Source organism: Streptomyces sp. NPDC002403, assembly GCF_053593015.1.
The window spans coordinates 326,668-439,994 of sequence record NZ_JBSFBQ010000002.1; the positions used below are offsets into that span (position 1 = coordinate 326,668).

The 113,327-nt window shown below is 71.2% G+C and carries 105 protein-coding genes and 1 riboswitch (1 of these 106 running past the window's edge); of the genes, 50 read left to right on the forward strand and 55 right to left on the reverse strand.

What is annotated here, in order from left to right:
* Positions 1-824 precede the first annotated feature (824 nt).
* Both ACWCPY_RS03945 and ACWCPY_RS03950 read right to left on the reverse strand, forming a co-directional pair.
* Positions 825-3,932: an alpha-N-acetylglucosaminidase gene (locus ACWCPY_RS03945; protein WP_451262725.1), complete on the reverse strand. Its 3,108-nt coding sequence runs from the start codon at positions 3,930-3,932 to the stop codon at positions 825-827.
* Between the two features lie 161 nt (positions 3,933-4,093).
* Positions 4,094-4,639, reverse strand: a complete 546-nt coding sequence (locus ACWCPY_RS03950) for a carboxymuconolactone decarboxylase family protein (protein WP_451262726.1) — start codon at positions 4,637-4,639, stop codon at positions 4,094-4,096.
* A gap of 82 nt (positions 4,640-4,721) precedes the next feature.
* Here ACWCPY_RS03950 and ACWCPY_RS03955 point away from each other — a divergent pair, with 82 nt between their 5' ends.
* Together ACWCPY_RS03955 and ACWCPY_RS03960 are read left to right on the forward strand one after the other, a co-directional pair.
* A complete protein-coding gene (locus tag ACWCPY_RS03955) occupies positions 4,722-5,213 on the forward strand; it encodes a MarR family winged helix-turn-helix transcriptional regulator (protein WP_451262727.1) in 492 nt (163 codons plus the stop codon).
* A 158-nt stretch (positions 5,214-5,371) separates the two neighbouring features.
* Positions 5,372-7,036 carry an alpha-L-fucosidase gene (locus ACWCPY_RS03960; RefSeq protein WP_451262728.1) on the forward strand — a complete coding sequence of 555 codons (1,665 nt, stop codon included), beginning with the start codon at positions 5,372-5,374 and terminating at the stop codon, positions 7,034-7,036.
* A gap of 50 nt (positions 7,037-7,086) precedes the next feature.
* On the opposite strand, the gene ACWCPY_RS03965 is transcribed toward ACWCPY_RS03960, so the two are convergent.
* Positions 7,087-7,734: a LuxR C-terminal-related transcriptional regulator gene (locus ACWCPY_RS03965; RefSeq protein ID WP_266736928.1), complete on the reverse strand. Its 648-nt coding sequence runs from the start codon at positions 7,732-7,734 to the stop codon at positions 7,087-7,089.
* Positions 7,719-8,987 (reverse strand): sensor histidine kinase, encoded by a 1,269-nt coding sequence (locus tag ACWCPY_RS03970; RefSeq protein WP_451262729.1) that lies wholly within the window; start codon positions 8,985-8,987, stop codon positions 7,719-7,721. Before ACWCPY_RS03970 ends, ACWCPY_RS03965 begins: the two co-directional genes overlap by 16 nt.
* A 269-nt stretch (positions 8,988-9,256) precedes the next feature.
* On the opposite strand from ACWCPY_RS03970, the gene ACWCPY_RS03975 reads away from it, so the two are divergent.
* The gene (locus tag ACWCPY_RS03975) at positions 9,257-11,377 is read left to right on the forward strand and encodes an MMPL family transporter (RefSeq protein WP_451262730.1); all 2,121 of its coding nucleotides are present in this window, start codon (positions 9,257-9,259) and stop codon (positions 11,375-11,377) included.
* 87 nt (positions 11,378-11,464) lie between these two features.
* On the opposite strand, the gene ACWCPY_RS03980 is transcribed toward ACWCPY_RS03975, so the two are convergent.
* The 5 genes from ACWCPY_RS03980 to ACWCPY_RS04000 form a co-directional block, all read right to left on the reverse strand.
* On the reverse strand, positions 11,465-12,085 hold the full coding sequence (locus ACWCPY_RS03980) for a winged helix-turn-helix domain-containing protein (RefSeq protein WP_451262731.1): 621 nt from the start codon (positions 12,083-12,085) through the stop codon (positions 11,465-11,467).
* 346 nt (positions 12,086-12,431) lie between these two features.
* A complete protein-coding gene (locus ACWCPY_RS03985) occupies positions 12,432-13,343 on the reverse strand; it encodes a DUF6891 domain-containing protein (protein ID WP_451262732.1) in 912 nt (303 codons plus the stop codon).
* Between the two features lie 132 nt (positions 13,344-13,475).
* The gene (glnII, locus tag ACWCPY_RS03990; protein WP_451262733.1) at positions 13,476-14,510 is read right to left on the reverse strand and encodes a glutamine synthetase; all 1,035 of its coding nucleotides are present in this window, start codon (positions 14,508-14,510) and stop codon (positions 13,476-13,478) included.
* 121 nt (positions 14,511-14,631) lie between these two features.
* Positions 14,632-15,774 (reverse strand): ARPP-2 domain-containing protein, encoded by a 1,143-nt coding sequence (locus tag ACWCPY_RS03995; protein ID WP_451262734.1) that lies wholly within the window; start codon positions 15,772-15,774, stop codon positions 14,632-14,634.
* Positions 15,771-17,246 carry a hypothetical protein gene (locus ACWCPY_RS04000; protein WP_451262736.1) on the reverse strand — a complete coding sequence of 492 codons (1,476 nt, stop codon included), beginning with the start codon at positions 17,244-17,246 and terminating at the stop codon, positions 15,771-15,773. Before ACWCPY_RS04000 ends, ACWCPY_RS03995 begins: the two co-directional genes overlap by 4 nt.
* Positions 17,247-17,454: 208 nt before the next feature.
* Between ACWCPY_RS04000 and ACWCPY_RS04005 the strand changes: the two genes are divergently transcribed.
* The gene (locus ACWCPY_RS04005; protein WP_451262737.1) at positions 17,455-18,366 is read left to right on the forward strand and encodes a Gfo/Idh/MocA family protein; all 912 of its coding nucleotides are present in this window, start codon (positions 17,455-17,457) and stop codon (positions 18,364-18,366) included.
* Between the two features lie 107 nt (positions 18,367-18,473).
* On the opposite strand, the gene ACWCPY_RS04010 is transcribed toward ACWCPY_RS04005, so the two are convergent.
* Positions 18,474-18,935, reverse strand: a complete 462-nt coding sequence (locus ACWCPY_RS04010; RefSeq protein WP_451262738.1) for a MarR family transcriptional regulator — start codon at positions 18,933-18,935, stop codon at positions 18,474-18,476.
* 99 nt (positions 18,936-19,034) lie between these two features.
* Between ACWCPY_RS04010 and ACWCPY_RS04015 the strand changes: the two genes are divergently transcribed.
* Complete coding sequence (locus ACWCPY_RS04015; RefSeq protein WP_451262739.1) at positions 19,035-19,892, forward strand: alpha/beta fold hydrolase; 858 nt, start codon at positions 19,035-19,037, stop codon at positions 19,890-19,892.
* 42 nt (positions 19,893-19,934) lie between these two features.
* Here ACWCPY_RS04015 and ACWCPY_RS04020 read toward each other — a convergent pair whose 3' ends face one another.
* Entirely contained in the window at positions 19,935-20,294 is a 360-nt protein-coding gene (locus ACWCPY_RS04020; protein WP_451262740.1) for an arsenate reductase family protein, read from the reverse strand.
* A gap of 120 nt (positions 20,295-20,414) precedes the next feature.
* On the opposite strand from ACWCPY_RS04020, the gene ACWCPY_RS04025 reads away from it, so the two are divergent.
* The gene (locus ACWCPY_RS04025; RefSeq protein ID WP_451262741.1) at positions 20,415-20,684 is read left to right on the forward strand and encodes a hypothetical protein; all 270 of its coding nucleotides are present in this window, start codon (positions 20,415-20,417) and stop codon (positions 20,682-20,684) included.
* 99 nt (positions 20,685-20,783) lie between these two features.
* Here ACWCPY_RS04025 and ACWCPY_RS04030 read toward each other — a convergent pair whose 3' ends face one another.
* Complete coding sequence (locus ACWCPY_RS04030; RefSeq protein ID WP_451262742.1) at positions 20,784-21,218, reverse strand: hypothetical protein; 435 nt, start codon at positions 21,216-21,218, stop codon at positions 20,784-20,786.
* 148 nt (positions 21,219-21,366) lie between these two features.
* Here ACWCPY_RS04030 and ACWCPY_RS04035 point away from each other — a divergent pair, with 148 nt between their 5' ends.
* The gene (locus tag ACWCPY_RS04035; RefSeq protein ID WP_451262743.1) at positions 21,367-21,852 is read left to right on the forward strand and encodes an FxLYD domain-containing protein; all 486 of its coding nucleotides are present in this window, start codon (positions 21,367-21,369) and stop codon (positions 21,850-21,852) included.
* 24 nt (positions 21,853-21,876) lie between these two features.
* Here the strand turns inward: ACWCPY_RS04035 and ACWCPY_RS04040 are convergent, their stop codons facing one another.
* The 3 genes from ACWCPY_RS04040 to glnA all read right to left on the reverse strand — a co-directional run bounded on the left by ACWCPY_RS04040 (position 21,877) and on the right by glnA (position 25,347).
* The gene (locus tag ACWCPY_RS04040) at positions 21,877-22,212 is read right to left on the reverse strand and encodes a hypothetical protein (RefSeq protein ID WP_451262744.1); all 336 of its coding nucleotides are present in this window, start codon (positions 22,210-22,212) and stop codon (positions 21,877-21,879) included.
* 4 nt (positions 22,213-22,216) lie between these two features.
* Positions 22,217-22,402, reverse strand: coding sequence for a hypothetical protein (locus ACWCPY_RS04045; RefSeq protein ID WP_451262745.1), 186 nt, complete (start codon positions 22,400-22,402; stop codon positions 22,217-22,219).
* A 1,535-nt stretch (positions 22,403-23,937) separates the two neighbouring features.
* Complete coding sequence (glnA, locus tag ACWCPY_RS04050) at positions 23,938-25,347, reverse strand: type I glutamate--ammonia ligase (RefSeq protein ID WP_326765192.1); 1,410 nt, start codon at positions 25,345-25,347, stop codon at positions 23,938-23,940.
* A gap of 254 nt (positions 25,348-25,601) precedes the next feature.
* On the opposite strand from glnA, the gene ACWCPY_RS04055 reads away from it, so the two are divergent.
* Complete coding sequence (locus ACWCPY_RS04055; RefSeq protein WP_451262746.1) at positions 25,602-26,069, forward strand: RDD family protein; 468 nt, start codon at positions 25,602-25,604, stop codon at positions 26,067-26,069.
* A gap of 110 nt (positions 26,070-26,179) precedes the next feature.
* Here ACWCPY_RS04055 and ACWCPY_RS04060 read toward each other — a convergent pair whose 3' ends face one another.
* The 4 genes from ACWCPY_RS04060 to lipB all read right to left on the reverse strand — a co-directional run bounded on the left by ACWCPY_RS04060 (position 26,180) and on the right by lipB (position 29,359).
* Positions 26,180-26,887, reverse strand: a complete 708-nt coding sequence (locus ACWCPY_RS04060; protein ID WP_451262747.1) for a DUF4191 domain-containing protein — start codon at positions 26,885-26,887, stop codon at positions 26,180-26,182.
* Positions 26,888-26,906: 19 nt separating this feature from the next.
* Positions 26,907-27,107 (reverse strand): SCO2195 family GlnR-regulated protein, encoded by a 201-nt coding sequence (locus ACWCPY_RS04065; protein ID WP_451089145.1) that lies wholly within the window; start codon positions 27,105-27,107, stop codon positions 26,907-26,909.
* Positions 27,108-27,448: 341 nt separating this feature from the next.
* Positions 27,449-28,414 carry a lipoyl synthase gene (gene lipA, locus ACWCPY_RS04070; RefSeq protein WP_451262748.1) on the reverse strand — a complete coding sequence of 322 codons (966 nt, stop codon included), beginning with the start codon at positions 28,412-28,414 and terminating at the stop codon, positions 27,449-27,451.
* A 132-nt stretch (positions 28,415-28,546) separates the two neighbouring features.
* Positions 28,547-29,359, reverse strand: a complete 813-nt coding sequence (gene lipB / locus ACWCPY_RS04075; protein WP_451262749.1) for a lipoyl(octanoyl) transferase LipB — start codon at positions 29,357-29,359, stop codon at positions 28,547-28,549.
* 263 nt (positions 29,360-29,622) lie between these two features.
* On the opposite strand from lipB, the gene ACWCPY_RS04080 reads away from it, so the two are divergent.
* Entirely contained in the window at positions 29,623-31,371 is a 1,749-nt protein-coding gene (locus ACWCPY_RS04080) for a regulator (RefSeq protein ID WP_451262750.1), read from the forward strand.
* Between the two features lie 35 nt (positions 31,372-31,406).
* On the opposite strand, the gene ACWCPY_RS04085 is transcribed toward ACWCPY_RS04080, so the two are convergent.
* Both ACWCPY_RS04085 and ACWCPY_RS04090 read right to left on the reverse strand, forming a co-directional pair.
* Positions 31,407-32,714, reverse strand: a complete 1,308-nt coding sequence (locus ACWCPY_RS04085; RefSeq protein ID WP_451262751.1) for an NAD(P)/FAD-dependent oxidoreductase — start codon at positions 32,712-32,714, stop codon at positions 31,407-31,409.
* A 204-nt stretch (positions 32,715-32,918) separates the two neighbouring features.
* Positions 32,919-33,818 carry a TIGR01777 family oxidoreductase gene (locus tag ACWCPY_RS04090; RefSeq protein ID WP_451262752.1) on the reverse strand — a complete coding sequence of 300 codons (900 nt, stop codon included), beginning with the start codon at positions 33,816-33,818 and terminating at the stop codon, positions 32,919-32,921.
* Positions 33,819-33,924: 106 nt separating this feature from the next.
* On the opposite strand from ACWCPY_RS04090, the gene ACWCPY_RS04095 reads away from it, so the two are divergent.
* Positions 33,925-34,452 (forward strand): N-acetyltransferase family protein, encoded by a 528-nt coding sequence (locus ACWCPY_RS04095; protein ID WP_451262754.1) that lies wholly within the window; start codon positions 33,925-33,927, stop codon positions 34,450-34,452.
* A gap of 8 nt (positions 34,453-34,460) precedes the next feature.
* Here the strand turns inward: ACWCPY_RS04095 and ACWCPY_RS04100 are convergent, their stop codons facing one another.
* Complete coding sequence (locus tag ACWCPY_RS04100) at positions 34,461-35,096, reverse strand: TetR family transcriptional regulator (RefSeq protein ID WP_451262755.1); 636 nt, start codon at positions 35,094-35,096, stop codon at positions 34,461-34,463.
* A gap of 168 nt (positions 35,097-35,264) precedes the next feature.
* Here ACWCPY_RS04100 and ACWCPY_RS04105 point away from each other — a divergent pair, with 168 nt between their 5' ends.
* Entirely contained in the window at positions 35,265-36,035 is a 771-nt protein-coding gene (locus tag ACWCPY_RS04105; protein ID WP_451262756.1) for an SDR family NAD(P)-dependent oxidoreductase, read from the forward strand.
* Between the two features lie 22 nt (positions 36,036-36,057).
* Here the strand turns inward: ACWCPY_RS04105 and ACWCPY_RS04110 are convergent, their stop codons facing one another.
* The 7 genes from ACWCPY_RS04110 to ACWCPY_RS04140 form a co-directional block, all read right to left on the reverse strand.
* Positions 36,058-36,579: a DUF4240 domain-containing protein gene (locus ACWCPY_RS04110; protein WP_451262823.1), complete on the reverse strand. Its 522-nt coding sequence runs from the start codon at positions 36,577-36,579 to the stop codon at positions 36,058-36,060.
* Between the two features lie 61 nt (positions 36,580-36,640).
* Complete coding sequence (locus ACWCPY_RS04115; protein WP_451262757.1) at positions 36,641-37,612, reverse strand: helix-turn-helix transcriptional regulator; 972 nt, start codon at positions 37,610-37,612, stop codon at positions 36,641-36,643.
* A 60-nt stretch (positions 37,613-37,672) separates the two neighbouring features.
* Positions 37,673-40,342, reverse strand: a complete 2,670-nt coding sequence (gene aceE / locus ACWCPY_RS04120) for a pyruvate dehydrogenase (acetyl-transferring), homodimeric type (protein ID WP_451262758.1) — start codon at positions 40,340-40,342, stop codon at positions 37,673-37,675.
* Between the two features lie 256 nt (positions 40,343-40,598).
* Positions 40,599-41,222, reverse strand: a complete 624-nt coding sequence (locus ACWCPY_RS04125) for a GntR family transcriptional regulator (protein ID WP_329813855.1) — start codon at positions 41,220-41,222, stop codon at positions 40,599-40,601.
* A gap of 147 nt (positions 41,223-41,369) precedes the next feature.
* The gene (gene sucB, locus ACWCPY_RS04130; RefSeq protein WP_451262759.1) at positions 41,370-43,169 is read right to left on the reverse strand and encodes a 2-oxoglutarate dehydrogenase, E2 component, dihydrolipoamide succinyltransferase; all 1,800 of its coding nucleotides are present in this window, start codon (positions 43,167-43,169) and stop codon (positions 41,370-41,372) included.
* Positions 43,170-43,231: 62 nt separating this feature from the next.
* The gene (lpdA, locus tag ACWCPY_RS04135) at positions 43,232-44,620 is read right to left on the reverse strand and encodes a dihydrolipoyl dehydrogenase (protein WP_451262760.1); all 1,389 of its coding nucleotides are present in this window, start codon (positions 44,618-44,620) and stop codon (positions 43,232-43,234) included.
* Positions 44,621-44,948: 328 nt separating this feature from the next.
* Positions 44,949-46,493 (reverse strand): leucyl aminopeptidase, encoded by a 1,545-nt coding sequence (locus ACWCPY_RS04140; RefSeq protein ID WP_451262761.1) that lies wholly within the window; start codon positions 46,491-46,493, stop codon positions 44,949-44,951.
* 259 nt (positions 46,494-46,752) lie between these two features.
* Between ACWCPY_RS04140 and ACWCPY_RS04145 the strand changes: the two genes are divergently transcribed.
* Positions 46,753-47,583, forward strand: coding sequence for an endo alpha-1,4 polygalactosaminidase (locus ACWCPY_RS04145; RefSeq protein ID WP_451262762.1), 831 nt, complete (start codon positions 46,753-46,755; stop codon positions 47,581-47,583).
* Between the two features lie 16 nt (positions 47,584-47,599).
* Here ACWCPY_RS04145 and ACWCPY_RS04150 read toward each other — a convergent pair whose 3' ends face one another.
* The gene (locus tag ACWCPY_RS04150; RefSeq protein ID WP_451262763.1) at positions 47,600-48,379 is read right to left on the reverse strand and encodes an adenosylcobinamide-GDP ribazoletransferase; all 780 of its coding nucleotides are present in this window, start codon (positions 48,377-48,379) and stop codon (positions 47,600-47,602) included.
* 88 nt (positions 48,380-48,467) lie between these two features.
* Here ACWCPY_RS04150 and ACWCPY_RS04155 point away from each other — a divergent pair, with 88 nt between their 5' ends.
* The gene (locus ACWCPY_RS04155; protein WP_451262764.1) at positions 48,468-49,229 is read left to right on the forward strand and encodes a hypothetical protein; all 762 of its coding nucleotides are present in this window, start codon (positions 48,468-48,470) and stop codon (positions 49,227-49,229) included.
* Here the strand turns inward: ACWCPY_RS04155 and ACWCPY_RS04160 are convergent.
* From ACWCPY_RS04160 to ACWCPY_RS04180, 5 genes are all read right to left on the reverse strand, one after another.
* Positions 49,136-49,891, reverse strand: coding sequence for a hypothetical protein (locus ACWCPY_RS04160; RefSeq protein WP_451262765.1), 756 nt, complete (start codon positions 49,889-49,891; stop codon positions 49,136-49,138). The genes ACWCPY_RS04155 and ACWCPY_RS04160 overlap by 94 nt on opposite strands.
* Entirely contained in the window at positions 49,888-51,693 is a 1,806-nt protein-coding gene (locus ACWCPY_RS04165; RefSeq protein WP_451262766.1) for a phosphatidylglycerol lysyltransferase domain-containing protein, read from the reverse strand. The genes ACWCPY_RS04160 and ACWCPY_RS04165 overlap by 4 nt, the downstream gene beginning before the upstream one ends.
* An 88-nt stretch (positions 51,694-51,781) precedes the next feature.
* Positions 51,782-52,888 carry a nicotinate-nucleotide--dimethylbenzimidazole phosphoribosyltransferase gene (gene cobT, locus ACWCPY_RS04170; RefSeq protein WP_451262767.1) on the reverse strand — a complete coding sequence of 369 codons (1,107 nt, stop codon included), beginning with the start codon at positions 52,886-52,888 and terminating at the stop codon, positions 51,782-51,784.
* A gap of 95 nt (positions 52,889-52,983) precedes the next feature.
* Positions 52,984-53,823 carry a class I SAM-dependent methyltransferase gene (locus ACWCPY_RS04175; protein WP_451262768.1) on the reverse strand — a complete coding sequence of 280 codons (840 nt, stop codon included), beginning with the start codon at positions 53,821-53,823 and terminating at the stop codon, positions 52,984-52,986.
* Between the two features lie 40 nt (positions 53,824-53,863).
* On the reverse strand, positions 53,864-55,066 hold the full coding sequence (locus ACWCPY_RS04180; protein ID WP_451262769.1) for a bifunctional adenosylcobinamide kinase/adenosylcobinamide-phosphate guanylyltransferase: 1,203 nt from the start codon (positions 55,064-55,066) through the stop codon (positions 53,864-53,866).
* Positions 55,067-55,183: 117 nt separating this feature from the next.
* Between ACWCPY_RS04180 and ACWCPY_RS04185 the strand changes: the two genes are divergently transcribed.
* Positions 55,184-55,393, forward strand: a complete 210-nt coding sequence (locus tag ACWCPY_RS04185) for a hypothetical protein (RefSeq protein WP_072483289.1) — start codon at positions 55,184-55,186, stop codon at positions 55,391-55,393.
* 137 nt (positions 55,394-55,530) lie between these two features.
* On the opposite strand, the gene ACWCPY_RS04190 is transcribed toward ACWCPY_RS04185, so the two are convergent.
* The 3 genes from ACWCPY_RS04190 to ACWCPY_RS04200 all read right to left on the reverse strand — a co-directional run bounded on the left by ACWCPY_RS04190 (position 55,531) and on the right by ACWCPY_RS04200 (position 58,152).
* The gene (locus ACWCPY_RS04190; protein ID WP_451262770.1) at positions 55,531-56,607 is read right to left on the reverse strand and encodes a S1C family serine protease; all 1,077 of its coding nucleotides are present in this window, start codon (positions 56,605-56,607) and stop codon (positions 55,531-55,533) included.
* A gap of 97 nt (positions 56,608-56,704) precedes the next feature.
* The gene (locus ACWCPY_RS04195) at positions 56,705-57,439 is read right to left on the reverse strand and encodes a class I SAM-dependent methyltransferase (protein ID WP_451262824.1); all 735 of its coding nucleotides are present in this window, start codon (positions 57,437-57,439) and stop codon (positions 56,705-56,707) included.
* Positions 57,440-57,552: 113 nt separating this feature from the next.
* Entirely contained in the window at positions 57,553-58,152 is a 600-nt protein-coding gene (locus ACWCPY_RS04200; RefSeq protein WP_451262771.1) for a DUF3043 domain-containing protein, read from the reverse strand.
* A 297-nt stretch (positions 58,153-58,449) separates the two neighbouring features.
* Here ACWCPY_RS04200 and ACWCPY_RS04205 point away from each other — a divergent pair, with 297 nt between their 5' ends.
* The 5 genes from ACWCPY_RS04205 (at position 58,450) to ACWCPY_RS04225 (ending at position 64,988) form a co-directional block, all read left to right on the forward strand.
* Complete coding sequence (locus ACWCPY_RS04205; protein ID WP_329813870.1) at positions 58,450-59,232, forward strand: PspA/IM30 family protein; 783 nt, start codon at positions 58,450-58,452, stop codon at positions 59,230-59,232.
* A 9-nt stretch (positions 59,233-59,241) separates the two neighbouring features.
* Positions 59,242-59,520, forward strand: a complete 279-nt coding sequence (gene pspAA, locus ACWCPY_RS04210) for a PspA-associated protein PspAA (protein ID WP_329813871.1) — start codon at positions 59,242-59,244, stop codon at positions 59,518-59,520.
* 137 nt (positions 59,521-59,657) lie between these two features.
* A complete protein-coding gene (locus ACWCPY_RS04215) occupies positions 59,658-60,878 on the forward strand; it encodes a sensor histidine kinase (protein ID WP_451262772.1) in 1,221 nt (406 codons plus the stop codon).
* Between the two features lie 93 nt (positions 60,879-60,971).
* Positions 60,972-61,667: a response regulator gene (locus tag ACWCPY_RS04220; protein WP_451262773.1), complete on the forward strand. Its 696-nt coding sequence runs from the start codon at positions 60,972-60,974 to the stop codon at positions 61,665-61,667.
* Between the two features lie 165 nt (positions 61,668-61,832).
* Positions 61,833-64,988, forward strand: a complete 3,156-nt coding sequence (locus tag ACWCPY_RS04225; protein WP_451262774.1) for an efflux RND transporter permease subunit — start codon at positions 61,833-61,835, stop codon at positions 64,986-64,988.
* Positions 64,989-65,066: 78 nt separating this feature from the next.
* Here the strand turns inward: ACWCPY_RS04225 and nadA are convergent, their stop codons facing one another.
* Entirely contained in the window at positions 65,067-66,263 is a 1,197-nt protein-coding gene (gene nadA, locus ACWCPY_RS04230; protein WP_451262775.1) for a quinolinate synthase NadA, read from the reverse strand.
* A 246-nt stretch (positions 66,264-66,509) separates the two neighbouring features.
* On the opposite strand from nadA, the gene ACWCPY_RS04235 reads away from it, so the two are divergent.
* Positions 66,510-66,866 carry a HesB/IscA family protein gene (locus ACWCPY_RS04235; protein ID WP_030933606.1) on the forward strand — a complete coding sequence of 119 codons (357 nt, stop codon included), beginning with the start codon at positions 66,510-66,512 and terminating at the stop codon, positions 66,864-66,866.
* A gap of 131 nt (positions 66,867-66,997) precedes the next feature.
* Here the strand turns inward: ACWCPY_RS04235 and ACWCPY_RS04240 are convergent, their stop codons facing one another.
* Both ACWCPY_RS04240 and ACWCPY_RS04245 read right to left on the reverse strand, forming a co-directional pair.
* Positions 66,998-68,485 carry a hypothetical protein gene (locus ACWCPY_RS04240; protein ID WP_451262776.1) on the reverse strand — a complete coding sequence of 496 codons (1,488 nt, stop codon included), beginning with the start codon at positions 68,483-68,485 and terminating at the stop codon, positions 66,998-67,000.
* Positions 68,486-68,645: 160 nt separating this feature from the next.
* Positions 68,646-68,843, reverse strand: coding sequence for a hypothetical protein (locus ACWCPY_RS04245; protein ID WP_451262777.1), 198 nt, complete (start codon positions 68,841-68,843; stop codon positions 68,646-68,648).
* 160 nt (positions 68,844-69,003) lie between these two features.
* Here ACWCPY_RS04245 and ACWCPY_RS04250 point away from each other — a divergent pair, with 160 nt between their 5' ends.
* Positions 69,004-69,978, forward strand: coding sequence for a carbohydrate kinase family protein (locus tag ACWCPY_RS04250; protein ID WP_451262778.1), 975 nt, complete (start codon positions 69,004-69,006; stop codon positions 69,976-69,978).
* Here the strand turns inward: ACWCPY_RS04250 and ACWCPY_RS04255 are convergent, their stop codons facing one another.
* Positions 69,979-71,361 (reverse strand): aminotransferase class V-fold PLP-dependent enzyme, encoded by a 1,383-nt coding sequence (locus ACWCPY_RS04255; protein ID WP_451262779.1) that lies wholly within the window; start codon positions 71,359-71,361, stop codon positions 69,979-69,981. It lies immediately after the preceding gene.
* A gap of 270 nt (positions 71,362-71,631) precedes the next feature.
* Between ACWCPY_RS04255 and ctaC the strand changes: the two genes are divergently transcribed.
* The 4 genes from ctaC (at position 71,632) to ACWCPY_RS04275 (ending at position 76,105) form a co-directional block, all read left to right on the forward strand.
* On the forward strand, positions 71,632-72,594 hold the full coding sequence (ctaC, locus tag ACWCPY_RS04260; protein WP_451262780.1) for an aa3-type cytochrome oxidase subunit II: 963 nt from the start codon (positions 71,632-71,634) through the stop codon (positions 72,592-72,594).
* The gene (gene ctaD, locus ACWCPY_RS04265) at positions 72,591-74,327 is read left to right on the forward strand and encodes an aa3-type cytochrome oxidase subunit I (RefSeq protein ID WP_451262781.1); all 1,737 of its coding nucleotides are present in this window, start codon (positions 72,591-72,593) and stop codon (positions 74,325-74,327) included. Before ctaC ends, ctaD begins: the two co-directional genes overlap by 4 nt.
* Positions 74,324-74,722: a cytochrome c oxidase subunit 4 gene (locus ACWCPY_RS04270; protein WP_451262782.1), complete on the forward strand. Its 399-nt coding sequence runs from the start codon at positions 74,324-74,326 to the stop codon at positions 74,720-74,722. Before ctaD ends, ACWCPY_RS04270 begins: the two co-directional genes overlap by 4 nt.
* A gap of 126 nt (positions 74,723-74,848) precedes the next feature.
* Positions 74,849-76,105: an Ig-like domain-containing protein gene (locus tag ACWCPY_RS04275; RefSeq protein ID WP_451262783.1), complete on the forward strand. Its 1,257-nt coding sequence runs from the start codon at positions 74,849-74,851 to the stop codon at positions 76,103-76,105.
* 58 nt (positions 76,106-76,163) lie between these two features.
* On the opposite strand, the gene ACWCPY_RS04280 is transcribed toward ACWCPY_RS04275, so the two are convergent.
* Entirely contained in the window at positions 76,164-76,565 is a 402-nt protein-coding gene (locus ACWCPY_RS04280) for a response regulator transcription factor (RefSeq protein ID WP_329815435.1), read from the reverse strand.
* 187 nt (positions 76,566-76,752) lie between these two features.
* On the opposite strand from ACWCPY_RS04280, the gene ctaE reads away from it, so the two are divergent.
* The 6 genes from ctaE (at position 76,753) to ACWCPY_RS04310 (ending at position 83,860) form a co-directional block, all read left to right on the forward strand.
* On the forward strand, positions 76,753-77,373 hold the full coding sequence (ctaE, locus tag ACWCPY_RS04285; RefSeq protein ID WP_114244128.1) for an aa3-type cytochrome oxidase subunit III: 621 nt from the start codon (positions 76,753-76,755) through the stop codon (positions 77,371-77,373).
* A 62-nt stretch (positions 77,374-77,435) separates the two neighbouring features.
* Positions 77,436-78,245, forward strand: a complete 810-nt coding sequence (qcrC, locus tag ACWCPY_RS04290; protein ID WP_329815434.1) for a cytochrome bc1 complex diheme cytochrome c subunit — start codon at positions 77,436-77,438, stop codon at positions 78,243-78,245.
* The gene (gene qcrA / locus ACWCPY_RS04295; RefSeq protein WP_451262784.1) at positions 78,242-79,294 is read left to right on the forward strand and encodes a cytochrome bc1 complex Rieske iron-sulfur subunit; all 1,053 of its coding nucleotides are present in this window, start codon (positions 78,242-78,244) and stop codon (positions 79,292-79,294) included. The genes qcrC and qcrA overlap by 4 nt, the downstream gene beginning before the upstream one ends.
* Positions 79,291-80,916 (forward strand): cytochrome bc1 complex cytochrome b subunit, encoded by a 1,626-nt coding sequence (gene qcrB / locus ACWCPY_RS04300; RefSeq protein WP_451262785.1) that lies wholly within the window; start codon positions 79,291-79,293, stop codon positions 80,914-80,916. Before qcrA ends, qcrB begins: the two co-directional genes overlap by 4 nt.
* A gap of 124 nt (positions 80,917-81,040) precedes the next feature.
* Positions 81,041-82,105, forward strand: a complete 1,065-nt coding sequence (gene trpD, locus ACWCPY_RS04305) for an anthranilate phosphoribosyltransferase (protein ID WP_451262786.1) — start codon at positions 81,041-81,043, stop codon at positions 82,103-82,105.
* An 85-nt stretch (positions 82,106-82,190) separates the two neighbouring features.
* Positions 82,191-82,308: riboswitch (SAM riboswitch) on the forward strand.
* A gap of 175 nt (positions 82,309-82,483) precedes the next feature.
* Positions 82,484-83,860, forward strand: coding sequence for an aminotransferase class V-fold PLP-dependent enzyme (locus ACWCPY_RS04310; RefSeq protein WP_451262787.1), 1,377 nt, complete (start codon positions 82,484-82,486; stop codon positions 83,858-83,860).
* Between the two features lie 78 nt (positions 83,861-83,938).
* Here ACWCPY_RS04310 and ACWCPY_RS04315 read toward each other — a convergent pair whose 3' ends face one another.
* A complete protein-coding gene (locus tag ACWCPY_RS04315) occupies positions 83,939-84,220 on the reverse strand; it encodes an Lrp/AsnC family transcriptional regulator (protein WP_072483264.1) in 282 nt (93 codons plus the stop codon).
* A complete protein-coding gene (locus tag ACWCPY_RS04320) occupies positions 84,217-84,969 on the reverse strand; it encodes a rhomboid family intramembrane serine protease (protein ID WP_451262788.1) in 753 nt (250 codons plus the stop codon). The genes ACWCPY_RS04315 and ACWCPY_RS04320 overlap by 4 nt, the downstream gene beginning before the upstream one ends.
* 164 nt (positions 84,970-85,133) lie before the next feature.
* Between ACWCPY_RS04320 and ACWCPY_RS04325 the strand changes: the two genes are divergently transcribed.
* The 5 genes from ACWCPY_RS04325 (at position 85,134) to ACWCPY_RS04345 (ending at position 90,610) form a co-directional block, all read left to right on the forward strand.
* Positions 85,134-85,376 (forward strand): hypothetical protein, encoded by a 243-nt coding sequence (locus tag ACWCPY_RS04325; RefSeq protein WP_014156692.1) that lies wholly within the window; start codon positions 85,134-85,136, stop codon positions 85,374-85,376.
* Positions 85,377-85,412: 36 nt separating this feature from the next.
* Positions 85,413-86,774 carry an NYN domain-containing protein gene (locus ACWCPY_RS04330; protein ID WP_451262825.1) on the forward strand — a complete coding sequence of 454 codons (1,362 nt, stop codon included), beginning with the start codon at positions 85,413-85,415 and terminating at the stop codon, positions 86,772-86,774.
* 284 nt (positions 86,775-87,058) lie between these two features.
* On the forward strand, positions 87,059-88,087 hold the full coding sequence (locus ACWCPY_RS04335) for an NlpC/P60 family protein (RefSeq protein WP_451262789.1): 1,029 nt from the start codon (positions 87,059-87,061) through the stop codon (positions 88,085-88,087).
* Between the two features lie 236 nt (positions 88,088-88,323).
* Positions 88,324-89,355 (forward strand): NlpC/P60 family protein, encoded by a 1,032-nt coding sequence (locus tag ACWCPY_RS04340; protein WP_451262790.1) that lies wholly within the window; start codon positions 88,324-88,326, stop codon positions 89,353-89,355.
* 16 nt (positions 89,356-89,371) lie between these two features.
* Positions 89,372-90,610 (forward strand): hypothetical protein, encoded by a 1,239-nt coding sequence (locus ACWCPY_RS04345; RefSeq protein WP_451262791.1) that lies wholly within the window; start codon positions 89,372-89,374, stop codon positions 90,608-90,610.
* 70 nt (positions 90,611-90,680) lie between these two features.
* Here the strand turns inward: ACWCPY_RS04345 and ACWCPY_RS04350 are convergent, their stop codons facing one another.
* Entirely contained in the window at positions 90,681-91,931 is a 1,251-nt protein-coding gene (locus ACWCPY_RS04350; RefSeq protein ID WP_451262792.1) for a glycosyltransferase 87 family protein, read from the reverse strand.
* A 119-nt stretch (positions 91,932-92,050) separates the two neighbouring features.
* Here ACWCPY_RS04350 and ACWCPY_RS04355 point away from each other — a divergent pair, with 119 nt between their 5' ends.
* Positions 92,051-93,193, forward strand: coding sequence for a glycosyltransferase family 4 protein (locus ACWCPY_RS04355; RefSeq protein WP_451262793.1), 1,143 nt, complete (start codon positions 92,051-92,053; stop codon positions 93,191-93,193).
* 60 nt (positions 93,194-93,253) lie between these two features.
* On the opposite strand, the gene ACWCPY_RS04360 is transcribed toward ACWCPY_RS04355, so the two are convergent.
* On the reverse strand, positions 93,254-95,050 hold the full coding sequence (locus ACWCPY_RS04360) for an AMP-dependent synthetase/ligase (RefSeq protein WP_451262794.1): 1,797 nt from the start codon (positions 95,048-95,050) through the stop codon (positions 93,254-93,256).
* Between the two features lie 280 nt (positions 95,051-95,330).
* Between ACWCPY_RS04360 and ACWCPY_RS04365 the strand changes: the two genes are divergently transcribed.
* The 6 genes from ACWCPY_RS04365 (at position 95,331) to ACWCPY_RS04390 (ending at position 100,403) form a co-directional block, all read left to right on the forward strand.
* Positions 95,331-96,125 (forward strand): metallophosphoesterase family protein, encoded by a 795-nt coding sequence (locus ACWCPY_RS04365; protein ID WP_451262795.1) that lies wholly within the window; start codon positions 95,331-95,333, stop codon positions 96,123-96,125.
* A 112-nt stretch (positions 96,126-96,237) separates the two neighbouring features.
* On the forward strand, positions 96,238-96,687 hold the full coding sequence (locus ACWCPY_RS04370; RefSeq protein WP_072483258.1) for an SRPBCC family protein: 450 nt from the start codon (positions 96,238-96,240) through the stop codon (positions 96,685-96,687).
* A gap of 4 nt (positions 96,688-96,691) precedes the next feature.
* A complete protein-coding gene (locus ACWCPY_RS04375; protein ID WP_451262796.1) occupies positions 96,692-98,008 on the forward strand; it encodes an ArsA family ATPase in 1,317 nt (438 codons plus the stop codon).
* Between the two features lie 83 nt (positions 98,009-98,091).
* Positions 98,092-98,550, forward strand: a complete 459-nt coding sequence (locus ACWCPY_RS04380) for a DUF5304 domain-containing protein (RefSeq protein WP_451262797.1) — start codon at positions 98,092-98,094, stop codon at positions 98,548-98,550.
* Positions 98,551-98,624: 74 nt separating this feature from the next.
* The gene (locus tag ACWCPY_RS04385) at positions 98,625-99,566 is read left to right on the forward strand and encodes an ROK family glucokinase (protein ID WP_451262798.1); all 942 of its coding nucleotides are present in this window, start codon (positions 98,625-98,627) and stop codon (positions 99,564-99,566) included.
* A 78-nt stretch (positions 99,567-99,644) separates the two neighbouring features.
* Entirely contained in the window at positions 99,645-100,403 is a 759-nt protein-coding gene (locus ACWCPY_RS04390) for an endonuclease/exonuclease/phosphatase family protein (RefSeq protein ID WP_451262799.1), read from the forward strand.
* 33 nt (positions 100,404-100,436) lie between these two features.
* Here ACWCPY_RS04390 and ACWCPY_RS04395 read toward each other — a convergent pair whose 3' ends face one another.
* Positions 100,437-101,117, reverse strand: coding sequence for a hypothetical protein (locus tag ACWCPY_RS04395; protein ID WP_451262800.1), 681 nt, complete (start codon positions 101,115-101,117; stop codon positions 100,437-100,439).
* Positions 101,110-101,889: an alpha/beta hydrolase gene (locus ACWCPY_RS04400; RefSeq protein WP_451262801.1), complete on the reverse strand. Its 780-nt coding sequence runs from the start codon at positions 101,887-101,889 to the stop codon at positions 101,110-101,112. Before ACWCPY_RS04400 ends, ACWCPY_RS04395 begins: the two co-directional genes overlap by 8 nt.
* 195 nt (positions 101,890-102,084) lie before the next feature.
* Here ACWCPY_RS04400 and ACWCPY_RS04405 point away from each other — a divergent pair, with 195 nt between their 5' ends.
* The 4 genes from ACWCPY_RS04405 (at position 102,085) to ACWCPY_RS04420 (ending at position 105,922) form a co-directional block, all read left to right on the forward strand.
* Positions 102,085-102,828 (forward strand): lysophospholipid acyltransferase family protein, encoded by a 744-nt coding sequence (locus tag ACWCPY_RS04405; protein WP_451262802.1) that lies wholly within the window; start codon positions 102,085-102,087, stop codon positions 102,826-102,828.
* A 51-nt stretch (positions 102,829-102,879) separates the two neighbouring features.
* The gene (gene macS / locus ACWCPY_RS04410) at positions 102,880-104,103 is read left to right on the forward strand and encodes a MacS family sensor histidine kinase (RefSeq protein ID WP_451262803.1); all 1,224 of its coding nucleotides are present in this window, start codon (positions 102,880-102,882) and stop codon (positions 104,101-104,103) included.
* Complete coding sequence (locus tag ACWCPY_RS04415; protein WP_451262804.1) at positions 104,100-104,792, forward strand: response regulator; 693 nt, start codon at positions 104,100-104,102, stop codon at positions 104,790-104,792. Before macS ends, ACWCPY_RS04415 begins: the two co-directional genes overlap by 4 nt.
* A 125-nt stretch (positions 104,793-104,917) precedes the next feature.
* Positions 104,918-105,922, forward strand: coding sequence for a 2-hydroxyacid dehydrogenase (locus tag ACWCPY_RS04420; RefSeq protein WP_451262805.1), 1,005 nt, complete (start codon positions 104,918-104,920; stop codon positions 105,920-105,922).
* Positions 105,923-105,956: 34 nt separating this feature from the next.
* Here the strand turns inward: ACWCPY_RS04420 and ACWCPY_RS04425 are convergent, their stop codons facing one another.
* Both ACWCPY_RS04425 and ACWCPY_RS04430 read right to left on the reverse strand, forming a co-directional pair.
* A complete protein-coding gene (locus ACWCPY_RS04425; RefSeq protein WP_451262806.1) occupies positions 105,957-107,843 on the reverse strand; it encodes an anthranilate synthase family protein in 1,887 nt (628 codons plus the stop codon).
* 93 nt (positions 107,844-107,936) lie between these two features.
* The gene (locus ACWCPY_RS04430; protein WP_107408160.1) at positions 107,937-107,993 is read right to left on the reverse strand and encodes a trp operon leader peptide; all 57 of its coding nucleotides are present in this window, start codon (positions 107,991-107,993) and stop codon (positions 107,937-107,939) included.
* Between the two features lie 103 nt (positions 107,994-108,096).
* Between ACWCPY_RS04430 and ACWCPY_RS04435 the strand changes: the two genes are divergently transcribed.
* Positions 108,097-109,443 carry a class II 3-deoxy-7-phosphoheptulonate synthase gene (locus ACWCPY_RS04435; protein ID WP_403771024.1) on the forward strand — a complete coding sequence of 449 codons (1,347 nt, stop codon included), beginning with the start codon at positions 108,097-108,099 and terminating at the stop codon, positions 109,441-109,443.
* 170 nt (positions 109,444-109,613) lie between these two features.
* On the forward strand, positions 109,614-109,922 hold the full coding sequence (locus ACWCPY_RS04440) for a (2Fe-2S)-binding protein (protein ID WP_451262807.1): 309 nt from the start codon (positions 109,614-109,616) through the stop codon (positions 109,920-109,922).
* Between the two features lie 33 nt (positions 109,923-109,955).
* Here ACWCPY_RS04440 and bfr read toward each other — a convergent pair whose 3' ends face one another.
* Positions 109,956-110,435 (reverse strand): bacterioferritin, encoded by a 480-nt coding sequence (gene bfr / locus ACWCPY_RS04445; RefSeq protein WP_329920115.1) that lies wholly within the window; start codon positions 110,433-110,435, stop codon positions 109,956-109,958.
* 155 nt (positions 110,436-110,590) lie between these two features.
* Here bfr and ACWCPY_RS04450 point away from each other — a divergent pair, with 155 nt between their 5' ends.
* Positions 110,591-111,223, forward strand: coding sequence for a sulfite oxidase-like oxidoreductase (locus tag ACWCPY_RS04450; RefSeq protein WP_329815408.1), 633 nt, complete (start codon positions 110,591-110,593; stop codon positions 111,221-111,223).
* A gap of 33 nt (positions 111,224-111,256) precedes the next feature.
* Here the strand turns inward: ACWCPY_RS04450 and ACWCPY_RS04455 are convergent, their stop codons facing one another.
* The 3 genes from ACWCPY_RS04455 to ACWCPY_RS04465 all read right to left on the reverse strand — a co-directional run.
* Positions 111,257-111,841 carry a DUF4396 domain-containing protein gene (locus ACWCPY_RS04455; RefSeq protein WP_451262808.1) on the reverse strand — a complete coding sequence of 195 codons (585 nt, stop codon included), beginning with the start codon at positions 111,839-111,841 and terminating at the stop codon, positions 111,257-111,259.
* Between the two features lie 80 nt (positions 111,842-111,921).
* Positions 111,922-112,776, reverse strand: a complete 855-nt coding sequence (locus ACWCPY_RS04460; protein WP_451262809.1) for a deoxyribonuclease IV — start codon at positions 112,774-112,776, stop codon at positions 111,922-111,924.
* Positions 112,777-112,782: 6 nt separating this feature from the next.
* The coding region annotated (locus ACWCPY_RS04465) for a PASTA domain-containing protein (protein ID WP_451262810.1) crosses the window boundary (this coding region is incomplete at its 5' end): on the reverse strand, positions 112,783-113,327 show 545 of its 925 nt. Its footprint extends 380 nt past the window's final position.

Sequence of the window (113,327 nt, forward strand, 5' to 3'; positions counted from 1 at the left end):
GTTGCCGCGTCCGGTCTGCGCACCCTGCTGGAGGACGTTGCCGTTGCCGCGTCCGGTCTGCGCACCCTGTTGCAGGACGTTGCCGTTGCCGCGTCCGGTCTGTGCGCCTTGCTGGAGCACGTTGCCGTTGCAGAACTGGGGTGTGGCCCGAGTGCAGATGTTTGCGGTCGGGGCCTTTGGCGGGGCTTGGGGCGCTGCTACGGCACTTGTTGCGCCAACCCCGCCAGCGAGCGCCGCGACCAAGCTCGACACGCCGATCAGGCGGGGAATTCCTTGCCGAATGCTTCTCATCATGGTGGATTCCTTGCGTGTGGAAGCGGGTTTGCGCTTGCCTGCACCAGCCATCCTCGGGTGCTGGGCATCACCGAGGCGTGACGTCGGCGTGACCGGCCTCCGCTGACGGCAGCCAGTGGGCGCTCTCCGCAGGCGGCCACTTGCCCCCAGCCATGGCCGAGGACTGCCCTGCGGACGCCATGTTTCCCGGGACCTGAACCGATACCGGCCGGTGATACCGGCCGGTGCGAAGAACAGCGGGAAGGTCCAGGAAATCCTGGAGTCATGCGACCTCACCGAGGGTTGTCGAACGGCGGCCGAGCTGGTTGCGGCCACCCCGCGGTGGCCCGATGTACGCAGCTGAGGGCAGGTGTCCGACCGAGCGGTGTGCTCGGACGGTTGCGTACGGTAACAGGCGTCAGGAAGGCGTACGCGTAGTCGACGCGCCGCGCCGACCGGGTGCGCCCGGACAGCACGCGCGTTCACCGGAACGCGCGAATCGCGCGACGGTCACCCCGGGCCGTCCGTGTGCGGTGCAACGGGCCGTCGCGTCAGCCCAGTTGCCACCCGCTGAAGCCGGCCGTGCCGCGCTGCCCGCTCCCGCCGTTCGTCGCGCTCATGAAGATCCCGACATCCTGGGCCGCCGCCGTCCCCGGCACGGCGACCGTGCCCACCGTCCGCCAGCTCGCCCCGCCGTCGGTGGAGCAGGAGCCCGTGCACCCGTCCCCGGCCCGGGTCAGCCGGAGCAGCACCGGGGCCTTGACCCCGGTGATCCGGCGGTAGGTGTCCAGGGTGCCGTCGCCGTTCGTGTCGTACGAGAGCACCACACCGTTGGACGGTGTCACCGCCAGATTCAGGAACCCGGCGGAGCCCGGCACCGCGAGCGCGTTGCGCACCACGATCCCTGCGCGTGCCCAGCCCCCGGTGTTCTCCTGCGCGTCGACCCGCACGGTCACCCCCGCCCCGTCGGCCCACACCCCCTCCCGGTACGCGGTGCCGAACTGGCTGGTGCCCTTCCACAGGTCCTGGCCCGCCCCGTTGATCGCGAACCGCCCGTCCAGCTGGCCGAAGACCGCCGCGTTCGCCGTGTACGTGCGCCAGCCCGGCTCCAGCGGCGCCGCCAGGTACACCGCGCCGCGCCGCAGATCGGTCACCCGGTCCTCGCCGCGCGGCCCGTACGCGGTGCTCAGCTCGTACGGCATCGGCACCAGCGGCGTGGTCAGCGGCTCGGACGGGGCCGTGACCCGCCAGCCCACCGCGCCGGAACCGCCGGCCGCGACCTCGTCGAGGGAGGTGCCGCCCGTGGCGGTGGCGTCCAGGCCGGTGAGCACGAAGTCGACCCGGCCGGTGGACCGCAGGCCGTTCAGATTGCGGAAGGCGGCCGTCACCGTGCCGGTGCTGCCCGGTGTGAACGCCACCGGATCGGCCGAGACCGTGACGGTGCCCTGGTACGGGGCGGTGGACAGGGTCTCGAAGACCCGTCGCGCCGTGCGGTGGGCGTCGCCCGTCGGCCGCAGCGGATAGCTGTCGGTGCGGCGGGTCCACTCCTCCTCGCCCGGGTACCAGTCGAACGGCTTCGCCGCCCTGCCCTCCGCGAGCGCGTCGGCCAGCTCGTCCAGGTACACCTGCCACTGCGGGAGATGGACCTCGGCCATCAGCCCCTGCCAGTCGCGATTGGCGTAGTTGCTGAGGTCGTCGGCGGCGGTCCGGTCCGCCCAGGTGGTGATCAGGGTGCGTGCCGTCCACTCCAGCCGCACCGCCTCCGCCGGGCTCGTCGCCAGCCGTTTGGCGTCCTCCAGCCACGGCCCCAGCAGAAAGGCCCGGTGGCAGCCCGACATCGCGTCCGTCAGCCGCATCAGCTTCAGCCAGAGCGCGGCGAGCACGCGGAACCGGGCCACGTCCTTGTCGGCCTGGGCGGCCCGCAGCTGCGGCAGCAGGGTCCGGGAGCGGTCGGCGAGCGCCTGCCGGGCCAGATCGGTGAGGTCGTGGCGGTAGGTGTCCGAGTCGCGCAGCGACGGATGTACGTCGAGGAGCGCCGCGAACGCCCGGTCGAAACCGGCCGGGTCGAAGGCGGTGCCGACGGAGGAGGTGATGTTGGGCCGACGGGAGAAGAGCGAGTCGACGGGGCGGCCGTCGGTGCTCGTCAGCCGGTACGCCGTGGCGGCCAGCGCGGTGAAGGCCGCCTCCGCCGAGCGGTCGCGGCCGCCGTAACGGAACTTCGGGTACGCCCGGAACCACGACTCCCGGTCCACCTTCCCGGTCCGCCAGGCCAGCTCGCTGAACAGCTCGAACGCCGCCGGGTCGCGCTCGGTCGCCTCCGGCATGTACGCCGTGCCGACCAGGGCGCTGCCCGGCTTGTCGCGCCAGGCCGTGAACTTCTCCGTCCAGCGGTCGGTGTTGGCGCCGATCGTCGTGCGGCCGCCGAAGTTCGGGATGGTGCCGAAGGCGTACGGTGCCCCGCCCCAGTCCTTCTCCCGGTCGGTGACCGTGTCCAGGTCGGAGAGGCCGTCGACGATCAGGATCCGGTCGGTGTCGATCGCCTCCAGCAGCGCCTTCCGTGGATTGGCCTGCCAGCCGAGGATCACCCATGTCGCGCCGGGGTGCGCGGTGCGCAGGGCCGACTCGACGGCACGGGCGGCGTCCGGCACCGGGACGTCACCGGCGCTGCCGCCCTCGTGCAGCAGATCCATCTTGAAGTGATCCGCCGGACCGAACAGTTCTTCCCGGTGCCGGTAGAAGGCGGCGGCCACCTCGGCGAAGACGGGGGTGCGCGGGTCGAGCCAGTCCGGCCGGCGCAGCCCGTTCCAGGTGCCCTGGGGAACGACCCGGGCCCCCGGATTGCGGTCCGTGAAGCCGTCCGGGACCGTGCCGAAGTAGCCGGGGAACACCGGAGCCATGCCCAGCTCCCGCATCCGGTCGGCGATGCGCCGGCCCAGCTCGGCGCGCCGCCCGATCAGCTCGGGACCGAGCGGGCCGCCGTACCCGCTCATGTTCTGGAGCAGCCACCACGGCTGGTGGGAAGGGGCGGGCAGCCAGGCGCGGGCCTCGGCATCGCTGTAGCCGAAGTCCTGGAGCAGCCGGTGATAGACGGCCTCCTGCCCGGCGGTGACCAGCACCTCGTTGCAGCCGTGCAGGGCCAGGACGTCGAGCATCCGCTCCCAGTGCGGCCAGTCGGCGTACGGGGCGGTGTAGCCGTCGTGGGTGTCGTTGAGGGCGAACCGGTGGGCGACGGTCGCGGAGCGCTCGACAGGGCTGCGGGGAGCGGGCAGCCGGCGGGGCAGAGCGGTGCGGCTGCCGGACCAGGAGATCACGGCGTCGCAGGTGTACTTGAGGTACCAGTGCGCCCCCGTCAGGGCGGCGGCCGGTGTGGTGGCGGCGATCTCGATCCGCCCGGTGGTGCCGGTGACCCGGAAACGGTCCTGCGCGCCGTCGCCCCGGGGGAGGGAACGGAGCCGGAACTGCCCGGCATGGTCCGGCAGCAGACGGCCGAGCGCCTCGTGCGCGGGCGCGAGGTCCGGGGCCGGAGCGGCCGGAGCGGCGGTGGCGTGCGCCGGGGCGGCGGCCCCCAGCGCGGCGGCGGCGCCGACGGCTCCGGCGGTGCCCAGCAGCGTACGTCTCGTCAGCCGGGAGGAGCTGAAGGGCAGGGAGGGTTCCGTCATGATCCGCACTCCTCGGTGTTGTTCATGGTGGTGCATGCGACAACAAGTGCGTGCGGTGCGCACGTTAATGACGGGTGCGGGGGCGGGCAATGGGGCGTTCGGCGGTTTGTGCCGATCCAGCCGTTCGGCCCTCACGGCGGGGGCGGCCGGGCGCCCTGCCGTCAGACGAAGGCGGCGAGCCGGTGGTCGACCGGCGCCCCCGTCATCCGGTTGGCCAGCGTCGACATCGTGTACGTGCCGATGCCCAGGACCACTTCCAGCGCGTTGCGCGCGGTGTAGCCGTGCCCCAGGAACGCCCGGAGCGCGGCGTCGTCCACGGCGCCGGCCGTCGCGAGCACGGCCAGGGTGAACTCCCGTACCGCGTTCAGCCGTTCGTCCGCCGGCGGCCGCCGTTCGCGCAGGGCCGCGATCAGCTCGGGGTCCGCGCCGAGCGCGTCGAGCTTCGCCGTGTGCATCGCCACGCAGACGTGGCAGTCGTTGCGGGTCGCCATCGTCATGATCAGGACCTCGCGGGAGAGCGGGTCGAGGGTGGTGGACTCGAAGACGGCGCTCGCCCTCAGGAAGCCGTCGAGCAACTCCGGCGAGGTGGCGATCCGGGCGACGGCGGAGGGCAGATGGCCCTGCTTCGCCGTCACCGCCTCCATGGTGCGACGGGCGGCGGCAGGGGCGGATTCGAGGGTGTGGTCGGGAAACACGGACGCGGACATGGCTGACCTCTCCTGGTGGTTGCTCACGCTAAAATCGACAACGTGATTGACGAAAAGGTAAACCAGGTTGTCGAGTTCTGCAATGGCTGAGCGGCGGGCGGAAGGGGTCGAGGGGGACGCGGCGGGCTTCGAGCTGCCCCTGCTGCTGTTCGCCGGATTCCGGTCGATCGTCGACGAGTTGCATCGGGACCTCGCCGGGCACGGCCATGCGGACGTCCGTCCCGCGTACGGCTTCGCGCTCCAGGCGGTCGGCCGTGACGGGGCGACCGCCAGTGAGATCGGGCGACGGCTCGGGGTCTCCAAGCAGGCGGCCGGCAAGACCGTGGAGAAGCTCGAAGGGCTCGGGTACGTGGAGCGCGTCGACGACCCCCGTGACGGCCGGCGCAAGCTGGTCCGGCTGACCGCGCGGGGCATCGACGTACTGGTCAGATCCGCCGAGGGCTTCGACCGGCTGCGGGCCCGGTGGGTCGAGGTGCTCGGCGCCGACCGGGTGCGGGCGATGGAGGCCGATCTGCGCGCGATGGTGCCCGCGAGCGCGCTCCGGCTCGATGTGCCGGGCTGGTTCAACGACTGACGGGCAGCCGGGGCGACTGTGGGGGCGGCTTGGACTTTGTGGGCGAGAGATAGGACGTATCTCGTACGCACCCTTCCCGATGGCCTGTGTGTGCGACAGCATGCCCACGTCGGAACCCAAGAGATCCGACCATTATTGGTCGGGAACGGGAGGGAACCATGGCACGACGCACCCGTGTGCTCAGTGCGCTCGCACTGGCGGCGACCGCCGCGCTCGTCCCCGTACAGGCGATCGCGCAGCAGCCCGCACACCAGCGGACGGCGCCACCGGGCACCCCGTGCAGCGCGCCGGTGAAGCCCGCCCCGCAGATGGCGGTCGAGTCCTGCGACAGCCCGGACCGGATCATCGAGAAGGCCGCGAACATCGTCCCCACCGCCGGTCAACTCGCCTGGCAGCAGCGGGAGGTGACCGCGTTCACGCACTTCGGGATGAACACCTTCACCGACCGTGAATGGGGCTCGGGCACCGAGGACGAGAAGCTCTTCGCCCCCGAGTCCATCGATGCCGACCAGTGGATGCGCGCCTACAAGGCCGCCGGCGTCGAACAGGTCATGCTCACCGCCAAGCACCACGACGGCTTCGTGCTCTACCCGAGCCGGTACACCGACCACTCGGTCGCGCTCAGCCCGGGCAGCCCCGACGTCGTGGCCGCCTATGTGAAAGCCGCCCGCAAGGCGGGTCTGAAGGTCGGGCTCTACCTCTCGCCCTCCGACGGCGCCGAACTCCCGCACACCTGGCACGCGCAGTGGGTCGACACGATCCGCGAGAAGCAGGCCGAGGGCAAGCCGCTCAGCCTCCCCGAGCGCATGGCACTGGAGGACGGCGACCGCGCCCCGGCCGGCGAGGGCCGCTTCGGCAACGGCAGCCCGGTCACGGAGCGCACGATACCCACCCTCGTCCCCGGCGACGACCGGGCCGCGGCCGTCCGCAGCGGCAAGCTGCCCACCTTCCGGGTGAAGGCCGACGACTACGACACGTACTACCTCAACCAGCTCTACGAACTGTTCACCCAGTACGGCCCGATCGAGGAACTCTGGCTCGACGGCGCCAACCCCTGGTCCGGCTCCGGCATCACCCAGAAGTACGACGTCAAGCAGTGGTTCGACATGGTGAAGGCACTCTCGCCGAACACCGTCGTCTTCCAGGGCCCGCAGGGCGTGCGCTGGGTCGGCAACGAGAACGGCATCGCCCGCGAGACCGAGTGGAGCGTCACCCCGCACACCACCGACCCGTGGACCGGGCTCGGCAGCCTGCCCAACGACTCGACCGACCCCGACATCGGCTCCCGGGCCCGGCTCCTCGACCCGGAGGTCAACTACCTCCAGTGGTACCCGGCCGAGGCGGACGTCTCGATCAGGCCCGGCTGGTTCCACCACCCGGACCAGAAGCCCAAGACGCCCGCCCAGCTGATGAACCTGTACGAGAAGAGCGTCGGCCGCAACGCCTCGCTGCTGCTCAACGTCCCGCCGGGCAAGGACGGCCGGATCGACGACGCCGACGTCGCCTCACTGACCGCCTTCGGCTCCGACGTACGCCGGATCTACGGCACCGACGTACGCAGGCAGAACCCGGCCCCGTACACCTTCGACCGGATCGCCGTCCGCGAGGACATCCGGCACGGTCAGCGGGTGGAGAGGTTCGCCGTCGAGGCCCGCGTCGGCGGGAGCTGGCAGCGGATCGCCGAGGGCACGACCATCGGCCACCAACGCATCCTGTCCCTGGCCACCCCTGTCACCGCCACCTCGGTACGGGTGAAGGTCCTGGAATCCCGGGCCGCACCGCACCTGGGGGCGACGACACTGCACCTGAGCACCGCGCCGTGACCCGGTGGCCGTGCGACCCCGCGGCCGGGGGTCGCACGGCCGTCCGCCGTTCAGCCCCGGTCGAGATAGGCGAGCACCGCGAGGACGCGGCGGTTGTCGTCGTCGGACGGCGGCAGGGAGAGCTTCCCGAAGATGTTCGAGGTGTGCTTGGCCACCGCCCGCTCCGTGATCACCATCTGCGAGGCGATCGCCGCGTTCGAACGGCCCTGCGCCATCAGCTCCATGACCTCCAGCTCGCGCGGGGTGAGCATGCCCATCGGCCTGTCCTGCGAGCGCCGCGACAGCAACTGCGAGATCACCTGCGGGTCCATCGCGGTGCCGCCCGCCGCGACCCTGCGCACCGCGTCGACGAACTGCTCGGCGTCGAAGACCCGGTCCTTGAGCAGATAACCGATGCCCCCGTTGCCGTCCGCCAGCAGCTCGCGCGCGTACAGCTGCTCCACATGCTGCGAGAGCACCAGCACCGGGAGCCCCGGCTTCGCCCGCCGGGCCGCCAGCGCGCACTGCAGGCCCTCGTCCGTGTGGGACGGCGGAAGCCGGACGTCGACGATCGCGACGTCCGGCTCCGACTCGGCGAAGGCACGGGTCAGCTCGGGCCCGCTCTCGACGGCTGCCGCGATCTCGAAGTCGTACGCCTCCAACAAGCGGACCAAGCCGTCGCGCAGCAGGAAGAGATCTTCGGCTAGGACAACTCGCAAGGGATCTCCATGGTCACCATGGTGGGACCGCCCGCGGGGCTGCTGACGGCCATGATGCCGTCGAATGTACCGAGTCGGCGTTCGATTCCGCTCAGTCCGGAGCCGCCGCCCACCTTCGCCCCGCCCCTGCCGTTGTCGGTGACGGAGATCCGCAGCGCGGAGTTCTCGTGGTGGATGTCCACGCAGACGCGGTCCGCCCCCGCGTGCTTGGCGGCGTTCGTCAGCGTCTCGCTCACCGCGAAGTACGCCGCCGACTCGACCGCGGCGTCCATGCGGCCGCCCAGCTCCGCGTCGACCTCCGACTCGAAGGGCAGCCGCAGCGCCAACGCCCGGACCGCGTCGGCGAGTCCGCGCTCGGCGAGGACCGGAGGGTGGATGCCCCGGACCAGGTCGCGCAGCTCGGTGAGCGCCTCGGCCGACGACTCCCGGGCCATGGCCAGGAGCTTCTTCGCCTGCGCCGGGTCCTTCTCGATCAGCGCCTCCACCGTGCCCAGGCTCATGCCCATCGCGACCAGCCGGGCCTGCGCGCCGTCGTGCAGATCCCGCTCGATGCGCCGCAGTTCCAAGGCGGCGGTGTCCACGGCCTCGTGCCGGGTCTCGGTCAGCCGGTCGATGCGCCGGACCAGCTCCTCGTCCTGGGTGGGGGCCAGCAGCGAGCGGGCGATCACGAAGTGCAGCCGCAGCAGCCGCTCGCTGACCAGCACACCGATCGCGAACAACACCGCACCGAGCGCGGCGGCGGCAAGACCCGTCGCCTGGCTGTCGACCGGGACGAAGCCGTACCAGTAGCGGTCGTCGGTGAAGACCCGCCACAGCCCGGCCGCCAGCACGAGACCTTCCAGCGGATAGATGAACAGTGCGGCGGCCAGGGTCGCGACCACATAGCCGGCTGTCATGTCGACCAGCAGCCACTCGATGTCGCGCCAGGTCGCCGGGTCCTTCAGCATCAGCGTGGTCCGCTCCACCTGCCCGGTGAACCCGGTGCGCAGATCCTTCGGGAAGGGGCGGTAGGGGACAGGTATGCGGACGTCGGACCAGGCGATGGCGAGCAGCCGCCTTCGGTTGGCGTGCCTGCGGACCAACTCCAGTACGTAGGGGGTGGTGAACAGGCCGACGCCCAGCGGGATGAAGGCGATCGAGAGCACGGCCCATACGAAGAGCGTGATCGAACCGACCAGGCTCGCGACCGACACCACGACTCCGCGTCCGGCGGCCAGCATCGCGGCCCTCATCCGTCCCTGCATCGCGTCCATCCCCGGTCCGTCCCCCTCGCCGGGCCCTCCTGCCGGACCCGTTCCGCAGACAGTCTCTCCCGGTGGCGGTCCCGGGTGTCAGCCGTTCCACCACCCGGGCGGGGTGTACCCAGCACCACCCCGCCGTCCTCGCCCTACGGCTCCGGGGAAGGGGGCTTCGGCGGCTGGGGCGGGCGGCTCCCCGTTCCTAGATTCGTCAGCGTTCATCGGCGGCGCGTCCGGCGCCGCGTTTCTGCCGGGTACAACTGACTTCTGGGGGCGAACACGCCATGAGGCGCAACCTCGCGGCACGCATCGGTATGTGGAGCGCGCACCACCGCAGGACCGCCATTCTCGGCTGGCTGCTCTTCGTCGTGCTCGCCACGGGCATCGGCGGGGCATCGGGGCTGGTCGAGATGGACGATGCGGAGAACGGCGCGGGCGACTCGGCACGGGCCGAGCAGATCCTCGACGACGCCGGACTCGGGCAGCCCGCCGGCGAGCTGGTCATGGTGTCCGCCGCGAGGGCGGGGGACTGGCAGGACGCCGCCCGCGAGCTCTCCGCGGCCCTCGGACGGACCGGCGAGGTGGCGGACCTGGCGGCGCCGGTCCCCTCCGGGGACGGCAAGGAGGCGCTGATCACCTTCGACCTGAAGGGGGACGCGGCGACGGCGCCGGACCGGGTGCAGCCCGTGCTGGACGCGGTGGACGGGGTCCGGGCGCACCACCCCGACGTCACCGTCCACCAGTTCGGCGAGGCCAGCGCCGGGAAGTGGCTCGGCGACCTGCTCTCCGAGGACTTCAAGAAGGCCGAATTCACCGCGGTACCCCTGGCCCTGGGCATTCTGCTGGTCGCCTTCGGCGCCGTCGTCGCGGCGCTCCTCCCGGTCGGGCTGGCACTGACCGCGTGCCTGGCCGCCTTCGGGCTGCTGTCGCTCGCCAGCCACCAACTGCACCTGTTCCAGACCACGTACTCGGTGATGTTCCTGATGGGCTTCGCCGTCGGCGTCGACTACTGCCTGTTCTATCTGCGGCGCGAGCGCGACGAGCGGGCGGCGGGACACGACGCGGAGACGGCGCTGCGGATCGCGGCGGCGACCAGCGGCCGGGCGGTGCTGGTCTCCGGGCTCACGGTGACGGTCGCGATGGCAGGCATGTTCCTGTCCGGCCTGATGCTGTTCAAGGGCTTCGCGCTCGCCACCATCATCGTGGTCCTCGTCGCCGTGCTGGGCTCGGTGACGGTACTGCCCGCGCTGCTGTCCTGGCTGGGCGACCGGGTCGAGGCGGGACGGCTGCCCTTCCTCGGCCGCCGAGGGGGCCGACGCGCCCGCACCGGCGGCGGGATCGCCGGCAGGGTACTGCGGCCGGTGCTGTCGAGGCCGCGGACCTTCGCGCTCGCCTCGGTCGTCGTCCTGCTCGCGCTGGCCGCGCCCGCCATCGGGATGAAGACCGAACAGCTCGGCCTGGAGAAGCAGTTCGGCTCCCACTCGCAGCTCTCGGTCGCCTACCGGCAGATCAGCGCGAGCTTCCCGGGCGGCCCCGACCCGGCACGCGTGGTGGTGAAGGCCGACGACATCGAGGCCCCCGCGCTGCGCAAGGCGCTCGACGGCTTCGAGAAGGTGACCGTCCACAAGGCGCAGAACGTCGCGGAGATCGAGGTACCGCTCCCGCACGGACGGACCTCGCTCCTCGAACTCCGCGAGAAGCGGCTGCCCGCCGCGTTCGACGCCACCGGTGCCCAGGTGTACGTGACCGGCGAGACCGCGGGTTCCGTCGACTTCAACGAACAGCTCAAGCGCGGCATCGTCCCCGTCTTCGCCTTCATCACGGCGGTGACCTTCCTGCTGATGCTGTTCTGCTTCCGCTCGTACGTCATCGCCGTGACATCGATCGTGCTCAACCTGCTCTCCGTGGCCGCCGCCTACGGGGTGATGGTCGCCGTCTTCCAGCACGGCTGGGGTGCTTCGCTGATCGGCTCCGAGGGGGTCGGCGCGATCGAGTCCTGGATGCCGCTCTTCGTCCTGGTCGTCCTGTTCGGACTCTCCATGGACTACCACGTGTTCGTGGTCTCCCGGATCCGCGAGGCCCGCGACCGGGGGCTGTCCACCCGGGCCGCGATCGACGAGGGCGTCCGGCGGACGGCGGGCGCGGTGACCGGCGCCGCCGTGATCATGGTCGCGGTCTTCGCGGTCTTCGGGACGCTGTCGATGCAGGACATGCAGCAGATGGGCGTCGGCCTCGCCGTCGCGGTGCTGCTGGACGCCACGGTCGTACGGATGGTCCTGCTGCCCTCGGTGATGGCCCTGCTGGGCGAGCGGAACTGGCGCACCCCGCGCGCCCTGACCCGGCTGCCGAGCCTGGAGCACGCCGAGCCGGAGCGGGAGCCGGTGGGGTCCGGGCGGCTCGGCTGACCGGGCAGGCCCGCCCGGCCCGGAACATGGAGCGGCCCTGGTCCGGTACGTGCCGGACCAGGGCCGCCCCAGCCGTCTTCCGACGCGTCAGGGCGTGTACTTGTACCCGACGCGCCGCACCGTCTGGATCGAACGCCGGTGCTCCACGCCCAGCTTGCGGCGCAGCCGGGCGATGTGGACGTCCACGGTGCGCCCGTCGCCCACGTGCCCGTAGCCCCAGACCGTGGTCACCAACTGGTCGCGGGTGTGCACCCGGTGCGGGTGCGCGACCAGATGGGCGAGCAGCTCGAACTCCAGGTACGTGAGGTCGAGGGTGTTCCCGTCCACCGCGGCGGTGCGCTGCACGGGGTCGATGCGCACCGGCCCGGTGGCCGGCTCGTCCACCGGTGTCGGCACCACGTACTGGGCGGCCGCGGCCGCCGCCGCCGTGACGGCGGGCTGCTGATCGGCCGGTACGAGCACCAGATAGCCGATCATCGGCGGCCGGCCCGGCAGCGCCGGAACGGTGTGCTGGGGCGCGGGCAGCCAGGTGGCACCCGGCGGCAGGAACTCCGCCACATCGGCCAGCTGGACGACCTCGTCGGGGTCGACGGCGCGCAGCCGGTGGCGGTTGGGGGAGAGGGAACGGGCGGAGGTGGTGGCCGCAGCGGACGCCGAGGGCGCTGAGGTGGCAGCGGCCGCGGCGGAGAAGGTACGAGTGTTCGCCATGAGGGTCAGCTCTTTCGCGCGAAGGAGTCGTCGGTGGACGGACTTGCTTGCGCGCGGGCCGAAGGCCGGGGTGAGCGGCTTTAGAGGGCCTGCGCGTTCGACGCGCGACAACACACCCGGTCGAAGTCATGGTGCTGACGGGAAGGCCAGAACGGCTCGAGGTCGCTGCGACCTGTCGAGGTGTGCTGGTGGATGCTGGCCATGCCCCCATTGAACCAGAGAACCGGACGCCGCAGCAGACCTCTTCCACCCGTCGATACGGACCCTTTGCGTTACCTTCCTCACCAGGGCTTCTCGTACGGCGCCGCAACCGGCGGGCCGCTTTCCGCATCATCCCCCGACCGGCTCAACCCACCAGCCGCTTGCGCCAGTCCAGACCGGTCAGCTCGATCGCCCGGTCCGGCGACCCGTCCCACTCCACCGTCAGCCCCGCATCGCCGAGCGCCTCGACGACCTCCCGGCCCACGAAGGCGGTCTCGTCCGCCGCCTCGCCGAACCCGCCGTAGTACAGCGTCAGGCCGTGCCCCGCCGCGGCACTCCCGGTGCCCTGCGTATGGAAGAAGACGAAGCCCCGCGCATCCTCCCGCCCGGCGCCCCGGATCTCGGCGAGACCGCACGAGCGGCAGCAGGTGAAATGCTCCCTCGCCGTGATTCCGCCCTCGTCCAGCCGGGCGAACGCCCGCGTCAGCCGGTCCGCGTCCGTCACGTCCGACCACTGCCGCTGCTCCTCGACCCGCTCCAGCCACAGCCGCTCCACCAGCTGCTGCGCCTGTGCGGGCGTCACCGGACGCACGCCGTCCTCGACCAAGTGGTCCTCGGCCGTCCGGGAGAGCTCCTGGACCGTCCCGTACCCGCAGCGGAGCAGCACCCGTATCCGCTCCTCCAGCTGCGCCCGGATCTCCGCCGGGATCTCCGGCACGGGCTCCGGCTCCGGCATCCCGGCGCTCTCCCACTCCACACCCGCGTCCCACTCCGGCTCCTGCCGCGCCCAGCGGGTCATCAGCCCGGCGACCCGCTCCGGCGAACCGATCGACGTCCGGTAGTGCGTGGCGGGGCCACCGGAGCGGCGCTCCAGCTGGTATCCGTCACCGTGATCGAACCAGACCTGCACGTAGGTCCCGGGGAGGTCGGGTATGCGCTGCACGACCAGGAACCGGTCGCCCTTCATACCGATGCGGTGCACCAGGTCGCTCAGCGCCCGCTCCGAAATGCGGGTGTACGTCTCGGAGTTCTCGGTCTCCACCTTGATGTCGAGCATGCGCCAACCCTGACACGGCCCACTGACAACGGCCCGGGACCGGCGGAGCGGGGCGGGGGCACCGCGCGATGCCACGACGAGGGGGCGCCACCCGGCCGGGTGGCGCCCCCTCGTGCGGACGGCGGAGCGGGATCAGACCTGGTCGGCCTTCTCCAGCGCGGCGCAGCAGGTGTCGACGATCAGCCGTGTGACGACGTACGGGTCGACGTTGGCGTTCGGGCGGCGGTCCTCGATATAGCCCTTCCGGTCCTGCTCGACCTGCCACGGGATGCGGACCGAGGCGCCGCGGTCGGAGACGCCGTAGCTGTACTCGTTCCACGGGGCGGTCTCGTGCAGACCGGTCAGCCGGTCGTCGATCCCCGCGCCGTAGTTCTTGACGTGGTCCATCGGCTTGGAGCCCTCGCCCAGCGACTCGCACGCGGTGATGATCGCGTCGTACCCCTCGCGCATCGCCTTGGTGGAGAAGTTGGTGTGCGCGCCCGCGCCGTTCCAGTCGCCCTTGACCGGCTTCGGGTCGAGGGTCGCGGAGACATCGAAGTCCTCGGCGGTGCGGTACAGCAGCCAGCGGGCGACCCACAGCTGGTCGGAGACCTCCAGCGGGGACAGCGGGCCGACCTGGAACTCCCACTGGCCGGGCATGACCTCGGCGTTGATGCCGGAGATGCCGAGGCCCGCCTTCAGACAGTTGTCGAGGTGCTTCTCGACGATCTCGCGGCCGAAGATCTCATCCGCGCCGACCCCGCAGTAGTAGCCGCCCTGCGCGGCCGGGAAGCCGCCCTCGGGGAAGCCGAGCGGCCGGTGGCCGTCGAAGAAGGTGTACTCCTGCTCGATCCCGAAGACCGGCTCCTGGCCCGCGAAGCGCTCGGCCACCGGGCGCAGCGCGGCACGGGTGTTGGACGCGTGGGGCGTCATGTCGATGTCGAAGACCTCGCACAGTACGAGGATGTCGTCGCCGCCGCGTATCGGGTCCGGGCAGCTGAAGACCGGCTTCAGCACCCGGTCGGAGGCGTGGCCCTCGGCCTGGCTGGTGCTCGAACCGTCGAAGCCCCAGATCGGCAGCTGAGCCACGTCCTGCGAGGGGCTCCCGGCCATGATCTTCGTCTTGGAGCGGAGCTTGGCGGTCGGCTCGGTGCCGTCGATCCAGATGTACTCAGCCTTGAACGTCACGGAAGCCATCCTTTGCGGGTGCTGCGGTCCTGCGGTCCGGTCTACGCAGCGCAGCTTCGCAAGACGCGATTTCCCGTCCGTTGCCCGGATGTGAACCCCGTGTTACCGAGGTTTTCCGCGTTCACGCGCGGGCCCTGAGCAGCGACTCGAAGCCGGCCGCGCGGATCCGGCGGACCACTTCCTCCTCCGTGGTGCCCAGCGCCCGGGCCGCCTCCGCGAGCCGCCAGTCCGCGTCGGCGAGCCGGTGCAGCAGATGGCCGCGCCTGATCTGGGCCTCGGACAGCCGGAACGTCTTCAGGTACGCGACCTGCCCCTTGTGATCGGTGATCGTCTCACCGATGTGCTGCCCCGCCCCGCCCGTCCGGAACGGCGGCAGGAACCGCCACAGCGTGAACGAACCCATCCGGTACACCCGGTCGAACGCGTACGAGCTGTCCAGCAGCTCACCCGCGAACAGGGTGTCGTGCGCCTCGGCCCACTCCCGCTCGCACTCCCGCGCCGCCGCCCGCAGCGCGGCGAGTGACCGCAGCCCCGGACCGTCGGGTATCCGCGCCGTGAACTCCGGTACCGGAGCGCCGTACAGCGCGTACTGGTGGATCAGCTCGCCGTACAGGTCCTCGACCAGCGACGGGTGCAGCAGCCGGTAGTCGTCCGGGTGCGGCAGCACGAACGCCGCAGCGAGCGCGTCGGCCGCATACACCATCACTCCGCACTGGCCGGGATGGATCTCGAAGACCCGCAGCGCGTCACCGAGCCCGCGCACCGACCACCCCATGTACGCGTCCTCGGCGCGCGGCGAGAGCCCGTCGCGCAGCGCCTGCCGCGACCACTCCTCCCAGGCGACGGAGGGGCCGCCGAAATGCAGGGCGAGATAGCCCTCCAGCGCGAGGTGCAGCGGCAGGAAACGCAGCCGGTCGCCCGGCCGGCGCTTCGCCATCCGGTGGTGGCGGTGGCGGTGGAGCCGCGCGGTCCGGGGCGCCGGCCGGTTCCCGGCCCCGGAGTCCGCCGCGGCGCCGAGCTGCGTACCGTACGCGGCGGACTGCTCGCCCTCGCCGGACCAGTCGGCGACGAAGCCGTGCGGGATGACCGAGGCGTAGTGCGTGCGCGGTCCGACGTCCACGACACCGTGCCCGTGATCCACGTAGAGCTCCTCGTGCAGCCGCAGCCCCTCGACGGGCTGCTCGCGCACCAGCGGCACCAGCCGGATGCCGCCCCACACCTGGGCGGGGCGGGTGGTGAGCCCGGTCGCTTCGAGCCTGTTCACGATGCCGCTCCTGCCCCGTCGTCGCTCACGAAACGTGCCACCTGCCGGTCCAGATAGGCGTACAGCGCCGCCGCACCCGTGCGTCCCTCGGCGAACCCCGCGATCTCCACCAGCGCCGGCAGGTCCTCCGCGTCCCGGACACCCGCCGTGGGCACGCCCGGCGCGAGGCGCCGCACATCGAAACCGTCCGCGTCGTATACGGGGTTCACATGCACCACCGCCGTGCGCCGGTCCGGATCGAGCCGGGTCCGCCAGACCCGCAGCACCTCGCCCGCGAGTCCGGGAGGCGCGTTGTCCCAGCCGTCCGAGACGATGACCAGCCGGTCGGGGCCCAGCTCCAGCGCGTCCAGCACACGGGTGCCGAGCGGGGTCGGCCCCCAGGGCCTGACCAGCAGCGGATCGGTGCGACCCGACGTCCACAGCGGGGTGTACGCGCCCGGCGCGGCGAGCGCCTCCAGCAGGAAGTGGCAGGCCAGCGCCACGGCGAGCGGCCGGCGCCGCTTCTCGCCCGACCCGGACGACGAGTAGCTGTCGTCCAGCACGGCGGCGACCCGGCCCCAGCCCCCGGCGTGCGGGCCCGCCGCACGCCGGGCCGCCGTGCGCAGCGCACGGGTCAGCTCCGCGCGGTGCGCACCGCGTGCCTCGAAGCCGAGCGACAGGACGTACAGGGTGAGCCGGGTCAGCGGCATCGCGGTCAGGTCCACATCCGCGGGCAGCAGCGCGCCGTCCCCGGCGGCGCGCTGCCCCAGGGTCCGCAGCCGCTCCAGCCGGGTCATCCGCGGCGCCATCCGCTCCAGGAACACCTCGCGCTTCATCCCGCGCCGGGCGGCGAGGCCCTCGGCGACGGTGAACGGCAGCTCCTCGACGGCCCCCTGCTCGTAGTGGGCCCGCCGCCAGGCGTCGAGCAGCCCGTGCCGGTAGCTCGTCCGGTGCCCCGGCCGGAACAGGAAGTCCCCCGTCTCGTCCGGCTCCCCGGCTCCGCCGAACCGGAGGTGGACGTGGCGGGCGGCGGTCTTCAGCCCGGAGCGGTACTTCACCGCGTCGTGCGCCGGGTCGGGCCGGGCGGCCAGCCAGTCCCGCATGATCGCGCGGGTGCGCCGGTTGTTCACCCCGGCCGCGCGCAGCGCCCGGAACAGCCGGTACACGCGCTGCGGCGGCAGCTTCGCCAGCCGGGCGGCGATCAGCCGGCCCTCGGTGCGCTTCTCCTCGGCGCTCGCGTCGGCGGCGTGCTCCAGCAGGCCCCGCACGACGAGCGCGGCGTTGTGGTCGTTGATGTCGAGGGCGAGCGCGGCGGCGTACACCCGGCGGTAGTTGACCCGCACGTACTCGTGGAGGAAGTCCAGCGAGAGCTGCTGCTCGTACGCGGATGAACGGAACTCGCGCTGTCCGGTCGCGGTGATCGCGGCATTGACGAAGAGCAGCACGTCCTCGGCGGCGACGAGGCCGGCGTCGGTTCCGGTGCTGGTGGTCATGGTTCCCCCGTGGAGTCACGCGCCGCCGTGCACCCGGGCGGAGCGCCGGCCGGGGAATGGGGGCGCGAACAGCGAAATCAGTGCTTCAGAGGCAAGTCCCGGAAGTCGCAGCCGGAGTCCCGCGGCCGGCCCCGCAAACGTAGCCACCGAAAGCGCCCCGCGCCAACTCAATACGAGGTGGGCCCGGCCGACCCGGCAGACTTGCCCCATGACGACACTTCCCCCGACCCCCCTGCGCATCGGCCTCGTCGGTACGGGCCCCTGGGCCCGGAACACCCAGGCCCCCGCCCTCGCCGCCCACCCCGGCGTCGCACTGAGCGGTGTCTGGGGCCGCCGCCCCGAGGCCGCGGAGGAACTGGCCGCCGCGCACGGCACCACGGCGTACAGCGGCGAGGCCGGCATCGACGAGCTCTTCGCCGCCAGCGACGCCGTCGCGTTCGCCCTGCCGCCGGACGTCCAGGCCCCGCTCGCCGCCCGCGCCGCGGCCACCGGCCGTCATCTGCTGCTGGACAAGCCGGTCGCGACCACCGTCGCGGGCGCCCGTGAGGTCGTCCGGGCCGCCGAGCAGACCGGGATCGCCTCCGTCGTCTTCTGCACCCTGAGGTTCGCGGCCGAGACATCCGCCTGGATCGAGGAACAGGCCGCCGTGGACGGCTGGTTCACCGCCCGTGCCGAGTGGATCGGCGCGCTGTTCGCCCCGGGCGCGACGAACGAGTACGCCGCCTCGCCGTGGCGCCGCGACAAGGGCGGCCTGTGGGACGTCGGCCCGCACGTCCTGTCGGTCCTGATCCCGGTGCTGGGCGACGTGACCCGGCTGACCGCGGCCCGCGGCCCGTCCGACACCACGCATCTCGTCCTCCGCCACTCCTCCGGCGCGTCCAGCACGGTGACGCTCGCACTGGGCGCGCCCGTGGCCGCGGCCGCCACGGAGATCGAACTCCGGGGCGAACAGGGAACGGCCACCCTGCCGCGGTGGTCCGATCCCGTCGCCGGCTTCCGGTCGGCGGTCGACGCGCTGATCCATTCGGTGCGTACGGGGGACCCGCACCCCTGCGACGTACGGTTCGGGCTGCGCCTGACGGAGCTGCTGGCGGAGGCCGAGAAGCAGACGGACGCGTAGGACGGCGACGGCTCCGCCGCGGCGCCCGCTGCATCGGCGTCCGGCGGAGCTCCGGCCGGGCCCCGGCCCCGGGGCGCCGAGCCGTGGACGGGGGGGCGCCCCGGTGGTCAGGGGGCCGAGGTCACCGCCCGGTGCGCGGCGAGCAGGAAGCGCCGGACGGCGGCCGCCTCCCGCTCGTCGAAGCCGCGCAGCACCGCCACCGTGCTCTCGATCAGGGGTCCGAAGAACGCCCATCCCAGCTCCACCGCCCGCTCGTCGACCGTCAGCAGCACGCGCCGCCGGTCGCGCGGATCACGGGTGCGGGTCAGATGGCCGAGCCGTTCCAGCCGGTCGATGACGGCGGTGGTGCCCGCCGAGTTGAGCCCGAGCTGCGCGCCGAGCCACCCGGCGGTGGCGTCCGTCCCCGCCCGCCCCGCGTCCAAAAGGCAGATCAGGGCGCGGACATCGGTGCTGTGCATGTGATGGAGGGCCGCGAACTCGGCCTGGCGCAGCCCGAATTCGACGGACACCTTGCGCAGCAGATGCACGATCTCCAGTTCCGGTCCCGGTTCCGGACCCCGCTCGCTCATCGGCGCTCCTTCCGTTCCACCGAGTCTATTATCTCGCCGAGCGAGATAATATTCGGGAGCGGCGGATCCAGCGGGAGCGGTACGACCGGGGAGGCACCCATGACATCCACGTCGGCACACACGTCGTTCCACCAGGCATACGACGAGGTCCTCGCCGTCGGCTGGCCCGCCGGGACGACGTACGCCCAGGTCACCACCCCGTACGGCACCACCCGCGTCAACAGCTGCGGCCCCGCCGGCGCCCCGCCCCTGGTGCTGCTGCCCGGGGGCGGTGCCACCTCCACCGTCTGGTACGCCCAGGCCGCCCACCTGGGCCGTACCCACCGCGTCCATGCCGTCGACCTGATCGGTGACCCGGGCCGCAGCGTCGCGGGGGAGCGCCCGATCCGTACGGTGGCGGACCTGGCGTCCTGGCTCGACGGGGTGCTGGACGGGCTGGGGGCCGACCGCACCGCGCTGGGCGGGCATTCCTACGGGGCCTGGATCGCCCTCCACTACGCCCTGCACGCGCCCCGCCGCGTCTCGGACCTGGTCCTGGTGGACCCGACGCAGTGTTTCACCGGCTTCCGGCCCGGCTACCTGCTGCACGCGCTGCCGATGCTGATCCGGCCGAGCGCGAAGCGGACGCGGGCCTTCCTGAGGTGGGAGACGGGCGGCGCCGCGCTCGACCCGGCCTGGCTGCGACTGCGCGACGCGGCCACGGGCTTTCCGTCCGCCCGCCCGGTCACCGGGCCCCGCCCCGCCCCGGAGGCCCTGAGCGCACTGGACGTACCGACCCTGATCCTGCTCGCCGAACGCGGCCGGGCCCACGACCCGGCCCGCGTCGCCGCCGGGGCGGCCCGGCTGCTCCCCCGGGTGACGACGGCGACGATTCCCGGCGCCACGCATCACACGCTGCCGCTGTACGGGCCGACGGCGGGCGAACTGAACCGCGGGATCGAGGACTTCCTCGGTTGACGGGCCTGCGTACGGGGCGGCGCCCGGGCCGCCCGCGGACGCTCAGCGTTCCAGCGCCTCGCGTACCGCCTCGTCCGTTCGCGCCACGACGGCGGTCCCGTCGTCCGCGGTGATGATCGGCCGCTGGATGAGCTTCGGGTGCTCGGCGAGGGCCGAGATCCACCGCTCGCGCGAACCGGCCTCGCGCGGCCACTCCTTGAGCCCGAGCTCCTTCGCGTCGGCCTCCTGCGTCCGCGTGATGTCCCACGGCTCCAGCCCGAGCCGGTCGAGCACGGCCCGGATCTCGTCCGGCGACGGCACGTCCTCCAGATAGCGGCGGACGGTGTATTCGGCACCCTCCGCATCGAGCAGCCGCACCGCGCTGCGGCACTTGGAACAGGCGGGATTGATCCAGATCTCCATGGGGCCAAAGGTACGCGAGGGACGACCCGAAAGCCCTTCTGGCCAGCGCCGATTGTCAGTGCCGGGCAGTAAAATAAAGGCAGTTGGTGAGGGTTCCACGACCATGCCAGGAGGTTGCCCATGGCCGTTGCCGCAGTCACGACCGAGCCGCTCCACAAGCCCCTGATGAAGAAGCCGCTCCCCGCGGGCCGGCCCCGCGAGTGGTACATCTCCCACAACCGCCGCCTGAAGGCCATGCGCCTGGCGATCGCCCTGCTCGACACGGGCGTCTACTACCCGTCGACCGCGACCGACGACAGGATATGCGCGACCGCCGAGCGCATCGGCATCCACCCGCCGTCCGACACGACCTGCCGCATGGTCCGCGCCCTGATCCGCTACGGCCGCTGACGTCCGGCGCACCCGACGGCCGTGTCCCCGAGCCCTGTACGCGACCCGGGGACACGGCCACGTACAGCACGGCCATGTACAGGCGGCGACGGACCCGGTTCAGAACCCGCCGCAGGCCGCCGTGGCGAAGGCCCCGGAGGCCGTGGCCGTCCGAACGGTCCCGTTGTCCACCGTCACCGCACAGGCGACCTCGCCGCCCGATGCCCCGAGGGTGACGGCGAAGGAACCGCCGCTCATGAAGCCCCTGGTCCGGGTCTCCCCGGTCCAGGGCAGCGTCCGCAGAGTCAGCCGCGCGGTCGAGAGGTCGCCGTCGCGCCAGGTGGGATAGGTGACGGTGACGTCCTTGGCGGTGCCGGTGACCTCGTACGTGATCCGCAGCGGCTTCGTCCCCTCCCTCGACAGCGCACCGGCGACCGTCCCGACGGCGACGGCGCCACCACCGGCCAGCGCGAGCACGACCACGAGCAGCACCCAGGGCCACCGCCTCCGGCGCCGCACCGCTTCCGGTACGCCGCCCGGCCTCTGGTCGCTCATGCCTCCAGCCTCGACCGCCCCGTGCCGCACCGCGAATCGATGCCGCCCTCTCCGCTCACCCGACCGGCGTACACCGCATGCGGCCGGGGCCGCCGCCCCTTTGACTGGGGCGATGGGCGAAGGGGGGTGGCGAGTGCTGGGAGGCACGATGACGAGGAAAGCCGCGCGAGGTCTGTGGGCCGTACTGCTGACGACGGCCGTGCTGTCGACGGCCGCAGGCTGTTCCGACGACGGCGGCAGCGCCTCCAGCACGGCGTCCAAGGCCGCGTCCGCCGCGGCGTCCGCGGCATCCCGGGGCGCCGACGTGGTGGCCTCGGCGACGGCCGCCGCGGGCGAGAAGCTGAACAACTTCAAGAACGGCGTGAATGCCAGGAGCGATGTCGAGCTGGGAAAGCCGGGCACCGACGGCGACGGCCGCGCCACCGTGAAGGTCACCGTCAAGAACAGCTCCGACTCCGCGAAGTCGTACGCGGTGCAGGTCAACTTCCGCGACGGGAGCGGCAATCTGCTCGACACGGTCGTGGTGACGGTCGACGACGTCGGCCCCGAGGCGTCCAAGGAGGCCACGGCCCGCAGCAACCGCAAGCTGTCAGGAGAGGTCGAGGCCGAGGTGGGACGGGCTCTGCGGCACTGATCGGACCGCGACAGCGCGCGACCGTCACACGCCGTTGGAGGAATCCCCTGGAATCAGATCCGGCGGCAGAACACTCACGACGACCGGAGCCGGGGGATTCGAAGGCGTGGGCACCTGGATGAGGAAGGGGAAGAACACGATCTCGCTTCCCGTATTCAGAGCCCGCTGCGAAACCCGGTAGCAGACGACCTCATTCGGATTGTCGATGAGTGTGTAGCACCTGAGTTCCGAAGGCGCGACCTGGAAATTCTGCTGTGAGGCGATGGCGTTGCTCGCCGATGTGCCCAGGATGCCGGCCGTCAGGAAGGAAGCCGCCGCGGCGGCACCGATGTTCCGCAAGGTTGTCTTCTTCATGTCCATCAGCTCAAAGGCTCGGGGTGAACTGGAGTTCCCCATCGGCATGCCGGGGCTTCAGCGGCACCAGCACCATGGCTCGACGGGGACGATTCTCGTAGAACCAGAACTGCTCGCAGAGCTGGAAGCGGGCGTCGACGACCATCGTATCGTTCGGCCCGTTCTCCTGCCGGTCCGTCTTTTTCGGCCGTGTCACGTTCCCCGGTCGGCGTCTCGTACGGCACCTTTCTCAACTCCCCGGCCATGACTGGTTGAATCCGGGAAATCTCTCGGTGCGACATCCGCGAGGAGAACGCGCAAGCTTGGGGAGGAGGGATTCCAGGATTCCGCCTGGAATTGTTGCTGTCGGTCCCGTCGTTGCTTCAGCGTCACGCCGGAGTCGTGCCATGGCTGAGGCCCGCTGATCACGATGACAATGTGACGGGAACAGCAAGAAAGCACAGTGCCGGAAAGGGGAAAACCGTGAGAGGTAAAGTCGTCCTGAGTTCCGCCGCGACAGTTGCGCTCGTCGGGGGGCTGGCTGCGACCACTGTCGCTCCTGCTTCCGCTGCCCCGACCCAGACGTGCCGGGTTGTGGCAAGCACCTTGACCGGAGAGAACTTCGATCCCAACGCGCTGTTCGTCGTATCCCCTGGGGGGATGGTGCTGCGCCCTTCTTCTGACGGTCGTGTAGGACCGGCCGCCGTAACGGGCACGGGCAGCTTCTCCGTAGGCCCCGTGGCCTGTGTCGGGGGCGGATCAGCGGCATCGACCGTCGCGGGTGCGGCCACTGCTGCGGCTGCCGGAACGAGCGCGGCACAGGCGGCGAGAGCCAGGGGGGCCTCTCCGCAGGAGGCAGCGGCACAGGGCGTAGCTGCGGCGCAGGCCACGGGGAGAACTCTCGGTCTGTCGCAGACGGTGATCAACCAGGTCACCAATCAGACAGTCAACAACCTGAACCAGATCATCGGTTCCACCATCGGTGGCTCCGTCATCGCGGGCAGCGGTAACACGGTCGGCGGCGGCAACACGGTCGGTGGTGGGACGACTCCGGGTACTGGTGGGACGACTACCCCGGGTACTGGTGGGACGACTACCCCGGGTACTGGTGGGACGACTACCCCGGGTACTGGTGGGACGACTACCCCGGGTACTGGTGGGACGACTACCCCGGGTACTGGTGGGACGACCACTCCGGGTACTGGTGGGACGACTACCCCGGGTACTGGTGGGACGACCACTCCGGGTACTGGTGGGACGACCACTCCGGGTACTGGTGGTGGGACGACTACCCCGGGTACCGGTGGTGGGACGACTACCCCGGGTACCGGCGGTGGCACGACCACCCCGGGCACTGGCGGGACGACTACCCCGGGTACTGGCGGTGGCACGACCACTCCGGGTACTGGTGGTGGGACGACTACCCCGGGTACTGGTGGTGGGACGACCACCCCGGGTACCGGTGGTGGCACGACCACTCCCGGCACCGCGACGGGGACTATGCAACCCGGCACCGGAACCGGCGAGCAACCAGTGACGATGCCGGCTCAGTGATTCCCTTTTCCTGCAGGCGGCCGGTCCGGGCCGGCGCAGGCGCGAGCCCCCTGCCGGTGTCCCGCGTCCGATAGTTGATCGTCGGCCTCGACAGCCATGAGCCCTCATCGATTTCTCGATGAGGGCTCATGGATCTGTGTGTGGTGCGTCCGGCCTCAGCCACCCGGCCCCGCTCTTCAGAGGTCGGGAACCCGCTCCTTAGAGGTCGAAGTACAGCTCGAACTCGTGCGGGTGCGGGCGCAGCTGGATCGGGGCGATCTCGTTGGTGCGCTTGTAGTCGATCCAGGTCTCGATCAGGTCCGACGTGAAGACGCCACCGGCCTGGAGGTACTCGTTGTCCGCCTCCAGCGCGTCCAGGACGGCCGGGAGGGAGGTCGGGACCTGCTGGACGTTCGCGTGCTCCTCGGGAGCCAGCTCGTACAGGTCCTTGTCGATCGGCTCGGCGGGCTCGATCTTGTTCTTGATGCCGTCGAGGCCGGCCATCAGCAGCGCGGAGAAGGCCAGGTACGGGTTGGACGACGGGTCCGGGGCCCGGAACTCGACGCGCTTGGCCTTCGGGTTGGAGCCCGTGATCGGGATGCGCATCGCGGCCGAGCGGTTGCGCTGCGAGTACACCATGTTGACCGGGGCCTCGAAGCCGGGGACCAGGCGGTGGTAGGAGTTCACCGTCGGGTTGGTGAACGCCAGCAGCGACGGGGCGTGCTTGAGGATGCCGCCGATGTAGTAGCGGGCCATGTCCGAGAGACCCGCGTAGCCCTGCTCGTCGTAGAACAGCGGGTCGCCGCCGGCCCACAGGGACTGGTGGACGTGCATGCCCGAGCCGTTGTCGCCGAAGATCGGCTTCGGCATGAAGGTCGCGGTCTTGCCGTTGCGCCAGGCGACGTTCTTCACGATGTACTTGAAGAGCATCAGGTCGTCGGCCGCGGCGAGCAGCGTGTTGAACTTGTAGTTGATCTCGGCCTGGCCGGCGGTGCCTACCTCGTGGTGCTGGCGCTCGATCTGGAGGCCGCTGTTCTCCAGCTCCAGGGACATCTCGGCGCGCAGGTCGGCGAAGTGGTCGACCGGCGGGACCGGGAAGTAACCGCCCTTGTAGCGGACCTTGTAGCCGCGGTTGTTCTCGACCGCACCGGTGTTCCAGGCGCCGGCCTCGGAGTCGATGTGGTAGAAGCTCTCGTTCGCCGACGTCTGGAAACGGACGTTGTCGAAGACGTAGAACTCGGCCTCGGGACCGAAGTACGCGGTGTCGGCGATGCCGGTGGAGGCGAGGTACGCCTCGGCCTTCTTGGCCACGTTCCGCGGGTCACGGCTGTACTGCTCGCCGGTGATCGGGTCGTGGATGAAGAAGTTGATGTTGATGGTCTTGTCGCGGCGGAAGGGGTCGACACGGGCGGTCGACAGGTCCGCGCGCAGCGCCATGTCGGACTCGTGGATGGCCTGGAAGCCGCGGATCGACGAGCCGTCGAAGGCAAGCTCGTCGGCCGGGTCGAAGGTCGCCGCCGGGACGGTGACGTGCTGCATCACACCGGGCAGGTCACAGAACCGGACATCGATGAACTTGACGTCATTGTCGGCGATGTACTTCTTCGCGTCGTCGGCGTTCTGGAACATCCAACTCCTCCTACTCCCGGCCCGGGAGGGACGGGGTTGTAGCTCGTGGTGCGGCCAGTGCGGTGGCACACGCTGGACCCGACCATAGGCAGACCGGATTTCTCAAGCATGACCCATTTGTTTCGCAGAAGTTAACCGAGCCGGGTGTGACCGGCGCCTCGTGACCGGTTACGGACCCGTGTTCCGGCCGCTCCGGGGGCCTGGAGCGGCACCCGCCCGGCCGGGCGGGAGAGCGGGCGCAGTACCGTGTTCGGGTGGACAACAGGCAAGCAATCGGATCGTGGCTCTCCGGGCCGCGCGCGGCCGCCGAGGAGATGGGGGCCGATTTCGGCTACCGGGGCAAGCGGCTCGGCCTGCCCGAGCAGGGGCCGGGTTCCGTGGCGCCGCTCGGCCGGCGGTTCGGCGCGATCTTCATCGACTGGGCCCTGTGCCTGCTGATCGCATACGGGCTGTTCGCTCGCGGTGACCAGCAGGCGGCCGGGAACTGGGCCGTGGGCATCTTCCTCGTACTGAGCGTGCTCACCGTCGGGACCATCGGCTGTACGCCGGGCAAGCGCATCCTGGGCATCAGGGTCGTCGCCGAGAACGGCGGCCGGCTGACGTTCGGGCGGGTGGTCGTCCGGAGCGTGCTGCTGTGCCTGGTGATCCCGGCCCTGGTCTGGGACCGCGACGGCCGCGGCCTGCACGACCGGCTCGCCCGCGCCGTCCAGGTCCGCATCTAGCACCGGGCCCGCACCCGAGGCGGAGAAGCCGAAGAAGCAAAGAGGCAGACGAAGAGGCGGGGCGCGAACCGGATCGGTTCGCGCCCCGCCTCTTGGTACGTCCGACGGCGTCAGCGCATCTTTCCGCCGCGCGGCATCCGCATGCCCTTCGGCATGGGGCCCTTCGGCAGCGGCATGTTGCTCATCAGGTCACCCATCGCGCGCAGCCGGTCGTTGGCGGCCGTCACCTGCGGGCCGGTGAGGACGCGCGGCAGCTTCAGCATCTTGGTGCGCAGCTTCTTGAGCGGCACCTGGCCCTCGTCGTTGCCGATGATGAAGTCGTGCACCGGCACGTCGACCAGGACGCGGGCCATCTTCTTCTTCTCGGCCGCGAGCAGCAGCTTCACCCGGTTCGCGTTGCCCTCGCCGACCAGCACGATGCCCGCCTTGCCGACGGAACGGTGGACGACGTCCTGGCTGCGGTTCATCGCGACCGCGGGCGTCGTGGTCCAGCCGCGGCCCACACGGTCCAGCACCGCCGCCGCGGCGCCCGGCTGCCCCTCCATCTGCCCGAAGGCGGCACGCTCGGCGCGCCGTCCGAAGACGATCGCCATCGCGAGGAGGGCCAGCACGAAGCCCAGGATGCCCAGGTAGACCGGGTGGCCGATCAGGAAGCCGACTCCGAGGAGGACACCGAAGGTGACGATTCCCACGCCCGCGACGACAAGACCGACCTTCGGGTCGGACCGCCTGGCCATCTTGTAGGTCAGGGCGATCTGCTTGAGCCGCCCCGCGTTCTCGGCGCTGTCCGCGCCTTCAGTTTTTGCCTTCCTCGCCATGTACAGAAGTTTACGTGGCCTAGGAACGGTGGTCGGCCGCGGCCTCCAGTACGTGCTCGGCCTCGACCCTGTCCTTGGCCCGGCGCCGGTCCTCCAGGACGGCGGTCCAGGCGTTGCGGCGGGCGGTGCGCTGGCCGCTGCCCAGAACCAGCGACTCGACGGCACGGAGAGCATCGGTGACGGAAGGAATGGCGGTGGCGCGTACCGGCACGGCCTGCATCGTGGAAATCTCCTCGGAGCGGATGTGCGGACTGAGTTGCGTGGACTCAGCTGCCCGGGCCGAACTGCCCGGGACTGCGTTGCGCGGAGTGGGTGGCGTGCGCTGGGGTGCGGGAAGCGGGGGCGGCGGCGGCCCGGACGGCTGCCGCCGGCCACCGCGCCGTGTGCACCCAGCGTCACTGCTCGGTGTTACCAGCGCATGACCGGTCGGTCAAACACCAATGAAACCTTGATACGGGCGCCGCGCACGCCGAAGCGGCCCATACGCGCCCCCGACCTGCGGGGAGCGTACGGGCCGCGTCGAAACAGCTATTACCGAGCGGTAGCTTCTTGTGCTCGGATTCACACGGTGGGCGCCGGGGCGACGGCGCCGCGGCGCTCGATCGCCTGCTGGAAAAGACGGCCCGCGCGGTACGAGGAACGCACCAGCGGCCCGGACATCACGCCGGAGTAGCCGATCTCGTCGGCCTCCTCCTTCAGCTCCACGAACTCCTGCGGCTTCACCCAGCGCTCGACCGGGTGGTGGCGCACGGACGGCCGCAGGTACTGCGTGATCGTGATGAGCTCGCAGCCCGCGTCGTACAGGTCCTGGAGCGCCTCGCTGACCTCCTCGCGGGTCTCGCCCATGCCGAGGATCAGGTTGGACTTGGTCACCAGACCGGCCTCGCGGGCCCGCGTGATGACCTCCAGGGAGCGCTCGTAACGGAAGCCGGGGCGGATCCGCTTGAAGATCCGCGGCACCGTCTCGACGTTGTGCGCGAGCACCTCGGGGCGCGAGGAGAAGACCTCGGCGAGCTGCTCGGGCTCCGCGTTGAAGTCGGGGATCAGCAGCTCGACCTTGGTGCGGCCGGCCTCCCGCTCCGCGGTCAGCGTGTGGATCTGGCGCACGGTCTCCGCGTACAGCCAGGCGCCGCCGTCCTCCAGGTCGTCGCGCGCGACGCCGGTGATGGTGGCGTAGTTCAGGTCCATCGTGACGACGGACTCGCCGACGCGGCGGGGCTCGTCCCGGTCCAGCGCCTGCGGCTTGCCCGTGTCGATCTGACAGAAGTCACAGCGCCGGGTGCACTGGTCACCACCGATGAGGAAGGTGGCCTCACGGTCCTCCCAGCACTCGAAGATGTTGGGGCAGCCGGCCTCCTGGCACACCGTGTGCAGACCCTCGCTCTTCACGAGTTTCTGCAGCTGGTTGTACTCGGGGCCCATCTTCGCCCGGGTTTTGATCCACTCGGGCTTGCGCTCGATGGGGGTCTGGCTGTTCCGGACCTCAAGGCGCAGCATCTTGCGCCCGTCGGGTGCGACAGCGGACACTCCGGCACTCCCCTTTGCTTTCACTGCATTGGATTCTTCGGCGAACACCAGGGTACGCCCGTGGTTCAAACGGCTTTACGGGTGGCCAACCTGTGGCCGGCAGGGCCTATTCCCTCAGGTGCGCTCCGGGCGTCATGCCGTGGCCACGGCATCGTCCGTGCGCCCGATGGTGCGCGGGGCGAGCTCGGCGTTCTCCAGGACGTCCCGAAGGTGCTTCTCGACGACCGGGAGCACGTCCGCGATGGTGATGTCGCGGCCGAGCTCGTACGCCAGTGAGGTGACCCCCGCGTCCCGGATGCCGCACGGCACGATCCGGTCGAACCAGGTGTTGTCCGGGTTCACGTTGAAGGAGAAGCCGTGCATGGTCACGCCCTTCGCCACCCGGATGCCGATCGCCGCCAGCTTGCGGTCCTCGCGGCGCTGGCCGGCGTTGGACGGGGCGTACTCGGGACCGTTCAGCCGGGCGTCGAACTCCTCGTCCTGCAGCCGCGGGTCGAAGTCCAGGGAAAGTCCGCCGATCGCCGGGCGCTCCTCGACCGGGTCGCCGAGCACCCAGACGCCGCTGCGGCCCTCGACCCGGGTGGTCTCCACGCCGAACTCGGCGGCGGTACGGATCAGCGCCTCCTCCAGCCGGCGCACATGCGCGACGACGTCCACCGGGCGGGGCAGCTTCTGGATCGGGTAGCCGACCAGCTGCCCGGGGCCGTGCCAGGTGATCTTGCCGCCGCGGTCCACGTCGATGACGGGGGTGCCGTCCAGTGGGCGTTCGCTGTCGGTCGTGCGCCGCCCGGCCGTGTAGACGGGAGGGTGTTCCAGCAGCAGACAGGTGTCCGGGACGGTGTCCTCGAATCTGGCCGCGTGCACCTCGCGCTGCTTCTGCCAGGCCTCCTGGTAGTCGACGGCTTCCTCGCCGAATCCCAGCCGGACGAACCGAAGCTCAGCCACGACAGATGCCTTCCTACTCGCGGTGCCGGGAGCCGGGGGTGCCCGGAGCCGCGTCACCATGCACTGAATCACGCCCCCGGCCACTGTACGACCGGCCCCCGGGCGATGGCCCGGCAGGTCTTCCCGTCAGCGCCAACCTCAATCCTCACACGATCGGATGAAAGTGAAGCGAAGCGGGCTGTGACCGCTGCGGAGGCCGCTAAATTCGCGCCGTTCCATAAGGGCCGCCCGCCCGGCCCCGAAGGCAGGAGACCGTACAGCTGATGTCGGAACGACCTCCGCAGCGCACCCCCAACCGCCGACTCGCCTCGCTCATCACGGAGGCCGGCTTCTCCAACGCCGGCCTCGCCCGCAGGGTGGACCAACTCGGCCTCGAACACGGCCTGGACCTGCGGTACGACAAGACGTCCGTGACCCGCTGGCTGCGCGGTCAGCAGCCCCGCGGGACCACCCCCGCGCTGATCGCCGAGGTCTTCACCCGGCGGCTCGGGCGCCGCCTCTCCGCGCAGGATCTGGGCCTCGACGCGTGCGCCCCGGTCTACGCGGGCCTTGAGTTCGCGGCCACGCCCGCGGAGGCGGTCGACATCGTCAGCGGGCTGTGGCGGAAGGACTCGGGCAGCCATGCGGAGCTGCGCAAGATCGCCTTCACCCCGGCCGGGCTCGTCATCCCCAGCCGGGACTGGCTGATCGGACGGGCCGACGAATGGGTGGGCCGGGGCGTCGAGCCCTCGCCCCAGGCGCACGGCGGGGCCGGTGGAGCCGCCGAGGCAGGCGGGATCAACCGGTCCGTCGGGGCCGGTGGCCCCGGTGGGATCACCGGGGCCAGGGGAGTCGCCGAAGCCGGTGGTTCCGTGCGGCCCGGCGGCGGTCCAGTCCCCGGCGGGGCGCGGGGAGTGCCCGGGGCGCACGGCCTGTACGGGGCGCACGGCGGAACGGCGGCGCCCGGCGCCGTCGTCCGGGCCCGTGGGCCCGTGCCCTCCCGGCCCTCCGGACCGTCCGCGCCCCCCGGCTCGCCCACAGCCCCGCCACCGCCCGCCCCCTCGGGCGGCGCGGGGCTGCCAGGCGCCCCAGGCGTGCCCCGGCAGCGACAGTCCGACCGCAGCCCCGGCCAGCGGGTCAGCGGCGGAGACGTCGCCGCCCTGCGCTCGGTCGGCGAGCTCTTCCGCACCCTCGACAACGCCTACGGCGGCGGCCACGCCCGCCAGGCCCTCGTCCGGTACCTGGAGCACGAGACGGAACCCATGCTCCGGGGGACGTACGGGGAGGCCACCGGCCGCCGGCTCTTCTCGGCCGCCGCCGACCTGACCCGGCTGGCGGGCTGGACCTCGTACGACATCGCGGCCCACGGCCTGGCCCAGCGGTACTTCGTCCAGGCGCTGCGGCTCGCCCAGGCCGCCGGGGACCGCGCCTACGGCAGCTACGTCCTGATCACCATGAGCCGGCAGGCGGTCTACCTCGGCCACGGCAGGGAGGCCGTGCAGCTGGCCCGGGTGGCCCAGCAGGGCATCGGCTCCTCGGCGCCGCCCGTGGTCCAGGCCCTGCTGCACGCCGTCGAGGCACGCGGCCACGGGGTGCTCGGCGAGGCCAGGCACTGCACCACCTCGCTGGCGCGGGCCGAACGCGCGCTGGAGATCGCCCGGCACGGAGACGAAGTGCCGCACTGGGCCCGGTACTTCGACGAGGCCCAGCTCGCCGACGAGTTCGGGCACTGCCACCGCGACCTCCAGCAGTACCGCGCCGCGGCGCAGCACGCGGAGCGCTCCCTCCAGCTGCGCTCCCCGGCGTACGCCCGCAGCCGGCTGTTCTGCCGGGTGGTACTGGCCTCCGCCCGGCTCGGGCTCGGCGAGCTCGACCAGGCGTGCGCGCTCGGCGTCGAGGCCGCCCAGCAGGCCGCGGAGATGCGGTCGGTGCGGGCGACGGAGTACGTACGGGACTTCGAGCGGCGCCTGGAGCCGTACCGGGACGCGGCGGCGGTACGGAGCTACCGCGACCGGGTCGCCGCCCTGGGATGAGCCAGGGGCGTGTCGTCGAACCGCCCAGGACGCCCCTACGCCGCCTCCGGCAGCGCCGTCCCGCTCCCGTTCCCCGGCCGTACCCCCAGGTCGGTGAGGATCGCCTCGGCCGCGCGGCGGCCCGAGAACAGGGCGCCCGGCACCGTGCTGGTGTCACGGTGGTCACCGCACACGTACAGACCGGCGAGCAGCCGCACCGGGCGGCGCGGATCGTGCGGGGCGGGCATCGCGGGAACCGCCTCGGGGTCGTGGTGGGCGGCCAGCAGCTCCCAGTCGTCGGTGGGGGTGCCGTAGAGCGCGGCGAGATGGGCGCGGACCGTGCGGTCCAGCTCGGGCGGCGGGGTGCCGAGCACCGTCGAGCTGATCAGCGTACGGCCGCGCGGGGCGCGCGAGGGATCGACGGCGCTCATCACCGCGGTGTGCGCGACCGGCCCCGAGCGGTCGGCGTCCAGCAGCAGCGCGGTACCGGTCGGCGGGGGAGCGGGGGCGGTGTGGTGAAGGACCGTCACGGGGTGGAAGGACGGCACCCGCAGACCGGGCAGCAGCTCGGCGGCGGCGCCCGCACCGGTCGCCAGCAGCAGGGAACGGCAGCCCAGTTCGCCGTGCTCCTCGGTGCGGACCGAGGTGATGTCGGCGGCCGTGACATGCACACCCGTGCGTACGGTGCCCGGCGGCAGTGAGGCCGCGAGGAGCTCGGGCAGCGTTGCCGCGCCGCCCTCGGGCACGCACAGCCTGCCGCGCGCGTAGCCGCGCAGGGCGAGGTCGGCGTACCGGCTGGACGTGCCGAGGCCGGGGTCGCTGAGCAGCGCGGAGAGCAGCGGGCGCAGGAAGCCGTTGACCGTGCGGGAGGGCAGGCCGCGGTGGGACAGGGCGGCGAGCGCCGTCTGTTCGGGCCGGGCCAGGATGCGGGCGGACGGGGTGGCGGCGAGCCGGGACAGGGCGGCGCCCAGCCGGGCCTGGTCGATCGGCCCGCCCATCGGCGGCCGGGGGGCGCTTGCGAGGGCGCGCGCCGCTTTGAATGCGCCCCGGGCGCCCCGTACATCGCCGGTCCGGTACTGCCGTCCCTCGCTGTGGACGAGGACTCCGGGAGCGAAGCCGCGCAGCACCAGTCCTTCGAGACCGGGTGTCATGCGCAGCTCCGGGCAGGAGGTGTTGAGGAGCGGTCCGAGGTGGTCGAGCCGGAAGCCGTCCAGCTCCGCGGTGGTCATCCGGCCGCCGACCCGGGGGCCGGCCTCCAGGACGCTGACGCTTACCCCTGCGCTGGTCAATCGGTGGGCGGCTGACAGGCCGGCGATGCCGGCCCCGATGATGACGACGTCCGCGTGGTGTGCCGTGCTGAGCACGTGCCCCTCCCCGAGTCGGCGCGACTGCTGGGAGGGTTTTGCCCCCAACAGGCCCCCGGAATGCCCGAGTTCGCAAGGAGGCTAGGAGGGCGGCCGGTGAAGGCGCAGTCGCGCGCACCCGGGGCACCGTTGCACGGGGTCGCATGTCCGTCCGATTCACGGCGGGTGAGCCCTTCCCCGCGGGTGCGGCAGCCGGTTCGGGGCTCAGCGCAGCGCCGCGCGGATCGCCGCGTCGATTCCCGGGAAGGCGAACACGAAGCCCGAGTCCAGCAACTGACCCGGCAGCACCCGCTGGCCGGCCAGCACATCCTCCGCGAAGTCCCCCAGGGCGATCCGCAGGGCCGGTGCCGGGGCCGTGAAGAGGGTGGGGCGGTGCAGCACCCGCCCCATCGCGGCCGTCACCTCGCTGTTGGTGACCGGGTCGGGTCCGGTCAGGTTCACCGGACCCGACAGCGACTCCGTGTCCAGGATGTGGCGCAGCGCCGCGACTTCGTCGTGCAGCGCGATGAAGCTCCAGTACTGGCGCCCGTTGCCCAGCCGGCCGCCGAGCCCCGCCCGGAACAGGGGGAAGAGCCGGCTCCAGGCCCCGCCCTCGCGGGCGACGACCAGGCCGGTGCGCGCGTGCACCGTCCGTACACCCGCCTCCTCGGCGGCGGCCGTGGCGGCCTCCCACTCCACGCAGACGGACGGCAGGAAGCCCTCGCCGGCCGGGGCGCTCTCGTCGACGGCACGGTCCCCGGTGTCGCCGTAGTAGCCGATCGCCGACCCGGACAGCATTACCTTCGGCGGTACGTCCAGCGAGGCGGCGGCCTCGGCGATCGCCGTGGTCCCGAGCACCCGGCTGTCCCGGATCTCCCGCTTGTACGCGGCCGTCCAGCGGTGGTCACCGACCCCGGCCCCGGCCAGGTGGACGACGGCGTCGCAGCCGACCAGGCCCGCCACGTCGACGTAACCCCGCTTCGGATCCCACTCCACCTCGTCGCCGGCCCGCGCGGGGTGCCGTACGAGGCGCACCACCTCGTGCCCGTCGGCGCGCAGCGAACGCACCAGCGCCGCTCCGATGAGTCCGGATGCTCCGGTGACAGCGATACGGGAGTGCAGCATGGGTCCATCCTGCCCCAGTGGCCCCGCAGACCCACGGGTCCTCGGTGCGTGCCGGGCGGCGAAACCGGGCTGACCCGGCCGGGGGCGCCGTGGCACAGTGACGCGCATGCCCGAGATCGCCACACCCCCGGCCTGCCGCGTCCGCGCCGCCACCCTCTTCGACGAAGCCGCGCTCGGCGAACTCGACCGTGCCACCTGGTCGACGCTGCACGCCGTGGCGCCCAGGCCGCAGCCGCCGTACGCGCCGTTCTTCGACGACCGCCACCGGCCCGAGGACTTCCTGGTGGCCGAGACGCAGGAGATGGCGGGCGAGTCGCGCCCGGCCGGATACCTCAGGCTGGTCCCGCCGACCCCGCTGGCCTGCAACTCCCATGTCCGGCAGATACAGGGCCTGGCCGTGGCCGGCCGGGCGCGCGGCCGGGGCGTCGCCAGGGCCCTGCTGCGGGCCGCCTTCGCGGCGGCGCGCGACGAGGGGGCGAACCGGATGACCCTGCGGGTGCTCGGCCACAACACGCCCGCGCGCGCCCTGTACGAGTCCGAGGGGTTCGTCGTCGAGGGGGTGCTGCCCGGTGAGTTCTTCCTGGACGGACATTACGTCGACGACGTACTGATGGGACGCTCGCTCGCCCCGTGACCCGACCTCTACGGCTTGAACAGGCGCATGCCGCCGATGAGTTCGTGCAGGCAGCGCACCGCCAGATCGGCGGGTGAGCCGGGCCCGGCCGTCGGGGCGTCCGTCTCCGCCCAGGCCTCCAGCGCGACCCGTACCGCGTCCGTGGCGGCGGCCGCGGCGAGGCGGACCTCCAGCGGGTCCGCCCCGTCGCCCGCCAGCCGGGTCAGTACCGGCAGCAGCCGTTCCTCCGAATCCTGATTGACCCGGTACCAGACGGCCCGCAGCGCCGGGTCGTCCGCCGCGGCCCGCAGCAGCCCGCGCGTCCAGCCGAGCTGCTCGGCGCCGTCCTCGCCCGGCACCCGGAGCGCTTCGGTGACCGCCTGTTCCAGGACCGCGGCGAGCGGGTCCCCGGGCTCGGCCGCCTCCAGCAGCGCCCGCCACCGCTCGGCCCCGCCGGAGAGCAGCGGGCCCACCGCGTCCTGCTTGGAGCGGAAGTAGCGGTAGAAGGTGCGCAGCGCCACCCCCGCCCGGCCGGCGATGTCCTCCGCCGTGGTGCCGTCGGGTCCCCGCTCGGCGAAGAGCGCGGCCGCGGCGCGCGCGATGTCCAGCTGGGTCGCGGCCTTGCGGCGCTCGGTGAGGGACGGCTGAGTCGGCTCGGTGCTCATTCCCAGGAGATTACCCCGGCAGGGGAGAGGGATGCGTGAAATGCCGTCGTGGCAAAACGTGCCACCTAGGCGTACGGTGGGCATTGATCGGGACGTCATCGGGGCGCCGCCGAGACGCTTCGGGACAGCAGTCACCGGGCAGTCACCGGGATCGGGAGAGACACAGACATGAACCGCTACGAAGGCCGCCGCGCACTCATCACCGGGGCCGGCTCCGGCATCGGCCAGGCCACCGTCCACCGCCTCCTCGCCGAGGGCGGCCGCATCGTCGCAGCCGACGTCAACGAGACCGGGCTGAAGGCCACCCACGACACCGCCGTGGCGAACGGCACCGCCGAGCGCCTCACCACCCTCGTCCTGGACATCTCGGACGAGGCCGCGGTCCAGGCGGGCGTCGCCTCCGCCGTTCGGACCCTCGGCGGGCTCGACGTCCTGGTCAACGCGGCCGGGATCCTGCGCTCCGAGCACACCCACAAGACGTCGCTGGAGTTCTTCAACAAGATCATCGCGGTCAACCTCACGGGTACCTTCCTGATGATCCGCGAGGCGATCCCGGCCCTGCTGGAGGGCAACGAGCCGGCCGTCGTGAACTTCTCCTCCACCTCGGCGAGCTTCGCGCACCCGTACATGTCGGCGTACGCGGCCAGCAAGGGCGGCATCCAGTCGATGACGCACGCGCTGGCGAGCGAGTACAGCAAGCAGGGGGTGCGGTTCGTCGCCGTCGCGCCCGGCTCCATCTCCTCCGACATGACCAGCGGCAACGGTCCGGGGCTGCCCGCCGACGCCGACATGTCGCTCTTCATGAAGCTGGCCCCGGCTCTCGGCACGGGCTTCGCCAGCCCGGACACCGTCGCGGGCGTCGTCGCGATGCTCGGCTCCCGGGACGGGGCGTTCATCACCGGCACGGAGATCCGGATCGACGGCGGAACCCACTTCTGAGGCGACGGCCCCACAGCGCCGCTCAGCCCGGCCCGAACCGCTCCCAGAGCGAGGGGAAGCGCTCCGCCAGGGCCGCGTCGTCCTCGAAGCTCACGGGCGTCCCCTCGGGCTCGGCGGCCTGGGGCGGCAGGCCGAGGTCCGGGGCGACCACACCGGTGAGCTGTTCGTACGCCTCGTCGGCGGCGTAGCCGAGATCCTCGCCGTCCCCGTCGATCTCCTCGTCGAAGTCGTCGAGGAGACCGGCGAGGCCGTCCGGGTCGTGCAGGGCGCCCTCGAAGATCTCCCGGCCCTGGCCGATCAGCCAGCAGCGGAAGAAGTCGAAGGCGTCGTCGCTCGCGCCGCCGAGCAGTACGGCGGCGGCACCCCACAGCTCCCAGCGGTAGGCGCGGTTGAAACGGGCCTCGAAGTGCCGGGCGAAGTCCAGCACCGCGTCGGGATCGAGCCGCACCAGCCGTTCGACGAGCAGGTCGGCCTGGTCCTCGGGGTCGCCCTCGGCGGCCGCGCGGGTGCTGTCGATGATCTCCCAGAACTCCGTCTCGTCCATCACGGGACAAGCATCGGCCCTGGCAGGGGGCGACGCACGCGGACGCGGGGAAAAGAAACCCTCAGCGATAGAGCTCGCCCAGGCGTTCGGCGGCAGCGGCGAAACGGGCCCGCAGCGCGGCCGGCTCCAGGACCTCCGACTCCGGCCCCAGGGACAGCAGTTGACTGTAGGCGACCTCGTCGGACTCGACCGGCAGGGTGAGGGTGAGCCACCCCTCGGCATCGGGCGGGCCGGCCGCCTCCAGGGCCTCGTGGACCGCCGAACGGTCCATGGTGTGCGGCAGTCGGCGTACGCCCTCGGGTGACACCCGCACCGTCACCTCGCACCGCAGCAGCGACCGGGCGAACTGGGCGGCCCGCTCCTCCCAGAAGCCCGGCAGATCGAACCGCTCGTCGCGCCCGAACCGCTCGTCGGTCACCGTCACGGCCGAGAACCGGTCGATCCGGTACACCCGGAAGTCGTCCCCGACGCGGGCGCAGACGTACCAGACCCCGGCCTTCAGGACGAGCCCGTGCGGTGCCATCTCCCGCTCCACGTCGCGGTCCCCGCCGCCCCGGCGGTAGCGCGCGCGGACGAGCCGGTCGTCCCAGACGGCCTCGGCGACGGCCGGCAGCAGTTCGGGGGTGACCGGCTCCTGGTACCAGCCCGGAGCATCCAGGTGGAAGCGCCGGCCGGCACTCTCGGAGGCGTCCCGCAGCGAGGGCAGCAGGGCCGCCGACACCTTGAGCCGGGCGGCGGACGCGGCGTCCTCCAGGCCCATCTCGCGCAGCGCGGACGGCAGTCCGGAGAGGAAGAGCGCCTCCGCCTCGTCGCGGGCCAGGCCGGTCAGGCGCGTGCGGTAGCCGCCGACCAGCCGGTAGCCCCCGGCCCGGCCCCGGTCCGCGTACACCGGAACGCCCGCCTCCGAGAGCGCCTGCGCGTCCCGGGTCACGGTCCGCTCGGACACCTCCAGCTCCCTCGCGAGCTCGGCGGCGGTCATGGCGGGACGGGACTGCAGGAGCAGCACCATTCTGATGAGACGGGCAGCGCGCATGCGGCCATTGTGGCCGCACACCGCGTGAGGCGGCCGGGCGTGTGCCCGGCCGCCGTCACCTCACAGCCCGTACCGCTCCCGGGCCTCCTTGACCGAGGCCGCGGTCACCTCGCCGCGGCGGGCCAGCTGGGCCAGGGCCGCGACCGTGACCGAGCGGGCGTCGACGCCGAAGTGGCGGCGGGCCGCGTCGCGGGTGTCGGAGAGGCCGAAGCCGTCCGTGCCGAGCGAGGACCAGTCCTGCTCCACCCACTGGCTGATCTGGTCCGGGACCTGACGCATCCAGTCGCTGACCGCGACGACCGGACCCGGTGCGCCCTCCAGCGCCTGGGTCACGTACGGCACCCGCTGCTCACCGCGGAGCAGCGCCTCGTCGCACTCCAGCGCCTCGCGGCGCAGCTCGCCCCAGGAGGTGGCGGACCAGACGTCGGCCGTGACCCCCCAGTCCGAGGCCAGCAGCTCCTGCGCCTCCAGGGCCCAGTGGATCGCCGTACCGGAGGCCAGCAGCTGGGCCCGCGGGGCGTCCGCCGAGGCGGGTGTGCCCTCCTTGAAGCGGTACAGACCCTTGACGATGCCCTCCTCGACGCCCTCCGGCATCGCGGGCTGCGGCTTCGGCTCGTTGTAGACCGTCAGGTAGTAGAAGACGTTCTCGGCCTCGGGGCCGTACATCCGGCGCAGACCGTCCTTGACGATCACCGCGATCTCGTACGCGAACGCCGGGTCGTAGTTGAGCGACGCGGGGTTCGTGGCGGCGATCAGCTGCGAGTGGCCGTCCGCGTGCTGGAGGCCCTCACCGGTCAGCGTCGTACGGCCCGCGGTGGCACCGACGATGAAGCCCTTGCCGAGCTGGTCGGCGAGCTGCCACATCTGGTCGCCGGTCCGCTGCCAGCCGAACATCGAGTAGAAGATGTAGAAGGGGATCATCGTCTCGCCGTGCGTCGCGTACGACGTCGAGGCGGCGATGAAGTCGGCCATGGCCCCGGCCTCGGTGATCCCCTCGTTGAGGATCTGGCCGTCCTTGGCCTCCTTGTAGTACATCAGCTGGTCGCGGTCGACCGGCTCGTACGTCTGGCCCAGCGGGGAGTAGATGCCGGCCGAGGGGAACAGCGACTCCATACCGAAGGTACGGGCCTCGTCCGGGACGATCGGAACCCAGCGCCTGCCGGTCTCCTTGTCCCGCATCAGGTCCTTGACCAGGCGGACGAAGGCCATGGTCGTGGCCATCTCCTGCTTGCCGGAGCCCTTCTTCAGCGCGGCGAACGCGCGCTCCTCGGGCTGCGGCAGCGCCACCGCGTGCACCCGGCGGGCCGGGGCGGGACCGCCGAGGGCGGCACGGCGCTCCTGGAGGTAGCGGACCTCGGGGGAGTCGGCGCCCGGGTGGCCGTAGGGCACCAGGCCGTCGGCGAAGGCGCTGTCCGGGATCGGGAGTCCGAGCAGCTCGCGCATGTCCTTGAACTCGTCGACGGACAGCTTCTTCATCTGGTGGTTGGCGTTCTTGGACTCGAAGCCCTTGCCGAGCGTGAAGCCCTTCACCGTCTGGGCGAGGATCACGGTCGGCGCGCCCTTGTGCTCGACGGCGGCCTTGTACGCCGCGTACACCTTGCGGGCCTCGTGGCCGCCGCGGGAGGTGTAGAAGCACTCGGCGATCTTCGCGTCGGTGAGCAGCTTCGCCAGCTCGGCGAGCGCGGGCTCGGCGCCGAAGAAGTGCTCGCGGATGTACGCGACGTCGCGGGTGGCGTACGTCTGGAACTGCGCGTCCGGGACCTCCCGGAGCCGGCGGACCAGCGCACCGGTGGTGTCCAGCCGGAACAGCTCGTCCCAGGCGTTGCCCCAGAGCGTCTTGACGACGTTCCAGCCGGCACCGCGGAACGCGCCCTCCAGCTCCTGGACCACGCGGAAGTTGGCGCGGACCGGGCCGTCGAGGCGCTGCAGGTTGCAGTTGATGACGAAGGTCAGGTTGTCGAGCCGCTCACGGGCCGCCAGCGCGAGGGCGGCGGTCGACTCGGGCTCGTCCATCTCGCCGTCGCCCAGGAAGGCCCAGACGTGCGAGTTCGACGTGTCCTTGATGTTGCGGTTGGCGAGGTAGCGGTTGAAGCGCGCCTGGTAGATCGCCGAGAGCGGGCCGAGGCCCATCGACACGGTGGGGAACTCCCACAGCCAGGGCAGCCGCCGCGGGTGCGGGTAGGACGGCAGGCCGTTGCCGCCCGCCTCCTGGCGGAAGTTGTCGAGCTGCTGCTCGCTCAGCCGGCCGTCGAGGAAGGCGCGGGCGTAGATGCCGGGGGAGGCGTGGCCCTGGATGTAGAGCTGGTCGCCGGAGCCGTCCCCCTCCTTGCCGCGGAAGAAGTGGTTGAAGCCGGTCTCGTACAGCCAGGCCGCCGAGGCGAAGGTGGCGATGTGGCCGCCGACGCCGAAGCGGGAGCCGCGGGTGACCATCGCGGCCGCGTTCCAGCGGTTCCAGGCGGTGATCCTGGACTCCATCTCCAGGTCGCCGTCGAACGCGGGCTCGGCGGCGGTCGGGATGGAGTTGACGTAATCGGTCTCCAGCAGCTTGGGCAGCGCGAGACCGGCGCCCTCGGCGTGTTCGAGCGAGCGACGCATCAGGTACGCGGCCCGGTGCGGGCCCGCGGCCTTGGTGACGGCATCCAGGGAGGCCGCCCATTCGGCGGTCTCCTCGGGGTCACGGTCCGGGAGCTGGTCGAGCTCGCTCGGAAGCTTTCCTACGGGGTCGGTCATGATCGCCGCCTTCCGGAGTGGAGGGGGGTGGAGAAGGCCCTGACTGGCAGGACAGGGCGATGGGGCCGGTGGGCCCGCGGAGTGAACTGTAAGTCGCCGATCGATGATCGATCAAAGGGTGAAGGGCAAAACTTCTCGATATGAAGAAATTGGCATGCGGTGCCGCGAAACAGGGCACGGAGTGACGGGATCTATCGCACAAAAAGGGCGCCCGCCTGCACGGGAGAGCGCCCCCCACGACAGATGCGTAGCGCCCTCAGGCGCGCGGCGCGCAGCCGAGCACGTGCGCCTTGGCCAGTACGCCGATGTCCGGGTCCTTGCGCAGGAACGCCTCGATGAGGGCCTCGTGCTCCTCCGCGTACGACTTCTGCACCGTGCCCAGCCACCGGATCGACAGGGCGGTGAACACCTCGATGCCCAGCCCCTCCCAGGTGTGCAGCAGCACGGCGTTCCCGGCGGCCCGCACCATCTCGCGGTGGAAGGCCACGGTGTGCCGCACCTGCGCCTCGCCGTCGGCCAGCCGGTCCGCCTCGTAGAGCGCCGTCACATGAGGCGTGAGGCGCGAGCAGTCCTCGCCGAGGGCCGGGGCCGCCAGCTCCGCCGCGATCTGCTCCAGACCGGCCCGTACCGGGTAGCTCTCCTCCAGATCGGCGGCGGTGAGATTGCGGACCCGCACGCCCTTGTTGGGCGCCGACTCGATCAGCCGGAGCGTCTCCAGCTCCCGCAGCGCCTCGCGCACGGGTGTCTGGCTGACCTCCAGCTCGGTGGCGATCCGGCGCTCCACGATCCGCTCACCGGGCTTCCAGCGCCCGCTGACGATCCCGTCCACGATGTGCTCGCGGATCTGTTCGCGCAGCGAGTGGACGACGGGCGGGGTCATGAGGGGCTCCTTCGGGGCAAACCGGTGCTGTCCGCACCATCACGATTGCCGGGGCGACCGGTGGTGTCTAGACAATACGGCGGCGCCCCCGTCCGGAAGTGATCCGGACGGGGGCGCCGCTGGTGAGGCTGGTTACAGCCGCGGTGTTCAGAGGCCGAGCTCGACCTCGAACTCACCGGCCTCCAGGATCGCCTTGACCGAGGTCAGGTAGCGGGCGGCGTCCGCGCCGTCCACCAGGCGGTGGTCGTAGGAGAGCGAGAGGTACGTCATGTCGCGGACACCGATGACGGTGCCCTCCTCGGTCTCGATGACCGCCGGACGCTTGACCGTGGCACCGATGCCCAGGATGGCCGCCTGGTTCGGGGGCACGATGACGGTGTCGAACAGCGCACCGCGCGAGCCGGTGTTGCTGATGGTGAAGGTGGCACCGGACATGTCGTCCGGCGTCAGGCCGCCACCGCGGGCCTTGCCGGCCAGCTCGGCGGTCTTCTTCGAGATACCGGCGATGTTCAGGTCGCCCGCACCCTTGATGACCGGGGTCATCAGACCCTTCTCGGCGTCCACGGCGATGCCGATGTTCTCCGAGTCGAAGTACGTGATGGTGCCCTCGTCCTCGTTGATCCGGGCGTTGACGACCGGGTGGGCCTTCAGCGCCTGGGCCGCCGCCTTGACGTAGAACGGCATCGGGGACAGCTTGACGCCCTCGCGGGCGGCGAACGCGTCCTTCGCCTTGTTGCGCAGCTTCATCAGCTTGGTGACGTCGACCTCGACGACCGAGGTCAGCTGGGCCTGCGAGTGCAGGGCCTTCATCATGTTGTCGCCGATGACCTTGCGCATGCGGGTCATCTTGACCGTCTGACCGCGCAGCGGGGACGCCTCCAGCTTCGGCGCCTTCGAGGCGGCACGGCCTCCGGCAGTCACAGCGGCGGCGGCCGGAGCCGGGGCGGCCGCGGCGGCCCTGGCGGCCTCCGCGGCGGCGACGACGTCCTGCTTGCGGATACGGCCACCGACACCGGTGCCCTTGACCGCGCCCAGGTCGACGCCGTTCTCGGCGGCGAGCTTGCGGACCAGCGGCGTGACGTAAGCGCCGTCGTCGACGGAGGTCGCGGCCGGGGCGACCGGGGCGACCGGAGCCGGAGCGGCGACCGGAGCCGGAGCGGCCGGAGCCACCGGAGCCGGAGCGGCGACGGGGGCGGCGGGCGCCACCGGGGCCGGAGCCGGCGCGGGAGCGGCCGGAGCGGCCGGAGCGGGGGCAGCGGCGGCCGGAGCCGGGGCCGGAGCCGCCACGGGAGCCGGAGCGGCCGGAGCCGGAGCGGCGGCCGGAGCAGCGCCCGCGGCACCGATGACGGCGAGCTTGGCGCCGACCTCGGCGGTCTCGTCCTCGGCGACGACGATCTCCAGCAGCACACCGGAGACCGGGGCCGGGATCTCGGTGTCGACCTTGTCCGTGGAGACCTCCAGGAGGGGCTCGTCCTCCGTGACCTCCTCGCCGACCTCCTTCAGCCAGCGGGTGACGGTGCCCTCGGTGACGCTCTCGCCGAGCGCCGGAAGGGTGACGTCGGTACCGGCGGCGCCACCGGCCGGTGCGGCGGCGGCCGGGGCCTCGACGGCGGGGGCCGGAGCCGCGGCGGGGGCCTCGGCGACCGGGGCCGGGGCGGCCGGGGTCTGAACGGCAGCGACGGGCGCCGCAGCGGCGGTAGCCGCGGTGGTGCCGTCGTCGATGATGGCCAGCTCGGCGCCGACCTCGACGGTCTCGTCCTCGGCGACCTTGATGGCGGCCAGGATGCCGGCCGCGGGGGCCGGGATCTCGGTGTCGACCTTGTCGGTCGAAACCTCGAGCAACGGCTCGTCGGCCTCGACGCGCTCGCCCTCGGCCTTCAGCCAGCGGGTGACAGTTCCCTCGGTGACGCTCTCGCCGAGCGCCGGAAGGGTTACGGAAACCGACATGGTTTCAGTTGCTCCTTACGAAAGTGCGGAAGTAGGTCGGTCGTCGCGCCCGGTCGACTGGATCAGTCGTGGGAGTGCAGCGGCTTGCCGGCGAGAGCCAGGTGGGCCTCGCCCATCGCCTCGTTCTGCGTCGGGTGGGCGTGGATGAGCTGCGCGACCTCGGCCGGCAGCGCCTCCCAGTTGTAGATCAGCTGGGCTTCGCCGACCTGCTCGCCCATACGGTCACCGACCATGTGGACGCCGACCACGGCACCGTCCTTGACCTGGACGAGCTTGATCTCGCCCGCGGTCTTGAGGATCTTGCTCTTGCCGTTGCCCGCGAGGTTGTACTTCAGAGCGACGACCTTGTCCGCGCCGTAGAGCTCCTTGGCCTTGGCCTCGGTGATGCCCACGGAGGCGACCTCGGGGTGGCAGTACGTCACCCGCGGGACACCGTCGTAGTCGATCGGAACGGTCTTCAGACCGGCCAGCCGCTCCGCCACCAGGATGCCCTCGGCGAAGCCGACGTGCGCGAGCTGGAGCGTCGGGACCAGGTCACCCACGGCCGAGATGGTCTCCACGTTGGTCTGCATGTACTCGTCGACGAGGACGTAGCCGCGGTCCGTCGCGACGCCGGCCTCCTCGTAGCCCAGGCCCTGCGAGACCGGGCCGCGGCCGATGGCGACCAGCAGCACCTCGGCCTCGAAGGTCTTGCCGTCGGCGAGGGTCACACGGACGCCGTCCTGCGTGTACTCGGCGCTCTGGAAGAACGTACCGAGGTTGAACTTGATGCCGCGCTTGCGGAAAGCGCGCTCAAGAAGCTTCGAGCTGTTCTCGTCCTCGACCGGGACGAGGTGCTTCAGGCCCTCGATGATCGTCACGTCGGTGCCGAAGGACGTCCACGCCGAGGCGAACTCGACGCCGATGACGCCGCCGCCCAGCACGATCGCGGACTTCGGGACGCGGTCCAGCTTCAGCGCGTGGTCCGACGAGATGATGCGGTTGCCGTCGATCTCCAGGCCCGGCAGCGACTTCGGCACGGAGCCGGTCGCGAGCAGCACGTGGCGGCCCTGGACGCGCTGGCCGTTCACATCCACCGAGGTGGGGGAGGAGAGCCGTCCCTCGCCCTCGATGTAGGTGACCTTGCGCGAGGCGATGAGACCCTGCAGACCCTTGTACAGGCCCGAGATCACGTCGTCCTTGTACTTGTGGACGGCCTCGATGTCGATGCCCTCGAAGGTGGCCTTGACACCGAACTGCTCGGACTCGCGCGCCTGGTCGGCGATCTCACCGGCGTGCAGCAGGGCCTTCGTGGGGATACAGCCGTTGTGCAGGCAGGTGCCGCCGACCTTGCCCTTCTCGATCAGAGCGACGTCCAGGCCCAGCTGCGCTCCGCGCAGGGCCGCGGCGTAACCGCCGCTACCACCGCCGAGGATCACTAGGTCGAAAACGGTGCTGGCGTCGTTCGCCACGTCACGTCCTCCATGCATGTGCGCCGTACGCCGGGCCCCGTCGCTGGGGTGTGACCGGCCGGTCGGCTGGTGTTCGGCCGCTTTGTCATTCGGCCCTGTGGTGGGGGCCCTGTCCTGCCGAGAACCCATCTTCGCACTTGTTGACGGTGAGCGGGACGCGGGGCCCGGGTCTGAGGCGGACGATCATCCGTCTCAGGGGGTTACCGCTGCGTAGACCCCTGCCGATTTCGTCGAGAGCGAAACCGGCCGGATCCGCGCGGCGGTGCCATCGGCCAACACGTACGGCCCCGGGCCTGTGCCCGGGGCCGTACGTCACGTTCGGGAGACCTCAGCCGAGGTCGCCGGCGGCGGTGCGCTCGGCCAGCCTGACCAGCGTGCGGACCGAGGAGCCCGTGCCGCCCTTCGGCGTGTAGCCGTACGGCGCGCCCTCGTGGAAGGCCGGGCCGGCGATGTCCAGGTGCGCCCAGGCGATGCCCTCGCCCACGAACTCCTGCAGGAACAGACCGGCCACCAGGCCGCCGCCCATCCGCTCGCCCATGTTGGCGATGTCGGCGGTCGGGGAGTCCATGCCCTTGCGGAGGTCGGCGGGGAGCGGCATCGGCCAGGAGGCCTCGCCGACCTCCTCGGCGATCTCGTGGATGGAGGTACGGAAGGCGTCGTCGTTCGCCATGATGCCGAAGGTGCGGTTGCCCAGCGCCAGCACCATCGCGCCGGTCAGGGTCGCCACGTCGACGATCGCGTCCGGGTTCTCCTCGGAGGCGCGGGTCAGCGCGTCGGCGAGGACGAGCCGGCCCTCGGCGTCCGTGTTGAGGACCTCGACGGTCTTGCCGCTGTACATGTGCAGCACGTCACCGGGGCGGGTGGCGTTGCCCGACGGCATGTTCTCGGCGAGCGCCAGCCAGCCGGTGACGTTGACCTGGAGGCCGAGACGGGCGGCCGCGACGACGGTCGCGAACACGGCGGCGGCGCCGCTCATGTCGCACTTCATCGTCTCGTTGTGGCCGGCCGGCTTCAGCGAGATGCCGCCCGAGTCGTAGGTGATGCCCTTGCCGACCAGGGCCAGGGTCTTCTCCGCCTTCGGGTGCGTGTAGGCGAGCTTCACCAGGCGCGGGCCGTGGGTCGAGCCCTGGCCGACGCCCAGCAGACCGCCGTAGCCGCCCTTGACGAGCGCCTTCTCGTCCAGGACCTGCACCTTGATGCCGTGCTCCTTGCCTGCGGCGGTGGCCACGGCGGCGAAGGACTCGGGGTACAGGTCGTTCGGCGGGGTGTTGATCAGGTCGCGGGCGCGGTTGATCTCCTCGGCCACCGCGACGGCGCGCTCGGCGGCCGCCTTGAACGCCTTGTCGCGCGGCTTGGTGCCGAGCAGGGCGACCTCGCCGAGCGGGAGCTTCGCGCCGTTGCCGTTCTTCTTGCCCTTGGGGGCGAGCTTGTTCTCGCCGCCCTGGTACGCGGTGAAGGCGTACGCGCCCAGGAGCGCGCCCTCGGCGATCGCCTCGGCGTCCTCGGCGGACGCGACGGGCAGCGCGAAACCGGCCTTCTTCGAGCCGGTCAGGGCGCGGGCGGCCGAGCCCGCGGCGCGGCGCAGCGCCTCGGTGCCGTACGCCTCGTCCTTCTCCGGGACGGTGCCGAGCCCGGCCGCGATGACGACCGGGACCTTGAGGCCGTCGGGCGCGGGGAGCTTGGTCACCTCGCCCTCGGCACCCGTGGCGCCCAGGGCCTCCAGGACGGTGGCGAGCTTTCCGCCGAACGCCTTGTCCACGGCCTCGGAGCCCGGTGCGAGGACCGGCCCCTTGGCGCCCTTGGCGACGCCGACGACGAGTGCGTCGGCGCGCAGCGTCGCCGCACCGGCAGTGCTGAGAGTGAGAGCAGTCACGGTGGTGAAATCTCGCTTCCGTTGAGTTCGTTGTCGGTCGAGGGGTGGGCCGACCGTGCCCGGCGCATCGTAGACGCCGCCGCAATGTGCCGGGAATGAGCCTACGCGCGCCATTGCTGCGGGATCACGGCGGCGGGCCGTCGGTGGCCTGTTGTGGATCCCCGGGACCGGTCCGGGGCGTTCACGGCGGGGGCCGTGAGGCCGGAACCGGGCGTGGACGTAGGGTCGTTGGCGGTGCCGGACCGACAAGGGGAGAACCATGCACGCCCGTGGGGCCGCACGCGTGAAGCGAGCAGGCCGGCCGCTGACCGCCGCCGTACTGACCCTGCTGGTCCTGCTGACCGGCTGTACGTCGGCACCGCAACCCTCCGGGAGGGAACGCTGGCGGCCCGGGCCGGGCACCGGCTGGCAGTGGCAGCTCTCCGGCCGGCTGGACCCGACGGTGGACGTCCCGGTGTACGACATCGACGGCTTCGACCACAAGGCCGCGGCGGTCGGCGATCTGCACCGCCGGGGCCGCAAGGTGATCTGCTACCTCTCCACCGGCGCCTGGGAGGACTTCCGCCCGGACGCCGGGAAGTTCCCCGCCTCGATACGGGGGAAGAGCAACGGCTGGGAGGGGGAGTACTGGCTCGACATCCGCCGTACGGACATCCTGGAGCCGCTGATGGAGCGGCGCATCGAGATGTGCGCCGAGAAGGGGTTCGACGCGGTGGAGCCGGACAACATGGACGGCTACCGCAACCGCACCGGCTTCCCGCTGACCGCCGCCGACCAGCTGCGCTACAACCGGCTCATCGCCCGGATCGCCCACCGCCACGGGCTCGCCGTCGGCCTGAAGAACGACCTCGGGCAGATCCCGGAGCTGGAGCCGGACTTCGACTTCGCGGTCAACGAGCAGTGCGCGCAGTACGAGGAGTGCGGGGAACTCACCCCGTTCGTGAAGGCGGGCAAGGCCGTCTTCCACGTCGAGTACGAGCTGCCGGTCGGCCGGTTCTGCGCCGAGTCGCGGCGGCTGGGGCTCAGCTCGCTGCTGAAGAAGTACGAACTCGGCGTGTGGCGCCAGGAGTGCCCGAAGGCCCGTAGCTGAGCGGTACGCACCGGCCCTAACCGATCGTCAGGGCCACCAGGGCCGTCGTCGCCGCCGTCTCCGCCAGCGCGCCGAAGACATCGCCGGTCACCCCGCCGAAGCGCCGCACGCAGTGCCGCAGCAGGAGCTGGGCGGCACCGAGCGCGGCCAGTGCGGCCAGCGCGTGGCGCAGCGCCCCGTACCCGCCGAGGAGCGCCCCGGCCCCCGCGCACCCCGCGACCACCACCACCCCGACCGCCACCGCGCCCCGGACCGTGACCGTGCCCGCCACCGCCGCGCCCAGCCCCTCCGGACGGGCCGGCGGCACGCCCCGGCGGGAAGCCAGGGTGAGTGCGAGCCGGGCGGTGACCGCGGCGACGGCCGCCGCCACCGCGCCGTACGCCCAGCCCCGCCCGTACAGCTGATGGAGCGCCGCGACCTGGGCCAGCAGCACGAACAGCAGGGTGATCACACCGAACGGCCCAATGTCCGACTGCTTCATGATCCGCAGCGCGTCGTCGGCCGGCTTGCCGCTGCCCAGGCCGTCGGCGGTGTCCGCGAGACCGTCCAGATGCAGGCCCCGGGTCAGCACCGCGGGAACGGCCGCCGAGGCGACCGCGGCGAGCAGGGGCCCCGAGCCGAGCAGCAGCAACAGGACACCGGGCACCGCGGCGAGCAGCCCCACGACGAGGCCGGCGAGCGGGGCGCACAGCATCCCGGCGCGGGCGGCCGTACGGTCCCAGCGGGTGACGCGGACGGGGAGCACGGTCAGGGTGCCGAAGGCGAAACGGATGCCGTGGCTGTTCAGGGAGGTCACGGCGCGCAGGCTAATCGGTGCGCCCGGCCGATAGATTGCCCGTAATGCGACAGAACATGACAGAAGCGGCATATCAGGAGTGGGTGGCATGGGTCACTGGTTCGATCGGAACATCGTCGAGCCGGGAAAGCTGCCGCTGCTCCTCGCCCTGGCCGCCTTTGTGCTCACCTTCGCGATCACCCGGTTCATCACCCGGATGATCCGGGCGGGGAAGGGGCCGTTCCGCAACTTCACTCCCGGCGGGATGCACATCCACCACGTGGTCCCCGGTGTGGTGCTGAGCATCGTCGGCGGCTTCGGCGCGGTCGCCAGCGGGCGGCAGGGTGTCACCGCGGGGATCTGTGCCGTGATCTTCGGTACGGGCGCGGGGCTGGTGCTGGACGAATTCGCCCTGATCCTCCACCTCGACGACGTGTACTGGACCGAGGAGGGCCGCCGGAGCGTGGAGGTGGTGGTCCTCACCGCGGCGCTGGTGCTGCTGGTGCTGGGCGGGTTCTCACCGCTCGGCGTGAACGAGCTGAGCAGCGACGAGCAGCAGGGCAGGCTCGGCGTCGTCCTGACCCTGGTCGTCAACTTCTGCTTCGTGCTGATCTCCCTCTTCAAGGGCAAGGCGCGGCTCGCGGTCGTCGGCACGCTCGTCCCGTTCGTCGCGCTGATCGGGGCGATCCGGCTGGCCCGGCCGACCTCGATGTGGGCGAGGCGCTTCTATCGCAACCGTCACCGGGCGCGCGCCCGGGCGGTGCTGCGCGCCTACCATCACGACGTGCGCTGGGTGGGCCCGCGGCGCAGATTCGAGGACCTGATCGGCGGCGCACCGGACCGGACGCCGCTCCCCGGACGGAAGTCCTGATCCCGGGGCCGGTCCCGGCGGGGCGGACGGACGCACATCAGCAGGACCGCGGCGATCGCCACCAGGTGCTCCTTGCCCGCCAGATTGTTCTTCAGCACCACCTCGACCACCATCGCCACGATCACCAGCGCCCCGGTGAAGCGGGCCCGGTAGGCGTAGCAGAGATAGACGGCGAGACCGACGACCGCCGCCGACGGGCCGGTGTCGACGACCTGGGCGTCGGAGGCCGGCAGCCCGAACAGCCCGTCCGGGCCGAGCGCGACACCGATCCGCGCGTACAGCGTCCCGGCCAGCGTCGCCACGTACGCGATCAGCAGCGTGCGCCATCGGCCCAGACAGATCTCGGCGGCCCCGAACACCACCAGGATCTGCACCAGCGCCCCCCAGACCGGCAGATCCAGCGCCGGCACGAACAGCGACAGCGGGGTACGCAGCAGCGCCGCCCACAACGGATCCTCGGCCCGCACCGCTCCGAGGGCGTGCACCGCCCCGAAGCCCCACGGCCGGTTCTGCGCCGCCTGGAGCAGCGCCGTCAGACAGACCGCGGAGACCGTCATCGGGATCGCGCGCAGCCGCAGCGCGGCGAGTGTGCCGCCCACCGCCCTCAGCAGCGGGCCCCACTCCCGGAGAGCCGCCCCGCGCAGCACGTGTGCGGGTCTCATCCACCGGTCCCGAGGTGCGAGCGGTGCAGCCACTTGGGCAGACCGGGCGCCTCCAGGAACCCTTCGGCGCGCCCCGCCGCGAGGCCGATGCGCAGCAGGTCCGAACTCTTCTCGAACAGCATGAAACGCGGCTCCCAGATCGGTCGGTACTTCGCGTTGGCGCGGTACAGCGATTCGATCTGCCACCAGCGCGAGAAGAAGCTGAGCATCGAACGCCACAGCCTCAGCACCGGTCCGGCACCGAGCCGCGAACCGCGCTCGAAGACGGATCTGAACATCGCGAAGTTGAGCGAGACCTGAGTGATCCCGATCTCTTCGGCGCGCTGGAGGAGCTCGATGACCATGAACTCCATCAGCCCGTTCTCGGCATCCCGGTCACGGCGCATCAGGTCCAGCGAGAGGCCGTTCGGCCCCCAGGGGACGAAGCTCAGCACGGCGCGCAGCTCGCCCGGCGCGCCGCCTGCCTCGGCCGGGGCGTCCCGGCATTCGAGCATCACGCACTGCCCGTCGGCCGGATCGCCGAGCCGGCCGAGCGCCATGGAGAAGCCGCGTTCGGTCGCCCCGTCGCGCCAGTCGTCGGCGCGCCGTACCAGTTCGGCCATCTCCTCCTCGGGGATGTCCGCGTGGCGGCGGACGGTCACCTCGTACCCGGCGCGCCGGACCCGGTTGTACGCCTGGCGGACGGTCCGCATCGCCCGCCCCTCCAGGGTGAACTCCGCCGTCTCCACGATCGCTTCGTCGCCCAGCTCCAGGGCGTCCAGGCCGTGCCGCGCGTAGACCGTGCCGCCTTCCTCGCTCACCCCCATCACCGCCGGGATCCAGCCGTGCTCGCGGGCCTCGGCCAGCCACGGCTCGATCGCCCCGGGCCACGCCTCCGGGTCGCCGATGGGGTCACCGGAGGCGAGCGACACCCCGCCCACCACCCGGTAGGCGACGGCGGCCTTCCCGGTCGGGGACCAGGTGACGCTCTTCTCCCGGCGCAGCGAGAAGTAGCCGAGCGAGTCGCGGTCGCCGTGCCTGTCCAGCAGCGCCCGGAGCCGGGCCTCGTCCTCGGGGGTGATCGGGTCGACGGCCCGGCGGGCCCGGAACGCCGCGTACACGACGGCGATCAGCAGCAGCGTGGAGAGCACGTTGATGGTGACGTCGACCCAGCCGGGGGTGGTGATCCCGGCGAAGGCGGCGTCGTTGTCGGCCACCGAGACCAGCCTCAGCGCCCCGTAGCGCCAGCGGTCCAGGAAGGAGGAGCGGTAGCCGTCGGTCGCGGTGTTGGTGAGGGTGACCAGGCCGGCGGCGATCAGCGAGGTGATCAGCAGCCCGCCGACCGCGACGACGGCCGCCAGCTTCGGATTGGACCGGTCGCCCTTCGCGTAGAACTCGCGCCGTCCCAGGAGCAGCGCGGCGACGAAGGCGGCGGTCAGCGTCAGCGAGATCCAGTTCTGCGGATACCGCCGGACCTCCGGGAAGAGGATCACCAGGGCGAACAGGAGCAGCAGCAGGCCGCTCACCACCATGTTCAGGATCCAGGCGGCCCGCTTGCGGCGGCGCATGGTGATGGCCAGGAAGAGCGCGACGACGCCGGAGGAGAAGCCCGCGGTGAGCAGGTAGGGAGTGAAGTAGTTCGCGGTGTTGTGGCGGCGCAGGTCATTGCCGAGAGTGACCCAGACGGCACTCAGGAAGTTGATGAACGACACGACGCGCAGGTACCAGATGGCGAATGCCGCGCCGCGCCGTGACCGGACGGTGCTCGGTGCCCTGGCGGTGCCCCGCCCGGAATCCTCGGTGGACAATCGGACCTCTCCCATGAAAAGCGATCATATGGTGCATCGCACTGCATGAGGGACTGCGCTGCGGCCGGTGTTCGACGGCCGCAGCGCCGCCGGTCCGTGAGCCTCAGGTGGCGTCGTCGTACGTGGCGCCTGCCTCGGCTCCCTCGTCGGCGCCGTCCTTCTCCTCGGCGACGGGGTCGTGTTCGGGCAGCTCGGCCGCGAGTGCGGCAGCGGCCCGGACAAGCGGGAGTGCGAGCAATGCCCCGCTTCCTTCCCCCACGATGACGCCGTGGTCCAGCAACGGGTTGAGTGCCATCCGGTCCAGCGCCTTGGCCTGCGCCGGCTCACCGCTGGTCTGACCCGCCAGCCACCAGTCCGGCGCCCGGAAGGCCGCCCGCTGGCCCACCAGCGCACAGGCCGCGGAGACCACACCGTCCAGGATCACCGGCAGCCTGCGCACCGCGCACTGGAGCAGGAACCCGGTCGTCGCCGCCAGATCCGCACCGCCCACCGTGGCCAGCAGCTCCAGCTGATCGCCCATGACCGGCCGGGCCCGCCGCAGTGCGTCGCGGATCGCCGCGCACTTGCGCATCCACGCCAGATCGTCGATCCCCGCACCACCGCGCCCGGTGACCACCGAGGCGTCCGTGCCGCACAGCGCCGCGATCAGCGTGGCCGCGGCCGTCGTCCCGCCCACGCTCAGATCGCCCAGCACCACCAGATCGGTGCCCGAGTCGGCCTCCTCGTCGGCGATCGCCATGCCGAGCCGCACCGCCTCCTCGGCCTCCTCGGCCGTCAGCGCGTCCTCGATGTCGATCCGGCCGCTGCCGCGCCGCACCCGGTGACGTACCACCGACTCGGGCAGCAGCTCCGGGTCGCAGTCCAGGCCGGCGTCGACGATCCGGACCGGTACGGCGAACTGCCGGGCCAGTACCGCGAGCGGCGTCGCGCCGTCCAGCGTGGCCCGCACCAGCTCGTGCGCGGTGCCGGCCGCGCGCCCGGAGACGCCCAGCCCGGCCACCCCGTGATCACCGGCGAAGAGCACCACGCGCGGCTGCTCGATCGTCCGGACCGGTACGGACTGCTGCGCGGCCGAGAGCCATTCGCCCAGCTCGTCCAGGCGGCCCAGGGAGCCGGCGGGAACGATCAGGCGCTCCCGGCGTTCCTCGGCGTCGCGCCGTACGCCGCCGTCGGGGCGTTCGATCAGATCGGAGAAGTCGTCCAGATTCACGGGGGTCTGCCTCGCGGGTCGATGCGTCGAGTGGGCCGGTGAGCCCGGCGGCGGGCTCACTGCGGAACAGTACCCGCCACCTTTCTGACGCCCGGTCAGTGCGAGGTCCGTCCCCCGAACCGCAGCTGCGTCATCGCGGGCGTCAGGGTCCGAAGCCCCGGGAGCAGCGACTGGATCCGGATCAGCTCGCCCATCGCGCCCCGTCCCCGCGGCAGCCGCAGCGCGCGCACCTCGGTGATCGCCGGATGCGCACCGCGCAGCTTGGGCCGCTCGCCGGGGTTCATGGCCCAGCGCATCGGCGGAACGGTCATCGTGCCGACCTTGAAGCGGCCGGCCACGGTTCCCCTGGCGAGCCAGCGCGCCATCGTGTCCAGGACCAGGACGCCGCCGGGCAGCCGCTCGGCGCAGGCCGCCAGGATCTCCCGGACCTCCACGGGGCGCAGATACATCAGCAGCCCCTGGGTCGTGACGACGACGCCGCGGCCCTGCGGGTCCTCGATCTCGTCCAGCCAGGACAGATCGGTCGCCGACCGCGACAGCGTGCGCAGCCGGTCCGAGGCGGGCAGCAGCTTCCGGCGCAGCTCGGCCACCTCCGGCAGATCCACGCTCAGCCAGTTCAGCCGGCCGTTGTCGACCCGCCAGAAGCCGGTCTCCAGGCCGTCGCCGAGCGCGACCACGGTGGCCCGCGGCCGGTCGGCGAGGTACTCCTGCACGGCCAGGTCGAAGCAGCGCGAGCGCAGCCCCTGGGCCTGCGAGTGGAACGGGTCCGGCCGCCCGAACCGCTCCTCGAAGGGGTAGTCCAGATCCTCCAGCAGCCGCAGCGCCACCGGATCGTCCAGCACCGGATAGCGCCGGCCCGCCTCGTACGCACGGTTGTAGAGCGTCCACAGCAGGGTCTCCGGGACCCCGCTCAGCATCGGTCGCACGCCCGCCATGTCCGCTCCTCCTGTTCTCCGTGTGCCTCCGGTCGGGCGCTCAGCCGCGCAGGGTCAGCGCCTGCCCGGCCACCACCAGCAGCACCTGTTCGCACTCGTCGGCGAACGCGGCGTTCAGCCGGCCCAGCTCGTCCCGGAACCGCCGCCCGGCAGCCGTCGCGGGCACCACGCCCGAACCGGCCTCGTTGGTGACGGCGACGACCGTACGGCGCGTTCCGCGGACCGCCGCCACCAGCTCGGCGGTCCGCTCCCGCAGGGCCTCCTCGCCGCCGCCCGCCCACGCGGCGTCGTCCCAGGCGCCCACCCGGTCCATCGCGTCGGTCAGCCACAGCGACAGGCAGTCGATCAGCAGCGGGGGCCCGTCCGACTCCAGCAGCTCCACCAGCTCACAGGTCTCCTCGGTGCGCCAGGCGGCCGGTCTGCGTTCCCGGTGCAGGCCGATCCGGGCCGCCCACTCGGTGTCCCCCTCCCTGCCGCCGCCGGTCGCCACGTACACCACCTCGGGAAACGTCTCCAGGCGCCGCTCGGCCTCCACCGACTTGCCCGACCTGGCCCCGCCGGTCACCAGCGTGCGCCGCGGCACCTCCAGGGCCGCGTGGTACTCGCCCACCACCAGCGTCGTCCCGTCCGGCACGGCCCGCGCGCCGGCCGCCGCGAGCCGGCGGTCCAGCTCGGCGCCGGGCGGCGCGTCATGGTCCAGGTGGACGGCCACGACCTCGGTGTCCGGGCCGATCGCCGCCACGGCCCGCAGCCGCGCCACCGCGTCCGGCCGCCCCACCACATCGCCGACCACCATGTCGTAAGGCTCCGCGACCCGGTCCGCGAGCCCGGCCGGCGCGGCCCCCGGCGGCAGGTACAGCAGCCGGGGGCCCGCCGGACCCGTGACCTCGTACCCCGTCCCCGGCGCGTCCATCGGCACGGCGCGTACCCGGTGCCCGCTGATCAGCGTCAGCTCCCGCCCGTCCGGCACCCGCCCCGCCGGGGGAAGCCCCGCGGGCAGTTCCACGGCGGGCCCGTCGTGCGGATGGGTGAGCAGCACCTGCCGCACCCCGGTGAGCGAGTGCCCCGCACGGGCCGCGGCGAACACGGCGCCCGGAGTGAGATCGAGCAGCAGCGCGCCGTCGACCAGCAGCGCGGTCGACGCCCGCGAGCGCGCCCCGCGGGCGACGGCGCAGGCGGCGCAGGGACATTCGGGGCGCGGCAGCCCGTCGGGGGCTCCGGTGCCGAGCAGAGTCAGTTCCACGGTTCCGATCCTCCCGCGTCCGTGCAACCGGTGCGCGACGTGGGGCGTCCGGACCGGGTCCCCGTGCCGGACTCAGGCACTAGGCTGCGGGGCAGCACAGCGACCCAGGAGGCGGACATGGCGTGGACGTGGCGGTTCGAGAAGTCCGACGGCACGGAGACGGAGCCGGCCCTGCAGCCGGAGGAATTCACCACCCAGGGCGACGCGGAGTCCTGGATCGGTGAGTACTGGAAGGAACTCCTCGACGGCGGGGCGGACCAGGTGACGCTCTTCGACGACTCGACGAAGATCTACGGCCCCATGAGCCTCCAGGCCGACCAGGGCTGATCCGCCCCGGGCGGCGCGGCGCCGCCGTACGGGCGTGAGCACGGCCCGTACGGCGGCGCTTTTCCCGGGGCCTCTCGTCCGGACCGTGCCGGGCTCGCGTGCCTCTGCCTGATCCGGCCCGGTCCGGACGGACGACCCTAGATCTCGCCCAGGGTGACCTTCGCCGTCGTCTCCACCCCGTCGCGCAGATAGGTCACGGTGACCTTCTGGCCCGGCTTGTCCGAGGCCAGCGCCTCCGACAGGGAGGTGATCGTGGTGACCGGCTGGTCGTCGATCCCGGTGATGACGTCGCCGGGCCGCAGCCCCGCCTTGTCCGCGGCGCCGTTCTTGGTGACGTCGACCAGCGCCACCCCGGCCGGCTGGTAGTTGTCGTCGACGACCGTGCGGCCGGTGATGTTCAGGGCCGCCCGGCCGGAGTCGATGACCCTGCCGCTCTTGATGATCTGGTCGGCGACCGTCTTCACCATCGACACGGGGATCGCGAACCCGATGCCCGGCGCGGCGCTGCCGCCCAGCTCGGGGTCGGTCGCCGCCAGCGTCGGGATGCCGATGACCTCGCTGTTCAGGTTGACCAGCGCGCCCCCGCTGTTGCCCGGGTTGATCGCGGCCGATGTCTGCACCATGTTCGCGATCGTGGCACCGGTGCCGCCGCCCGCGCGGCTCTCGCTGACGGTCCGGCCGAGCGCCGAGACGATGCCCTGGGTGACGCTGGAGGACAGGCCGAGCGGCGAGCCCATCGCCAGCACGATCTGCCCCACCTCGACCTTCTCCGAGTCGCCGAACTTCGCCGGCTTCAGCCCGGCCGGCACGCTGTCGAGCCTGATGACGGCCAGATCCTGCTCCGGATAGGTGGCCACCAGCGAGGCCTTCTGCACCTTCTCGCCGGTGGCGACGGTGACCTTGAACGTCCTGTCGTTGCCGACCACATGGGCATTGGTGACGATATGGCCCTTGGTGTCGTAGACGATGCCGGAGCCCAGACCCACGGAGGTCTGGATCTGCACCACCGACGGCAGCACGTTCTTGATCACGGTCTGGTAGTCGCTCTGCAGATCGCCCGCGGTCCGGGTGGCGGAGGCCGAATTGCTGGGTTCGGTGCTCGGCGAATCGGAAGCGGCGTCCGAGCAGCCGCTCACCAGGGCGATCGCACAGACACCTGTGGTCAGAGGCAGCAGCAGCCGGCGCGCACGGCCGCGGAAGTGGGATGCATCCATGTCCGGATTATCGCTTTTGGCCCCGTTGGTGGCCTGTCGGGTTCGGCCGGGCGGGGTGCGCCGCCGGGCAGCCCCGGCGGCCTGCTCCCGTGTCCGCTCAGCCCCGCACTCCGCACAGGTGCAGCAGTGCGGCCACCCGGCGGTACGGATCCGTCCGCCCGGCCCGGTCCTCCGCGGCGAGCACCTGCTCCAGCTCGGCGGCGGCCGGCAGCTCCACGTCGTTGCTCACGTTGTCCGTGAAGACGCGCACCCCGTACCAGGCGTGCAGCGGCGCCGCGATCCCGGCGAGCGTGGACGTCAGGGCCTCCAGCCGGTCGGCCCGTACGGTCAGGCCCAGCCGGTTGGTGTACGTGTCCGTGTCGAAGGCGGCCAGCGCCGCGCTCCATTCCCCGGCGGTCCCGGGGCGCATCGCCAGCGCGTCCGCGTTCCGTACCACCAGCGACAGCAGCCCGCCCGGGGCCAGCATCCGGGCCAGGCCCGCCAGCATCGCGTCCGGGTCCCGGACATACATCAGCACACCGTGGCACAGCACCACGTCGAAACTGCCGGGCAGGAAGTGCACCCCGGTGTCCAGGCCGTTGCCCTCGATCAGCCGGACCCGCTCGCGGATCCCCGCGGGTTCGCTGCCGAGCGACTCCTTGGCCACCCGCAGCATCTCGGCGTCGGACTCCAGACCCGTCACCGTGTGACCGGCCCGCGCCAGGCGCAGCGCCTGGGTGCCCTGGCCCATGCCCACGTCGAGCACGCGCAGCCGCTGGCCGACCGGGAAGCGCGCCGCTATCTGCTCGTCGAGCTGCCGGGCCACGAGCTCCTGGCGGACGGTGTTGCGCAGACCGCCCAGGCCCTTCAGCCACACCGAGGAGGCGCCGGAGAACCCGGTGACGGCCACCGCATCGTCCGGCCGGCCGGCGGACGGACCGCCGGCCGGGCCGGAGATGTGCGTACTCAGGGCCGCTCTCCCCGCTTGACCTGCGGCTTCGGGAGCCGGAGGCGACGCATCTGAAGCGTGCGCATCAGGCCGTAGGCGACCGCGCCGCGCTTGGGCGTATCGGGGAAACGCTGGGTGAGCTGCTTCTTGAGGCGGAACGAGAGACCGATCGAGTCGACGACGATCAGCACGATCACGATGAGCCAGAGCAGCAGCGAGATGTTCTGGATGTTCTGCACCTGGATCACGCTGAGGATCAGAATGATCACGGCGAGCGGCAGGAAGAACTCCGCGATGCAGAAACGCGAGTCCACGTAGTCGCGGACGAAGCGCCGCACCGGGCCCTTGTCGCGCGCCGGCAGATAGCGCTCGTCGCCACTGGCGAGCGCCTCGCGCTGCTTGGCCAGGTCCACACGGCGCGCTTCGCGCTGCCGCTTCATGGCCTCCTTGCGGTCGAGCGGCGCGCCTCCGGAGGCACGACGGCGCTGCGACTGGGCATCGCTGCGCTTGGGGGTGGGGCGACCCTTGGGGGCCTGCGGGTCGCGGGGCTGCTTGGAGAGGTCCGCCGTCACCTTGCCGGTGGGCGCCTTCTCTTCCTTCGAACGGCTACGGAACACAAGGCCCAAGGGTACGGGTTCGATCGCCGCGACCCCAGGCCGGTCGGGAACGATCCGGCAACGGCCTGCGTCCTCGCCGGTGTACCGCAGTGTCCGGCACACCCGGCGGCACCGGCTCTCCCTGACCTCCGCCTACTCCCTGGGCCGGAGCGGTGACCTGGTGCAGTCGTCCTTGGGTAGGAGCACATCCGTGCTCGAACAGTGCGGTAATAGAGGCAGGGCCCGTACTGTGGGTTCTGTTGGAGTGCTGGAGCTCAGTCCGTCAGAAGGGGGCGCGCGAAGCCCATGAGCGGTGTCATGAAGCGTATGGGGATGATCTTCCGCGCGAAGGCAAACAAGGCCCTTGACCGGGCCGAGGATCCGCGCGAGACCCTCGATTACTCGTACCAGAAGCAGCTCGAACTGCTTCAGAAGGTACGCCGCGGCGTCGCCGATGTGGCGACCTCGCGCAAGCGGCTCGAGCTGCAGCTGAACCAGCTGCAGGGACAGTCGTCCAAGCTGGAGGACCAGGGCCGCAAGGCGCTCGCGCTCGGCCGCGAGGACCTGGCCCGCGAGGCGCTGTCCCGGCGCGCCGCACTCCAGCAGCAGGTCACCGACCTGGAGACGCAGCACACCACGCTGCAGGGCGAGGAGGAGAAGCTCACCCTCGCGGCGCAGCGGCTGCAGGCCAAGGTCGATGCCTTCCGTACGAAGAAGGAGACCATCAAGGCCACCTACACCGCCGCCCAGGCGCAGACCCGGATCGGCGAGGCCTTCTCCGGGATCTCCGAGGAGATGGGCGACGTCGGCCTGGCGATCCAGCGGGCCGAGGACAAGACCCAGCAGCTGCAGGCGCGGGCCGGCGCGATCGACGAACTGCTCGCCTCCGGCGCCCTGGACGACCCGACCGGCACGGCGAAGGACGACATCGCCGCCGAGCTGGACCGGATCTCCGGCGGCTCGGACGTGGAGCTGGAGCTCCAGCGCATGAAGGCCGAGCTGGCCGGCGGCTCCACCCCGCAGCAGGCGATCGAGGGCGGCCCGCAGGACGCCGCCCAGCAGCAGTCGTCGCAGTCCCCGCACAGGTTCGACAAGAGTTGAGGCGGCGTCATGATCGTACGGATCATGGGGGAGGGCCAGGTCGCACTGGCCGACAGTCATCTCGCCGAGCTCGACGGGCTCGACGACGAACTGCTCGCCGAGATGGAGAGCGGTGACGGACCCGGCTTCCGCGCGACTCTCCACGCGCTCCTGGCCAGGGTGCGCGAGCTCGGCACCGCGTTGCCGGACGATTCCCTGGAGCCGTCCGAGCTGATCCTTCCCTCGCCCGACGCGACCCTCGAAGAGGTGCGCGCCATGCTCCGCGACGAGGGCCTGATTCCCGGCTGACGCCGGTCGTTTCTCCAGCACCCGCACGAACCCGTGCCCCGTGTCCGGTCCGCCGGACACGGGGCACGGCCGTGTCCGGCCCCCTTCGAACGGGACCCGGTCCGATTCCCGCGCGACACGCCGTAACGTAGCTTGACGTGACCACCCTCGGAACCGGGGTTCTGCGCGTCCGGCACTGGCTGCGCGACCACCCCCTCGCGCTGGACGCCGCGCTGGCCCTGGCCGTCCTGGTCGCCATGATCATCGGGTCGTTCGTCCACCCGGGCGCGGGGGAGGGGCGCTCCTTCGAGACCCGCGCGCCCGCGGTGAGCAGCCTGCTGCTGATGGTGGCCGGTGCGGTGGCGCTCATCTGGCGGCGGCGCAGTCCCATGGCGGTGCTCGCGGTCACCGCCGGGCTGACGGTCGTCGAGCTGGTGGGGTCCGATCCGCCCGCGCCCGTGGTCATGAGCACCGTCATCGCGCTCTACACCGTCGCCGCCCGGACCGACCGGCCCACCACCTGGCGGGTCGGCCTGCTGACGGTGGCCGTGCTGACGGCCGCGGCGATGCTCTGCGGTCCGGCGCCCTGGTACAGCCAGGAGAACTTCGGCGTCTTCGCCTGGACCGGCATGGCCGGTGCCGCGGGGGACGCCGTCCGTTCCCGGCGCGCCTTCGTCGACGCGATCAGGGAGCGGGCCGAACGAGCCGAACGCACCCGCGACGAGGAGGCCCGGCGGCGGGTCGCCGAGGAGCGGCTGCGGATCGCCCGCGAACTCCACGACGTCGTCGCCCACCACATCGCGCTGGTCAACGTGCAGGCCGGGGTGGCCGCCCACGTCATGGACAGGCGCCCCGACCAGGCCAAGGAGGCGCTGGCCCACGTCCGGGAGGCCAGCCGTTCCGCGCTCGACGAACTGCGGGCCACCGTCGGGCTGCTGCGCCAGTCCGGCGACCCGGCGGCGCCGACCGAACCCGCCCCGGGCCTCGCCGTGCTGGACGAACTGGTCGACACCGTCCGCCGGGCCGGGCTCCCCGTCGAGCTGGCCTGCACCGACCGGCGGCCCCCGCTGCCCGCGGCCGTCGACCTGGCCGCGTACCGGGTCATCCAGGAGGCGCTGACCAACGTCCGCAAGCACGCGGGCCCCGGGGCGAAGGCCGAGGTGAGTGTCGTACGGGTCGGGAGGACCGCCGAGATCACCGTGATCGACAACGGCTCCGGCGGGGGCGGCGACGGCGACGGCGGCGGCCACGGCCTGCTCGGAATGCGCGAACGCGTCACCGCGCTGGGCGGCACCCTGACCGCCGGGCCCCGCTACGGCGGCGGATTCCGGGTCCATGCGATCCTGCCCGTCGAGGCCCGCACGGCGGAGTCCGGGTGACCGGGCGCGGCGGGCCGGACGGGGGAGAACACATGACGGCGGGGGAGCGAGCATGACGGCGGGGGAGAAGGCATGACGGCGGGGGGAGAGCGCATGACACCGCCCATCAAGGTGCTGCTCGTCGACGACCAGGCGCTGCTGCGCAGCGCGTTCCGGGTCCTGGTCGACTCGGAGGCCGACATGGAGGTGGTCGGCGAGGCGGCGGACGGTGCGCAGGCGGTGGAACTCGCCCGCTCGACCCGCGCCGACGTGGTGCTGATGGACATCCGGATGCCGGGCACGGACGGACTCACCGCGACCCGCATGATCAGCGCCGATCCGGAGCTGGCCGATGTACGGGTCGTCATGCTCACCACCTTCGAGGTGGACGAGTACGTGGTGCAGTCGCTGCGGGCCGGGGCGTCCGGTTTCCTCGGCAAGGGGGCGGAACCGGAGGAACTGCTCAACGCCATCCGCGTCGCCGCGGGCGGCGAGGCGCTGCTCTCACCCGCCGCGACCAAGGGTCTGATCGCCACTTTCCTTGCGCAGGGCGGCAGTTCGGAGGGCGACGGGCCGAGCGCCGCGGAGTACTCCGAGCGGCTCGACGCGCTCACCGGCCGCGAGCGCGAGGTGCTCGTGCTGGTGGCCGGCGGCCACTCCAACGACGAGATCGCCGAGCGGCTCGTCGTCAGCCCGCTCACCGTCAAGACCCATGTGAACAGGGCGATGGCGAAGCTGGGTGCCAGGGACCGGGCCCAATTGGTGGTAATTGCCTACGAATCCGGCCTGGTGCGCCCCAGGGTGGAGTGACGGGTGGAGAAACGGCGTACTCCACCTGCGGTATGCGCGGCATAAGAAAGCAACCCGGGGGCCGACGCTTTTGCCCTCGCGGGTCGGCGATCGTGTAGCTGGGCCGGGTCTCTTTCCGAGTCACCCGCCCACCTGCCGCGTAAGCCACAGAAGAGAGACCCACCCATGTCCTGGCTGTCCAGATTCAGCCTCGCGCAACGGGCCCTGATCGGACTGATCTCGATCGTCGCGCTCGTGTTCGGAGCGATTGCGATCCCGCAGCTCAAGCAGCAGCTGCTGCCCACCATCGAACTCCCGATGGTGTCGGTCATCGCCCCCTATCAGGGTGCGTCCCCCGATGTGGTCGAGAAGCAGGTCGTCGAACCGATCGAGAACTCCGTCAAGGCCGTCGACGGCGTCACCGGCATCACCTCGACCGCCAGCGAGGGCAGCGCCGTCATCATGGCGACCTTCGACTTCGGCAGCGAGGGCACCAAGCAGCTCGTCGCCGACATCCAGCAGGCGGTGAACCGCGCCCGCGCCCAGCTTCCCGACGACGTCGACCCGCAGGTCATCGCCGGCTCGACCGACGACATCCCGGCCGTCGTCCTCGCCGTCACCTCCGACAAGGACCAGCAGGCGCTCGCCGACCAGCTGGAGCGCACGGTCGTCCCCGCCCTGGAGGACATCAGCGGCGTCGGCCAGGTCACCGTCGACGGCGTGCAGGACCTCCAGGTCTCCATCACCCCCGACGACAAGAAGCTCGCCGACGCGGGGCTGAACGCCATGACGCTCTCCCAGGCGCTCCAGGCGGGCGGCGCGACCGTACCCGCCGGTTCCTTCTCCGAGTCGGGCAAGAGCCGCACCGTCCAGGTCGGCGGCGCCTTCACCTCCCTGAAGCAGATCGAGGACCTGAGGGTCGCCGGCCAGGACCCGGCCACGGGCAAGCCCGGCCGGCCGGTCCGCGTCGGTGACGTCGCCACGGTGAAGCAGGAGCCGTCCACCGCGGTCTCCATCACCCGTACCAACGGCAAGCCGAGCCTCGCCGTGATGGCCACGATGGACAAGGACGGCAGCGCCGTCGCCATCTCGGACGCGGTCAAGGACAAGCTCCCCGACCTCCGCAAGGACCTCGGCGCCGGCGCCGAGCTGACCGTCGTCTCCGACCAGGGCCCCGCCGTCTCCAAGGCGATCTCCGGACTGACCACCGAGGGCGCGCTCGGTCTGCTCTTCGCCGTCATCGTGATCCTGGTCTTCCTCGCTTCGCTGCGCTCGACCCTGGTCACCGCGGTCTCCATCCCGCTCTCCGTGGTCCTCGCGCTGATCGTGCTCTGGACCCGTGACCTCTCGCTCAACATGCTGACGCTGGGCGCGCTGACCATCGCGATCGGCCGTGTCGTCGACGACTCGATCGTGGTCCTGGAGAACATCAAGCGTCACCTCGGCTACGGCGAGGAGCGCCATTCGGCGATCATCACCGCGGTGAAGGAAGTGGCCGGCGCGGTCACCTCCTCGACCCTCACCACGGTCGCCGTCTTCCTGCCGATCGGACTCGTCGGCGGCATGGTCGGAGAGCTCTTCGGCTCCTTCTCGCTGACCGTCACCGCGGCCCTGCTGGCGTCCCTGCTGGTCTCGCTGACCGTCGTCCCCGTCCTGTCGTACTGGTTCCTGCGCGCCCCCAAGGGCGCGACGCAGGACCCGGACGAGGCCCGTCGCAAGGCCGAGGAGCAGGAGGCCCGCAGCCGGCTCCAGCGGCTGTACGTCCCGGTGCTGCGCTTCGCCACCCGGCGCCGCGTCACCAGTGTCGTCATCGCCGTCGTCGTGCTCCTCGGCACCTTCGGCATGGCCCCGCTGCTGAAGACCACCTTCTTCGACCAGGGCGAGCAGGAAGTCCTCTCCATCAAGCAGGAGCTCACCCCGGGCACCAGCCTGGCGGCCGCCGACGAAGCGGCCAGGAAGGTGGAGAAGGTCCTCGCCGACGACAAGGGCGTCAAGGACTACCAGGTCACCGTCGGCTCCTCCGGCTTCATGGCGGCCTTCGGCGGCGGCACAGGCGCCAACCAGGCCTCCTACCAGGTAACCCTGAAGGACTCGTCCGACTACGACGCCGCCCAGAAGCGCATCGAGGAGGCCCTGGGCAAGCTCGACGGCATCGGTGACACCACCCTCTCCGGGGGAGACGGCTTCGGCAGCCAGGACCTCAGCGTCGTGGTCAAGGCCGCCGACGCGGACGTGCTCAAGCAGGCGTCCGAAAAGGTGCGCGCCGAGGTGGCCGAGCTCAAGAACGTCTCCGACGTCCAGAGCGACCTCGCACAGAGCGTCCCGCGGATCTCGGTCAAGGCCACGCCCAAGGCCGCGGAGGCCGGCTTCGACCAGACCGCGCTCGGCGCGGCCGTCGCCGGAGCGGTGCGCGGCACCCCGTCCGGCAAGGCGATCATGGACGACACCGAGCGGGACGTCGTCATCAAGTCCGCCCACCCGGCCACCACCATGGCCGAGCTGAAGAACCTGCGCCTCGGCCAGGTCGAGCTCGGACAGATCGCCGATGTCGAACTGGTCCCCGGACCGGTCTCCATGACCCGGATCGACGGCCAGCGCGCCGCGACGATCACCGCCAAGCCTCTCGGCGACGACACCGGCGCGGTCGGCACCGACCTCCAGAACGCGATCAAGGAACTGGACCTCCCGGACGGCGCCACCGCCACCATCGGCGGCGTCACCGAGGACCAGGCCGACGCGTTCGTGAAGCTGGCGCTGGCCATGCTGGCGGCGATCTCGATCGTCTTCATGCTGCTGGTCGCCACCTTCCGGTCGCTCGTCCAGCCGCTGATCCTGCTGGTCTCCATCCCGTTCGCGGCGACGGGCGCCATCGGCCTGCTCGTCATCACCGGCACCCCGATGGGCATCGCGGCGATGATCGGCATGCTGATGCTGATCGGCATCGTGGTGACCAACGCGATCGTTCTGATCGACCTGATCAACCAGTACCGCAGGCAGGGCATGGGCGTCGTCGAGGCGGTCATCGAGGGCGGCCGTCACCGTCTGCGCCCGATCCTGATGACCGCACTCGCGACGATCTTCGCCCTGCTCCCGATGGCACTCGGCGTCACCGGCGAGGGCGGCTTCATCTCGCAGCCGCTCGCGGTGGTCGTGATCGGCGGCCTGGTCACCTCGACGCTGCTCACGCTCCTCCTGGTGCCCACGCTCTACGCGATGGTGGAGCTCCGCAAGGAGCGCCGCGCGAAGAAGAAGGCGCTCAAGCGGGCGGAGAAGGAGGGCCGGTCCGCTCAGGCCCTCTCGGAGGAGAGCGCCTCCGAGGAGCCGGAGCCCGCGAAGGCGTAACGCACAGAGAAGAACAGCACAGGAGGCCCCGGCACCGTTCTCCCACGGTGCCGGGGCCTCCTGCCGTGCACGCCGCCCCTACGGCAGCGCCAGCATCCGCTCCAGCGCGAGCTTGGCGTACTTCTCCGTCTCCGGGTCGACCTCGATCCGGTTGACCAGGTTGCCCTCGGCGAGCGACTCCAGCGCCCACACCAGGTGCGGCAGGTCGATGCGGTTCATCGTCGAGCAGAAGCAGACCGTCTTGTCGAGGAAGACGATCTCCTTGTCCTCGGCCGCGAACCGGTTGGCCAGCCGGCGCACCAGGTTCAGCTCGGTGCCGATCGCCCACTTCGAGCCGGCCGGGGCCGCCTCCAGGGCCTTGATGATGTACTCCGTCGAGCCGACGTGGTCCGCCGCCGCCACGACCTCGTGCTTGCACTCGGGGTGGACCAGGACGTTGACGCCCGGTATCCGCTCACGGACGTCGTTGACGGACTCGACCGAGAAGCGGCCGTGCACCGAGCAGTGCCCGCGCCACAGGATCATCTTCGCGTTCCGCAGCTCCTCGGCGGTCAGACCGCCGTTCGGCTTGTGCGGGTTGTAGAGGACGCAGTCCTCCAGCGACATCCCCATGTCCCGGACCGCGGTGTTCCGGCCCAGGTGCTGGTCGGGCAGGAAGAGGATCTTCTCGCCCTGCTCGAAGGCCCACTCCAGCGCCCGCTTCGCGTTGGACGAGGTGCAGATCGTGCCGCCGTGCCTGCCGGTGAAGGCCTTGATGTCGGCGGAGGAGTTCATGTACGAGACCGGCACGACCTGCTCGGCGACCCCGGCCTCGGTCAGCACGTCCCAGCACTCGGCGACCTGCTCGGCGGTGGCCATGTCGGCCATGGAGCAGCCCGCGGCCAGGTCCGGCAGCACGACCTTCTGGTCGTCGGTGGTCAGGATGTCCGCGGACTCGGCCATGAAGTGCACACCGCAGAAGACGATGTACTCGGCCTCCGGCCGCGCTGCCGCGTCCCGGGCGAGCTTGAAGGAGTCGCCGGTGACATCGGCGAACTGGATGACCTCGTCGCGCTGGTAGTGGTGGCCGAGGACGAACACCTTGTCCCCGAGCTTCTCCTTGGCCGCGCGGGCACGCTCCACCAGGTCCGGGTCGGACGGGGATGGCAGGTCGCCGGGGCACTCGACGCCACGCTCGCTCCTCGGGTCGGCCTCACGGCCGAGCAGGAGCAGGGCGAGGGGCGTCGGCTGGACGTCGAGATCCTGGACGGGGTGGGCCGTGGTCACGTCACGCACCCTTTCTTCTCTGCTGAAAGCTTCTGCGAAAAGCTTCCGCGAAGCCTTTTCGTCTAATTGACGCTATCTATGATATCCGGTTCACGTCACTTTGACGATGGCCATAGTGTCGATGTGACGCATCCCCCCGGCCGACCGGTGTGCGAGCATGAATGGAACAGGCAAGCGCTCGGCCCGGAATGAATCCGCGGTCCCGACGGTTGCAACGTCGGCAAGCAGTCTCCGTACAACCCGGGAGAGAAGCAGATGTCCGTATCGGACGAGACCACCACCGTGAGCGACGGCATCCTCCTGTCCGACGCCGCCGCAGCCAAGGTCAAGGGCCTGCTGGAGCAGGAAGGCCGTGACGACCTGGCGCTGCGCGTCGCCGTCCAGCCCGGCGGCTGCTCGGGCCTGCGCTACCAGCTCTTCTTCGACGAGCGTTCGCTCGACGGTGACGTCGTGAAGGACTTCGACGGCGTCAAGGTCGTCACCGACCGGATGAGCGCTCCGTACCTGGGTGGCGCCTCCATCGACTTCGTCGACACCATCGAGAAGCAGGGCTTCACGATCGACAACCCCAACGCCACGGGCTCCTGCGCCTGCGGTGACTCCTTCAGCTGAGCCCTGAAGGCGGCTGAGCCCCGAAGGCGGCGCGTACGCCTGAACGCGACGCGGAACGGCGCAGCGGAACGGCACGACGGCGGCGGCCCGGAATCCGGGCAGCCGCCGTCGTCGTGTCCGAGGGCCGGCGCTCAGCCGCGCGGCACGTCGCCGCCCGACGCCGCGTCGACCACCGTCCGGTCGCCGAGCGGCGCGTCGAGCGTCACCGTCCGGGTCAGCTCCTTGGCGATCATGATGCAGACCTTCTTCCCGGGCTGCTTCGACTCCGTCACCCTCACGGTCACCCGGTCCGGGCCCTCGGTCGCGCTCGCGGTGTAGGTACTGCACGCCCCGCCCCAGAACGTCACCGACAGGGTCCGCCCGTCGGCGCGGTACGACAGCGGCTGCGGCCCGGACCTCTCCGCGTCGCCCGGGGGAGTCGTGGGGGCCGGTGTGGGCGGGGCGGTCGTCGAGGGCGCGTCCTTCGCCAGGTACGAGGGAGCCACGGCGACCTGGGAGACCGTGGTGCCCCGGCCGCCGGCGGCCGGCCGCACGGAGAAGAGCCAGGACGGGACGAGCGTCTGCTTGCCCGCCACGTACTGCGCCGCCAGGCCGAACACCGCCTTGTCGACCGTCACCGTCGTCGTCGGCCGCTCCGCGCCGGTCAGCGTCCCGCAGTGGACCTTCGGCGTCTTTCGGCCTTCGTCCAGCGGTACGGGGGCGGCACATCCGCCGATGTCCGCGCGTGCCCGGGCGCCGGGCGCCGAAGCGTTCAGCTGCTTCAGCGCCTCGGCGGCGCTGATCACCGGATAGCTGTCGCCCTTCTCCAACCCCTTCAACTGCCCGCTGCCGCCGACCACTTCACCGTCCGGGCCCACCTGGATCCCGGTCGACCAGCCGTACGTGGGGAGGCCGTCCACCTTCGGGTTCGCGTTCACCACCCGTACCGAACCCATGAGTTGACGGGAATCCAGCACGGCGCCGTCCTGCCCCGCCGCCTTCAGCACCGGTGCCGCGGCGGCCCTCGCGGCGCTCTCGCCCACCGGGGAGCCGCTGTCGCCCGGAGCCGCGTCACCGCCCGAACAGACCGCCTTCTTCGGGCAGTTGTCCGTGCCGCCGGAGCCGTACCGGGCGAAGCTCCAGGTGCCCGGGGCCTGCTTGTCCACCCGCAGGACCGGGCCCGAACCGTCGCCGTCGGATCCCACCTTCCAGTACGTGCCCTCCGCCTGCGGCGTGCCCGCAAGGCCCAGCGCCTTCGCCAGCCGGGCCACCTCGGCCGCGGAGACGGTCCCCACGGGGCGCTGCACCGCGGCCGTGCGCGGCCCCTCGGGCAGCTCGCCGGAGACGCGGTAGACCACCCGGCCGCCGTTCGGGTCGGGCTCGCCCGGCGCGATGCCCCGGGTGGGCGCCTCGGGCGCCGTCGGAGTGCCTGCCTGCCCGTCCAGGGCCAGCGGGGGCGGGGTGCGCCGCCCGCCGCTGTCCGCGCTGCCGCCGGACCTGCCGTCACCGTCCGCCGCGGTCGCCGCCCAGTACGCGCCGCCGCCACCGGCCAGCAGTACGGCTGCCGCCACCGAGGCCACGGCGAGCGGCGAACGCCGCCGGGGGCCGGTCACGTCGTTGTCGGGTCGCTCGGTGCTCACCGGATCGCTCCTTCGCCTGCATTGCCGTCACACGCCGTTGCCCGGCCTGTCCGTCCGCCCCCGGAACGGGGACAAGGGTGGGACGGGGCAGCGGCGCGCACGGTTCCCGCACGGTTCCGTGCGGGGCGTCAGGAGCGGGGGTACCGGTCTTCGCCGCCTCTCAGTCGCCGTAGTCGGACATGGCGTCGACCAGCCGGGCGGACGAGGCGGGCACGGTGACCCCGTGGATCCGGGACGGGGCGACGGGAGCGGGGGCGGACTTCGCGGGGGCCACCCAGTGCGGTGCCATCCGCGCGCAGTCCCCGCGCAGCTCGGCCAGGCTGATCTCGGACTCGCGCGTGGCGATGTTGTTCGACATATCGGCACCGTAGGCACCACGGGCATCAGGAAGAAAGCCCTACTATCGGGTAGTTTTCCCCCCTTCAGGACAGGTGCGGGGAACCGGTAGCGTGAACTGTCACGCCGCCCCGGGAACACAGCCACCCGTTCCCCCCGATCTCCGCAGGAGCAGTCTCCCCGTGCGAATCGCAGTCACCGGCTCCATCGCCACCGATCACCTCATGACCTTCCCCGGCCGTTTCGCCGACCAGCTGGTCGCGGATCAGCTGCACACGGTCTCGCTCTCCTTCCTGGTCGACAACCTCGACGTGCGCCGGGGCGGTGTCGCCGCCAACATCTGCTTCGGCATGGGCCTGCTGGGCACGGAGCCGATCCTGGTCGGCGCCGCCGGCTCCGACTTCGACGACTACCGCGCCTGGCTCGACCGCCACGGCGTCGACACCGGCTCGGTCCGGATCTCCGAGGTCCTGCACACCGCCCGCTTCGTCTGCACGACGGATGCCGACCACAACCAGATCGGTTCCTTCTACACCGGCGCGATGAGCGAGGCCCGGCTCATCGAGCTGAAGGCCGTCGCCGACCGGGTCGGCGGCCTCGACCTGGTCTCGATCGGTGCCGACGACCCCGAGGGGATGCTCCGCCACACCGAGGAGTGCCGCTCCCGTGGCATTCCGTTCGCCGCGGACTTCTCGCAGCAGATCGCCCGGATGGAGGGCGACGAGATCAGGATCCTCCTGGACGGCGCCACGTACCTCTTCTCCAACGAGTACGAGAAGGGGCTCATCGAGTCCAAGACCGGCTGGACCGACGAGGAGATCCTGGCCAGGGTCGGTCACCGGGTGACCACCCTCGGTGCCCGCGGCGTGCGCATCGAGCGCGCCGGCCAGGAGCCGATCGAGGTCGGCTGCCCGGAGGAGGAGGTCAAGGCCGACCCGACCGGCGTCGGCGACGCCTTCCGGGCGGGTTTCCTCTCCGGCCTCGCCTGGGGCGTCGGCCTGGAGCGCGCCGCCCAGGTCGGCTGCATGCTGGCCACCCTGGTCATCGAGACGGTCGGCACCCAGGAGTACACCCTGCGCCGCGCCCACTTCATGGACCGCTTCACCAAGGCGTACGGCCACGACGCCGCCGCCGAGGTCCGCTCGCACCTCGCGTAGTCAGGACAGCCGGCGGACCACATAGGCCGAGCCACGGTCCGCCGGCTCCTCGCCCACGTACTCCTGCTCGCGCATCGCGCACCAGGCCGGGATGTCCAGCCGCGCCGCCTCGTCGTCGGAGAGCACGGTCACCGTCCCGCCCACCGGCACCTCCCCGATCACCTTCGCGAGCTCGATCACCGGGATCGGGCAGCGCTTCCCCAGCGCGTCCACCACCAGGGACGCGGCCGGGGCGGCCTCCCGGGGCGCGGAGACGGGCGCGCCCAGCCGCTGCCGCACCTCCGCCACCACCCGGGGCAGCACCTCCAGGAACCGGTCGACGTCCTCCCCGGCGGTGCCGTTCGGCAGCGACACCCGTACGTTCCCTTCCGAAAGCACTCCCATGGCCCTGAGCACATGGCTCGGCGTCAGCGTGCTGCTGGTGCAGGAGGAGCCGGACGACACGGAGAACCCCGCCCGGTCCAGCTCGTGCAGCAGCGTCTCCCCGTCGACATAGAGACAGGAGAAGGTCACCAGGTGCGGCAGCCGCCGCACCGGATCGCCGACCACCTCCACATCGGGCACCAGCTCCGCCACCGTGGCCCTGATGCGGTCCACCAGGGCCCGCAGCCGCACGGACTCCGCCGCGGCCTCGGCCCGTACCGCCCGCAGCGACGCCGCCGCCGCGACGATCGCCGGAATGTTCTCGAACCCCGCCGCCCGCCCCGACTCCCGCTCGTCGGCCGGTCCTTGAACGGCGAACCGTACCCCCTTGCGCACCGCCAGCAGCCCGACGCCCGAGGGCCCGCCCCACTTGTGGGCGCTGCCCGTCAGCAGCGACCAGCCGTCCGGCACCGGCTCCCGCCCCAGCGACTGAGCGGCGTCCACCAGCAGCGGCACCCCCGCCGCCCGGCAGAGCTCCGCGACGGCGGCCACCGGCTGCACGGTGCCGACCTCGTGGTTGGCGGACTGCAGACAGGCCAGCGCGGTGTCCTCGCGCAGCGCGTCCGCGTACGCCGGCGCGCTCACCGCCCCGGCCCGGTCCACCGGGACCTCGGAGACCGATCCGCCCTGCGCCTCATGGGCGGCCGCCGAATGGAGCACCGACGAGTGTTCGACCGCGGAGACGACCAGATGGCGGCCGACACGCCGACGTCCCGCGAGGGCTCCGGAAATTCCCGAGTGAACCGCCCGGGTCCCCGAAGGAGTGAATGTGAGCTCGTCCGGGCGACAGCCGACCGCCTCGGCGGCTGCCTCCCGGGCGGCGTCCAGCAGCAGCCGGGCCCGCCGCCCCTCGCGGTAGAGCCTGGCCGGGTCGGCCCAGCCCTCGTCCAGCGCGGCAAGCAGCGCCTGACGTGCGACGGGGTGCAGGGGGGCGGCGGATGCGGTGTCGAAGTAGGGCACGCGGCCACGCTAGCCCGAGCCGGGCCCCGGCCCGGGAACGGGCTGCCCGCAGGGTCAGGAGAGGGGGCGTCAGATGGTGGTCGGAGGCCCGTGTTCCACCCCTTCGGGGTGTCGGACGGCGCGTTGGGCACCCTCCCCGCGCGACCCCAAATAGCGTCCAGTAGGGTTTGGTCCGCATAAACATCCAAACCCCTGCCCGCGTCAGGGCGGCGACCGACCAGAAAGACGGCCGCGCCGACCGCGCGGGCGAGACTCTCGGGAAGGCGCTACGTGAGTCCCAACGGCTCCGACCGCTCGTCGCGGCGCCCGATGCGGCGGAAGCTGCCGCAGGTGCTGACTGCGGGCCTGATCCTGGCGACCGCCACCGGTTGCACATACAAGGACTTCCCCCGCCTTGGAATGCCCACGCCGGTAACAGAAGAGGCACCACGGATCCTTTCCCTCTGGCAGGGCTCGTGGGCGGCAGCGCTCGCCACGGGCGTGCTGGTCTGGGGCCTGATCCTGTGGAGCGTCATCTTCCACAGGCGCAGTCGCACCAAGGTCGAGGTTCCTCCGCAGACCAGGTACAACATGCCCATCGAGGCGCTGTACACCGTGGTCCCTCTGATCATCGTCTCGGTGTTGTTCTACTTCACCGCGCGCGATGAATCGAAGCTCCTCACCCTCTCCCCGAAGCCTGCCCACACCATCAACGTGGTCGGCTACCAGTGGAGCTGGGGCTTCAACTACATCGAGAACGTGGACGGCTCGACCGCCACGGGCAACGAGATCCCCAAGGAGCTCGACGCCATCCCCGACCGGTTCCGCAAGGACTTCCCCAAGGGTGCGGAGGGCGTCTACGACTTCGGCATCCCGGGAACGCGGAACCCGCAGAACGGCAACCCGGGTCCGACCCTGTGGCTGCCGAAGGGCGAGAAGGTCCGTTTCGTTCTGACTTCGCGTGACGTCATCCACTCCTTCTGGGTGGTGCCGTTCCTCATGAAGCAGGACGTCATTCCGGGCCACACCAACGCCTTCGAGGTGACTCCGAACCAGGAGGGCACCTTCATGGGCAAGTGCGCCGAGCTCTGCGGCGTCGACCACTCCCGGATGCTCTTCAACGTCAAGGTCGTCTCCCCGGAGCGCTACCAGGCGCACCTCAAGGAGCTGGCGAAGAAGGGCCAGACGGGCTACGTGCCGGCCGGCATCGAGCAGACTGACCCGGCCAGGAATGCGGAGACGAACAAACTGTGAGCATCCTCAACGAACCTCAGGGTGCCGCGGCAGCAGACGACTCGTACGAGGACGAGCTGCCGGTCCGGCGCAAGCAGCCGGGAAACGTCGTCATCAAGTGGCTGACCACCACTGACCACAAGACGATCGGCACGATGTACCTGGTCACATCGTTCGCGTTCTTCTGCATCGGCGGTCTGATGGCGCTCTTCATGCGCGCCGAACTGGCCCGTCCCGGCACGCAGATCATGTCGAACGAGCAGTTCAACCAGGCGTTCACGATGCACGGCACGATCATGCTGCTGATGTTCGCGACGCCGCTGTTCGCCGGATTCGCGAACTGGATCATGCCGCTGCAGATCGGCGCGCCCGACGTGGCGTTCCCGCGGCTGAACATGTTCGCGTACTGGCTGTACCTCTTCGGTTCGGTCATCGCGGTGGCCGGCTTCCTCACCCCCCAGGGTGCGGCGGACTTCGGCTGGTTCGCCTACTCCCCGCTCTCGGACGCGGTCCGGTCGCCGGGTGTCGGCGCCGACATGTGGATCATGGGTCTGGCCTTCTCCGGCTTCGGCACGATCCTCGGTTCGGTCAACTTCATCACCACGATCATCTGCATGCGCGCTCCCGGCATGACGATGTTCCGCATGCCGATCTTCGTCTGGAACGTCCTGCTGACCGGTGTGCTGGTCCTGCTGGCCTTCCCGGTCCTCGCCGCCGCGCTCTTCGCACTGGAGGCGGACCGTAAATTCGGTGCGCATGTCTTCGACGCGGCCAATGGCGGGGCATTGCTCTGGCAACACCTCTTCTGGTTCTTCGGCCATCCAGAGGTGTACATCATCGCCTTGCCATTCTTCGGAATCATTTCCGAAGTGATTCCGGTGTTCAGCCGGAAGCCGATGTTCGGCTACATCGGTCTGATCAGCGCGACGATCGCCATCGCGGGTCTCTCCGTGACCGTGTGGGCGCACCACATGTACGTCACGGGCGGTGTGCTCCTGCCGTTCTTCTCGTTCATGACATTCCTTATCGCGGTACCGACCGGTGTGAAGTTCTTCAACTGGATCGGCACGATGTGGAAGGGATCGTTGTCCTTCGAGACACCGATGCTCTGGGCCGTCGGCTTCCTGATCACCTTCACCTTCGGTGGTCTGACCGGCGTGATCCTGGCATCGCCCCCGATGGACTTCCACGTCTCGGACTCGTACTTCGTCGTCGCGCACTTCCACTACGTCATCTTCGGCACCGTGGTCTTCGCGATGTTCTCCGGATTCCACTTCTGGTGGCCGAAGTTCACCGGCAAGATGCTGGACGAGCGGCTCGGAAAGATCACCTTCTGGACGCTGTTCGTGGGCTTCCACGGCACGTTCCTGGTGCAGCACTGGCTGGGGGCCGAGGGCATGCCGCGTCGTTACGCGGACTACCTCGCCGCGGACGGCTTCACCGCGCTGAACACGATCTCGACGATCTCCTCGTTCCTGCTCGGCCTGTCGATGCTGCCGTTCTTCTACAACGTGTGGAAGACCGCCAAGTACGGCAAGAAGGTCGAGGTCGACGACCCGTGGGGCTACGGCCGTTCGCTGGAGTGGGCGACCTCCTGCCCGCCGCCGCGGCACAACTTCCTCACCCTGCCGCGGATCCGTTCCGAATCCCCGGCGTTCGACCTGCACCACCCGGAGATCTCGGCGCTCGAGCAGCTGGAGCACCACTCCGAGGATGACAAGGCCCTCGCTGGCGGCAAGGAGGCCGGCAAGTGAAGATCCAGGGCAAGATGTTCATCTGGCTGAGCGTCTTCATCCTCGCCATGGCCATCACGTACGGCGTGTGGTCGAAGGAGCCGGCCGGTACCACCGCGCTCGTCCTGGCCTTCGGGCTGAGCGTCATGATCGGCTTCTACCTGGCCTTCACGGCCCGGCGGGTCGACGCCATGGCGCAGGACAACAAGGAGGCCGACGTCGCGGACGAGGCCGGCGAGGTGGGGTTCTTCTCCCCGCACAGCTGGCAGCCGCTCTCGCTGGCGGTCGGCGGTGCCCTCGCCTTCATGGGAGTCATCTTCGGCTGGTGGCTGCTCTACTTCTCGGCCCCGGTCATCCTGATCGGTCTCTTCGGCTGGGTCTTCGAGTACTACCGCGGTGAGAACCGCACCCAGTGACCCAGTGACACGGCGTCACCGCTCCACCTGACGGGGGGCCCGCACTTCTCCACCGAGAGGAGGGCGGGTCCCCCGTTCGCATGTACTCCGCGCGCCGGTACGGGCGAATCTCCATAGCGTGGGTTCATGAACCACAGCCCGCGCATCCGCCCCGCAGTGGGCAGCACTCTGCTGGTCGTGACCCTGGTCGCAGGTGTGACCGCCTGTGGCGGGTCCGGCGCTCACCCGCTCGCGGAGAAGCCGTACGACGCGGTGGACGAGATCTCCTCCAACGCGTCCGACGGCGACGAGAAGGTCGACCCCGGCAAGCCGCTGGAGGTCACCGTCAACGGCGACGACGACCGGATCACGGACGTGTCGGCCGTCGACACCACCGGCCGCCATCTGGCGGGCGAGCTCGACGCCGACGGGAAACGGTGGCACTCCTCCCTCCCGCTCGCCGCCGGCACCCGGTACACCGTCCGGGTCAGCACGGAGGACGACGACGGCGCCCCGGGCAGCCGTACGCTCGCCTTCGGGACGACCACCGCCAAGAAGCTCCTGAAGGTCGCCTTCGGCCCCCAGGCGGGCACCTACGGTGTCGGACAGCCCATCACGGCGGAACTCAGCGCTCCGGTCAAGGACAAGGTGTCCAGGGCCAACGTCGAGCGCGCCCTCAGGGTCCGCTCGAAGCCCGCCGTGACCGGCTCCTGGTACTGGGTCGACGACAAGACCCTGCACTACCGGCCCAAGGAGTACTGGCCGGCCAAGGCCACCATCGACGTCACCAGCGGCCTGGCCGGGGTGAAGGTCACCGACGCCCTCTACGGCGCCCCCACGAAACCCTTGAGGCTCACCACGGGGGACCGCATAGAGGCCATCACGGACGCCGCGGCGCACTCGATGACCGTCAAGCGCGACGGGAAAGTGATCAACACCATTCCGGTCACCACCGGCAAGCCCGGCTTCTCCACCCGAAACGGCGTCAAGGTCGTGCTCGGCAAGGAGTACCGCGTACGTATGCGCGGTGAGACGATCGGCATCGCGGAGGGCTCATCCGACTCCTACGACCTGCAGGTCTACTACGCGACGCGGGTCACCTGGAGCGGCGAGTACGTGCACGCGGCCCCCTGGTCCACCGGCTCGCAGGGGTACGAGAACGTCAGCCACGGCTGTACGGGCATGAGTACCAGCCAGGCCGAGTGGTTCTACAACACCGTGCGCCCGGGCGACATCGTCACGGTCGTGGGCAGCCAGGGCGAGACGATGACACCGTTCGACAACGGCTTCGGGGACTGGAACCTGTCCTGGGCCAAATGGCTGAAGGGCAGCGCCCTGCAGAAGAACACCACGCCGGACCGTACGGACACGATCCAGGCGGCGCGACTGCGCCCCGAGCTCTGACCGGACCGGGGAGTGCGCTGCCCCTCAGCGGGACCGCGGACGAGGCCGCGGCAGCCTCTCAGGCGTTCACGCAGTCCCTGCTGCGCAGCAGGGCGGCCAGGGCGTCCGCGAACTCGACCGGTTCGACCGGCAGGGTCACCGCGGCGTCCGCACGGCTCCAGGTGGCCAGCCAGGCGTCCTGCGGGCGCCCCATCAGCAGCAGCACCGGCGGGCAGTGGAAGATCTCGTCCTTGATCTGCCGGCAGACGCCCATGCCGCCCGCGGGCGCCGTCTCGCCGTCCAGCACGCAGACGTCGACGCCGCCGCGGTCCAGTGCCTCCAGGACGGCGGGCAGAGTGGCGCATTCCAGGAATTCCACCGGTGGCACATCAGCCGCGGGCCTGTGCCCGGCTGCCAGCCTCACCTGCTCACGGGTGTTGGCGTCGTCGCTGTAGACCAGGACCGTGGCGGTCGGCTGCATTGTTCCTCCGTGACATCTGTGTCTTCGGGGCTTTCCGGGCATGAACCGATGCGCGGATCGTACTCCGCCCGACGGTCGGTCAGCACCGCCCGGGACAGTGGTTCCATGGGCCGTTCGGGGAGGACACACCCGGCTGACACACCGAACGGCACCCCCCGGGGTGAGGGCGGGATAAGCGACCGACATAATGTCGGTCGTGGCGACAGCAACGACAGTAGAAACCGGGCACGCGCACCCGTCGGTCAATCGACCGAACCTCACCAGCGTCGGAACCATCATCTGGTTGAGTTCCGAGCTGATGTTCTTCGCGGCCCTCTTCGCGATGTACTTCACCCTGCGATCGGTGACGGGACCGGACCACTGGAAGGAAATGGCTTCGGCCCTGAACTTCCCGTTCTCGGCGACGAACACCACGATCCTGGTGCTCTCCTCACTCACCTGCCAGCTCGGCGTCTTCGCCGCGGAGCGGGGCGATGTGAAGAAGCTCCGTACCTGGTTCGTGATCACTTTCGTGATGGGTGCGATCTTCATCGGAGGCCAGGTCTTCGAGTACACCGAGCTGGTGAAGAAGGACGGCCTCTCGCTGTCCTCCGACCCGTACGGCTCGGTGTTCTACCTGACCACCGGCTTCCACGGTCTGCACGTGACAGGCGGTCTCATCGCCTTCCTGCTCGTTCTGGGCAGGACGTACGCAGCCAAGAGGTTCACCCACGAACAGGCGACCGCCGCCATCGTCGTGTCCTATTACTGGCACTTCGTCGATGTCGTGTGGATCGGCCTCTTCGCCACGATCTACATGATCAAGTAACCGGGCTCGAACCCGAACCACATCCAGCATCGACGCAGAAGATCCTGACACCGGGGTAATCCGTGAAAAAGCTCTCCGCACGACGACGCCATCCGTTGGCGGCGGTCGTCGTACTACTCCTCGCGCTGGCGGCCACTGGGGGGCTGTACGCCGCGTTTGCGCCCGCGAGTAAGGCGCAGGCCGACGAAACCGCCCAGTCCCTCGCCATCGATGAGGGCAAGAAGCTGTACTCCGTCGGTTGCGCCAGCTGCCACGGAACCGGCGGTCAGGGCACCACCGACGGGCCGAGCCTGGTCGGCGTGGGCTCCGCCGCCGTTGACTTCCAGGTCGGTACGGGCCGTATGCCGGCGCAGCAGCCCGGCGCCCAGGTGCCGAAGAAGAAGGTCATCTACAGCCAGGCGCAGATCGACCAGCTCGCGGCGTACGTCGCGTCGCTCGGCGCCGGCCCGATCATTCCGAACAAGAGCCAGGTCAGCCCTGAGGGTGCGGACATCGCCAAGGGTGGCGACCTGTTCCGTACCAACTGCGCGCAGTGCCACAACTTCACCGGTGAGGGCGGCGCGCTGACGAACGGCAAGTACGCGCCCAGCCTTGAGGGCGTGGACCCGAAGCACATCTACGAGGCCATGCAGACCGGCCCGCAGAGCATGCCGTCCTTCCCGGACACGACGATGCCCGAGCAGCAGAAGCGGGACATCATCGCGTACATCCAGACCGTCAACGGCGACCAGACGGAGAACCCGGGTGGTCTGAAGCTGGGCGGCCTGGGGCCGGTCAGCGAGGGGCTGTTCGCCTGGATCTTCGGGCTCGGCGCACTGATCGCAGTTGCCATTTGGGTCGCGGCCCACACCGCTAAGGCCAAGAAGTCATGAGTAGCCAAGAGATTCCAGAAGAGAACCTGCCCGCTGAGCAGGCCCCCGCGCACGACGCGGTAGAGACCGCGGGCGATCCGTTCGCCGACCCGGGGCTGCCGGCCCACAAGCCGCGCATCCAGGACATCGACGAACGGGCCGCGAAGCGCTCCGAGCGCGCCGTCGCGTTCATGTTCACGTTGTCCATGCTGGCGACGATCGGCTTCATCGCCTCGTACGTCATCTTCCCGGTCGACAAGATCGTGTACATCTGGCCCTTCGGCCATGTGAGCGCGCTCAACTTCTCCCTGGGTCTGACCCTGGGCGTGGCCCTCTTCGCGATCGGCGCCGGCGCCGTCCACTGGGCGCGCACGCTGATGTCCGACGTGGAGGTCGCCGACGACCGGCACGCCATCGAGGCGACGCCCGAGGTCAAGGCGAAGGTCCTGGCGGACTTCGCGGCAGGTGCCGAGGAGTCCGCGTTCGGACGGCGCAAGCTGATCCGCAACACCATGTTCGGCGCGCTGGCCCTGGTGCCGCTCTCCGGTGTGGTGCTGCTGCGCGACCTCGGTCCGCTGCCGGAGAAGAAGCTCCGCAACACCCTGTGGGCCAAGGGCAAGCAGCTCATCAACATGAACACGATGGAGCCGCTGCGTCCCGAGGACGTCGCCGTCGGTTCGCTGACCTTCGCCATGCCCGAGGGGCTGACGGAGGAGGCGGAGGACTTCCAGAACCAGATCGCCAAGGCCGCGCTGATGATCATCCGCATCCAGCCGGAGAACATCAAGGACAAGCGCGAGCGCGAGTGGGCCCACGAGGGAATCGTGGCCTTCTCCAAGATCTGCACCCATGTCGGCTGCCCGATCAGCCTGTACGAGCAGCAGACGCACCACGTGCTCTGCCCGTGCCACCAGTCCACCTTCGACCTCTCCGACGGCGCCCGCGTCATCTTCGGTCCGGCCGGTCACGCCCTTCCGCAGCTGCGGATCGGTGTGAACAGCGAGGGCAACCTCGAGGCGCTCGGTGACTTCGAAGAGCCCGTCGGTCCTGCATTCTGGGAGCGCGGATGAGTACTGCGACCGACACACAGCGCAAGGCGCCCGCCGGTGAGCGGGTGGCCGACTGGGCGGACGGCCGGCTCGGGATCTACTCCCTGGCCAAGGCCAACATGCGCAAGATCTTCCCGGACCACTGGTCCTTCATGCTCGGTGAGATCGCCCTCTACAGCTTCATCATCATCATCCTCACGGGTGTGTATCTGACGCTGTTCTTCCACCCGAGCATGAACGAGGTCGTGTACCACGGCTCGTACGAGCCGATGCAGGGCATCAAGATGTCCGAGGCCTACGCCTCGACGCTGGACATCAGCTTCGACGTCCGCGGTGGTCTGCTGGTTCGCCAGATCCACCACTGGGCCGCGCTGATCTTCCTGGCCGGCATGTTCGTGCACATGATGCGCGTCTTCTTCACGGGTGCGTTCCGCAAGCCGCGTGAGATCAACTGGCTGTTCGGCTTCCTGCTGTTCGTGCTGGGCATGTTCACCGGCTTCACCGGCTACTCGCTCCCGGACGACCTGCTGTCCGGTACGGGTGTCCGCTTCACGCAGGGCGCGATCCTGTCGATGCCGATCGTCGGGACGTACATCTCGATGTTCCTGTTCGGCGGAGAGTTCCCCGGTCACGACTTCGTCGCCCGGTTCTACTCGATCCACATCCTGCTGCTGCCGGGCATCATGCTCGGCCTGCTGGTGGCGCACCTGATCCTGGTCTTCTACCACAAGCACACGCAGTTCGCGGGTCCCGGCCGCACCAACAAGAACGTCGTCGGCATGCCGCTGCTGCCGGTGTACATGGCGAAGGCCGGCGGCTTCTTCTTCCTGGTCTTCGGCATCATCGCCGTCATCGCGGCCATCGCCTCGATCAACCCGATCTGGGCCATCGGCCCGTACCGCCCGGACCAGGTGTCCACCGGCGCCCAGCCCGACTGGTACATGGGCTTCGCCGAGGGTCTGATCCGAGTGATGCCGGGCTGGGAGATCAACCTCTGGGGTCACACGCTCGTCCTGGGTGTGTTCATCCCGCTGATGGCCTTCGGACTGGTGCTCGCGATCATCGCGGTCTACCCGTTCGTGGAGTCCTGGGTCACCGGCGACAAGCGCGAGCACCACATCCTGGACCGCCCGCGCAACGCCCCGACCCGGACGGCCTTCGGTGTCGCCTGGATCACCGAGTACGTCATCGTCTTCATCGGCGGTGGCAACGACCTGTGGGCCACGCACTTCCACCTGTCGCTGAACGCCATCTCCTGGTTCGTCCGGATCTTCATCTTCGTCGGACCGGTCCTCGCGTTCATCGCCACCCGGCGGATCTGCCTCGGCCTCCAGCGCCGCGACAAGGAGAAGGTGCTGCACGGGCGCGAGTCCGGCATCATCAAGCGCCTGCCGCACGGTGAGTTCGTCGAGATCCACGAGCCGCTCGGCCCCGAGCAGCTGCACACGCTCACCGCGCACGAGCAGTACAAGCCGGTCGAGATCGGCCCGACGGTCGACGAGAACGGTGTCGAGCGCAAGGTGTCGGCCCTGCAGAAGCTGCGGGCCCGGCTCAGCAAGGGTTACTTCGGCGAGGACAACCAGATCGCCAAGCCCACCGCCGAGGAGTACAAGGAGATCACCAGCGGCCACGGTCACCACTGATCGCCTGAACTGATCGCCACAGCGGGAGCCCCGTCCATTCGATGGACGGGGCTCTTTGCTGCCCCTGGCGCTCGATAGGGTGGAGGTCATCCCTTTTACCGGCTGTGGACCCCAGGAGCGGACCATGAACGTTGTGACCCCGATCGGCGGCGACAGCGTGGCGGACCGTACCTGGCCCGGCGTGCTGAACCCCCTGCTGCGCGGCGAGAACCTCACCGCCGACGACACCGCGTGGGCGATGGACCGCATCATGAGCGGTGAGGCCACCGATGTGCAGACCGCCGGGTTCGCGGTGGCGCTGCGGGCCAAGGGCGAGACGATCGACGAGGTGTCCGGCCTGGTACGGGCGATGTACGAGCACGCCAACACCATCCACGTACCCGGCCGCACGGTCGACATCGTGGGCACCGGCGGCGACCTCGCCAAGACCGTCAACATCTCCACCATGTCGGCGATCGTCATCGCCGGCACCGGCGCCAAGGTCGTCAAGCACGGCAACCGCGCCTCCTCGTCGGCGAGCGGCGCCTCCGACGTGCTGGAGAAGCTCGGCGTCAACCTGGACCTCTCCGCGCAGCGGGTCGTCGAGGTCGCCGAGGAGGCGGGCATCACCTTCTGCTTCGCGGTGAAGTTCCACCCCGCCCTGCGCTACGCGGCCAGGGCCCGCAAGGAGCTCGGCACGCCGACCACGTTCAACATCCTCGGGCCGCTCACCAACCCGGCCCGGGTGCGCTCCCAGGCCGTCGGTGTCGCCGACCTGCGGATGGCGCCCATCGTCGCCGGTGTCCTCGCCGAGCGCGGCAATTCGGCGCTGGTCTTCCGCGGCGACGACGGTCTGGACGAGCTGACCACGACCGCGACCTCCCGGGTCTGGGTGGTCCGGGACGGAGCGGTGCGCGAGGAGACCTTCGACCCGCGCGACGTCGGTCTGGAACTGGTGCCCGTGGAGGCCCTGCGAGGCGCGGACGCCTCGTACAACGCCGACGTGGCCCGGCGGGTCCTGTCCGGCGAGCGGGGGCCCGCCCGGGACGCCGTGCTGCTCAACTCCGCGGCGGCGCTGACGGCTCTCGACCCGACGGACGGCACGCTGGACGAGCAGCTCGCGGCCGGGATCGCGAAGGCCGCCGAGTCCATCGACTCCGGGTCGGCGGCGCGTGCGCTGGAGCGCTGGGTGGCGGCCAGCAACGCCTGAGACGGGCACAGATGTGGCGCAGGGCGCGGTCCGGATTCTGGACTGCGCCTTGCGCGCTTTCGTACGTATGGCAAGATGCTGGGCAGGTCATGAGTGACAGCGACTACGGCCCCGGCCCGCTGTCCGGCAACCCTCCGTCCGTGGCGGGGTGCCCCGGGTGAAGACCAGGCCGTAGGCAGCGAGGTCTGCGGCAAGCGCGGGCCCCTCGGCATCGGTGAATGCCAACCCCCGGGGTCCTGGTCCCTAGGGAGTCTCTTGTGAGCACGCGAATGCGATAGGGCCGTCGGCCCTCTTCCGCACACCCCTTTTCTCTTTTCCGCTGCGCTGCCGCGTATCCGCCGGCGCATGCGATTCGCCTGCCTCTTACGGGAGTTCGCCATGTCTGTCTTCACTGCTGCCGCCGACCAGTCGCTTTGTGCCCCTCTGCCGGTTCTGGGCAAGGATGTAACGGTTCCGCTGGTCACGGGTGGTGAGGTCACCTACGCCGCTCTCGATTACGCCGCCAGCGCCCCCGCCCTCCAGCGCGTCTGGGACGATGTCGCCGCGTACGCCCCGTACTACGGCAGCGTCCACCGTGGGGCCGGTTACCTCTCGCAGCTCTCCACGGACCTCTTCGAGAACAGCCGTGCCACCGTCGCGGAGTTCCTCGGCTGCCGCGCCGACGACCAGGTGATCTTCACCCGCTCGACCACCGACTCGTTGAACCTGCTGGCCGCGGTCGTCCCGGCCGACTGCCAGGTCTTCGTCTACGAGACCGAGCACCACGCCTCGCTGCTGCCCTGGCGCGACGCCCGGGTGACCTATCTGAACGCCCCGCGCACCCCCGCCCAGGCCGTCGAGACGCTGGAGCGCGCGCTCGCCGACCGCGAGCCCTACGGCCCCGCGCTGGTCTGTGTCACCGGCGCCTCCAATGTCACCGGAGAGCTGTGGCCGGTGAAGGAGCTGGCCGCCGCGGCGCACGCGCACGGTGCCCGGATCGTGCTGGACGCCGCGCAGCTCGCCCCGCACCACCCCGTCGACATCGCCGAGCTGGACGTCGACTGGGTCGCCTTCTCCGGACACAAGCTGTACGCGCCCTTCGGCTCGGGCGTCCTGGCCGGCCGGGCCGACTGGCTCCAGGCGGCCGAGCCCTACCTCGCGGGCGGCGGCGCCTCGCGCAAGGTCGCCCGCCGCACCGACGGCGGCGTGGACGTCGAGTGGCACTCCACCGCCGCCCGCCACGAGGCCGGTTCCCCCAATGTCATCGGCGTGTACTCCATCGCCTCCGCCTGCAAGGCGCTCACCGAGGCGGGCTTCGACAGCCTGGTCGCCCGGGAGCAGCACCTCGTGAACACGGTCCGGGCCGGCCTCGCCACCGTCCCCGAGGTCAAGGTGCTCTCGCTGTTCGGCGACGACGCCCCGCGGGTCGGCGTCATCTCCTTCGTGGTGGAGGGCTGGAACAGCTCGCACTTCGCCGCCGCGCTCTCCGCCGAGTACGGCATCGGGGTCCGCGACGGACTGTTCTGCGCCCACCCGCTGGTCCGCACCCTGCTGGGCAGCGACCCGCAGGAGGTCGGCGAGTGCGGCGCGCCGGAGGCCGAGCCTGGGGAGCGCTCGCTCAACGCGATCCGGGTGAGCTTCGGCGCCGGTACGCCGGACGAGCACATCGAGCGTTTCGTCCGCGCGGTCAGGGAGCTGGTCAGCGAGGGCGCCCAGTGGAAGTACCGCACCGAGGACGGCCGCTGCGTCCCGGACCGGGGTGCCGCGCAGCACTGACGGGCACACACAGCACTTCGGCGGGGGACGGGCAGCCCAGCCCGTCCCCCGCCGAAGTGTCACGTCGTGAAGGGGCGCCTACGCGTCGAGGCCGATGGCGAAGGCGGCCTCCAGGTCGTGCTGCGAGTAGGTACGGAACGCCACATGCGTGTCGGTGGCCTCGACTCCGGGGATCTTGCTGATCCGGCCGGGGATGACGTCGGCCAGGTCGTCGTGCCTGGCGACCCGGACCATGGCGATCAGGTCGTACGTACCGGTGACCGAGAAGACCTCGCTGACGCTGTCCAGCGCCGCGATGGCCTCGGCGATCTCGGGGATACGGTCCACGCTGGTTTTGATGAGCACGATCGCGGTGATCACGGCTGGCTTTCTCCCTCGGTGGCCGTGGCTGGTGTCTTCACTCTATCCGTACGCCGGAAACGTCCCCAGGCGTAGACGAAGCCCAGGGCGAAGCCCACCACATGGGCCAGATAGGCCACCCCCGGCCCCCCGTCGCCCGCGCCCTGGACCGCCAGCCACTGCAGGACGAACCAGAAGACCAGCACGATCCAGGCGGGGAAGCGCAGCGGCAGGAAGAAGAGGAACGGGAACAGGCTGGTGACCCGGGCCCTGGGGAACAGGTACAGGAACGCCCCGAGCACCGCCGAGATCGCCCCCGACGCCCCCACCAGCGTCTGGTCGGAGGTGGCGTGGGCGGCCGCGTAGGCGACCAGGGCGAGATAGCCGCAGATGACGTAGAAGAAGGTGAACCCGAGCCGGCCCATGCGTTCCTCGGTCATCGCGCCGAAGACGTACAGGAAGAGCATGTTGCCGAGCAGGTGCAGCCAGCTGCCGTGCACGAACAGGGCGGTGAGCGGGGTGAGCAGGGCGCGCGCCGAGCCCTCCCACAGCTCGCTGGGGATCACGCCCCAGCGTTCGAAGTACCCGGCCTGGGCGGCGAGCAGGGCGTCGGCGGTCCCCGGCACCGGGGCGAGGCCGGAGAGCGGGCTGATCACGAAGACCACGGCGCAGACCGTGATCAGGGCATGGGTCACCAGCGGGCCGCCCGAGGTGACCGTCCGTAGCAGCCCACCGGTCAGCCTGCCGGTCACAGCTCGCCGATCGATCATGAACAGAGCATGACGCAAGCGGAGGGAACGGGACAGACCGCCTCGCCGTGTCGGGGGGACGCGGCAAGGCCGTAGGGTTACGACAGGACATCCGCAGTTCGACGGCGCACCGCGAGATCCTTGAAGGCAAGGCAGCACGAGGCTCGACGAAAGAGGACGCAACGATGACGACGGTTCCCCAGCCGACCGACGGGACTCGCTGGCGCTGCACGCTCTGCGGAAATCTCACGCGCTTCGACGTGACGCGCTCCTCGAAGGTCGTCGAATACGTCCATCTCGACCTGGCCGGTGAGTCCAGCGTCGAGGAACGCGAGGTGGTCAGTGAGACCATCGAGTCGGTGCGTTGCCGGTGGTGCAACGCGGTGGACCAGATCGAACTGGTGGACAGGCCGGGTGCCGACTCCTGACGGAGCCGCGCCCACAGACATTTGGGGTGACGGATGGTGGAGCAGCCCGAGAGCGGCGCCGAGTCGGCCGAGGCGGCCGACGACGCCGTCGAGGCGCTCGACCGCCCGCTGCCCGAAGGCGTGCGGCGGCGGGTCGTCGCGCTGGTCTCGGACGCGTTCGGCGGCCTGACCGTCACCGAACTCCCCGCCCAGCTGCGGCAGTACGCCCGCTTCACCCCGAACCGGCGGGCCAAGTTCGCCGGGAACGCCATGGCGGCCGCCCTGGAGGGCGACGCGCTGTTCCGGCAGCGCATCGGCGAGCGGCTCAAGGAGGAGCAGCCGGAGCTGGCCGCCGCCCTGGAAGCCGGTGCTCCGCCCGCCGCAGCCGACCCCGTCGATGTGGCCGCGGCGGCCTATGTGCTGCGCCCGGCGGGCTGGGTGAAGCTGGTCGCCGCCGCGGGCGAGGAGGCCCAGCGCGCCGACGCCGAGCGCATCGACGAGGAGAGCCGCCGCGAGCTGGACCGGCTGCGCGAGGAGCTCGCCCGGGCCCGCTCGCAGACGAAGAGCGAGACGGAGCGGCTGCGCGGCGAGCTGGAGGCGGCCCGCAAGGAGGCCGAATCCCTTCAGCGCAAGCTGCGCAGTGCCGTCAACGAGGTCAGGCGCGGAGAGGCCGCGCTGCGCCGCAGCCGGGCCGAGACCGACACCGTACGGTCCGAGGCGGCCGCACAGGTCTCCGCGGCCGAGAGCGAGAGCCGTCGGCTCAAGGCGCGGCTGGGGGAGGCCGAGGCGTCGGTGGAGGCGGGCCGCCGGGCCGCCAGGGAGGGCCGCTCGGTCGAGGACATGCGGCTGCGACTGCTGCTGGACACGGTGCTCGACGCGGCGAGCGGACTCCGTCGCGAACTGGCCCTGCCGCCCTCCTCGCTCCGCCCCGCCGACGGTGTCGACGCGGTCGAGCCGGGCCGGATGTCGCCCAAGGACATTGCCGCCAGGGCCCTTTCGGAGACCGACCCGGCCCTGCTCGACCAGTTGCTCGCGCTGCCGCAGGCGCATCTGATCGTCGACGGCTACAACGTCACCAAGACCGGCTACCCGCAGCTGCCGCTGGAGAAGCAGCGGTTGAGGCTGCTGGGCGGGCTCTCGGTGCTCGCGGCGCAGACCGGCGCCGAGATGACCTGCGTCTTCGACGGGGCCGAGCTGGCGGCCCCGGTGCTGCTCGCGCCGCCGCGCGGGGTCCGGGTGCTGTTCAGCAAGCCCGGGGTGACCGCCGACGAGCTGATCCGCCAGCTGGCGCGCGCCGAACCTCCGGGCAGGCCCGTCGTGGTGGTCTCCACCGACCGCGAAGTCGCCGACGGAGTGGCGAAGGCGGGCGCCAGGCCCGTTGCGTCCGTCTTGCTCCTGAAGCGCCTTTCGCGCGTCTAGCGGCACTTGCCGGGTCTCGGCGGAAATCGGGGAACGGTCCGTCAGGCCGCAGCTACGCCCTGTGTGTCATGGGTAAAGAAGTGCAGCCCGTGATGAGATTTTTCGGGTGAGGATTTGAACTGATCACAAGTTGGTCACTAGGGTCGGGCCTCGAACCTTCGCACGGTTGATCACCCATCCGGGGTGACGGTGAAGGCACCGCCGAGTCCGTGGCATGCACGGAGCCGGGGATCCCAGTCCCCCACAGCCCGGTAGGCGGCTCGAGGAAGAAGGAGCTCGCCTCCGTGGCGTCCCACCGTCGTCCCAAACCGCCGAGCCGCGCCCGTGTGACCGTGCTCACCGCGACCGCCGCCGCGGCCGTGGCCCTGACCTCCCAGGCGGCCCACGCCGACCCGAAGCCCTCCAAGGGCGAGGTCAAGGCGAAGGTCGAGAAGCTCAACCACGAGGCCGGCGCGGCCAATGAGCAGTACTACGGCGCCAAGGAGAAGCAGCAGAAGCTGGAGAAGGAAGTCAGCGCGCTGCAGGACAAGGTGGCCCGCGGCCAGCAGGAGATCAACACGCTCCGCAACGGCCTCGGTTCGCTCGCCGCCGCGCAGTACCGCTCCGGTGGCATCGACCCGTCGGTGCAGCTCTTCCTCTCGTCCAACCCGGACACCTTCCTCGACGAGGCCTCGGCCCTCGACCAGTTGACGGCCAAGCAGACCGAGACCCTGGGGAAGATCCAGGAGAAGCAGCGGGTCCTCGCGCAGGAGCGCAAGGAGGCCCAGGACAAGCTCGGTGACCTCGCGGACGTACGCAAGTCGCTCGGCGCGAAGAAGCAGAAGCTCCAGAGCAAGCTGGCCGAGGCGCAGCGCCTGCTCAACACCATGACCCAGGCCGAGCGCACGAAGATGCGCGAGGACGAACAGCGCGCCAGCCGCGCCGCGGGTGAGCGGGTCGAGCTGGGCAACGAGGCCCCCGCCTCCGCCTGGGGCGCTGCCGCCCTGAACGCCGCCGCCACCCAGAAGGGCAAGCCGTACGGCCGCGGTGGCACGGGCCCCGGATCCTTCGACTGCTCCGGGCTGACCCAGTGGGCCTACGCCCAGGCCAACGTCCAGATCTCCCGGGTCACGTACACCCAGGTCAACGACGGTGTCCGCATCGGGCGCAGCGCCCTGAAGCCGGGCGACCTGGTCTTCTTCAACAACACCGAGCACGTGGGCCTCTACGCGGGCAACAACACCGTCCTGCACGCCCCGTACCCGGGCACCGTCGTCCGCTACGAGTCGATGGACACCATCGGCAGCTTCCAGTTCGGCGTGCGCGTCGGCTGACGACGCCCGAACGGGCGAATTCCCGCGCCCGCCCGGACAGTCCGCCCCGCCGGAGACCACAGGTCACCGGCGGGGCGTCGCCGTTTCCGCCGCCCTCCGTCCGGCGCGGCCGTTCGCCGCTCCGTGATCACCCGACTACTGTCTGCCTGCCGTGCAGCTCCCGTTCGTCGGTCCGCCCGCCCCGGGCGGCAGGGGCTGCGCGCGCCTGCGTACAGCGGAAGGGAGTGCGGCGTCCTGTGGTGTCCCATCGCCGTTCCACACAGTCCGGCCTCAACCTGAGCGTCCGGGCCACCGTTCTGTCGGCCGCGGCGGCGACCGCCGCCGCCACCCTCGGGGCGGCCACCGCGAACGCCGACCCGCAGGACGCCCCCCGGACCGCCAGGGCCCGCATCGACCTGCTGTACACCCAGGCCGAGCGGGCCACCGAGCAGTACAACAAGGCCGGTGAGAACGCCGACCGGCTGCGCGGCGAGGTCGGCCGGGCCCAGGACCGGGCGGCCCGCGGCCAGGAACAGGTCAACCGGATGCGTACGGTGCTGGGTTCGGCGGCGAGCGCGCAGTACCGAACCGGTGGCATCGATCCCTCGCTCGCCCTGCTGCTCTCCTCCGACCCGGACAGCTATCTCGACCGGGCCGCCGTGCTGGAGCGGCTGACCGGCCTTCAGGCCACCGAGCTGAGGCAGCTCCAGCAGGTCCAGCGCGGGCTCGCGCAGACCCGCGCGGAGGCGGACCGCGCGCTGGCCGAGCTGGAGCGCAACCGGGCGGCCGCCACCCGGCACAAACGGACCGTCGAGCGCAAGCTCACCGAGGCCAGGAAGCTGCTGGCCACACTGTCCGGCGCCGACCGGGCGCAGTTCGAGCGGGCCTCGCGCTCCGGCCGCGACGGCGCGTTCCCGGCGATCGCCGATCTGCCGGCCGGCTCCGCACGCGCGGCGGTGGCCGTCGCGGCGGTCCGGCAGGCACTGGGCCGCCCGTACGTCTGGGGGGCCAACGGGCCGGCCGGATTCGACTGTTCCGGGCTGATGCAGTGGGCGTACGCCCAGGCCGGGGTCAGCCTGCCGCGGACCTCGCAGGCCCAGCGGTACGCGGGACACATGGTGCCGCTCTCCGAGGCCCGCCCCGGAGACCTGGTGGTCTACCGCGCGGACGCCGGGCACGTGGCGATGTACGTCGGCAACGGCCAGGTGATCCACGCCCCGTACCCCGGGGCCCCGGTGCGCTACGACCCCGTCGGCATGATGCCCGTCTCGTCGGTCACCCGCGTCTGACCGTACCCTCGATCGGGTGAGCGGCAGGCGGGGACGGAACGGCGGGCGGCGGGCGGCGGGGGCGCTGCTCGCCGGGCTGCTGCTCGTCTCCGGCTGCGCGGCCCCCGGCCATGACGCCGCCCCCGGGGCCACCGCCCGGGGCATCCGCGCCACGCTGGACCGCCGGGCCGCCGCCGTGCTCGACCACGACACGGACGCCTTCCTGGCCACGACGGACCCCGGGGCCACCGGGCTGCGCACGGCCGAGCGCAGGGAGCTCGCCAACCTCGCGGACGTACCTCTCGGCTCATGGACGTACCGGCTGCACGACGTGACCGGGCAGGGGACCGACCGGGCCACCGCCGAGGTCGAGCTGCGCTACCGGATCAAGGGCTACGACACCGCCCCGGTCACCGCGGACCGGGTGCTCGACCTGAGACGGGACGGGGCGGACGGCCGCTGGTACGTCGTCGGGGACCGGGACGGCGGGGACGGCGCCCGCCAGCTCTGGCAGCAGGGCGACGTACGGGTGGTGCACGGCACGCACAGCCTCGTGCTCGGCGTCGGCCGCACCGGACAGGAGCTGCGCGCCATCGCCCGGACCGCGGACCGCGCGGTGCCCGCCGTCTCCCGCGCCTGGCCGGAGCGCTGGGCGGGCCGCGTGGTGGTGCTCGTGCCGCGCACGGTGGACGACATGGCGGAGCTGCTGGGGTCGTCGGCGGACTACCGGGGCATCGCCGCCGTCACCACGGGGCAGACCGGCGGCGCGGGCCGGACCCCCGCCGACCGGGTGATCGTCAACCCGCAGGCGTACGGCACGCTCGGCGCCTTCGGACAGCGGATCGTCCTCACCCACGAGACCACCCATGTCGCCACCCGCGCCCACACCTCCGCCGGGACCCCGGCCTGGCTCTCCGAGGGTTTCGCGGACTGGGCCGCCTACCGCTCCGAGGACCGCACCCCGGCACGGATCGCGCCCGAACTCGCCGGTGCCGTCCGGCGCGGCGACCTGCCCGCCGGGCTCCCCACGGACGAGGACTTCGGCTTCGCGGGCGACCCCGCGCGCCTGGCGAGGGCGTACGAGGGCGGCTGGGCGGCCTGCGAGCTGATCGCCGACCACTGGGGCGAGAAGAAGCTGTTCGCCTTCTACCGGGCCGTCGGAGGGCACCGGCGACGGGACGGAGCGGTGGAGCAGGCCATGCGCGAGGTGCTCGACACGACCCCGCAGGACTTCACCGCGCTCTGGCGGGAGTATCTGCGCTCCGGGCTCGGCTAGGGCCGCTCGTTTGGATCACGCCGGGCTCGCGGGGCCTGGCACGCACACTCGCCGCGTTGTACGAAAGACCCTAGGAGCCGACCGGCTCCGCCTCCCGGCCGGGACCAGGCCGCACGGCGGCCCCGCGGTCGTCGCGCGCCGCCCCGGGGACCGTCCGCCGCCACAGCCGGCGGCAGGCGATCAGCGTCGCCGCGACCAGCAGGCCGTTGCGCAGGACCATCAGCGTCACGCCGGTCGTGTCGCTGGTCACCACGTGCGTGAACCCGAGCGGGAACTCCCACTGGGTGACCCCCGTCGCCAGCAGCACCAGACCGGCCGGCAGCACCATCCGGCTGTCGCGGAACACCAGGCAGACCGCCGCAAGACCGACCAGCCACAGCATGTACTGGGGGCTGATCACCCGGCTCGTCGTCGTGAACAGCAGCACCGCCACGAACGCCGCGTCCGCCGGGGTGCTCGCGCCGAAGTCACGGGCCTGCAGCCGCCACATCAGCAGCCAGCCGAACGCGAGCACGGACAGACCGAGGGCGAGCGTGCTCACCAGTGGCACGTACGGACCCAGGAACTCCATCGAGCCGTAGTGGTACTCCACCCGCCCCTGCCAGCCGAACTGCCGCGCCACGTGGAAGACCAGCGCGCCCAGCGACTCGACCTCGGTGCCCCGGTCGCGCTGGGCGCCGAGGAAGGCCAGCGCCCCCGGCATCGCCACGGCGCACCCCACCAGCAGCCCGGCCGCCGTCACCGCCGCGGCCGTCCACGCCAGCCGCGTGCGCCGGCCGCGCGCCGTACCGGCCAGGACCAGCGCCGGCCACACCTTCAGCAGCGCACCGACCGCGGCCAGCACCCCCATCACCCGCGGATGCCGCAGCCCCGCCAGGAGCGCCGCCACCGCCACCGCCGTGACCATCACGTCGTAACGGGCGTACGCGGTCGTGCCGAGCAGCGGCACCCCCGCCACCCACACCCAGGTGCCCGCCACCGACCGGCCGCCGCCCCGGCCCGCGTACAGCAGCAGCGCCAGCACCAGCCCGTCGCACACGAATGCGAGGACGAAGAAGGCAGAGGCGTAGTCCAGGAACGGCAGCAGCGCGGGGGAGAGGACGGCCAGCGCGGCCAGCGGCGGGTACTGCCAGGTGACGTCGGACTCCGGATACGTACCGGTCTTCAGGACCTCGGACCAGCCGTGGTAGATCACCGAGACATCGCTGGTCACGTCCGGTCCGGGCAGGGTGATCACCTTGGTGACGAAGAGCAGCAGCGCGACCCTGGTCAGGGCCCACACCGCCGCGGCGGCGAGCCGTGCGCCGGTCGATCCCGTCATGAACCCTCATCCGTATTCGTCATTCGCCGGTCGTTGCCCGGTGGGTATGAGGAGCCATGATGCCCGCACGGCCGGTGCGGGAGCCATCGGGGACGGAATGCCCGGTACTGTCGGCCGGGATGGACAAGACCCTGATCGTGACCAACGACTTCCCGCCCCGCCCCGGCGGCATCCAGGCGTTTCTGCACAACATGGCGCTGCGCCTGGACCCCGGACGGATCGTCGTCTACGCCTCCACCTGGAAGCGGACCGCCGAAGGAGTCGCGGCCACCGCCGCCTTCGACGCCGAGCAGCCGTTCACCGTGGTGCGCGACCCGACGACGATGCTGCTGCCGACCCCCCGGGTCACCCGGCGCGCGGTCCGGCTGCTGCGCGAACACGGCTGCACCTCCGTCTGGTTCGGCGCCGCGGCCCCGCTCGGGCTGATGGCACCGGCGCTGCGCAGGGCCGGCGCCCGCCGCCTGGTCGCCACCACCCACGGGCACGAGGCGGGCTGGGCCCAGCTCCCCGCGGCCCGGCAGCTGCTGCGACGGATCGGCGAGGGCACGGACACGATCACCTATCTGGGGGAGTACACCCGCTCCCGGATCGCCCCCGCGCTCAGTCCCGGGGCCGCGGCGCGCATGGCTCAACTGCCGCCCGGTGTCGACGAGAAGACCTTCCACCCGGGATCGGGCGGGGACCGGGTCAGGGCCGGGCTCGGCCTCGCGGACCGGCCCGTCGTCGTCTGTGTGTCACGGCTCGTGCCGCGCAAGGGCCAGGACACACTGATCCTCGCGATGCCCGCGATCCTGGCGCAGGTGCCGGACGCGGTACTCCTGATCGTCGGCGGCGGACCGTACGCCAAGGAGCTGAAGCGGCTGGCCGCTCAGACCGGGGTCGAGGAGTCCGTGCGGTTCACCGGACCGGTGCCGTGGGAGGAGCTGCCCGCCCACTACGGCGCGGGCGACGTCTTCGCCATGCCGTGCCGGACCCGTCGCGGCGGCCTGGACGTGGAGGGGCTCGGCATCGTCTTCCTGGAGGCCTCCGCGACCGGTCTGCCGGTGGTGGCGGGCGACTCGGGCGGCGCGCCCGACGCGGTGCTCGACGGCGAGACCGGGTGGGTGGTGCGCGGCGGCAGCGTGGAGGAGACGGCCGACCGGATCGTCACCCTGCTCCACGACCCGGAGCTGCGGCAGCGGATGGGGGAGCGGGGCCGGGCCTGGGTCGAGGAGAAGTGGCGCTGGGACCTGCTCGCCGAACGGCTGCGGGCGCTGCTCTGAGCCACGTACGCGAGAGGGCCCGCACACGCCGTGCGGGCCCTCTCGCGTACGGATACCGGGTCAGCCCCGGTAGATCGACTCGATCTCGTCCGCGAAGTCCTTCGCCACCACACTCCGCTTCAGCTTCAGCGACGGCGTGATGTGGCCCGCCTCCTCGGTGAACTGCGTGTCCAGGATGCGGAACTTGCGCACCGACTCCGCCTTGGAGACAGCCGCGTTCCCGTCGTCCACGGCCCGCTGCACCTCGGCCAGCAGCTCCGGGTCCTCGCGCAGCGACCGGGCCGTCGAGCCGGACGGCCTGCCGTGCTCCTCGGCCCAGCGGCCCAGGAACTCCTCGTCCAGGGTGACCAGCGCGCCCACGAACGGCCGCCCGTCGCCGACCACCATGCACTCGGCGACCAGGGCGTGGCCCCGGATCCGGTCCTCGATCACCGCGGGAGCGACGTTCTTGCCGCCCGCCGTGACGATGATCTCCTTCTTGCGGCCGGTGATCGCGAGGTAGCCGTCCTCGTCGAGCGTGCCGATGTCACCGGTGTGGAACCAGCCGTCGGCCAGCGCGTCGGCCGTGGCCGCCTCGTTGTTCCAGTAGCCGGTGAACAGGTGCTCGCCGTGCAGCAGCACCTCTCCGTCGTCCGCGATCCGCACGACCGAACCGGGCAGCGGCTGGCCGACCGTACCGATCTTCTGCCGGTCCCACGGGTTGAAGGCGGTGGCCGCACAGGTCTCGGTCAGGCCGTAGCCCTCCAGGACCGTGAAGCCGATCCCCCGGTAGAAGTGGCCGAGCCGCTCGCCCAGCGGCGCGCCGCCGGAGATCGCGTACTCACCGCGCCCGCCGAGCACCGCGCGCAGCTTGCCGTAGACCAGCCGGTCGAAGATCCGGTGCTTCAGCCTCAGACCCAGGGGCGGGCCCTGGGGGGTGCCCAGCGCACGGCTGTACGCGATCGCGGTGCTCGCGGCCTTGTCGAAGATCCGGCCCTTGCCGTCGGCCTGCGCCTTGGCGCGCGCCGCGTTGTAGACCTTCTCGAAGACCCGCGGCACACCGAGGATCAACGTCGGCCGGAACGAGGCCAGTTCATCGGTGAGGTGCTTGATGTCCGGTACGCAGCCGAGCTTGATCGGAGCCATCACCGAGGCCACCTCGACCAGCCGTCCGAAGACGTGCGCGGCGGGCAGGAAGAGCAGCACGGAGCACTCGCCGGTACGGAAGAGCGGCTTCAGCCGCTCCACCACGTTGCCGCACTCGGCGAAGAAGCTGCGGTGCGTGAGCACACAGCCCTTGGGGCGGCCGGTGGTGCCCGAGGTGTAGACGATGGTGGCCGGGTCGTCCGCCTTGGCGCTCGCCATCCGCAGGTCCAGCGTCTCGTCCGAGACGTCCTGCCCGGTCGCCGTCAGCCCGCGGATCGCGTCGTCCTCGATCTGCCAGATGCCCTTCAGGGCCGGCAGGCCGGCCTGGACGGAGACCACGGAGGCCTGGTGCGCCTCGGACTCCACGAGACACAGCGTGGCGCCGGAGTCACCGAGGATCCACTGGATCTGCTCGGGCGAGCTGGTCTCGTACACCGGGACGGTGACCGCGCCCGCGCTCCAGATCGCGAAGTCGAGCAGCACCCACTCGTAGCGGGTGCGCGAGAGCAGGGCCACCCGGTCGCCGGCCTCGACACCCGCCGCGATCAGACCCTTGGCGACGCCTCTGACCTCGGCCAGGAACTGCGTGGCGTCGACATCCGTCCACCGGCCCCCCACCTTGCGGCTCATCACCGCGACATCGGGATGCTGAGCGGCATTGCGGCGGATGAGATCCGTCAGGTTGCCGTCCGAGGGGACCTCGTACAGGGCCGGAAGGCTGAACTCGCGCAAGACTGCTGCTCCTCATCGGGCTCCGGTGCCACGGCTCTGTGTGACGCACCGGCTGCGGTCCAAGATTGGCAGGTGCTCAGTGGGGTGAGCACGACTGGACTGCCCGGACGTTACCCACCAGTACTCGGTTCCCGATAGGGGGTTCCGGCCAGATGTCTTATGCGTCACACACAACCGTGATCCTTGGGCGCACAGTAGTCCACCCGCGTGACCGGGCGGCGATATTCGCAGGTCCGGCGGCCTCTACTCAGGTGGCCGGACAGCCCCTAGGGTGATCGTCATGCGAGCCGGACCGGACAACACCCGACAGCGCACGCGCATCCACGTGGTCAGTGACGTGCACGGCAACACCGAGGCGCTGGCCCGCGCCGGGGACGGCGCCGACGCGCTGGTCTGCCTCGGTGACCTGGTGCTCTTCCTCGACTACGCCGACCACTCGCGCGGCATCTTCCCCGACCTCTTCGGTGTGGAGAACGCCGACCGGATCGTCGCGCTGCGCACCGAGCGCCGCTTCGAGGAGGCCCGCGAGTTCGGCCGCGGCCTGTGGAAGGGCATGGACCGCAACGCCGCGATCGTCTCGGCGGTGCGCAAGCAGTACGCCGCGCTCTTCGCGGCCTTCCCCACACCGACGTACGCCACCTACGGCAACGTCGACATCCCCGGCCTGTGGCCCGAGTACGCACACCCCGGCACCACCGTCCTGGACGGCGAACGGGCCGAGATCGGCGGCCGGGTCTTCGGCTTCGTCGGCGGCGGCCTGAAGACCCCGATGAGGACCCCGTACGAGATCGGCGACGAGGAGTACGCGGCGAAGATCGAGGCGATCGGCCCGGTCGACGTGCTCTGCACCCACATCCCGCCCGAGGTGCCCGAGCTGACGTACGACACCGTGGCGCGCCGCTTCGAGCGCGGCAGCCGGGCCCTGCTGGACGCCATCCGCCGGACCCGCCCCCGGTACGCCCTGTTCGGCCACGTCCACCAGCCGCTGGTCCGCCGGATGAGGATCGGCGCCACCGAGTGCGTGAACGTCGGTCACTTCGCGTCCACCGGCAGGCCCTGGGCCCTGGAGTGGTGAGCGCACCGCACCGGCACCGGACCCTGGGACGAGGTGCCGCGCGCACGCGATAGCCTTCTGACGGCAGGCCTCTGCCGACGCACCGGTACACCGCACTGGAGGAGCCACGGCGATGGCTGAACACACCAGCTCGAGCATCACGATCGAGGCGGCGCCGGCCGACGTCATGGGAGTGATCGCCGACTTCGCCCGCTATCCGGAGTGGACCGGCGAGGTCAAGGAGGCCGAGGTCCTCTCCACCGACGACCACGGCCGCGCCGAGAAGGTCCGCCTCGTCCTCGACGCCGGAGCGATCAAGGACGACCACACACTCGCCTACACCTGGATCGGCGACTACGAGGTCAGCTGGACCCTCGTCAAGTCCCAGATGCTGCGCGCCATCGACGGCTCCTACGCACTGGCCCCGCTCGGCGACGGCGACCGCACCGAGGTCACCTACCGGCTGACCGTCGACGTCAAGATCCCGATGCTCGGCATGATCAAGCGCAAGGCGGAGAAGGTCATCATCGACCGGGCCCTGGCCGGCCTGAAGAAGCGCGTCGAGTCCGTCCCGAAGGCCTGACCCGATGCGTACGGTCCTCGTCACCGGCCCCGGCGGCGCCGGCCGTACCACCGTCGCGGCGGCGACCGCGCTGGCCGCCGCCCGCCGCGGCCGCCGCACCCTGCTGCTGACCGCCGACGGCATACCCGGCTTCCCCGACGGCACCGGACCCACCGAGGTCACCGACGGGCTGTGGTCCGCCCGCATCGACTCCGGCGAGCACTTCCGCGAGGAACTCCTCGCCCTCCAGGACCAGGCCTCCGCCGTACTCGACCTGCTCGGCGGCAACCGGCTGGACGGCGAGGAACTGACCGAACTCCCCGGCAGCACCGAGCTCGCCCTCCTGCACACCCTGCGCCGCGCGGCCGAGGGCGACTGGTCGCGCCGCGGCCACGAGCTCCTCGTCGTCGACCTGCCACCGCTGCGCGAGGCACTCGCCCTGCTCGCCCTCCCCGAGCAGCTGCGCCGATATCTGCGCCGGCTGCTCCCCCCCGAACGCCAGGCCGCCCGCGCCCTGCGCCCGATGCTCGCCCAGCTCGCCGGTGTGCCCATGCCCGCCCAGTGGCTGTACGAGGCGGCCGCCCGCAGGGACGCCGAGCTGGCCGCCGTCCAGGCCCTGATCGAGGACCGCAACACCACGCTCCGGCTGGTCGCGGAGCCCGGCCCCGCCGCAGAGGAAGCCCTGCGCACCGCCCGCACCGGCCTCGCCCTGCACGGACTGCGGGTCGACACCCTCGCGGTCAACCGGGTGCTGCCCAGGCACTCGGCCGACCCCTGGTTCGCGGAGCTCGCCGCCCAGCAGGAGAAGACCGTCGACCGCTGGTACGAGGAGTGGGTCCCCGAGGCCGCGCTGTGCGAGGTGCCCCACCTCGGCCGCGACCCGAGGGGCCTCGACGACCTGGTCCGCCTCGACACCACGGCCGCCTGCACCGTCTTCGAGGCGGCGGGCACCGGCGGCGGCCTCTTCGGGGGCGACGGACTGGCCTCGGAACCGGACGCGCGGAGCCCCGGCCGGGCCGACGACCCCTGGTGGATCGAGAGCCCCGGCGCCCCGGACGGCCTCGACGGGCTGCTGCCCGGCGCCCGGATCGTGAACGTCCCGCCGTCCGGCGACGGCGACCCGGTCCTCGTCTGGTGCCTGCCGCTGCCCGGCGCCGCCAAGAAGGACCTCCAGCTGGTCCGCCGCGGCGACGAACTGCTGCTCACCGTGGGCCCGTTCCACCGGATCGTCCCGCTGGAGTCCGGGCTGCGCCGCTGCACCGTCTCCGGCGCGGCCCTCACCGACGGGGTGCTCCGGGTCCGGTTCACCCCGGACCCGGGGCTGTGGCCGAGGACGGACTGAACGGCGCTCCACGGTTCGGGTAACGTCGGTAGTACGTGCCCCGTATGCCGGGCCGCCGGCACACCACGTCGCAGGAGTCCGCCATGAGCGATGCCACCGATCGTCCCGTCGACGACGACGCGTGGGCGAAGGCCTGCGCCGAGGACCTGGAAGCGGAGAAGGCCCGCCGCCGCGACCAGTACGGCCCGCCGCCCGGCTCAGCCGCCGAGGAACTGCGCAAGCTGGTCGACGCCGTGGCCGACAAGGTCTCGTCCCTCCAGTCGCCGCTGTTCGGTGCGGCGGCCCAGGGCACCGTGCAGCAGATCATCAAGCAGGCGAAGTCCGCGGTCGAGCCCGTCATCGAGCGCAATCCGGACGTCTTCGACCACATCGCCGCGGCCGGCAGCGAACTCCTCGCCGCCTACCGCTCCGCCGTCGAGGGCCAGGAACGCCGCTGGACCCAGGGCGCCGGGGACCCCGCGGGCACCGAGAAGAAGGCCGACGACCCCACCGACCCCCGTGACGAGGGCCCCGCCGCGGGCGAGCACATCGACCTGGACTGACCGGCACCGAAAGGGCCGGGCCCCGGCTCGGGTACGGTTGGCCCCAGCGGGGCTCGACCGGAACTGAGGGATTCATGGGACTCACCATCGGCGTCGACATCGGCGGCACGAAGATCGCGGCTGGAGTGGTCGACGAAGAGGGCCGCATCCTCTCGACGCACAAGGTGCCGACCCCGCCGACGGCTGAAGGCATCGTGGACGCGATCGCGGCGGCGGTGTCCGGCGCGAGCGAGGGCCACCGGATCGACGCGGTCGGCATCGGCGCGGCCGGATACGTCGACGACAAGCGCGCCACCGTCCTGTTCGCGCCGAACATCAACTGGCGGCACGAGCCGCTGAAGGACAAGGTCGAACAGCGCGTCGGCCTTCCCGTGGTCGTCGAGAACGACGCCAACGCCGCCGCCTGGGGCGAATACCGCTTCGGCGCCGGACAGGGCCACGACGACGTCATCTGCATCACGCTCGGCACCGGCCTCGGCGGCGGCATCATCATCGGCAACAAGCTGCGCCGCGGACGCTTCGGCGTGGCCGCCGAGTTCGGCCACATCCGGGTCGTCCCGGACGGTCTGCTCTGCGGCTGCGGCAGCCAGGGCTGCTGGGAGCAGTACGCCTCCGGGCGCGCGCTCGTCCGGTACGCCAAGCAGCGCGCCAACGCCACCCCCGAGAACGCCACGACCCTGCTGTCGCTCGGCGACGGCACGGTGGACGGCATCGAGGGCAAGCACATCAGCCGGGCCGCCCGGCAGGGCGACCCGGTCGCGGTCGACTCGTTCCGCGAGCTGGCCCGCTGGGCCGGCGCCGGACTCGCCGACCTCGCCTCGCTCTTCGACCCGTCCGCGTTCATCGTCGGAGGCGGTGTGTCGGACGAGGGCGAGCTGGTGCTCGACCCGATCCGCAAGTCGTTCCGGCGCTGGCTGATCGGCGGCGAATGGCGTCCGCACGCCCAGGTGCTCGCGGCCCAACTGGGCGGCGAGGCCGGACTGGTGGGCGCGGCCGACCTGGCCCGCCAGGGCTGAGCCGAACGGGACCGGACCGAACCGGACGCCCGTCGCGCCCCTGTGGGAGCGGCGGGCGTCCGTCGTATCGTGAGCCACATGGTCCTGACGCCACTGCCCGACTCCCGTACCGAGCCGGATGGTTCGGCCGTCATCCGAGTGCTCAGCTACAACGTCCGGTCGATGCGCGACGACCGCGAGGCACTGGCCCGCGTCATCAGCGCCTGCGCCCCCGACCTGGTCTTCATCCAGGAGGCCCCGCGCTTCTTCCGCTGGCGCAAGCGGGCCGCCTGGCTCGCGGCCCGCACCGACCTGGTCATCCTCAGCGGCGGCGCCACCGCGGCCGGGCCGCTGCTGCTCTGCTCGCTGCGGGCCACCGTGGAGCGGACCCAGGACGTGCTGCTGCCGCTCACCCCCGGTCTGCACCGCAGGGGCTTCGCCACGTCGGTGGTACGGATCGCGGGCACCCGGATCGGTCTGCTGAGCTTCCATCTGAGCCTGCAGCGCGACGAACGCCTGGCCCAGACGGCGCTGTTGCTGGAACAGCTGGGCGAGATGGGCGTCGAGCACGCCATCACGGCCGGCGACCTCAACGACGTACCGACCGGAGCCGCGTTCCGGGGGCTGGCCGAGCGGCTCCAGGACTGCTGGGCGGTCCGGCCCTGGGGCGAGGAGAACACCTATGCGGCGGACGACCCGCGACGGCGCATCGACGCGGTCTTCGCGACGGAAGGCATCGAGGTGCTCGGCTGCGGTGTCCCCGCCGGGCTGCCCGGTGTCACCGACGCGGACCTGCGGGCGGCCACCGACCATCTGCCGGTGCTGGCGGCGCTGCGGGTGCCCGCGATCAGGCCCTGAGCGGGCGGCTGCCCGCCCGCCGCAGCGCCCGCCTCAGACCACCGCCCCGCGCCCGGGGTCGTCGCCGTCCTCGTCGTCGTCGTTCATCCGTGCCACCAGGGTGACGAAACCGCCCAGGAAGCCGCCGATGCAGATCGTCGTGAGCCACCAGGTCATGTCCCACCGCAGCAGCACCGCGAGCAGCATCAGCACCGGACCGCCGACGACCGCGAGCCAGGCGAACTTCGCCGTGACATCGGCCTCCGGCAGCGGCGGCGGCTCCGGGGGGACGAAATGCCCCTCGTCGCTGTCGTCGAGATCGTCGTCCTTCGGCTCCGCCACCTCGTAGTCGCGCGGGCCCCCGACGCCGGGGGCGAACACGACCGAGCTGCCGAGCGGCTTCTCCGGCGGCTTCGCGGACTTCTTCCCCAGCCCCTTGTCGGGGTCCAGGACGCCGGGCCGGTCGTCCTCCAGCAGCGCGAGATCCTCGATGGACCGGAACGGCTTGGTGCCCGGCGGGTCCGGCGGCTCCTCGCCGTACCCCGCGACGATCGCCTGCCACGCGGCGTCCTCGTCGACCGACGGCTCGGGCCGGCTGCCGTCGGCGCCCGGCGCCGCCTCCCGGGCAGCGGTGTCCTGCGGGCCCGTGCCGTCGTCGGGCACGGCCGCTCCCTCCGCGGGAAGGGGCTCGCGCTCCTCCTCGCTGCCCGCGCGCTCCGCGTCGTGCTCAGCCACCTGACGTGCTCCCCTTCTTTCCGACGCTCGGGGCGAGGCGGCCGATGAACCGGTGGCTCTCGTCGAAGATCCGCTCCGCATCGTGGTCCAACGTCGCCACGTGGTAGCTCTGTTCCAGCAGGATCTCCTCGACGTCCGTCGACGACACCCGGCTGAGGATGCGGGCCGAGTCGGCGGGCGGCACCACATGGTCCTGCGGGCTGTGCAGCAGCACGATCGGCTGGGTGACCTGGGGGAGCTCGGCGTCGACCAGGCGGAAGAAATTCCGCAGCGAATGCGCCGCGTGCAGCGGCACCCGGTCGTACCCCACCTCCTCGGAGCCCGGCAGGGCGATGTCGCTCGCCAGGCCCTTCGTGGTCCGCACCAGATGGCGGGCGACCGGCAGCGCGTACGCCGACAGGCCGTGCACCTTGTTCGCCGGGTTGACCAGCACCAGGCCACTGATCGCGTCCCCGTGCTTCGCCGCGAGGCGCAGCGTCAGCGCGCCGCCCATGGACAGCCCGAAGACGAAGACCTGGCTGCACCGCTCCAGCAGGGCGCGCAGCTCCCGGTCCACTTCCGCGTACCAGTCCTGCCAGCCGGTGAGCTGCATGTCCTCCCAGCGGGTGCCGTGCCCCGGCAGCAGGGGCAGCGAGACGGTGAGCCCGCGCTCCGCCAGATAGTGCGCCCAGGGGCGCAGCGACTGCGGGGAGCCGGTGAATCCGTGACAGAGAAGGACACCGACCTCTCCGCCCTCGTGGCGGAACGGCTCGGCTCCAGGAAGGACCGGCACCGGGGTCTCCTGTTCGTGAGGCTCGAAGGGGAGCGAAAGGGGGGAGTGCAGAAGGATTACTTCACCGTACGCGACCGGGCTGACACCGACCAGGGCCGTCACCGCCTCCGGCCGCCGTATCGGCTCCGTGCCGGGCGGGAGCGCGGGCGCCCCACGGGTTAAGGTCTGTCGGACAGCACACAGGAGGCACCCGAGTTGATCTACGGCGCAATGAAGTTCTCCATCGGCGGCTCACTCAAGCTCGCCTTCCGGCCATGGGTGGAGGGCCTGGAGAACATTCCCGCGCAGGGGCCGGCGATCCTCGCGAGCAACCATCTGTCGTTCTCCGACTCCTTCTTCCTGCCGGCCGTCCTGGACCGCAAGGTCACCTTCATCGCCAAGTCCGAGTACTTCACCGCACCCGGTGTGAAGGGCAAGCTGACCGCGGCCTTCTTCAAGGGCGTCGGCCAGCTCCCGGTGGACCGCTCGGGCGCCCGCGGCGCCGGTGAGGCGGCCATCAAGGCGGGCATCGAGGTCATCGAGAGCGGCGGCCTCTTCGGTATCTACCCGGAGGGCACCCGCTCGCCCGACGGCCGTCTCTACCGCGGCAAGCCCGGCGGGCTCGCCAGGGTGGCGCTGGCCACCGGAGCGCCCGTCATCCCCGTCGCGATGATCGACACGGAGAAGATCCAGCCGCCCGGCCAGGTCGTGCCCAAGCTGATGCGCCCGGGGATCAGGATCGGCAAGCCGCTCGACTTCAGCCGCTACCACGGCATGGACGGGGACCGCTTCATCCTCCGCTCGCTCACCGACGAGGTGATGTACGAGATCATGAAGCTCTCCGGTCAGGAGTACGTCGACATCTACGCGACGGCGGCCAAGCGACAGATCGCGGACGAGGCGAAACGCCGCGCCGAGGCGGAGAAGCACAAGGGCACCGAGCCCGGAACGCAAGGCTGAAGGAACGGTACGGCGTGTGAGCGCGCCGCTGCCGTCCGGGGGGTGGGGGACATGGCCAGGCGCGAGCGCGTCGTACGGATGTCGGTCGAGGAGCCGCTGTGGAGTGCGCTGACGGCGTACCGCATCCTGACGATGCTGTACGCGGTCCTGCTCTCCGTCTTCGGCCGGGAGAAGTACGACCGGCCGTGGGTGGCCGTCGTCTTCCTGGCGGTGATGGTGGTCTGGACGCTCGCCACCCTTCCGAAGGTCGTGGGCGCCGCCGCCTGCACCAAGCGTTTCCTCGGCGCCGATCTGACCATCGCCCTGGCCGGGATACTCCTCACCCCGCTCGCCGACTTCGAGGCCCAGCAGGTCGACGGCCCGACACTGCCGTCCATCTGGACCGCGGGTTCCGTGCTGGCCTTCGCGATCAAGGGCGGCTGGCGCTGGGCGGCCTTCGCCTCCACCTTCGTCGCCGTCGCCAACATCGTCGAGCGCGGCGATCCCAGCCGGGACACCTTCCACAACGTACTGCTGGTCTGGGTCGCCTCCATCGCGATCGGGTACGTCGTCGAGGTGGCCAGGGCCAGTGAGCGCACCCTGGCACGCGCCCTGGAGATCGAGGCCGCCACCCGCGAGCGGGAACGGCTGGCCCGGGACATCCACGACAGCGTGCTCCAGGTCCTCGCGATGGTGCAGCGCCGCGGCACCGCGCTCGGCGGGGAGGCGGCCGAGCTGGGCCGGATGGCCGGGGAACAGGAGGTCGCCCTGCGCACCCTGGTCTCCAGCGGCCTCGTCCCCACCACCCGGGTCTCCGAGGACGCCGCCCAGGGCGCCGTGGTCCGCAGCGTGGAGGTCGACGACGAACCGTCCGGCCGGACCGACTGCGATCTGCGCTCCCTGCTCGCCCCGCACGTCGGCTCCCGGGTCAGCTTCGCGGAGCCGGGCGCCCCGGTGCTGCTCGCTCCCGCGGCCGCGATGGAGCTGGCGGCCGCTGTCAGTGCCGCCCTGGACAATGTCAGGGTCCACGCGGGGGAGAATGCCCAGGCCTGGATCCTGGTCGAGGACTGGCCGGACGAGGTGATCGTGACGGTCCGGGACGACGGCCCCGGCATCCCGGAGGGACGGCTCGCCCAGGCCGAGGGGGAGGGGCGGATGGGGGTGGCCCTGTCGATCCGGGGGAGGCTGCGTGACCTGGGCGGTACGGCGGAGTTGGTCTCGGTGCCCGGCCAGGGCACCGAGGTCGAGTTGAAGGTTCCGAAGGTTTCACGGGGGAAGGCAGGATCAGCGAGATGAGCACGGAGAACACCCGGACCGCCGAGGAGCGGACCATCAGGGTGATGGTGGTGGACGACCATCCGATGTGGCGCGACGCCGTCGCCCGTGACCTTTCCGAGTCGGGCTTCGACGTGGTGGCGACCGCCGGTGACGGACCGCAGGCGGTCCGCAGGGCGAAGGCCGTCACCCCCGATGTCCTCGTACTCGACCTCAATCTGCCCGGCATGCCCGGCGTCCAGGTCTGCAAGGAGCTCGTCGGCTCCCACCCGGGGCTGCGGGTGCTGGTGCTCTCCGCGAGCGGCGAGCACGCCGACGTACTGGAAGCGGTCAAGTCCGGTGCCACCGGCTATCTGCTCAAGTCGGCCAGTACGCAGGAGCTGACCGATGCCGTGCGCTCCACCGCCGTCGGCGACCCCGTCTTCACACCGGGCCTGGCCGGACTGGTCCTCGGCGAGTACCGCAGGCTCGCCTCCGACCCCACCCCCGTCGCCTCCGACGAGCCCAAGGCCCCGCAGCTCACCGAGCGCGAGACCGAGGTGCTGCGACTGGTCGCCAAGGGGCTCTCCTACAAGCAGATCGCCGAGCGGCTGGTCATCTCGCACCGCACCGTGCAGAACCACGTGCAGAACACCTTGGGCAAGCTCCAGCTGCACAACCGCGTGGAGCTCGTGCGGTACGCGATCGAGCGCGGCCTCGACGACGCCTGAGCACCCCTGAGCAGGCTGCCGGCCGCCCCGTTCGGCCGAGCGGCGGGGCAGTGGCATGGGCCGTATATTCGCGATGAACGGCCCATGCCCCTGATCCGCTGATCGTGCGACGAACGGGAGAAGTCGTGGAAATCCTGGCATTCGGTGTGCAGTCCGACGAGAAGCCGCTGATCGAGAAGGCCTTCGCCGGGCAGCACGAGGTCCGTTGCCTGGACGTCTTCCTGAACAGGGACACCGCCCCCATCGCGGCGGGTTACGAGATCATCTCCACCAGCGTCAACGCCGACCTGGGCGGCAGAGTCCTGCAGACCCTGGCGGCGGGCGGCACGCAGATGATCGCCCAGCGCTCCACCGGCTTCAACAACATCGACCTCGACGTCGCCGAGCGCCTCGCCCTGCGGGTCGCCCGGGTCTCCTCCTACTCGCCCTACTCGGTCGCCGAATTCGCCTGGACCCTCGCGATGGCCGTCAACCGCCGGATCATCCGGGCCGCGAGCCGCACCCGCGACTTCGACTTCCGGCTCGACGGACTGCTCGGCCGGGACATGCGCGGCCGCACGGCGGGCGTGATCGGCACCGGAAAGATCGGCGAGGCCTTCACCCGTATCGCCCATGGCTTCGGCATGGAGCTGCTCGGCTGGGACGTCGCCGAGAACCCCGCCTGCGTCGCGCTCGGCATGAAGTACGTGGAGAAGGAACAGCTGCTCGCCGAGTCCGACCTGATCAGCCTGCACGTCCCGCTGCTGCCCTCGACCCACCACATCATCGGCGAGGAAGCCCTGATCCGGATGAAGGACGACGTCATCCTGGTCAACTCCAGCCGCGGCGGACTCATCGACACCACCGCGCTCGTCACCCAGCTGCGAGCGGGCCGCTTCCTGGGCGTCGGACTCGACGTGTACGAGGCGGAGGCCGGGCTCTTCTTCCTCGACAAGTCGCTGGAGGGCATCGACGACGACACCCTGGCCCGCCTCGTCACCTTCCCGAACGTCATCGTCACCTCGCACCAGGCGTACTACACCGAGGACGCGGTGGGACAGATCATCGACACCACCGTGCGGAACGTCGCCGACTACCTGGCCGGCCGGCGCAGCGACAACGTCCTGGTCCCGGCGCTCCCGGCGAGCTGAGACCCCGGACCGCCCCGGGGTCCCGCCCCCCCCTTCAGCCGGCCACCGGCAGCGCCGCCAGCAGCTCGGCCACGATCCCCGCGCCGCGCAGCGTCAGCACCGACTCCGGGTGGAACTGCACCGAGGCGAAGCCCGGCCCGCGCAGCGCGTGCAGCTCACCGGTGGCCGCGTCCACGCTCGCCTCGACACCGTGCGCCGCGAGCTCGGTGACCACCGCCTCGTCGCAGCGCGCGGTGAAGCTGTTGTAGAACCCCACCGTCTCCGGCCGTCCGAACAGCTCGATCCGGGTCTGCGCGCCCTGGTACGGCACGGTCTTGCGGACGATCTCCAGCCCCAGCTCCGCCGCGATCAGCTCATGGCCGAGGCAGACCCCGAGCAGGCCGTACCGGTGATCACGGACCAGCTCCGCGGCCAGCCCGCGCATCAGCCGCATCTTCGGATCGGCGGTGTCGCCCGGATTCCCCGGCCCGGGACCCAGCACGACGGGACCCTCGTGCGCCCGCACCAGCTCGCGCAGCCCCGGTTCGTCGTAACGGCACACCGACACCTCCAGCCCCGAGGAGCGCAGCAGATGCGCCAGCATCGCGGTGAAGGTGTCCTCCCCGTCGATCACCAGCGCCCGCCCGGACAGCTCGTGGGTGCGCTCCTGCATCCGCAGCCAGAACGGCGCGAGACCGTCCCGCCGGGCCTCCAGCGCCGCCTGCACCCGGGGGTCGCCCGCCAGCCGCGGCCGGGCCGCCTCGTCCACCGGCCGGCCGGGCCGCACCCCGAGCGCGGCGAGCACGCCGGCCGCCTTCGCATGGGTCTCGGCGACCTCGCCGTCCGGATCGGAGTGTCGTACGAGCGTCGCCCCGACCGGCACCCGCAGCTCGCCGTCGGCCGAGATGTCGGCGGTACGGATCAGGATCGGCGAGTCCAGGGTCTGCGCCCCGCCCGGCTCCTGCCGCAGCAGCGCCAGGGCCCCCGCGTAGTAGCCGCGCCCGCCGGGCTCGTACCGCTCGATGACCCGGCAGGCGTTCTGCACCGGGGAGCCGGTGACCGTCGCCGCGAACATGGTCTCCTTCAGCACCTCCCGCACATCCAGCGAGGAGCGCCCGCGCAGCTCGTACTCCGTATGGGCGAGATGGGCCATCTCCTTGAGCCGCGGCCCGATCACCACCCCGCCCATGTCGCCGACGGTGCACATCATCTTCAGCTCCTCGTCGACCACCATGGAGAGCTCCTCGGTCTCCTTGCGGTCGGCGAGGAAGGCCAGCAGGCTCTCCGCGGTCGGGCCCTCGGCGGGGTAGCGGTACGTCCCGCTGATCGGGTTCATCACGACCGTCCCGCCCGACATCCGCACATGCACCTCGGGGCTGGCGCCGACCAGCGTCCTGGCCCCGGTGTGCACGACGAAGGTCCAGTACGCGCCGCGCTCACCGGCCAGCAGCCGCCGGAAGAGGGCCAGCGCGTCGGCCCGGCCGAAGCCGGGGATCCGTCCCCGGAAGGTCCGCCGGACGACGAAGTTCGCGCCCTCGCCCTGCCCGATCTCGTCCTCGACGACCCGCCGGACGATCCCGGCGTACTCCTCGTCCCCGACATCGAACGCGCCGCCCTCGACCCGCACGTCCCGGACCGGCAGGTGGTCCAGCACCTCGGCGAGCGGCAGCTCGTACGTCTCGTCGGCGACCAGCACGGACAGCGGCGTCCCGTCGTCGCGCACATCGAAACCGCGCTCGGCGATCTGCCGGAACGGCACCAGGGCGAGCGAGGGCAGCTCACCGACGGGGAGACCGGCGAGCCGGTCCGCCTCCCGCACCCGGCCGATCAGCACCTCGACGGTGTCCTGGTCACGGCCGGGGGTGCGCCTGCGCAGCAGCGCGAAGGGCGGGCAGTCGTCGTTCAGGAGCCGCCGGACGACGGCGGCGGTGCGGTGGGACATGGGGGTGTTCCTTCCGGATGGAGGAACGGCTCCCGAAAACGCGGAGAAGGCCGCCCCTCGGGCGGCCTTCGCGTGGTCTGTCGCGCGCGATTGTCAGTGGGCCGCCGGATGAGCGGTCCACCACCAGTTCTGGTTTGTCTGCGCGAACATGTCCAGAACCCTAGCGGACGCCGCTGCCGTCCGAGCGCGCGTCTCAACTATTGAGCTTGCGGATGGACCCACCGCCGGACCCCGTAATGTTGGCGTTGTGACCGTGAACGCCAATACCTCCGTCGCCGGTGGCAACACCTGGCGAGACCTTCCCGCGGCGCAGCAGCCCGAGTACCCCGATGCCGAGGCTCTGCGCGATGTACTCGCGGACCTCGCGTCGTATCCGCCCCTCGTGTTCGCGGGCGAGTGCGACCAGCTGCGCGCCCGCATGGGAGCCGTCGCCAAGGGCGAGGCGTTCCTGCTGCAGGGCGGTGACTGCGCCGAGGCCTTCGACGCCGTGTCGGCCGACCACATCCGGGCCAAGCTGAAGACGCTGCTCCAGATGAGTGCCGTCCTGACGTACGCGGCCTCCGTGCCCGTCGTCAAGGTGGGCCGGATCGCCGGTCAGTACTCCAAGCCCCGCTCCAAGCCGACCGAGACCCGCGACGGCGTCACCCTGCCGACCTACCGCGGCGACTCCGTCAACGGCTTCGCCTTCACCGAGAAGGACCGCGTCCCGGACCCGGAGCGGCTGAAGCAGATGTACCACGCATCCGCTTCCACGCTGAACCTGGTCCGTGCCTTCACCACCGGCGGCTACGCCGACCTGCGCCAGGTGCACGCCTGGAACCAGGACTTCGTGAAGTCGTCCCCGTCCGGCCAGCGCTACGAGGCGCTCGCCCGCGAGATCGACAACGCGCTGAACTTCATGAAGGCGTGCGGAACGGATCCGGCCGAGTTCAAGGCGGTCGAGTTCTACGCCTCGCACGAGGGCCTGCTGCTGGACTACGAGTCGGCGCTGACCCGCACCGACTCGCGCACCGGCGAGCTGTACGACACCTCCGGCCACATGGTCTGGATCGGTGAGCGCACGCGCCAGATGGACGGCGCGCACATCGAGTTCGCCTCGAAGATCCGCAACCCCATCGGCATCAAGCTCGGCCCGACGACCACGGTCGACGAGGCGCTCGGCTACATCGAACGCCTCGACCCCGAGCGCGAGCCCGGCCGGCTGACCTTCATCGTCCGCATGGGCGCCGACAAGGTCCGCGACAAGCTCCCGGCCCTGGTCGAGAAGGTCACCGCCTCCGGCGCCACCGTGGCGTGGGTGACCGACCCGATGCACGGCAACACCTTCGAGGCCGCCTCCGGCCACAAGACCCGTCGCTTCGACGACGTCCTGGACGAGGTCAAGGGCTTCTTCGAGGTGCACAAGGCCCTCGGTACGCACCCGGGCGGCATCCATGTCGAGCTCACCGGTGACGACGTCACCGAGTGCGTCGGTGGCGGACACGAGATCTTCGTGGACGATCTGCACCAGCGCTACGAGACGGCCTGCGACCCGCGGCTCAACCGCAGCCAGTCGCTCGACCTGGCGTTCCTGGTCGCCGAGATGTACCGGGACCAGTAGGCAATCACCGCAGGTGGCGCGCGTACGACTGTGGGGCACGGATCGATGTGATCCGTGCCCCACAGGGCGTTCGGGGGCTTTCAACGCCTTCCGTGCCGGGTAAGGTTAGGTTAGCCTCACCGGTAGACGGGGTGGCAGTGAACGATCGATCCCGCCGGGAGGTGAACCGCGTGTACGTCTGCTCTTGCTTCGGCATCACGGAGAAGCAGGTCAAGGAGCATGCGGACGCCGGGGCCTGCACGCCCAGGCAGATAGCCTCCGCCTGCAAGGCGGGCACCGACTGCGGCGGCTGCGTCCGGGCCATCCAGGCCGTGCTCGGCCGAGGCGCGTGTCCGCGCCGCGAACTGCTGGACCGGAAGCGGACGCCCGGCACCGCCGCCGACTCCGCCACGGAGGCCGCGCCCGGGACCGCCCCGAACATCGTTCCCGGCATCGCCCCGGGCGTGGCTCCGGGAATCCCGCTCCCCGACGCGGCCTGACCACTCCCGTCGGCCTGATCCGAACGAGAGGCCCTAGCTGTCAGGCTGCTCGATCTGCTGGGCGATATAGAGCGCTTCGCCGAGCTTCTCGACCAGTTCCAGCTGGGTGTCGAGATAGTCGATGTGGTGTTCCTCGTCCTCCAGGATCGATTCGAAGATGTTCGCGGACGTGATGTCGCCCTTGCCGCGCATCAGCTCGATCCCGCGCTTGAGGCGGTCGATCGCCTCCACCTCGACCTGGCGGTCCGCCTGGAACATCTCCGTGACGGTCTGGCCCACCCGCACATGGAACAGCCGCTGGTAGTTGGGGAGTCCGTCGAGGAAGAGGATGCGGTCCGTGAGGATCTCGGCGTGCTTCATCTCGTCGAACGACTCGGAGCGGGTGTACTTCGCGAGCTTCGTCCAGCCGAAGTTGTCCTGCATCTTCGCGTGCAGGAAGTACTGATTGATGGCAGTCAATTCTGCTGTCAGCTGCTCGTTCAGGAACTCAAGGACCTCGGGGTCGCCCTGCATCGCAGAGGCTCCTTCCAACCGGTGGACCGGACAAGTTGGCCGCATCTTGTCATCGCGCCCGATGGTCGTCCAGTAAGTACAGGCTTACTGTGAGTTGTCCGGATTCGCCCCTGCCCTGGTCAGGACCACCCCTGCCTGTCTGTCACCATGGAGTCATGGGTCAGCCGGAAAGCCGGGAACACCGCGCGTCAGAGCAGTCCGAGCTTCCGCCGGGACAGCGACTCCAGCGTGGTTGGCCGGTTACCCACTACGGGCCCGTGCCCAAGTTCAAGCCGGACCGCTGGGAGTTCCGGGTCTTCGGGGCCACCGCGGATGGCGAGAAGCACTGCTGGAACCATCAGGAGTTCTCGGTTCTGCCGTTCGCCTCGGTCGTCGCCGACCTGCACTGTGTCACGAAATTCAGCATGATCGGTGCCGAATGGGGCGGGGTTCTGGCCCGTACGGTCCTGGAGCTGGCGCCGCCCGCGCCGAACGTCACCCATGTGATGGTCTGGGCCGAGTACGGCTTCAGCTCCAATCTGCGGCTCTCCGACTTCGCCTCGGACCGAACACTTTTCGCCACTCACAAGGGCGGCGAACTGCTCACCGCCGAGCACGGTTTCCCGCTCCGTCTCGTCGTGCCGCACCTCTACGCCTGGAAGGGCCCCAAGTGGGTCCGGGGCGTCGAGTACATGACGGCGGACCGCCGTGGCTTCTGGGAGGAGCGCGGCTACCACAACATCGGTGACCCGTGGAGCGAGCAGCGCTACTCGTACCAGGAAGAGCCCGGGGACGGCCCCGAGCTCTGACCCGATGGCGCACGGGCCGCTCCGGCCCGTTCCTCAGTGGTGGTACTGGTGCACCACCGCGTGCCCCTTGCCGCGGCCGATCATCCACTTGTTGACCGGTGTGGTGGCGACGAAGGCGACGGCGAGCGAGAGCGCGAGCGCACCCCAGAACAGCGCGTCGGAAAGGGCGGCGTCCATGGCGCCCGGCCACAGGGCGATCACGCCGTTGTCGATCAGTTCCATCACGGCGATGGACAGGGTGTCGGCGGCGAGGGCGACCCGCAGGGCGGTGCCGAAGTCGACGCCCGCCCTCAGGATGGAGCGCAGGGTCAGCGTGTAGCCGAAGAAGAAGGCCAGGACGATGGCGAGCACCATCGTGGCCATGTTGCCCCAGCCGAACGCCGTGCCGATCACCATGCCGAGGATCTCGCCGATGGCGCAGCCGGTGAGGCAGTGCAGCGTGGCCCGCGCGGCCATGGCCCAGCCCACCTTGCCGGGCTGATGGCCGGCGTGGGCGGAGTGGTCCGTGCGGCTTGCGTGGTCCGAGTGGTCCGAGTGGTGCATGTGACCCGAGTGGTCCGCATGGCTTGTGCGGTCCGCGTGGTGGCCGTGCTGCCCGTGGTCCGTGTCGTGCTGCATGGCGATCCCCCAATGCCGAGTAGCGGTTCCTGCCGACAGCAGGAACCGTATACCCCCGTGGGGTATTTCTCAATGGGGAATCAGCGGTCGCGCAGCCCCTTCAGCCGGGCCACGTCCGCCGCGTGGCCCTCCTTGCCGCCCGGAGTCTCGATGATCAGCGGTACGCCCGCGGTCGCCGGGTGCGAGAACAGTTCGCGGAAGGGGCCCTCGCCGATGTGCCCGGCGCCGATGTTCTCGTGCCGGTCCTTGTGGGCACCCACCACGTCCTTGGAGTCATTGGCGTGGATCAGTTTCAGCCGGCCCTCGCCGACCGTCGAAACCAGCAGATCCAGGGTCTGCCGCATGCCCGCAGGGCCGGTCAGATCATGGCCCGCCGCGTAGATGTGACAGGTGTCGAGGCAGACGCCGAGCTTGGGGTGGGCGTCGAGCGCGTCGAAGTACGGGCCGAAGTCCCAGGTCCGCGAGCAGAGTGAGAACCCCTGCCCGGCGGTCGACTCCAGCAGCAGATAGGGGTCGTCGTCATGGGTCAGCTCGTCCAGGAGCGGCCGCATGTGCGTGCGCACCTGCGCCAGGGCCTGCTCGCGCGGCCGGCCGCCGGTAGCCGATCCGGTGTGCACCACGACGCCCAGGGCGCCGATCTCCCGGGCCCGGCGCAGCGAGTGGCGCAGCGACTCCACGGACTTCTCGACCGTCGCCGCGGTGTGCGATCCGAAGTTGATCAGATACGGGGCGTGGACGTACGCCGCTATGGACCCGGCGGCGCACTCGGCGCGGAACTGCTCGTCCTGGGCCGGATTGCCGACGGGGGTCGCCCAGCCCCGCGGGTTGGCGACGAAGACCTGGACGGCCTCCGCCCCCATCTCGCGGGCGTAGGGGAGGCCGATCCTGGCGAGGCCGCCGGCCACCGGAACATGGCCGCCGACTGGGTTGCGCATGTGGATTTAGAGTCCCTTGGTCTTGATGGTGATGGTGCTGCCCTCGGGGGCCTGCTTGCCGCCGTCGACGGACTGGCTCGCGATGGTGTCGCTGAAGGACAGGAACGGGCGGTCGACCTTGACCTCGAAGCCCGCGTCCTCCAGCAGGCTCGTGGCCTCGTCGGCATCCTTGCCGGTGACGTCCGGGACGTCGATCATGCGCGGCCCTTCGGAGACCGTCAGCTCCACGGTGTCGCCCTCGGCGGCCTCGGTGCCGTCGCCCGGCGACTGCCGGGCGATGTCGCCCGCGTCCTCCGGGGAATTGACCCGGCCGGGCAGCACCTTCGCCTTCAGCCCCTTCTCCTTCAGCGCGGCGGTGGCGTCCGTCACCGACAGCCCGGTGACGTCGGGGACGCTCACCGGGGCGCCCTTGCTGACGACCAGGGCGATCGCCGAGTCCCCGTGGCGCTCGGTGCCCGCCACGGGGTCCGTACGGATCACGTCGCCCCGTACCGTCTCCTCGCTGAACTCCTTGGTGATCATGCCGGGCACCAGGCCGGCTTCCTTCAGCT

Bases quoted from the DNA above. Each gene is read 5' to 3' on its own strand.
- ACWCPY_RS03945 (WP_451262725.1), bottom strand. From the start codon at position 3,932: ATGACGGAACCCTCCCTGCCCTTCAGCTCCTCCCGGCTGACGAGACGT.
- ACWCPY_RS03950 (WP_451262726.1), bottom strand. From the start codon at position 4,639: ATGTCCGCGTCCGTGTTTCCCGACCACACCCTCGAATCCGCCCCTGCC.
- ACWCPY_RS03955 (WP_451262727.1), top strand. From the start codon at position 4,722: ATGGCTGAGCGGCGGGCGGAAGGGGTCGAGGGGGACGCGGCGGGCTTC.
- ACWCPY_RS03960 (WP_451262728.1), top strand. From the start codon at position 5,372: ATGGCACGACGCACCCGTGTGCTCAGTGCGCTCGCACTGGCGGCGACC.
- ACWCPY_RS03970 (WP_451262729.1), bottom strand. From the start codon at position 8,987: ATGGACGCGATGCAGGGACGGATGAGGGCCGCGATGCTGGCCGCCGGA.
- ACWCPY_RS03975 (WP_451262730.1), top strand. From the start codon at position 9,257: ATGAGGCGCAACCTCGCGGCACGCATCGGTATGTGGAGCGCGCACCAC.
- ACWCPY_RS03980 (WP_451262731.1), bottom strand. From the start codon at position 12,085: ATGGCGAACACTCGTACCTTCTCCGCCGCGGCCGCTGCCACCTCAGCG.
- ACWCPY_RS03985 (WP_451262732.1), bottom strand. From the start codon at position 13,343: ATGCTCGACATCAAGGTGGAGACCGAGAACTCCGAGACGTACACCCGC.
- ACWCPY_RS04000 (WP_451262736.1), bottom strand. From the start codon at position 17,246: ATGACCACCAGCACCGGAACCGACGCCGGCCTCGTCGCCGCCGAGGAC.
- ACWCPY_RS04005 (WP_451262737.1), top strand. From the start codon at position 17,455: ATGACGACACTTCCCCCGACCCCCCTGCGCATCGGCCTCGTCGGTACG.
- ACWCPY_RS04010 (WP_451262738.1), bottom strand. From the start codon at position 18,935: ATGAGCGAGCGGGGTCCGGAACCGGGACCGGAACTGGAGATCGTGCAT.
- ACWCPY_RS04015 (WP_451262739.1), top strand. From the start codon at position 19,035: ATGACATCCACGTCGGCACACACGTCGTTCCACCAGGCATACGACGAG.
- ACWCPY_RS04020 (WP_451262740.1), bottom strand. From the start codon at position 20,294: ATGGAGATCTGGATCAATCCCGCCTGTTCCAAGTGCCGCAGCGCGGTG.
- ACWCPY_RS04025 (WP_451262741.1), top strand. From the start codon at position 20,415: ATGGCCGTTGCCGCAGTCACGACCGAGCCGCTCCACAAGCCCCTGATG.
- ACWCPY_RS04030 (WP_451262742.1), bottom strand. From the start codon at position 21,218: ATGAGCGACCAGAGGCCGGGCGGCGTACCGGAAGCGGTGCGGCGCCGG.
- ACWCPY_RS04035 (WP_451262743.1), top strand. From the start codon at position 21,367: ATGACGAGGAAAGCCGCGCGAGGTCTGTGGGCCGTACTGCTGACGACG.
- ACWCPY_RS04040 (WP_451262744.1), bottom strand. From the start codon at position 22,212: ATGGACATGAAGAAGACAACCTTGCGGAACATCGGTGCCGCCGCGGCG.
- glnA (WP_326765192.1), bottom strand. From the start codon at position 25,347: ATGTTCCAGAACGCCGACGACGCGAAGAAGTACATCGCCGACAATGAC.
- ACWCPY_RS04060 (WP_451262747.1), bottom strand. From the start codon at position 26,887: ATGGCGAGGAAGGCAAAAACTGAAGGCGCGGACAGCGCCGAGAACGCG.
- ACWCPY_RS04065 (WP_451089145.1), bottom strand. From the start codon at position 27,107: ATGCAGGCCGTGCCGGTACGCGCCACCGCCATTCCTTCCGTCACCGAT.
- ACWCPY_RS04080 (WP_451262750.1), top strand. From the start codon at position 29,623: ATGTCGGAACGACCTCCGCAGCGCACCCCCAACCGCCGACTCGCCTCG.
- ACWCPY_RS04090 (WP_451262752.1), bottom strand. From the start codon at position 33,818: ATGCTGCACTCCCGTATCGCTGTCACCGGAGCATCCGGACTCATCGGA.
- ACWCPY_RS04095 (WP_451262754.1), top strand. From the start codon at position 33,925: ATGCCCGAGATCGCCACACCCCCGGCCTGCCGCGTCCGCGCCGCCACC.
- ACWCPY_RS04100 (WP_451262755.1), bottom strand. From the start codon at position 35,096: ATGAGCACCGAGCCGACTCAGCCGTCCCTCACCGAGCGCCGCAAGGCC.
- ACWCPY_RS04105 (WP_451262756.1), top strand. From the start codon at position 35,265: ATGAACCGCTACGAAGGCCGCCGCGCACTCATCACCGGGGCCGGCTCC.
- ACWCPY_RS04110 (WP_451262823.1), bottom strand. From the start codon at position 36,579: ATGGACGAGACGGAGTTCTGGGAGATCATCGACAGCACCCGCGCGGCC.
- ACWCPY_RS04115 (WP_451262757.1), bottom strand. From the start codon at position 37,612: ATGCGCGCTGCCCGTCTCATCAGAATGGTGCTGCTCCTGCAGTCCCGT.
- aceE (WP_451262758.1), bottom strand. From the start codon at position 40,342: ATGACCGACCCCGTAGGAAAGCTTCCGAGCGAGCTCGACCAGCTCCCG.
- ACWCPY_RS04125 (WP_329813855.1), bottom strand. From the start codon at position 41,222: ATGACCCCGCCCGTCGTCCACTCGCTGCGCGAACAGATCCGCGAGCAC.
- sucB (WP_451262759.1), bottom strand. From the start codon at position 43,169: ATGTCGGTTTCCGTAACCCTTCCGGCGCTCGGCGAGAGCGTCACCGAG.
- ACWCPY_RS04145 (WP_451262762.1), top strand. From the start codon at position 46,753: ATGCACGCCCGTGGGGCCGCACGCGTGAAGCGAGCAGGCCGGCCGCTG.
- ACWCPY_RS04155 (WP_451262764.1), top strand. From the start codon at position 48,468: ATGGGTCACTGGTTCGATCGGAACATCGTCGAGCCGGGAAAGCTGCCG.
- ACWCPY_RS04160 (WP_451262765.1), bottom strand. From the start codon at position 49,891: ATGAGACCCGCACACGTGCTGCGCGGGGCGGCTCTCCGGGAGTGGGGC.
- ACWCPY_RS04165 (WP_451262766.1), bottom strand. From the start codon at position 51,693: ATGGGAGAGGTCCGATTGTCCACCGAGGATTCCGGGCGGGGCACCGCC.
- ACWCPY_RS04175 (WP_451262768.1), bottom strand. From the start codon at position 53,823: ATGGCGGGCGTGCGACCGATGCTGAGCGGGGTCCCGGAGACCCTGCTG.
- ACWCPY_RS04185 (WP_072483289.1), top strand. From the start codon at position 55,184: ATGGCGTGGACGTGGCGGTTCGAGAAGTCCGACGGCACGGAGACGGAG.
- ACWCPY_RS04190 (WP_451262770.1), bottom strand. From the start codon at position 56,607: ATGGATGCATCCCACTTCCGCGGCCGTGCGCGCCGGCTGCTGCTGCCT.
- ACWCPY_RS04205 (WP_329813870.1), top strand. From the start codon at position 58,450: ATGAAGCGTATGGGGATGATCTTCCGCGCGAAGGCAAACAAGGCCCTT.
- pspAA (WP_329813871.1), top strand. From the start codon at position 59,242: ATGATCGTACGGATCATGGGGGAGGGCCAGGTCGCACTGGCCGACAGT.
- ACWCPY_RS04220 (WP_451262773.1), top strand. From the start codon at position 60,972: ATGACACCGCCCATCAAGGTGCTGCTCGTCGACGACCAGGCGCTGCTG.
- ACWCPY_RS04225 (WP_451262774.1), top strand. From the start codon at position 61,833: ATGTCCTGGCTGTCCAGATTCAGCCTCGCGCAACGGGCCCTGATCGGA.
- ACWCPY_RS04235 (WP_030933606.1), top strand. From the start codon at position 66,510: ATGTCCGTATCGGACGAGACCACCACCGTGAGCGACGGCATCCTCCTG.
- ACWCPY_RS04245 (WP_451262777.1), bottom strand. From the start codon at position 68,843: ATGTCGAACAACATCGCCACGCGCGAGTCCGAGATCAGCCTGGCCGAG.
- ACWCPY_RS04275 (WP_451262783.1), top strand. From the start codon at position 74,849: ATGAACCACAGCCCGCGCATCCGCCCCGCAGTGGGCAGCACTCTGCTG.
- ACWCPY_RS04280 (WP_329815435.1), bottom strand. From the start codon at position 76,565: ATGCAGCCGACCGCCACGGTCCTGGTCTACAGCGACGACGCCAACACC.
- ctaE (WP_114244128.1), top strand. From the start codon at position 76,753: ATGTCGGTCGTGGCGACAGCAACGACAGTAGAAACCGGGCACGCGCAC.
- qcrA (WP_451262784.1), top strand. From the start codon at position 78,242: ATGAGTAGCCAAGAGATTCCAGAAGAGAACCTGCCCGCTGAGCAGGCC.
- qcrB (WP_451262785.1), top strand. From the start codon at position 79,291: ATGAGTACTGCGACCGACACACAGCGCAAGGCGCCCGCCGGTGAGCGG.
- trpD (WP_451262786.1), top strand. From the start codon at position 81,041: ATGAACGTTGTGACCCCGATCGGCGGCGACAGCGTGGCGGACCGTACC.
- ACWCPY_RS04310 (WP_451262787.1), top strand. From the start codon at position 82,484: ATGTCTGTCTTCACTGCTGCCGCCGACCAGTCGCTTTGTGCCCCTCTG.
- ACWCPY_RS04320 (WP_451262788.1), bottom strand. From the start codon at position 84,969: ATGATCGATCGGCGAGCTGTGACCGGCAGGCTGACCGGTGGGCTGCTA.
- ACWCPY_RS04325 (WP_014156692.1), top strand. From the start codon at position 85,134: ATGACGACGGTTCCCCAGCCGACCGACGGGACTCGCTGGCGCTGCACG.
- ACWCPY_RS04350 (WP_451262792.1), bottom strand. From the start codon at position 91,931: ATGACGGGATCGACCGGCGCACGGCTCGCCGCCGCGGCGGTGTGGGCC.
- ACWCPY_RS04355 (WP_451262793.1), top strand. From the start codon at position 92,051: ATGGACAAGACCCTGATCGTGACCAACGACTTCCCGCCCCGCCCCGGC.
- ACWCPY_RS04365 (WP_451262795.1), top strand. From the start codon at position 95,331: ATGCGAGCCGGACCGGACAACACCCGACAGCGCACGCGCATCCACGTG.
- ACWCPY_RS04370 (WP_072483258.1), top strand. From the start codon at position 96,238: ATGGCTGAACACACCAGCTCGAGCATCACGATCGAGGCGGCGCCGGCC.
- ACWCPY_RS04375 (WP_451262796.1), top strand. From the start codon at position 96,692: ATGCGTACGGTCCTCGTCACCGGCCCCGGCGGCGCCGGCCGTACCACC.
- ACWCPY_RS04380 (WP_451262797.1), top strand. From the start codon at position 98,092: ATGAGCGATGCCACCGATCGTCCCGTCGACGACGACGCGTGGGCGAAG.
- ACWCPY_RS04385 (WP_451262798.1), top strand. From the start codon at position 98,625: ATGGGACTCACCATCGGCGTCGACATCGGCGGCACGAAGATCGCGGCT.
- ACWCPY_RS04390 (WP_451262799.1), top strand. From the start codon at position 99,645: ATGGTCCTGACGCCACTGCCCGACTCCCGTACCGAGCCGGATGGTTCG.
- macS (WP_451262803.1), top strand. From the start codon at position 102,880: ATGGCCAGGCGCGAGCGCGTCGTACGGATGTCGGTCGAGGAGCCGCTG.
- ACWCPY_RS04415 (WP_451262804.1), top strand. From the start codon at position 104,100: ATGAGCACGGAGAACACCCGGACCGCCGAGGAGCGGACCATCAGGGTG.
- ACWCPY_RS04425 (WP_451262806.1), bottom strand. From the start codon at position 107,843: ATGTCCCACCGCACCGCCGCCGTCGTCCGGCGGCTCCTGAACGACGAC.
- bfr (WP_329920115.1), bottom strand. From the start codon at position 110,435: ATGCAGGGCGACCCCGAGGTCCTTGAGTTCCTGAACGAGCAGCTGACA.
- ACWCPY_RS04450 (WP_329815408.1), top strand. From the start codon at position 110,591: ATGGGTCAGCCGGAAAGCCGGGAACACCGCGCGTCAGAGCAGTCCGAG.
- ACWCPY_RS04455 (WP_451262808.1), bottom strand. From the start codon at position 111,841: ATGCAGCACGACACGGACCACGGGCAGCACGGCCACCACGCGGACCGC.
- ACWCPY_RS04460 (WP_451262809.1), bottom strand. From the start codon at position 112,776: ATGCGCAACCCAGTCGGCGGCCATGTTCCGGTGGCCGGCGGCCTCGCC.